The sequence below is a fragment of the Flavobacterium limi genome (assembly GCF_010645075.1).
Taxonomy (GTDB): domain Bacteria; phylum Bacteroidota; class Bacteroidia; order Flavobacteriales; family Flavobacteriaceae; genus Flavobacterium; species Flavobacterium limi.
In genome coordinates, this window is sequence record NZ_JAADZV010000011.1 from 1 (window position 1) to 115343 (window position 115343).

Annotated in this window: 108 protein-coding genes (1 of these 108 running past the window's edge); 61 read left to right on the forward strand and 47 right to left on the reverse strand. The window is 33.4% G+C overall.

The window, feature by feature from the left end; translation table 11 throughout:
* Positions 1-115 precede the first annotated feature (115 nt).
* The 4 genes from GXM16_RS19100 to GXM16_RS19115 all read left to right on the forward strand — a co-directional run bounded on the left by GXM16_RS19100 (position 116) and on the right by GXM16_RS19115 (position 1993).
* Complete coding sequence (locus GXM16_RS19100; protein WP_229684393.1) at positions 116-481, forward strand: hypothetical protein; 366 nt, start codon at positions 116-118, stop codon at positions 479-481.
* A 15-nt stretch (positions 482-496) separates the two neighbouring features.
* Positions 497-934 (forward strand): hypothetical protein, encoded by a 438-nt coding sequence (locus GXM16_RS19105; RefSeq protein ID WP_163396097.1) that lies wholly within the window; start codon positions 497-499, stop codon positions 932-934.
* A gap of 174 nt (positions 935-1108) precedes the next feature.
* Positions 1109-1402 carry a hypothetical protein gene (locus GXM16_RS19110; protein ID WP_262892363.1) on the forward strand — a complete coding sequence of 98 codons (294 nt, stop codon included), beginning with the start codon at positions 1109-1111 and terminating at the stop codon, positions 1400-1402.
* 132 nt (positions 1403-1534) lie between these two features.
* Positions 1535-1993: a hypothetical protein gene (locus tag GXM16_RS19115; RefSeq protein ID WP_163396098.1), complete on the forward strand. Its 459-nt coding sequence runs from the start codon at positions 1535-1537 to the stop codon at positions 1991-1993.
* A 504-nt stretch (positions 1994-2497) separates the two neighbouring features.
* Here the strand turns inward: GXM16_RS19115 and GXM16_RS19120 are convergent.
* Positions 2498-2821 carry a hypothetical protein gene (locus GXM16_RS19120; RefSeq protein WP_163396099.1) on the reverse strand — a complete coding sequence of 108 codons (324 nt, stop codon included), beginning with the start codon at positions 2819-2821 and terminating at the stop codon, positions 2498-2500.
* 133 nt (positions 2822-2954) lie between these two features.
* The gene (locus tag GXM16_RS19125) at positions 2955-3218 is read right to left on the reverse strand and encodes a hypothetical protein (protein ID WP_163396100.1); all 264 of its coding nucleotides are present in this window, start codon (positions 3216-3218) and stop codon (positions 2955-2957) included.
* Positions 3219-3344: 126 nt separating this feature from the next.
* Between GXM16_RS19125 and GXM16_RS19130 the strand changes: the two genes are divergently transcribed.
* The 9 genes from GXM16_RS19130 (at position 3345) to GXM16_RS19170 (ending at position 18461) form a co-directional block, all read left to right on the forward strand.
* Positions 3345-3719 carry a hypothetical protein gene (locus GXM16_RS19130; RefSeq protein ID WP_163396101.1) on the forward strand — a complete coding sequence of 125 codons (375 nt, stop codon included), beginning with the start codon at positions 3345-3347 and terminating at the stop codon, positions 3717-3719.
* A gap of 631 nt (positions 3720-4350) precedes the next feature.
* A complete protein-coding gene (locus GXM16_RS19135) occupies positions 4351-5103 on the forward strand; it encodes a hypothetical protein (RefSeq protein ID WP_163396102.1) in 753 nt (250 codons plus the stop codon).
* Positions 5104-5423: 320 nt separating this feature from the next.
* Positions 5424-7493, forward strand: coding sequence for a hypothetical protein (locus GXM16_RS19140; RefSeq protein ID WP_163396103.1), 2070 nt, complete (start codon positions 5424-5426; stop codon positions 7491-7493).
* Between the two features lie 218 nt (positions 7494-7711).
* Positions 7712-10861 carry a hypothetical protein gene (locus GXM16_RS19145; protein WP_163396104.1) on the forward strand — a complete coding sequence of 1050 codons (3150 nt, stop codon included), beginning with the start codon at positions 7712-7714 and terminating at the stop codon, positions 10859-10861.
* A gap of 10 nt (positions 10862-10871) precedes the next feature.
* Complete coding sequence (locus tag GXM16_RS19150; protein ID WP_163396105.1) at positions 10872-14669, forward strand: DUF6443 domain-containing protein; 3798 nt, start codon at positions 10872-10874, stop codon at positions 14667-14669.
* Between the two features lie 13 nt (positions 14670-14682).
* Positions 14683-15174, forward strand: a complete 492-nt coding sequence (locus GXM16_RS19155) for a hypothetical protein (protein ID WP_163396106.1) — start codon at positions 14683-14685, stop codon at positions 15172-15174.
* 728 nt (positions 15175-15902) lie between these two features.
* Complete coding sequence (locus GXM16_RS23095) at positions 15903-16583, forward strand: CPBP family intramembrane glutamic endopeptidase (RefSeq protein ID WP_163396107.1); 681 nt, start codon at positions 15903-15905, stop codon at positions 16581-16583.
* Between the two features lie 124 nt (positions 16584-16707).
* Positions 16708-17898, forward strand: a complete 1191-nt coding sequence (locus GXM16_RS19165; protein ID WP_163396108.1) for an RHS repeat-associated core domain-containing protein — start codon at positions 16708-16710, stop codon at positions 17896-17898.
* Positions 17895-18461, forward strand: a complete 567-nt coding sequence (locus tag GXM16_RS19170; protein WP_163396109.1) for a hypothetical protein — start codon at positions 17895-17897, stop codon at positions 18459-18461. Before GXM16_RS19165 ends, GXM16_RS19170 begins: the two co-directional genes overlap by 4 nt.
* Before the next feature lie 249 nt (positions 18462-18710).
* Here the strand turns inward: GXM16_RS19170 and GXM16_RS19175 are convergent, their stop codons facing one another.
* Positions 18711-19151, reverse strand: a complete 441-nt coding sequence (locus GXM16_RS19175; protein ID WP_163396110.1) for a LexA family protein — start codon at positions 19149-19151, stop codon at positions 18711-18713.
* The gene (locus tag GXM16_RS19180; RefSeq protein ID WP_163396111.1) at positions 19142-20416 is read right to left on the reverse strand and encodes a Y-family DNA polymerase; all 1275 of its coding nucleotides are present in this window, start codon (positions 20414-20416) and stop codon (positions 19142-19144) included. Before GXM16_RS19180 ends, GXM16_RS19175 begins: the two co-directional genes overlap by 10 nt.
* 216 nt (positions 20417-20632) lie before the next feature.
* Here GXM16_RS19180 and GXM16_RS19185 point away from each other — a divergent pair, with 216 nt between their 5' ends.
* A complete protein-coding gene (locus GXM16_RS19185; protein ID WP_163396112.1) occupies positions 20633-21238 on the forward strand; it encodes a hypothetical protein in 606 nt (201 codons plus the stop codon).
* A 19-nt stretch (positions 21239-21257) separates the two neighbouring features.
* Here the strand turns inward: GXM16_RS19185 and GXM16_RS19190 are convergent, their stop codons facing one another.
* A complete protein-coding gene (locus GXM16_RS19190) occupies positions 21258-22511 on the reverse strand; it encodes an NAD(P)/FAD-dependent oxidoreductase (protein WP_163396113.1) in 1254 nt (417 codons plus the stop codon).
* 100 nt (positions 22512-22611) lie between these two features.
* Between GXM16_RS19190 and flxA the strand changes: the two genes are divergently transcribed.
* The 35 genes from flxA (at position 22612) to dusB (ending at position 55748) form a co-directional block, all read left to right on the forward strand.
* The gene (flxA, locus tag GXM16_RS19195) at positions 22612-24132 is read left to right on the forward strand and encodes a flexirubin biosynthesis tyrosine ammonia-lyase FlxA (protein ID WP_163396114.1); all 1521 of its coding nucleotides are present in this window, start codon (positions 22612-22614) and stop codon (positions 24130-24132) included.
* Between the two features lie 90 nt (positions 24133-24222).
* A complete protein-coding gene (locus tag GXM16_RS19200) occupies positions 24223-25440 on the forward strand; it encodes a WG repeat-containing protein (protein ID WP_163396115.1) in 1218 nt (405 codons plus the stop codon).
* Between the two features lie 117 nt (positions 25441-25557).
* Positions 25558-26289, forward strand: a complete 732-nt coding sequence (gene flxB, locus GXM16_RS19205) for a flexirubin biosynthesis SDR family reductase FlxB (protein ID WP_163396116.1) — start codon at positions 25558-25560, stop codon at positions 26287-26289.
* A gap of 19 nt (positions 26290-26308) precedes the next feature.
* On the forward strand, positions 26309-27532 hold the full coding sequence (locus GXM16_RS19210) for a beta-ketoacyl-[acyl-carrier-protein] synthase family protein (protein ID WP_163396117.1): 1224 nt from the start codon (positions 26309-26311) through the stop codon (positions 27530-27532).
* Positions 27533-27535: 3 nt separating this feature from the next.
* A complete protein-coding gene (locus GXM16_RS19215; RefSeq protein WP_163396118.1) occupies positions 27536-27790 on the forward strand; it encodes an acyl carrier protein in 255 nt (84 codons plus the stop codon).
* On the forward strand, positions 27790-28671 hold the full coding sequence (locus GXM16_RS19220) for an LpxL/LpxP family acyltransferase (protein WP_163396119.1): 882 nt from the start codon (positions 27790-27792) through the stop codon (positions 28669-28671). The genes GXM16_RS19215 and GXM16_RS19220 overlap by 1 nt, the downstream gene beginning before the upstream one ends.
* Positions 28672-28723: 52 nt before the next feature.
* Positions 28724-29626, forward strand: coding sequence for an NADPH-dependent FMN reductase family protein (locus GXM16_RS19225; protein WP_163396120.1), 903 nt, complete (start codon positions 28724-28726; stop codon positions 29624-29626).
* 17 nt (positions 29627-29643) lie between these two features.
* The gene (darB, locus tag GXM16_RS19230) at positions 29644-30777 is read left to right on the forward strand and encodes a dialkylresorcinol biosynthesis protein DarB (RefSeq protein WP_163396121.1); all 1134 of its coding nucleotides are present in this window, start codon (positions 29644-29646) and stop codon (positions 30775-30777) included.
* Positions 30777-31208, forward strand: coding sequence for a hotdog family protein (locus tag GXM16_RS19235; protein ID WP_163396122.1), 432 nt, complete (start codon positions 30777-30779; stop codon positions 31206-31208). The genes darB and GXM16_RS19235 overlap by 1 nt, the downstream gene beginning before the upstream one ends.
* Before the next feature lie 6 nt (positions 31209-31214).
* On the forward strand, positions 31215-31679 hold the full coding sequence (locus GXM16_RS19240; protein WP_163396123.1) for a hotdog family protein: 465 nt from the start codon (positions 31215-31217) through the stop codon (positions 31677-31679).
* 23 nt (positions 31680-31702) lie between these two features.
* Positions 31703-32107, forward strand: a complete 405-nt coding sequence (gene DarG, locus GXM16_RS19245) for a flexirubin biosynthesis protein DarG (RefSeq protein ID WP_163396124.1) — start codon at positions 31703-31705, stop codon at positions 32105-32107.
* Entirely contained in the window at positions 32107-33105 is a 999-nt protein-coding gene (darH, locus tag GXM16_RS19250) for a BtrH-related acyltransferase DarH (RefSeq protein ID WP_163396125.1), read from the forward strand. Before DarG ends, darH begins: the two co-directional genes overlap by 1 nt.
* A gap of 61 nt (positions 33106-33166) precedes the next feature.
* Positions 33167-33865: an ABC transporter ATP-binding protein gene (locus GXM16_RS19255; protein WP_163396126.1), complete on the forward strand. Its 699-nt coding sequence runs from the start codon at positions 33167-33169 to the stop codon at positions 33863-33865.
* 7 nt (positions 33866-33872) lie between these two features.
* Positions 33873-35138 carry an ABC transporter permease gene (locus GXM16_RS19260; protein WP_244307524.1) on the forward strand — a complete coding sequence of 422 codons (1266 nt, stop codon included), beginning with the start codon at positions 33873-33875 and terminating at the stop codon, positions 35136-35138.
* Positions 35113-35562: an acyl-CoA thioesterase gene (locus GXM16_RS19265; protein ID WP_163396128.1), complete on the forward strand. Its 450-nt coding sequence runs from the start codon at positions 35113-35115 to the stop codon at positions 35560-35562. The genes GXM16_RS19260 and GXM16_RS19265 overlap by 26 nt, the downstream gene beginning before the upstream one ends.
* 10 nt (positions 35563-35572) lie before the next feature.
* Positions 35573-36088, forward strand: a complete 516-nt coding sequence (locus GXM16_RS19270; RefSeq protein ID WP_163396129.1) for a hypothetical protein — start codon at positions 35573-35575, stop codon at positions 36086-36088.
* Between the two features lie 42 nt (positions 36089-36130).
* On the forward strand, positions 36131-37279 hold the full coding sequence (locus GXM16_RS19275) for a beta-ketoacyl synthase N-terminal-like domain-containing protein (RefSeq protein ID WP_163396130.1): 1149 nt from the start codon (positions 36131-36133) through the stop codon (positions 37277-37279).
* A gap of 4 nt (positions 37280-37283) precedes the next feature.
* Positions 37284-37583, forward strand: a complete 300-nt coding sequence (locus GXM16_RS19280) for a hypothetical protein (protein ID WP_163396131.1) — start codon at positions 37284-37286, stop codon at positions 37581-37583.
* Between the two features lie 185 nt (positions 37584-37768).
* The gene (locus tag GXM16_RS19285; RefSeq protein WP_163396132.1) at positions 37769-38413 is read left to right on the forward strand and encodes a 3-oxoacyl-ACP synthase; all 645 of its coding nucleotides are present in this window, start codon (positions 37769-37771) and stop codon (positions 38411-38413) included.
* Between the two features lie 2 nt (positions 38414-38415).
* On the forward strand, positions 38416-38673 hold the full coding sequence (locus GXM16_RS19290; RefSeq protein WP_135223264.1) for a phosphopantetheine-binding protein: 258 nt from the start codon (positions 38416-38418) through the stop codon (positions 38671-38673).
* Positions 38674-38823: 150 nt separating this feature from the next.
* Positions 38824-40023 (forward strand): beta-ketoacyl-[acyl-carrier-protein] synthase family protein, encoded by a 1200-nt coding sequence (locus GXM16_RS19295; protein WP_163396133.1) that lies wholly within the window; start codon positions 38824-38826, stop codon positions 40021-40023.
* A complete protein-coding gene (locus GXM16_RS19300; protein WP_163396134.1) occupies positions 40023-41084 on the forward strand; it encodes a beta-ketoacyl synthase N-terminal-like domain-containing protein in 1062 nt (353 codons plus the stop codon). Before GXM16_RS19295 ends, GXM16_RS19300 begins: the two co-directional genes overlap by 1 nt.
* Positions 41081-41857, forward strand: a complete 777-nt coding sequence (locus GXM16_RS19305) for a polysaccharide deacetylase family protein (protein ID WP_163396135.1) — start codon at positions 41081-41083, stop codon at positions 41855-41857. Before GXM16_RS19300 ends, GXM16_RS19305 begins: the two co-directional genes overlap by 4 nt.
* The gene (gene lolA2 / locus GXM16_RS19310; RefSeq protein WP_163396136.1) at positions 41847-42482 is read left to right on the forward strand and encodes a flexirubin biosynthesis/transport protein LolA2; all 636 of its coding nucleotides are present in this window, start codon (positions 41847-41849) and stop codon (positions 42480-42482) included. Before GXM16_RS19305 ends, lolA2 begins: the two co-directional genes overlap by 11 nt.
* Positions 42448-43083, forward strand: a complete 636-nt coding sequence (lolB2, locus tag GXM16_RS19315) for a flexirubin biosynthesis protein LolB2 (RefSeq protein ID WP_163396137.1) — start codon at positions 42448-42450, stop codon at positions 43081-43083. The genes lolA2 and lolB2 overlap by 35 nt, the downstream gene beginning before the upstream one ends.
* 32 nt (positions 43084-43115) lie before the next feature.
* Positions 43116-43703 carry a porin family protein gene (locus GXM16_RS19320; RefSeq protein WP_163396138.1) on the forward strand — a complete coding sequence of 196 codons (588 nt, stop codon included), beginning with the start codon at positions 43116-43118 and terminating at the stop codon, positions 43701-43703.
* Positions 43703-44311: an outer membrane beta-barrel protein gene (locus tag GXM16_RS19325; protein WP_163396139.1), complete on the forward strand. Its 609-nt coding sequence runs from the start codon at positions 43703-43705 to the stop codon at positions 44309-44311. Before GXM16_RS19320 ends, GXM16_RS19325 begins: the two co-directional genes overlap by 1 nt.
* 5 nt (positions 44312-44316) lie before the next feature.
* Positions 44317-44688: an ApeI family dehydratase gene (locus GXM16_RS19330; protein WP_163396140.1), complete on the forward strand. Its 372-nt coding sequence runs from the start codon at positions 44317-44319 to the stop codon at positions 44686-44688.
* A gap of 2 nt (positions 44689-44690) precedes the next feature.
* Positions 44691-45176 (forward strand): hypothetical protein, encoded by a 486-nt coding sequence (locus GXM16_RS19335; RefSeq protein WP_163396141.1) that lies wholly within the window; start codon positions 44691-44693, stop codon positions 45174-45176.
* An 18-nt stretch (positions 45177-45194) separates the two neighbouring features.
* Positions 45195-46364, forward strand: coding sequence for a DUF2062 domain-containing protein (locus GXM16_RS19340; protein WP_163396142.1), 1170 nt, complete (start codon positions 45195-45197; stop codon positions 46362-46364).
* An 83-nt stretch (positions 46365-46447) separates the two neighbouring features.
* Positions 46448-50119 (forward strand): 1-acyl-sn-glycerol-3-phosphate acyltransferase, encoded by a 3672-nt coding sequence (locus GXM16_RS19345; protein WP_163396143.1) that lies wholly within the window; start codon positions 46448-46450, stop codon positions 50117-50119.
* A gap of 1 nt (position 50120) precedes the next feature.
* Positions 50121-51632, forward strand: a complete 1512-nt coding sequence (locus tag GXM16_RS19350; protein WP_163396144.1) for a phytoene desaturase family protein — start codon at positions 50121-50123, stop codon at positions 51630-51632.
* Positions 51633-51638: 6 nt separating this feature from the next.
* Complete coding sequence (locus GXM16_RS19355; protein ID WP_163396145.1) at positions 51639-53306, forward strand: C45 family autoproteolytic acyltransferase/hydrolase; 1668 nt, start codon at positions 51639-51641, stop codon at positions 53304-53306.
* Complete coding sequence (flxY, locus tag GXM16_RS19360) at positions 53303-54598, forward strand: flexirubin biosynthesis putative acyl-CoA ligase FlxY (RefSeq protein ID WP_163396146.1); 1296 nt, start codon at positions 53303-53305, stop codon at positions 54596-54598. Before GXM16_RS19355 ends, flxY begins: the two co-directional genes overlap by 4 nt.
* Before the next feature lie 157 nt (positions 54599-54755).
* Entirely contained in the window at positions 54756-55748 is a 993-nt protein-coding gene (gene dusB / locus GXM16_RS19365) for a tRNA dihydrouridine synthase DusB (RefSeq protein WP_163396147.1), read from the forward strand.
* A 41-nt stretch (positions 55749-55789) separates the two neighbouring features.
* Here the strand turns inward: dusB and GXM16_RS19370 are convergent, their stop codons facing one another.
* The 20 genes from GXM16_RS19370 to GXM16_RS19465 all read right to left on the reverse strand — a co-directional run bounded on the left by GXM16_RS19370 (position 55790) and on the right by GXM16_RS19465 (position 79156).
* Positions 55790-57217 carry an MATE family efflux transporter gene (locus tag GXM16_RS19370; RefSeq protein ID WP_163396148.1) on the reverse strand — a complete coding sequence of 476 codons (1428 nt, stop codon included), beginning with the start codon at positions 57215-57217 and terminating at the stop codon, positions 55790-55792.
* Positions 57218-57386: 169 nt separating this feature from the next.
* Positions 57387-58586, reverse strand: coding sequence for an ABC transporter permease (locus GXM16_RS19375; protein ID WP_163396149.1), 1200 nt, complete (start codon positions 58584-58586; stop codon positions 57387-57389).
* Position 58587: 1 nt separating this feature from the next.
* Positions 58588-58980: a 30S ribosome-binding factor RbfA gene (gene rbfA, locus GXM16_RS19380; protein WP_163396150.1), complete on the reverse strand. Its 393-nt coding sequence runs from the start codon at positions 58978-58980 to the stop codon at positions 58588-58590.
* A gap of 117 nt (positions 58981-59097) precedes the next feature.
* Positions 59098-60351 carry a murein hydrolase activator EnvC family protein gene (locus GXM16_RS19385; RefSeq protein ID WP_163396151.1) on the reverse strand — a complete coding sequence of 418 codons (1254 nt, stop codon included), beginning with the start codon at positions 60349-60351 and terminating at the stop codon, positions 59098-59100.
* Between the two features lie 22 nt (positions 60352-60373).
* The gene (gene lolB1, locus GXM16_RS19390) at positions 60374-61150 is read right to left on the reverse strand and encodes a lipoprotein insertase outer membrane protein LolB1 (RefSeq protein ID WP_163396152.1); all 777 of its coding nucleotides are present in this window, start codon (positions 61148-61150) and stop codon (positions 60374-60376) included.
* A gap of 2 nt (positions 61151-61152) precedes the next feature.
* Positions 61153-62502, reverse strand: coding sequence for a tetratricopeptide repeat protein (locus tag GXM16_RS19395; RefSeq protein WP_163396227.1), 1350 nt, complete (start codon positions 62500-62502; stop codon positions 61153-61155).
* 33 nt (positions 62503-62535) lie between these two features.
* The gene (locus GXM16_RS19400) at positions 62536-63552 is read right to left on the reverse strand and encodes a sugar phosphate nucleotidyltransferase (RefSeq protein ID WP_163396153.1); all 1017 of its coding nucleotides are present in this window, start codon (positions 63550-63552) and stop codon (positions 62536-62538) included.
* 74 nt (positions 63553-63626) lie between these two features.
* Complete coding sequence (gene dut / locus GXM16_RS19405) at positions 63627-64061, reverse strand: dUTP diphosphatase (protein ID WP_163396154.1); 435 nt, start codon at positions 64059-64061, stop codon at positions 63627-63629.
* A gap of 21 nt (positions 64062-64082) precedes the next feature.
* Positions 64083-65543, reverse strand: a complete 1461-nt coding sequence (locus tag GXM16_RS19410; protein ID WP_163396155.1) for a lipopolysaccharide biosynthesis protein — start codon at positions 65541-65543, stop codon at positions 64083-64085.
* Between the two features lie 2294 nt (positions 65544-67837).
* A complete protein-coding gene (atpG, locus tag GXM16_RS19415) occupies positions 67838-68698 on the reverse strand; it encodes an ATP synthase F1 subunit gamma (RefSeq protein WP_163396156.1) in 861 nt (286 codons plus the stop codon).
* An 89-nt stretch (positions 68699-68787) separates the two neighbouring features.
* Positions 68788-70365 carry a F0F1 ATP synthase subunit alpha gene (atpA, locus tag GXM16_RS19420; protein WP_163396157.1) on the reverse strand — a complete coding sequence of 526 codons (1578 nt, stop codon included), beginning with the start codon at positions 70363-70365 and terminating at the stop codon, positions 68788-68790.
* A gap of 38 nt (positions 70366-70403) precedes the next feature.
* Positions 70404-70937: an ATP synthase F1 subunit delta gene (gene atpH / locus GXM16_RS19425; protein ID WP_163396158.1), complete on the reverse strand. Its 534-nt coding sequence runs from the start codon at positions 70935-70937 to the stop codon at positions 70404-70406.
* Between the two features lie 4 nt (positions 70938-70941).
* Positions 70942-71442, reverse strand: a complete 501-nt coding sequence (locus GXM16_RS19430) for a F0F1 ATP synthase subunit B (protein ID WP_163396159.1) — start codon at positions 71440-71442, stop codon at positions 70942-70944.
* 123 nt (positions 71443-71565) lie between these two features.
* A complete protein-coding gene (gene atpE, locus GXM16_RS19435; protein ID WP_163396160.1) occupies positions 71566-71757 on the reverse strand; it encodes an ATP synthase F0 subunit C in 192 nt (63 codons plus the stop codon).
* Positions 71758-71868: 111 nt separating this feature from the next.
* Complete coding sequence (atpB, locus tag GXM16_RS19440) at positions 71869-73020, reverse strand: F0F1 ATP synthase subunit A (protein WP_163396161.1); 1152 nt, start codon at positions 73018-73020, stop codon at positions 71869-71871.
* A gap of 567 nt (positions 73021-73587) precedes the next feature.
* Positions 73588-73815 carry an AtpZ/AtpI family protein gene (locus GXM16_RS19445; RefSeq protein WP_163396162.1) on the reverse strand — a complete coding sequence of 76 codons (228 nt, stop codon included), beginning with the start codon at positions 73813-73815 and terminating at the stop codon, positions 73588-73590.
* Positions 73796-74194, reverse strand: a complete 399-nt coding sequence (locus GXM16_RS19450) for a bactofilin family protein (protein ID WP_163396163.1) — start codon at positions 74192-74194, stop codon at positions 73796-73798. The genes GXM16_RS19445 and GXM16_RS19450 overlap by 20 nt, the downstream gene beginning before the upstream one ends.
* A gap of 2 nt (positions 74195-74196) precedes the next feature.
* Positions 74197-76830 carry a type IX secretion system periplasmic lipoprotein PorW/SprE gene (porW, locus tag GXM16_RS19455; RefSeq protein WP_163396164.1) on the reverse strand — a complete coding sequence of 878 codons (2634 nt, stop codon included), beginning with the start codon at positions 76828-76830 and terminating at the stop codon, positions 74197-74199.
* An 88-nt stretch (positions 76831-76918) separates the two neighbouring features.
* The gene (locus GXM16_RS19460; protein WP_163396165.1) at positions 76919-77614 is read right to left on the reverse strand and encodes an ABC transporter ATP-binding protein; all 696 of its coding nucleotides are present in this window, start codon (positions 77612-77614) and stop codon (positions 76919-76921) included.
* An 81-nt stretch (positions 77615-77695) separates the two neighbouring features.
* Entirely contained in the window at positions 77696-79156 is a 1461-nt protein-coding gene (locus GXM16_RS19465; RefSeq protein WP_163396166.1) for a DUF5687 family protein, read from the reverse strand.
* A gap of 128 nt (positions 79157-79284) precedes the next feature.
* On the opposite strand from GXM16_RS19465, the gene GXM16_RS19470 reads away from it, so the two are divergent.
* Together GXM16_RS19470 and GXM16_RS19475 are read left to right on the forward strand one after the other, a co-directional pair.
* Positions 79285-80337 (forward strand): ferredoxin--NADP reductase, encoded by a 1053-nt coding sequence (locus GXM16_RS19470; protein WP_163396167.1) that lies wholly within the window; start codon positions 79285-79287, stop codon positions 80335-80337.
* Between the two features lie 322 nt (positions 80338-80659).
* On the forward strand, positions 80660-82027 hold the full coding sequence (locus GXM16_RS19475; protein WP_163396168.1) for a hypothetical protein: 1368 nt from the start codon (positions 80660-80662) through the stop codon (positions 82025-82027).
* A gap of 147 nt (positions 82028-82174) precedes the next feature.
* On the opposite strand, the gene GXM16_RS19480 is transcribed toward GXM16_RS19475, so the two are convergent.
* The 5 genes from GXM16_RS19480 to GXM16_RS19500 all read right to left on the reverse strand — a co-directional run bounded on the left by GXM16_RS19480 (position 82175) and on the right by GXM16_RS19500 (position 87609).
* The gene (locus GXM16_RS19480) at positions 82175-82936 is read right to left on the reverse strand and encodes a GLPGLI family protein (protein WP_163396169.1); all 762 of its coding nucleotides are present in this window, start codon (positions 82934-82936) and stop codon (positions 82175-82177) included.
* Between the two features lie 61 nt (positions 82937-82997).
* Positions 82998-85544 (reverse strand): outer membrane beta-barrel protein, encoded by a 2547-nt coding sequence (locus tag GXM16_RS19485; RefSeq protein WP_163396170.1) that lies wholly within the window; start codon positions 85542-85544, stop codon positions 82998-83000.
* A complete protein-coding gene (locus GXM16_RS19490; RefSeq protein ID WP_163396171.1) occupies positions 85544-85774 on the reverse strand; it encodes a peptidase associated/transthyretin-like domain-containing protein in 231 nt (76 codons plus the stop codon). Before GXM16_RS19490 ends, GXM16_RS19485 begins: the two co-directional genes overlap by 1 nt.
* Before the next feature lie 187 nt (positions 85775-85961).
* Positions 85962-86963 carry a glycosyltransferase family 9 protein gene (locus tag GXM16_RS19495; protein ID WP_163396172.1) on the reverse strand — a complete coding sequence of 334 codons (1002 nt, stop codon included), beginning with the start codon at positions 86961-86963 and terminating at the stop codon, positions 85962-85964.
* 40 nt (positions 86964-87003) lie between these two features.
* Positions 87004-87609, reverse strand: coding sequence for a DUF4254 domain-containing protein (locus tag GXM16_RS19500; protein WP_163396173.1), 606 nt, complete (start codon positions 87607-87609; stop codon positions 87004-87006).
* 111 nt (positions 87610-87720) lie between these two features.
* Between GXM16_RS19500 and upp the strand changes: the two genes are divergently transcribed.
* Positions 87721-88374 (forward strand): uracil phosphoribosyltransferase, encoded by a 654-nt coding sequence (gene upp, locus GXM16_RS19505; protein ID WP_163396174.1) that lies wholly within the window; start codon positions 87721-87723, stop codon positions 88372-88374.
* Here upp and GXM16_RS19510 read toward each other — a convergent pair.
* Positions 88369-89298: a DUF6427 family protein gene (locus GXM16_RS19510; RefSeq protein WP_163396175.1), complete on the reverse strand. Its 930-nt coding sequence runs from the start codon at positions 89296-89298 to the stop codon at positions 88369-88371. The two genes, upp and GXM16_RS19510, sit on opposite strands and share 6 nt — an antisense overlap.
* Before the next feature lie 143 nt (positions 89299-89441).
* Between GXM16_RS19510 and GXM16_RS19515 the strand changes: the two genes are divergently transcribed.
* Positions 89442-89672 carry a DUF6341 family protein gene (locus GXM16_RS19515; RefSeq protein ID WP_025571310.1) on the forward strand — a complete coding sequence of 77 codons (231 nt, stop codon included), beginning with the start codon at positions 89442-89444 and terminating at the stop codon, positions 89670-89672.
* A 38-nt stretch (positions 89673-89710) separates the two neighbouring features.
* Here the strand turns inward: GXM16_RS19515 and purD are convergent, their stop codons facing one another.
* Positions 89711-90985, reverse strand: coding sequence for a phosphoribosylamine--glycine ligase (gene purD, locus GXM16_RS19520; RefSeq protein WP_163396176.1), 1275 nt, complete (start codon positions 90983-90985; stop codon positions 89711-89713).
* 131 nt (positions 90986-91116) lie between these two features.
* Here purD and GXM16_RS19525 point away from each other — a divergent pair, with 131 nt between their 5' ends.
* Both GXM16_RS19525 and GXM16_RS19530 read left to right on the forward strand, forming a co-directional pair.
* Positions 91117-92427 carry a phenylacetate--CoA ligase family protein gene (locus tag GXM16_RS19525; RefSeq protein WP_163396177.1) on the forward strand — a complete coding sequence of 437 codons (1311 nt, stop codon included), beginning with the start codon at positions 91117-91119 and terminating at the stop codon, positions 92425-92427.
* Between the two features lie 42 nt (positions 92428-92469).
* The gene (locus GXM16_RS19530; protein WP_229684394.1) at positions 92470-92943 is read left to right on the forward strand and encodes an ORF6N domain-containing protein; all 474 of its coding nucleotides are present in this window, start codon (positions 92470-92472) and stop codon (positions 92941-92943) included.
* Positions 92944-93064: 121 nt separating this feature from the next.
* On the opposite strand, the gene GXM16_RS19535 is transcribed toward GXM16_RS19530, so the two are convergent.
* From GXM16_RS19535 to GXM16_RS19570, 8 genes are all read right to left on the reverse strand, one after another.
* Positions 93065-93832, reverse strand: coding sequence for a glycosyltransferase family 2 protein (locus GXM16_RS19535; RefSeq protein ID WP_163396178.1), 768 nt, complete (start codon positions 93830-93832; stop codon positions 93065-93067).
* Entirely contained in the window at positions 93832-95184 is a 1353-nt protein-coding gene (locus GXM16_RS19540; protein ID WP_163396179.1) for an exopolysaccharide biosynthesis polyprenyl glycosylphosphotransferase, read from the reverse strand. The genes GXM16_RS19535 and GXM16_RS19540 overlap by 1 nt, the downstream gene beginning before the upstream one ends.
* Positions 95185-96168 carry a UDP-glucuronic acid decarboxylase family protein gene (locus GXM16_RS19545; RefSeq protein WP_163396180.1) on the reverse strand — a complete coding sequence of 328 codons (984 nt, stop codon included), beginning with the start codon at positions 96166-96168 and terminating at the stop codon, positions 95185-95187.
* 52 nt (positions 96169-96220) lie between these two features.
* Entirely contained in the window at positions 96221-97945 is a 1725-nt protein-coding gene (locus GXM16_RS19550) for a DUF6909 family protein (protein ID WP_163396181.1), read from the reverse strand.
* Positions 97946-98060: 115 nt separating this feature from the next.
* Complete coding sequence (locus GXM16_RS19555; protein WP_163396182.1) at positions 98061-98357, reverse strand: type II toxin-antitoxin system RelE/ParE family toxin; 297 nt, start codon at positions 98355-98357, stop codon at positions 98061-98063.
* Positions 98354-98602, reverse strand: coding sequence for a type II toxin-antitoxin system ParD family antitoxin (locus GXM16_RS19560; protein WP_163396183.1), 249 nt, complete (start codon positions 98600-98602; stop codon positions 98354-98356). The genes GXM16_RS19555 and GXM16_RS19560 overlap by 4 nt, the downstream gene beginning before the upstream one ends.
* Before the next feature lie 94 nt (positions 98603-98696).
* On the reverse strand, positions 98697-100181 hold the full coding sequence (locus GXM16_RS19565) for a GH3 auxin-responsive promoter family protein (RefSeq protein WP_163396184.1): 1485 nt from the start codon (positions 100179-100181) through the stop codon (positions 98697-98699).
* 11 nt (positions 100182-100192) lie between these two features.
* Positions 100193-100681 carry a peptidase gene (locus GXM16_RS19570; protein WP_163396185.1) on the reverse strand — a complete coding sequence of 163 codons (489 nt, stop codon included), beginning with the start codon at positions 100679-100681 and terminating at the stop codon, positions 100193-100195.
* A gap of 207 nt (positions 100682-100888) precedes the next feature.
* Here GXM16_RS19570 and GXM16_RS19575 point away from each other — a divergent pair, with 207 nt between their 5' ends.
* Positions 100889-101065, forward strand: a complete 177-nt coding sequence (locus tag GXM16_RS19575; protein WP_163396186.1) for a Sec-independent protein translocase subunit TatA/TatB — start codon at positions 100889-100891, stop codon at positions 101063-101065.
* A 193-nt stretch (positions 101066-101258) separates the two neighbouring features.
* Positions 101259-102656 carry a glycosyl hydrolase family 8 gene (locus GXM16_RS19580; RefSeq protein ID WP_163396187.1) on the forward strand — a complete coding sequence of 466 codons (1398 nt, stop codon included), beginning with the start codon at positions 101259-101261 and terminating at the stop codon, positions 102654-102656.
* Positions 102657-102712: 56 nt separating this feature from the next.
* Here GXM16_RS19580 and GXM16_RS19585 read toward each other — a convergent pair whose 3' ends face one another.
* The 4 genes from GXM16_RS19585 to GXM16_RS19600 all read right to left on the reverse strand — a co-directional run bounded on the left by GXM16_RS19585 (position 102713) and on the right by GXM16_RS19600 (position 109442).
* On the reverse strand, positions 102713-103360 hold the full coding sequence (locus GXM16_RS19585) for a hypothetical protein (RefSeq protein WP_163396188.1): 648 nt from the start codon (positions 103358-103360) through the stop codon (positions 102713-102715).
* 149 nt (positions 103361-103509) lie between these two features.
* Positions 103510-105633: a Tex family protein gene (locus GXM16_RS19590; RefSeq protein WP_163396189.1), complete on the reverse strand. Its 2124-nt coding sequence runs from the start codon at positions 105631-105633 to the stop codon at positions 103510-103512.
* Positions 105634-105675: 42 nt separating this feature from the next.
* Positions 105676-107580, reverse strand: a complete 1905-nt coding sequence (locus GXM16_RS19595; protein WP_163396190.1) for a hypothetical protein — start codon at positions 107578-107580, stop codon at positions 105676-105678.
* Entirely contained in the window at positions 107580-109442 is a 1863-nt protein-coding gene (locus tag GXM16_RS19600) for a DUF3857 domain-containing protein (RefSeq protein ID WP_163396191.1), read from the reverse strand. The genes GXM16_RS19595 and GXM16_RS19600 overlap by 1 nt, the downstream gene beginning before the upstream one ends.
* 161 nt (positions 109443-109603) lie before the next feature.
* On the opposite strand from GXM16_RS19600, the gene GXM16_RS19605 reads away from it, so the two are divergent.
* Positions 109604-109873, forward strand: a complete 270-nt coding sequence (locus GXM16_RS19605; RefSeq protein WP_163396192.1) for a DUF1294 domain-containing protein — start codon at positions 109604-109606, stop codon at positions 109871-109873.
* An 83-nt stretch (positions 109874-109956) separates the two neighbouring features.
* Here the strand turns inward: GXM16_RS19605 and GXM16_RS19610 are convergent, their stop codons facing one another.
* On the reverse strand, positions 109957-110868 hold the full coding sequence (locus GXM16_RS19610; protein ID WP_163396193.1) for a cation diffusion facilitator family transporter: 912 nt from the start codon (positions 110866-110868) through the stop codon (positions 109957-109959).
* A gap of 6 nt (positions 110869-110874) precedes the next feature.
* Positions 110875-111306 carry a ribose 5-phosphate isomerase B gene (gene rpiB, locus GXM16_RS19615; RefSeq protein WP_163396194.1) on the reverse strand — a complete coding sequence of 144 codons (432 nt, stop codon included), beginning with the start codon at positions 111304-111306 and terminating at the stop codon, positions 110875-110877.
* A 310-nt stretch (positions 111307-111616) separates the two neighbouring features.
* Between rpiB and GXM16_RS19620 the strand changes: the two genes are divergently transcribed.
* Together GXM16_RS19620 and GXM16_RS19625 are read left to right on the forward strand one after the other, a co-directional pair.
* A complete protein-coding gene (locus GXM16_RS19620) occupies positions 111617-111889 on the forward strand; it encodes a hypothetical protein (protein ID WP_163396195.1) in 273 nt (90 codons plus the stop codon).
* A gap of 308 nt (positions 111890-112197) precedes the next feature.
* A complete protein-coding gene (locus GXM16_RS19625) occupies positions 112198-113655 on the forward strand; it encodes a T9SS type A sorting domain-containing protein (RefSeq protein WP_229684395.1) in 1458 nt (485 codons plus the stop codon).
* Between the two features lie 54 nt (positions 113656-113709).
* On the opposite strand, the gene GXM16_RS19630 is transcribed toward GXM16_RS19625, so the two are convergent.
* Positions 113710-113943, reverse strand: a complete 234-nt coding sequence (locus tag GXM16_RS19630; RefSeq protein WP_163396196.1) for a putative signal transducing protein — start codon at positions 113941-113943, stop codon at positions 113710-113712.
* Positions 113944-114138: 195 nt separating this feature from the next.
* Here GXM16_RS19630 and rnr point away from each other — a divergent pair, with 195 nt between their 5' ends.
* On the forward strand, positions 114139-115343 hold the 5' portion of the coding sequence (gene rnr, locus GXM16_RS19635) for a ribonuclease R (protein WP_163396197.1). Its footprint extends 976 nt past the window's final position; 1205 of the gene's 2181 nt are visible here — the first part of the coding sequence; its start codon is at positions 114139-114141; the stop codon falls past the right edge of the window.

Consider the following 115343-nt stretch of genomic DNA (forward strand, 5'->3'; position numbering starts at 1 on the left):
TCAGGTGGTCACTTTGCTACGGAACGCGTGGTCAATTTACTCCGGAATTAGGTGGTCAAATTGACCGGTTTTTCCAAATGACTTTAAAAGTATTTTAAAACATGAAATATTTCATGTGGATGATAATAATTATAAAAAGGAAAATCCAAATTTCGTACCTAAACACTTTTTAGAAACTCATGCCGATGTATATATAAAAGCAGCAAAAGATCCTTCATACAAAGACACTAGTCTTGGTTTTAGAATTGAAAATGCCGGTTCTTTTGCCAATTATTTATTAAATATGGATAAAAGCGTAGTGCCTGGTTATACAAGGGATTTAATTGCAAAAAAAATAAACGAATTCAATAAAAATGATACAGATGTTAAAGTCATAATTTATGATCTTTATCAACAAAAAGGTAGTCTAAAATTAGTAATAGGATGGGGAGGTAAAGGAGAAACAACTGATTTAATAGAAATGACTTTGCTCGATAACTAAAAACATTTTTAATTAATGAATAAAACAATTTTAACACTGTTAGTGATATTGTGCATATCATGCAGCAAGAAAAAAGAAACAGAATCTATATTTATAGCTGAGAAAGACGAATACTGGGTACACCATGATTATTGCTACAATACTGGGGGCAACTGTTTCCATTTTAATGAAAATGGAAGTTATGACAGGTTCTTGGTAACATCTACAGCTTTTAGGCTAGCTAACAATGATGGTGATTTAATAAATGATCCAGGAACCTGGTCTATCAAAAATGACTCTACATTTGTTTGGGACAAAGGGGTATTTAAAATCGAAAAAATTACAAAAAAGCAAATTTTATTGTCTTATTACCATTACGAGTCAAAGGGTATAAAATGCTTTGTAAGGTTATCAAAATGGATACAAACACCACAAGGACCCAAGCCAGTAGATTCACTGGATAATGTTAAGTAGGTAATTATGTGGTCATCTTACAAAAAAGTAACTCAACTGGTGATAGTTTGCAACGATTACCTACTTAATTTATAGAAAAAAGACAGCGCTTACAACTCCTTTAACTAAAAACAGAAGTGTCTTCTAGAAGTTCACTTCTGTTTTCCTACACGCATACACCACCCGGAACTCATAATATATTTAAATTCAAACGGTGGTTTTAACAAATATCTGGATAATGTCAATGACTTTAAAAGTATTTTAAAACATGAAATATTTCATGTGGATGATAATAATTATCAGAAGAATCATCCAGAGTTCAAACATAAAAATAAATTAGAAGTTCACGCCGATGTATATATAAAAGCAGCCAACGACCCTACATACAAATATACTAGTCTTGGTTTTAGAATTCAAAATGCCGGTTCTTTTGCCAATTATTTATTAAATATGGATAAAACGCAGCATCAGATATTACACGTGATGTAATTGCAAAAAAAATAAACGAATTCAATAAAAATGATACAGATGTTAAAGTCATAATTTATGATCTTTATCAGCAAAAAGGTGGTCTAGATCTAAAAGTAGAGTACGACGGTAAACTATCAGATTACATTAAATATGAAAAAATCAATGAATAAAATTTTTATACTACTGTTAATGATTTTAAGTATATCATGCGGTAAAAGAAATGAAATAGAATCTATATTTATAGCGAATAAAGATGAATACTGGCAACATTATGATTATTGTTATAATACTGGAGGTAATTGTTTTAAATTTAAAAAAGATGATACTTGTGATTTATATTTAATGTTCAATGACAAACCATTTTTTAGATTATTCAATAGTGACGGTGATGTGGTAAATGACCCTGGAACTTGGTCTATAAAAAATGATTCCACATTTATCTGGGATAAAGAGGTCTTTAAAATAGAAAAACTCACAAAAAATGAAATTTTATTGTCTTATTCAGATTATGAGATAAAAGGTAAAAAATGTTATGTAAGGTTATCAAAATGGGCAAAGACGCCTCAAGGACCAAAACATTTGGGTGTGGAAAATAACGCAAAAGAATAATTAAATTGCGAAGCTATCTTAGAGTGATAGTCTTCTTTATTTAAAAATATTCTATAATATCTTTAAACTCAAACGGTGGTTTTAACAAATGAAGAAAATAGCAAGCAGATAAATCTTGTTGAGATTAGTGAAATGCTTAAAGCAGAACCAATGGGGCGAGAATGGCTGGGTGGCACGATTTAGTAAAGTAGTGGATAAAGATGAGATTATATAATCATACTACACCCCACTGGCACTCGTTTCCCTATGGCTCTAGTGCTTGTTTTCAACGAGTACCTACTTAAATTTATAGAAAAAAGGCAGCGTTTACAACGCCATTAACTAAAAACAGAAGTGTCTTTAAGAGTACACTTCTGTTTTTTTTTTATAATATTTTGAAATCAACATATTTGATAAAAGATTTTGGCTTTTAAGATTTATTACAACTTTGAAGGAAGTTTCTGTAAGCAGGTAAAATATTAAATCAATTACAACAACTAATAAACGGTACTGCTTTTCTTCTTTTCAACTAACTAATTTACTTTTATACAAATCAAATTCATAACTAAAAATGTCAAGTACGAGTTCGTGGATTAAATCCGGATGACATAAATAAGGCCCTTCTTCTAATACCCGGTCCGGAAAACTATCAGAAAACTTACCACAAATACTGAGATTATTAATAACTACAAATTTTGAATTATCGTTTGTTAACTTTATCCTGAAATATCCATACAGATTATCCCTGTATTCAACAGATAAAATTTCAAAAATAAAATTCGTTAATGCTCCGTGTTTATCTGAGAAGTATCCCATGTTTTCTAAACTTTCATTTTTTATTATTGCCATAATACCGGATTTATTTGATTTGTAACTTTGATAATTAATCCTGATTAGATTTGTATTACTTTTTCAAACACAATTCAGATTTTTAAACTTATATAATTTCCTTTCTGCATAATTTATATTTATAACTTAAAATCTATATCTTTTTGCTGAAAATTTCTTTTCTGCGTAATGTGATTTCAGTTTCTTCGTATAATCTTTTTTGATACAATTCAATGATTGCTTCCTCGATATCATTATTCGTATTTCTGCCATTAAAAACATGAGTGATATAAGAATTGCTAAAAGGAAGCCCTTTTTTGTTCCAGATCTCTTTCTCTTCTAAAAGCATTTTAACCTCTTTTGAGTAGCCTGTTTTAAAGACTTTCTTCATTTTATTTCTTTGTGCGGCTGTAATCATAGATAAGTTTTATTTGAATCATATAATTATTGTATTTTTACTACGATTTTACTACGAAGTAACTATTTCAAATATATATCATTTATTGATATATTGTATCATTTTTAATACAAAAATATAAAAAAAATGCAAACAGAAGGCGAAAGATTACGCTATTATATTGAAAGCAAAGAAGTTAACCTTAGGCAGTTCTGTATAGAAAATGATATATTATACACCTCTTTGCATCCAATTTTAACGAATTCGAGGTCACTGGGAATGAATATTTTGAAAAAAATTATGCAGGTTTATCCTAATTTAAACATAAACTGGGTTTTGACCGGCATGGGTGACATGGAAATTGCAGAAGATGAAAATAACGTTTTGCGTGACCCAAATTCAGTTTATCAAAACTCAGATCCCGGATATGTAGCTTTCTTAAAATACTTTGACAAAGAGGCCACTACAGATAAAATTATCGCCCTGATCGAAAAGAAATTAGAGGATAAGAAAAAGAAATAATAAGGATAATTTTTATATTTCACAAAATAATTATTATTCTTTAGTCTTGAACTACACAAAAGCCAGAAAGATTTGATCTTTCTGGCTTTTATTTAATAATCAAACTGCTGTAATTAGTATTGATCCTTATTCGAAAAACATTCAGTAAATAGATTACAAGCACTATATCTTATTAGAATTATCTTTAAGCGATATACGAAATCTTTAGAATTGAATATTTTATTCATTTGTAACATTAAAAAACTTCATTTTATTTAAACCAATAATCCATTTAGCAGAATACAAATTATTGTATAGAAAAGAAATAGCTTGAAATAAGAACCTTCAATATTTCAGATTAATATTATTTTTCCTCTTAAAAAAATATTTAATTAATAAACTGAAATACAGGTTCTTACGAATTAATTTAAAGTTTTAAAACATTTAAAGTTTTTTTTGTTCAAAATTTATAAGTTTTTTTTTATTAATTAGCGTGGTTTTCACACTTATTAGCTTGCTGAAATTATTGGATAATAAACATTTAAATCCTTAAAAAATTATCCATGTACTTTCAGAAACATTAGAACCACAAGAAATATTAGTCTTTTAATCAAATTAGAGGAAAATTTAATTAATAAAAAAACTACAATTTATGATAAAAAACAGCTCTTTTCTTTCGAAAACTAACTTTTCGCTAATCTTTAGAAATCAATGTCCACTTACCCGATTGACAAGTACTTTAATTATTATGTTTTTTTTATTCTTAAAGAACGAAAAAGTTTCTGCACAATATACTGGACATGAACAGTTCAATATATATACGCCAAATACTTATTCTCTTGGCCAATATGGTGACATCCCCGTTAATTTGTCCTTAGGAATACCTCAGATTAATATACCGATAACTAAATTTTCAGACAAGGACATCGATCTGGATATATCACTATCATACCACGCATCTGGCATTAAGGTAGATGAGGAAGCTTCTTGGGTCGGTTTGGGCTGGGCCTTAAATGCCGGAGGGGTAATTACAAGGGAAATTAGGGGACTTCCTGACGGGTATGCATATACAGGAAATTTGCAGAACAGGACTTCTATTCCAGATTGCGGTAATTGCTATGATGCTGTTTCAACAGAGAATTATTGTCGTCAAATTAAGCAAAATCTAAGGGATGGAGCTTTAAATATAACGGATAATGGCTCAGATATATTCTATTATAATTTCAATGGAAAAGCAGGTAGATTTTTTTTTGATGGAGCGGGTAATGCAACTTTTACCCAATATGAAGATTTTAAGGTTCAGTTTGTATCTGATGGAGAAACCCGCGTAGGATATGTAGGGGGAGATTTTATCATTACTGATGAACGTGTTTTGTCTATGAATTCAAGGATCATGAGACGGTAAGCGATAATAATCATTATGGGGATACATCTATAAGTGCTTGGTATCTTTCCAAAATAACAAGTCCTTCTGGAGGAGTGCTTACATTCCAATATACAGAGGGAGGTAAAGTATCTTCAGCATATCAGAAAAGATGCCATAGTGAGGCATATTTTGTGATCAACGGATTCACACCTACTTATTCTATTCCGAACCAGTATACAAACACATGTATTACTTATGACTCCAATATTCACGGGATTGTTCTTGAGAAAATCACGAGCTCTTCTGGTAATTACCTAGAGTTTGTTACCTCTCCTAATGTAAGGCTGGATAGTGAATCTATGGCCAACAATCAACTTGATTTTATTATATTGAAGAACAGTAAAAATCAACAGGTAAAAAAATTCCGTTTTAATTACAGTTACTTCGAAGCAAATAACTCCAAGAAAATTGGAGGAGAGTTTGGTACTGGAATCCATTGCCTTAATTATCGCTTAAGACTGGACACGTTTCGCGAAATAGGTTTGGATGGTAGCGAACAAAGTCCTTATCGGTTTGAATATTTTGGTGATAACGACCCGTTAACTAACGATCCTTATACGCTCCCTTACCGCCTGTCTCCTTGTCAGGATCATTTTGGCTATTATAATAATAGTTATAACCAAACAATTTTTCCCAATAATGCAGAGAATAATCCTTTTCGCATCGATGACTGGTCCTTAACTAGTTCCGGTGATTATAATGGCGGAGGCCCCAGTTTTGCCTATGGCATAAGCAATGGAGGTACAAGGGAGCCAGATGCGGAAGCATCAAAGGCCTGTGTTTTAAATAAAATCATATTTCCTACCAGTGGTTACACATCTTTTGAATTCGAAACACATCCGATAAATTATGACAATTGGCATTATTCATGGCCGATAGCCGGAGGCCTAAGGGTCAAAAAAATTGAAACAAAAGAAGGTCCCGGCTCTGCTCCTATGATAAAAAACTATGAATATCCTGATTACATGTCCTCTGAAAAATGTAGAGCAGCAGACAATCCGTATTACACTTGGTACGATACGGGTTTCACGGAATCCCCTCCTCGGGAAGGAGATTGGACAGCATTAGCCGCTTTTGGAGTTCCCTCCCATTTATCCATAAACAATAAGTTTATAGTCCATGTTAAAGGAGCCTCTCAATATAGACTTGGAGCAGGAACGAACGCTGTCTACACTACTGTTAAGGAATTCTCGCCCGGTAACGGCTCTTGCATTTATCATTTTAGCTTTGCTCCCGACTTAGAATCTGGTGGATGGTCCGATCACGATGGAGTACCGACACCTGGATCGTTTTACTCGGCATTGGTTCAAACAGAAGATATCTATGCTTACGCAACTAGGCTTCCACCACATTTTGATTATAAATCTATTTCTTCCTGTACGTTTCCTTTTCCAAATTTTGTTAACAATGATTGGCGGCGCGGTCATCTTTTATCTAAAGAAACTTACTCAGAAAATGATGTATTATTGTCTCAGGAATCTACCATATACGACATCCATGCTCTTAAGGCGGTTCCTACTTACAAAGTAACATCATTTGGTGATGAAATTGCATATTACTATGCCCGATCTTACGATATAGGTGGTATGGCTAAACCTATCACGCAGATTACAAAAACTTACAATAGTGATGGCAGTTATATAGAAATAAAAAAAGAGTTTGACTATAATTCTACTTACCACAAGCAACTGACAGAGAGCAGGGAATACACTAGCAAGGGAGATACAATTGCTACAAAATATTATTATCCAACTGAGTATGGTACTTCACTCTCCGCTTTGAAAGATAAAAATATCCTTTCTCCTGTGGATGTTCGTAGTTATCGTAATGCTAAGTTTATTTCTGGTAAGCAAGTTCAGTATGGAGTTAATGGTTTGCCTTTAACAATATACAGTGCGGAGACGAAAAGTACAGATATTGCTTTTAATCCACAATCTCCATACACTTTTAGCAATAAACTCTCAAACACCTATAATCTTAACAACACTCTGAAAAGTCAAACGATTACCGACGGAATCACTAATGTATATCTTTGGGGTTATAATGGCCAGTATCCTGTTGCGAAGATCGTAAACAGCGATTACGCAACGGTAAGTTCCATAATAACACAGACGCAGATAGATAATGCAGTAACCAGTGGAGAAATTGCATTACGTGCATTATTGGATACACTCCGAACTTCTCCATTAATGAAGAATACCCAAATTACAACATATACCTACAAACCTCTGGTTGGGATGACTAGCATGACTGATGAGAAGGGAATGACAACATATTACGAGTATGACGAGTTCCAGAGATTGAAAAACGTTAAGGATCAGCAGACAAATATCCTTAGCAGCAATGTTTACCACTATAAACAGCCCTAGTATATAAAGTTTGATAATTAGAACAGTTGTAATAAAATAACTTTAAGGAAGTATATCAAATTTAAATAAAATGAGCTGATATTTAATTAGGCTCATTTTATTTAAATTAATTATCTCAGATATGCGAAAAATGTTCTGTGATTTTTTTGTCCTTCGTCCTTTTACTTTTTAGAATCTTTTGATTTAAAAATATTTAATAAAAATGACAAACTCATATTATGAAAAAAAACATCTATTTAATTCTTTTGTTATTATTTAGTATATACAATCTATCAGCACAACGATTTGGAGATCAATTATTAGTACCTAAATCTCCTCAGTCTTATGCATTTGAAAAATACGGAAATGTTCCCATAAATATGTATACGGGGTCAATAGATTTGAAAATACCCATAACTTCTTTTGATGCTGGCGAATTAAATATTCCAGTACTTATATCATACGACTCTTCTGGTTTTATTCCTCATAAAAAATCTGATCCTGCAGGAATGAACTGGTCATTAATGGCTGGTGGAAGGATTACAAGAAAACTAAATAGAATACCAGATGAATATTTAGGTGGTGGCCCAGGAGGTTGGGGATATAATACAGGATGTGCAGGTTTTTTTGCTGGTGTAAAAGCAGATCCATCCAATAATGTTAATGCCTATAATATCAATGGAGGTACAGGATATTATAACTCATCAGACTGGGTATTTAGGCCTAATCCATCTAGTAACAATACTTATGAAACCCATCCGGATGTTTTTAGTTTTAATGCTGTAGGCATTTCTGGAAAGTTTGTCGTAGGAAATGATGGAAATGTACTTGTAGAGTCCGATGATCCAAATATCAAAGTTGATTTGTCTCAGATGGCAATATATAATTATATAGGCTGTGAACCATCAACTTCAATAATAACGATAATTGATGGTAAAGGGAATAAATATATTTTTGGAGGTGATTTCTCTACATATGAAATAACTTATCCCAACGTACAGGGAACTACTGTAGAGCAAGGAATGGCTGTTATTAACTCATTCAGCTTGTCCAAAATAATTACAAATACAGGAAATATAATAACCTTTAATTATGTTGTTGAAAGTTTTGACCGTTGGGAATTTTGTCAACTAGGCAGTGCAATTGGTACCAAAACTTATCCAAATGGACTACTGATTTCTCAGGAATCATTTTACCAACAAGGCCTTAGCTCTAGCACCTTAAAAATGTGCCCTGAAAACCAAGGAGGCTTTTTATGTCAGGGACAAAACAGTGCAGTAAGCTATGGGGATTTGAAGTTTTCCTTCATAAAAAAATCAGTGCTTTCTTCAATCCAATATGGAGATTATCAAATTAAGATAAATTATAAAGACATTGGCTATCCTATAAAAGAGTACACAGCCATTACTTCAATTTATAACAATGATAATGAATGGGTAATTGACAATATTGAAACCTATAATGGATTAAATTTAACCAAAAAAACCACTTTTTCATATTCTAATTTTGGAGGATCGCATCAAAGGCCTTTTTTAACCTCACTAAATGGACTTGATAGTAACGAGAAATATTCATTTGAATATTATAACACAACCAATTTGCCGGCATATTATACTATGGGTATTGATCATTGGGGATATTGGAACTTCAAAGACACTAATAGTACCATAGCGCCAGTTGACCCAACTTACAACTATACTACCGGAGATTACAACTTGATTAATACTCCAAGAGACCCAGACCCAGTTGCATATAATGTGGCACTGCTCAGCAAAATAGTTTATCCTACAAAAGGATATTCATTGTATGAATATGAACCTCAATATTACAATAAAAGGATTGAGAAAAATTCTGCCAGCTCTTTTATTCCTGCACTTACCAACAATGGAGGACTGGCAGGCGGAGCAAGAATAAAAAAAATCAAGAATTACTCAGGTGTAGGCACGTTAGATTCTCAGAAAGAATATCAATATACGACCAGTCTCAATGGAAGCACAAGTTCTGGCATTCTTATGAATTGGCCCAGATATCAAACCTTTTATAAACAAAATAGCAATGTAAGTTCTAGTATTTTAACAGTTACCAGTTCAAACATTCAAACAACCAGTTTGGATAGTTACAATGTAGGGTACTCAAAGGTTTTTGAAATAGAGGCAGGCAAAGGGTATACAGAATATAATTTTTCCTCCTATGAAACCCACCCTGATACATATGCTTCAGAAATAACTAATAATAGAATATATTCAACCATTGTTAATGAAAATGACCTTACTCCTTTTAATTTATGCAGGAACTTTTATCTACAGGGAACTGATAAAAGCATAATGAGAGGAAAGATACTCACGCAAAAAACATACACAGAATCTGACTTGATGAATCCTATTAGAACAGAAGAATACGAATACACTGACCCTATCGATTTCAATCCAAACAGCCAAATAGATAATAATAAATATGTATCTATCAATCAGATTTCGGGATTTCGGGTTCAGGGATACAAGAAATATATGAATTCGTCCTATTTAAAAAAGAAAACGACAAAAGAGTTTTATTCAGGCAATGAAGTGAAGACAGAACAGGAATATTTCTATGATGCCACTAAACATCTTAATTTGACTAAAGAGTCAATGCTAAATTCTAAAAGCAATTTGCGAGTAACAAGATATAAATACCCTATGGACTATGTATTTCCGCCATTATCAACAATACCAGCAACTAATGAAATTCATGATCTCGCTGCATTATTATCTAATAATATTAAAAATATACCCACTGAAATCAATAGTTCTATTGTAAAAGGAGGAGTAGAATACATAACAGGAGGTAAACTGAATTACTTTGAAGATTTGAAATTAGAAAAAATATTTGAATTAGAAACCAATAACCTTATTGATATTAATGGTTTCAATTTTTCAACTATTTATCCAACGGGCTTTATGTTTGACAGCAGATATAAAGAGAAGGGGAATTTTTCAAAATACGATGGTAAAGGGAATATATTAGAAATAAAGCCAGCAGATGGCATCACAACATGTTATATCTGGGGTTACAATAACCAATATCCGATAGCTAAAGTGATAAACGCTACTTATCAGGACATTAGCAATGTTTTAGGTGCTACGACGTTGACTAAATTGAATAACGGAGTCTTTCAGAGTGTCGTGTTAACTGATACGGAAATACGTAATATGTTAAGTGCTCTTCAAACAAATTTACCTAATGCACAAGTAACTCTTTTTACTTATAAACCACTTGTAGGTATGACAAGTACAACTGATCCAAAAGGAAAAATAACATATTATGAATACGACACATTTAACCGCTTGAAATCTGTAAAAGATCATGAGGGCAAAATTATTTCTGAAAACCAATATCATTATAAAAACTAATCAAAAAAATATGAAAAATATATTTCTATTGGTATTTACTCTTTTTCCTGTTGTACTTTTAAGCCAGACAACAACAGAAAATTATATAAAAACCACTATCTATAAAGTGGAATCAGCCACTAGCATTACAAACCCTACCAGTGTACAAGCTGATCAAAACGTGACTTACTTTGATGGTTTGGGACGGCCTGTACAGAAAGTTGCCCATCAGCAATCCGGTTCAGGTAAGGACATAGTTACTCCTATCGAGTATGATGCTTTTGGACGACAAGTAAAAGAATATTTACCTTATGTTCCAACGACAGCCGCTTCGCTCAATTATAAAACTAGTGCACTAACTGATGTTGGTACATTTTACAATACTACTACATATGAAAGTACAACTAATCCTTATTCACAAAAAGAATTTGAAGCTTCACCGCTTAGCAGAGTATTAAAACAGGCCGCTCCGGGTGAAGACTGGAAAATGGGCAATGGTCATGAAATAAGACTGGATTACCAAACCAACACCAATGCCGATCAGGTGAGACGTTTTGGCGTTTCCTTTATTGCAGGCAATACCGAAAACCCATATTTAGAGGATGAAGGAATTTACGATCCATCACAATTATACAAAACCGTTACCAAAGATGAGAACTGGCAGGCCGGCCAGAATTACCCTCGTAACCATACTACCGAAGAATTCAAGAACAAGGAAGGGCGCATTGTCTTGAAACGCACTTTTGATGCATATAAATGGCATGACACCTATTATGTATATGATGATTACGGGAACCTTACTTATGTACTGCCTCCCAAGTTTTTTGCCTACAGTTCAATAACGCAGGCATATCCACCTCTTTATTACAATTATTACAGCGACATGCACAATTTTGACTTTTTTACAAGTGGAGACTCTAATTATTGCCAGATTGACATAGGTCTATCTTCGGATTCTCTTATAATAAATTTGTATGCTGATGGTTTTGGAATGTTTGGTTCAACTTTAAAATCAGGAAAAATACTCGATTTAAATTATACCCCCCCTTTGCCTAATATGCCGTTAGGAGATATTATGATGGCAAATCCTCAAGGTTATCCTACCTTAGCTGGTACAGCTTATATCCAGGATGGTGATTTGTATTTTACTTCAACCGGGGTACAAATATATCCCAATGCAGAAGGCTATTACGAATCTGGTAGAATTATAAATCTTGCAGATCATCAGGCTGGCTACATTGCCCAGCCTATAGACAAAACAACCTTTGATGAGTTGATATATCAATACCGATATGACAAACGCAACAGGCTTGTAGAGAAAAAACTTCCTGGCAAAGAATGGGAATATATTGTATATGACAAACTGGACAGACCTGTTTTAACCCAGGATGCCAATTTAAAAGAGAATAATAAATGGCTGTTCACTAAATACGATGCATTCAACAGACCAGTCTATACAGGTGAATATGTAAATAATACAGAAACAACAAGAACCGGACTTCAGGCTTTGGCAGATGCAGGCACCACAATTTCTGAAAACAAACAAGGAACAAATACGATCAATGGCACAACTGTATATTACAGCAATAATGCCTTTCCTGATATTAACAATACCAATATCAACGTATTTACTGTCAATTATTATGATGACTATAGTTTTGATCTTCCCGTCGGTGCTGCTCCAACAAGTACTGTTTATGGAGTCACACCAATTACCAATGCAAAAGGACTGTCTACTGGAAATAAAGTCCGCATTTTAGGAACAAACGACTGGATAACCAACCTAATCTATTACGATGACAAAAGCAGGTCCATATATAATTATAGCAAAAATGATTATTTACTTACCACCAGTACAATAAAAAACCAGCTCGACTTTGTGGGCAAAATTTTAGAAACAGCATCTACTCACCAGCGAAATAACGTTACCACTACCATAATTGACTCCTTTACGTATGACCAGGCCGGAAGACTTACCAAACAGACACAAACCATTAACGGAGCGTCAACACCAGAAGTAATTGCAGAAAATATTTATGATGAATCTGGACAGCTAATCCAGAAAAAAGTAGGCGGAAAAACGACTCAGAACCGTTTACAAACAGTAGATTATACCTATAATATTCGTGGCTGGTTAAAGGGAATAAACGATAGTGATACCAGTAATAATGCCATAACCTTGGCTTCAGGAGATTTGTTTGGTTTTCAGATAAATTACAATAAACCTTCAACCGGAACAAAGTTATACAACGGCAACATCAGTCAGACTTTTTGGAAAACTGCTGATTCAATGGATGGTAATTTAAAAAACTATACCTACACCTACGATGCTTTGAATAGGTTTAAGACAGCAAAGTATGCTCAAAATAACGTACAAAACGGTAAATTTGACGAAACTATTAACGAATATGACCGCAATGGAAATATTTTGAGTCTGGTTCGTAATATGCAAAATGCATATGATACTAACTGGTCAGCCGGAATTGATAATTTAATTTATACATATGATAAAGGAAATCGTCTAATGAAAGTAGATGATTCCTACAAATCCTTAGTTTATGGTAGTGAAGGATTTAAGGACGGAACTAACACTGCTGAAGACTATACGTATGATGCCAATGGTAATATGACAAGGGATTTCAATAAAGGAATTGGCACATCTGCATCTGCAGGAATTACATACAACCACCTGAACCTTCCCATCAAAATAACATTCGCAACGGGAGAAACGATTGATTATATATATGATGCATCAGGCGTGAAACAACGTAAAATTGTAAGCACAGGTACTACAACCGATTATGCCGGCGGATTCCAATATGAGAATAATATATTGCAGTTTTTTTCACACCCGGAAGGTTATGTAGCGCATAATTCAGGTAATTTTAATTATATTTATCAATACAAAGACCATTTAGGAAATGTACGCCTGAGCTATAGAGATGTTAGCCAGACGGCCACACCATCTTTGCAAATCGTAGAAGAAAACAATTACTACCCGTTTGGATTGAAGCATAAGGATAGTAATAATATCGTTAATTATACCAGTGCTGCTTATAAATATAAGTACAATGGCAAGGAGCTTCAAGACGAGCTGGGGCTTAACATGTACGACTATGGAGCACGTAATTACGATCCTGCATTAGGTCGCTGGTTTAACATTGATCCAAAAGCAGATAAGTATTACAACATCAGCCCATACGCTTATGTTGCGAATAATCCTGTAATGTTTATTGATCCTAATGGCAAAGAAATTTTCATTCCGAATATTGCAGGGAAAAACCCTAATGGGAGTGAAAATGCAAGACAAAAATCAACCATTTTAACTAATTTGCAAAAGTTAACTAATTCAAAACTAGAATTAACAAAAACCCGAGGAGGATTTCTTGTTAGGGAAGTCAAGGGAGAAAAGGCAAATGAAAATAAAAAATTATCCGAGGGAACAAGTCTTATTGCTGGACTAATTGGAGCAGATGAAAAGGTAACAATCAAATTAGGAGGAGAGAATCGTGCTGATAGATTAAAAAATGGAGATACCTTTGTTAGTTTTAACCCTGATGCAAAAGGAGAAAATATTAGTAACTCAGATGGGACAAAAGGACGTCCAGCAGAAATAGGATTGGCACATGAATTAATTCATGCTGATGAAAATGCAAAAACTGATGGGGCTTATGATAAAACACCTGTCACAATAATAAATCCAGACGGGGCATATCCAGGAAACAAAGTTGAAGTTCAGCAGGATGAAATAAATGTTAGGGAAAGGGAAAATAAAATTAGAGATGAGCAGGGAGTTATTACTAGAACAAAACCTAAAATCGTTAATTAAAATTCGCAAAATTATGAAGCTTAAATTAATAATATTTTTTATACTTATATCTTTTATATCCTGCTCTGAACAAAAGAAAATAATCCCAATTAATAAAATTGATGACAGAATTGCTATTATTAATAGTTCAGAAAACATTAATTGGATTACGAAGAAAGCATATAAATCATGGAGTCCTAATCAATCAGAATTAATCAGAATTGATTCTGTATTAGAAAAAGCTATTAATGAAAAACGTTTTTTATTTCTTAAAAAACAATCTCTCATGGAACTAAAAGAAAGATATATGCAATATTTATGTTATATTAATGATGATGGAGACAAGATAGTTTATATAAATTCCTTTTGTAAGATACCAACAATGTATAAAAATGGTAAAGAAGAATTATTAGATTGGCAAAATGAAATGATTGATATTGCTGATGGAGGTTCATGTTATTGGAATATGAAAATCAATATTTCAACACAATCATATTTTGAATTAATGATTAATGGTGAATCTTAATCCCTGCACCACAAAGAGTTCCTCATAAAAAAGCGGTAATATACCAGATGTGTTGGTGTTTAATTATCGACGCTACCGCACGAATCCTTTCGTGTAGCTCAAGGAATGCACAAAGAATAGCAAAAACAATAAAACCTCGCAATTGCGAAGGTTTTATTGTTTTTAAGATCATGCATAGAAAAAAATGTAAATCTTTGACTGGTTTTATAAATTCAGCCCAACCTGGTGCGGGTGGAACTACAGCACATGAATTTGGACACATCTTTGGTTACCAGATAATGTAAATAATGTACAAGGAAATCGAATGAATAATAATCCAGGAAATAATAAAACAGATAGGAGTATTACCCCCGATTACTATGATTTATGCCCCGCTCCGCAAAGTCTCATGACTTTGTGGATTTTTAAAAGTTCTTGAAAGCCGTAAAATATAATAAAAGTCTCCCGATTTTTTCCGTGAATGTCTTGATAATTGTATTTGTTTCAAGGGTTATCAGTGAGTATTAAACTGCCAAAAAAACCTTGTAGTGGCATATTAGGAACGGGTACGAAGTCGGGAGACTTCGCACAGCTAGATAATTTATTTGTAGATAAATTGAAGTAATAGTATTATTCTTGTTATTAACTTTACTGAGTTTTAAAGTGTGTATTCTTATTATTTAAAATACACACTTAATCTTATAACATCAGTATTTTAAAATTACAAATTATTATTAAAATCATTAATAATGAAAAATATTCAGTTCTTCTTAATAATTCTTGTATTTATATTCATCTCGTATATAGATTTACATTTTAATTTAAATGGATATTTAATAATTAGCTTTGATTTATTTGCTATTGTTTATCTTTCTAATATAAATATAAAACAAACACCACCTCATTTGATTAATTTTAATTTCTTCTATTATTTGTTGTTTGTTATTTGTTTTTACATTTTGTATTTTTTATGTACATCTCTTGCTTTTGCAAGCGATAGATTGTTAATTTACAATCACTTAAGTAAGTACGAAGTTGTTAAAGCTTTGCTCTTATATCCAATATTAGAAGAATTTATATTTAGGAAATATTTGTTAATTAATTTAACTGCAACAAATACAAAACTTAAATCTATTTTGATATTATCTCTTGGGTTCACTTTGATCCACTGCTTTACTGATTCGGCACCTCTATACGTCTTTTTATTAAGTACTTTTCTTTCTTGGATATATTTGAAAACTAAAAACATTTTTATAAGTATTTTTCTTCATTTTGTTAATAATTTTTTATCTATTACTTCTTTTAATTTTATTAGTTTTTTGGCTAAATTTAAAGGAATAGATTTTGCTGTAATTCTTTTAATATTAGTCTTTCTAATATTTTTTACTCTTTTTAAAATAGCTAACGATAAAACAAATAAGATTTTATAAAAAATATAAGATGACAAATAAAAAGAAAAATTGGTTTAAAATAATTATTGAAAATTTGCTTGATTTTATTTTGATGTGGAAGTAAGTTTTTGATACCGAACTTCACGGTACAGGAGCAGCCCTGATGATGCTGGACCGTGGCTATACCAGCCACGAGCATCTGGCAGAGGTTGGGCTTATCCACATGAACGGCCGTTTGTACGATCCTGTCCTGCGCTCTTTTTTAATGCCGGACAATTTCATACAACAGCCTGAGAATACCCAGAATTACAACAGATATGCTTATGTACTGAACAATCCGCTGATGTATACCGATCCTAATGGGGAAGTAATTATTGGTTTTGCGGGTGCTGTGATAATTGGTGCGACTATAGCGGCATTGACCTATACAGTAACCGCTTTGCTGGCAGATGTGCCAGCAAAAGCTACATTTATTGGTGCGGCAAGTGCAGCGGTAACATATGGTATTGGTAGTGCAGCAGGTACAATTACGAATTTCTATGTCAGGGCTGCAGTAAGTGCTGTAGCACACGGGGCCTTTCAGGGTGGTATGACGGCTATCTCAGGAGGAAAATTCTGGAGTGGTTTTGCCAGTGGGGCTTTGAGTAGTATTGCGGCAAGTGCCTGGGGTGGAGGAAGTACAACTGAAACAAATTTTGAAACCAATAGTAATTTGACAGAAGGACATTTCGTAACCACTACTTATGTGCATCAAGGTATTAGTGGCGCTATAGGTGCCAATAATGTTGCAGGTATGATTGCTTTTGGAACAGTTTCGGGTGGTGCAGGAGCAGCTCTTACTGGGGGTAATTTTTGGCAGGGAGCTGTTACTGGCCTTGTGGTTAGTGGGCTGAATCACGCACTACATCAAATTGATCCGCCTGGTAAAAAAAATAAATGGGATTTAGATAATAATGGGAAATTAAGTAAAGTTGAAGCGGATCTTTGGGGTGTTAAGGGACATGGTGCAGAGATAAATGTTGATAATTCCAAAATTGACTGGACAGGTCTTAAAATTCCTGAAGGAGTAAAGATAGGAGAAGTATTTGGTTTAGAAACGCATCAGGCTTTTATTAAGCTTCCTTGGGAAACCGCAGCAACTTATGGAGGTACTTCATTTTTAGTTACTGGCAAAAACACAGTAAAAGTTCTCGATCAAGATTATCATTACAAACTAAGGCCAAATAATAGTTTTAAAAATGTAATTAGAAATATAGCTACAGATATGGGCCGTCCATCTGTTATGGAGCAATATAATGGTGCTTTTCAAGCCTACAAAATACACTATTTAAACCCAACAATAAAAATAAAATGAAAAAAATGAATGTTTTATTTGTAGCCTTTTTGCTAACAAATTGTAGTAATATAGAAACAATGGGCGATAATTATTATTATTTATCAGACGATGAAGCTATAGATATAGGCTACCCATATGGATCAATGTTTTACAGGTCAAAGGAAAAATCTAATTTTGAGGAAGTTTTAATTTATGCAGATGTTATACAAAAAAAGTTTAATGATGAATACATAATAATTAAACAACAACCAAATAAAAAATTACTTATAAACAAAATAAAACAGAATTTAGAATTTTGGAATAACTACTATTTAGAAAATCGAAAAGATAGTTTAGTTGAGATAGGTTATGACAAAATGACTTTAAAGGATATTCAAACTTTATTAGAAAAAAACAAAAAAATAAAAAAAGATATAGTTGCCGATAGTTTATTTAGGCAAAAATCTTGCTATAAAAAAATATTTAAGAATAAAACCAATTATTACATAATCGAAAAAACAACTGATTCCATTTTTGGACCTCTAAATATAAAGGATTTCAAAAACATTAAAGCAAGGAAAAAAGTTGATTTAGAATTCTGATTAAATATATTGTCCCCCTGGCATGAGCGTATATAGCAGTTCGTTAGTGCGAGCGTCACACTCGTACCTACAAAGATTGGCAAACAAAGAACCTACAACCCGATCGCTCGGACATGTACGTCAACGATAGCGCATATTTAAAACCTGTGCCCACAAAGAGAATCAAAAAGCCACTTCAATACGGAGTGGCTTTTTGGTTTTTATAGAATATCCTGAATTTCTCCAGATGTTACTCTTGACATCTTATTTTCACACCTTTTTAATCACATAAGTAACCATACCCCAAATAATAAGCTGGTTTTCTTCGGTAACTTTTATGGGGCTGTAATCTGGATTTTCGGGCATGAGGTACAAACAGTCTTTTTCGACCTGAATACGTTTCACGGTAAACTCGCCATCGATAAAACAAATCGCAATTTTATTGTTTTGAGGTTCCAGGCTTCGGTCAACCACCAAAACATCTTTATCGTTGATACCCGCATCGATCATCGAATTACCTTTGACCCTGATGTAAAAAGTAGCCAGCGGATTTTCGCTTAATTCCTTATTCAGGTCAATACTGGTTTCCATAAAATCAGCAGCCGGCGAGGGAAAACCTGCCGATACACCCTCACTGACATAAGGAATCCTGATGTCACTTTCAAAATCAGGCTGAAAAAAGGTGAGTTTTGGTTCTTTCTTTACAGACATTTTACTTCCAGAAGTTTACTAAAATCGGTTGTGTATTTAGGCGATAAATGATTCTGGTTCATGTCCCAGGTCAATTTAAGATTTTGCGAAGCCAGTTTTACTTTCCGGTTTCCTATTTTGGTGTTCAGCTGGTCCATTACTTTCATCAGGGCAAGATGTTTCGGGTTTTCTTCCTCAAACAACTGAAACTGCTTTTTATCCTCATCAATCAATTCTGTTACTATTACTCCGGCTTTTTTAAAGCGGATTCCTTCATTTCCTTTGTGCAATTTCTTCAGTATTTCGATAGCCGTATTGGAAATAGTCAAAGTTGAATTAGTGGCATACGGCAGTGTTATAGCCATATTAAAATAATATTGGGATGATTTTACCGAATGCTTATCAATAACTAGCATGACAATAATGGTATGACAGCAGGAATTTTGCTTACGCAATTTTTCTGCACAGACAGAGGCAAAAGTAACAATACGCTCACGTAGTAAATCAAAATCAGAAATTTGTTTGGGAAAACTTCTTGTAGTTGCAATACTCTTTTTCTGCTCTGGCAAAGGTTCTAATTCCAAAACCGATTTTCCTTCGAGTTCATATTTTAGTCGAAGGCCAATAACGCCCATTTCTTTCTTAATCCAGGCTTCGTGTTGTGGCTGAATAAAATCAAGGGCAGTATGAATGTTTCGAAGTTTAACTTTCTTTTTGGTACGGTAACCAATGCCCCAGACGTCTTCAATTTTTGTCCATTTTAAAGCCTTGATTCTTTTTTCATCGGTATCAATTACGTAAACGCCTTTAGTTCTGTCGTGAAATTCCTTGGCAATTTTGTTGGCTAATTTTGATAAGGCTTTCGTTTCGGCAAAGCCAATGCAAACCGGGAGCCCCACCCATTTATGAATTCGGGATTTCATTTGAAGTCCATAATCCTGATAATCCAAAACACCCACACCATCAAAATTCAGGAAGGCTTCGTCAATACTGTAAATCTCGACATTCGGGGTAAATTGTCTCAAAATTTCCATAACACGATTGCTCAGGTCTCCATATAAAGGATAATTCGACGAAAACAATTTGACATTTTTTTCTTTTACCAATTCCCGGATCTTGAATGCCGGGGCACCCATAGGAACGCCAGCTGCTTTAGCTTCATTGCTTCTCGAAATCACACAACCGTCATTGTTCGATAATATCGCAACAGGTTTTCCGTTGAATTCCGGTTGGAAAACACGTTCGCAGGAAGCATAAAAATTATTACAATCGACTAAAGCATACATCTTGCAAAATTACGTAATAGTGTAATATACATTTTGATTAGGAAAGTTAAATTTTCATGCTATATCATGTAAAACATTAAAATACAACAACATAAAACTTAACCTTTCATTAGAAATTAAAAAATAATCTTATTAAAAAATATTTAGAGAAATCCTGAAAAAAATGGTTGTTATTTAAAAAAATATTTACATTTGAAATCTAAACTAATCGTAATTATGAAAAAAATAGTATTCGCATTGTTATTCATTTCAGGATTTACATTTGCTCAGGACATGAAAGTTGTAAACGGAAATTTTGATTTTTTAAAAACACAAAAAGAAGTTAACATAGAATTTGATTATAGTAATTTTACTATGATGAAAGAAAATAAAACTGAAAAACAGTATGTAGAAGAAAGGACGGCCGAACTAAATGAAAAACACAAAGGCAATGGTAACATCTGGCAAAAAAAATGGAATTCATCCAAAGAATTAATCTGGACTCCTAAATTTTTGGAATTAATAAATGTTGTATTGCAAAAAGAAAAAAAAGATTTAAACTTTCAGGAAGGACTAACGACACCTTACACTCTGATTGTAAAAACTACATGGATATATCCGGGCTGGGATGCCGGAATTATGAAACAGCCTGCAAAAGTTTCGACCAATTTAAAATTTGTTGAAACAGCTAACAAATCAAATGTAGTTCTGGAAATTACAAGTGAAGAAGCTCCGGGAGACCAATGGGGGAATAATTACAGCAATGAATCAAGAATTGGCGAAGGATATGCCAAAACAGCAAAATCACTTGCCAAGATGATTGCAAAGAAGGCTTACAAATAATAGTAAAAACAGTAAAACCCTAGTTCTCACTAGGGTTTTCTTTTTGCATATTCAGTAAATAGGCCATATTTTTAATCACATGGTCATGTTTCTTCACAAACGGATTTTCTTCATTCCAGACATACCCTGCTAATACCGAACATATTTTTTCTTTCACATCCGGGTTTTCTGGCTGATGAAAAAACAGCGTCTGGAGATTTCCGGTGTACCATTCCTGGACATAGGTAGTAAAAACGGCAATACCGCGTTTCATATATTCTGTAAATTCAACTTCCCAGTTTACTTCAATTCCCTGCGATTCTTTTAGGTAAAGTTTTGCTGCCAGCATTCCGGATTCAGTTGCAAAAGCAACTCCGGATGAAAAAACAGGATCCAGAAATTCTGAACTATTTCCTGTTAAGGCAAAACCATCCCCGTACATTTTTTTTACTGCTCTGGAATAATTTTCGAGTTTTACCGGCTCAAATAAAAATTCGGTTCCTTTGAATCTTTTGATATAATAATCCGAAAGCTGAATTGCATTTCGCAAAGCCTCGGCATTATCTTTATTTTCCGAAAGCGAATTGATAAAATGGGTTGGTCCCACAACTCCTAAACTGGTATTGCCATTCGAAAACGGAATTACCCAAAGCCAGACTTCGGTTTCCAGAATATCAAAAGAAATCATGGTTCCCTCCTCACCTTCCGGTCTGTTGATGTCTTTTACATGCGAAAATATTGAGGAATGCGGATCTAATTTTGAAGGGGTATCCAGATCTAAAAGCCTTGGCAGAACACGTCCGTAACCACTGGAATCAATAATAAATTTCGCATGGATTTCCTTTAGGTTTCCATCTTTATCTTTTACGATGGTTTTAGAATTTTTCCCTTCAAAGGAAACTTCCAGAACCTCGGTTTCAAATTCCAGATCAATACCTTTTCGGATTACTTCCTGTGCCATGGTGTTATCAAAATCCGCTCTTGGCACCTGCCAGGTCCAGTCCCAGCCCTCTCCAAATTTCTGACTGAAATCAAAAACACAAATTTCTTCTCCTCTTATAAAACGCGCACCTAATTTTTTTTCAAAATTCATGGCATCTAAACTTTCAAAAAGTTCAGCCTCCGCAAAATGGTCCATAACCCTCGGGATAAGGCTCTCTCCAACAACCAGTCTTGGAAACTTTGTTTTTTCAACCACTTTTATCTTAACACCGTTCATATGAAGATAGGATGCCGAAACACATCCTGATGGCCCTGCCCCAATGATTAAAACGTCTACAAACTCCTTTGTCATAATAGTAATGTTCTGATTTATTAACTTACATTTGCCTCATCAAAATAACTACATTTATTTTGATAAATAAAATTAAATTAGCGCAATCAAAACGAGTTTAATGAATACAATTAATGAATATTTAAGTTTAGCCGAATTTGAGGCTATTATATTTGGAAACCAGAAAGTTATCATTAGTGATTTGGTACTGGACCGTATCAGTGAAAGCTTCAGTTTCTTAAAAGAATTTTCAGGAAACAAAATAATATATGGTGTAAATACCGGTTTTGGTCCTATGGCACAATATAGAATTAAGGAGTCCGACCAGATTCAGCTGCAATATAATTTAATCCGCAGCCATTCATCAGGAACGGGAAAACCTTTAAGTCCTGTTTGTGCAAAAGCAGCCATTTTAGCGCGTTTAAATTCATTATCATTAGGAAATTCCGGTGTTCATCCTTCCGTTATTCATTTAATGGCTGAATTGATCAACAGAGATATCACTCCGTTAATTTTTGAACATGGTGGAGTTGGTGCCAGTGGAGATTTAGTTCAATTATCCCATTTAGCTTTAGTTTTAATTGGCGAAGGCGAAGTTTTTTATAAAGGCGAAAGAAGGCCAACTCCGGAAGTTTTTGAAATCGAAGGTTTAAAGCCAATTCAGGTAGAAATCAGAGAAGGGCTGGCTTTGATCAACGGAACTTCGGTTATGACCGGAATTGGCGTTGTAAATGTGCATCATGCCAATAAATTATTAGACTGGTCATTAAAAGCTTCCTGCGCGATAAACGAATTAGTCCAGGCGTATGACGATCATTTTTCTGAAGAATTAAACCAAACCAAACGCCACAAAGGACAGCAGGAAGTAGCCTTGAAAATGAGGCAAAATCTTTCTGACAGTACCTTAATCCGCAAAAGAGAGGATCATTTATATTCAGGAGAAAACACCGAAGAAATCTTCAAAGAGAAAGTTCAGGAATATTATTCTTTAAGATGTGTTCCCCAAATTCTTGGGCCGGTTTTGGAAACTATCAATAATGTTGCTTCAATTCTGGAAGACGAATTTAACTCGGCAAACGACAATCCAATTATAGATGTAAAAAACCAGCACGTTTATCACGGTGGAAATTTCCACGGAGATTATATTTCACTTGAAATGGATAAGCTGAAAATCGTGATTACCAAATTAACAATGCTGGCAGAACGTCAATTGAATTATTTATTAAATTCAAAAATTAACGAATTACTGCCTCCGTTTGTAAATTTGGGAACCTTAGGCTTTAATTTCGGAATGCAGGGCGTTCAGTTCGTTGCTACTTCAACCACTGCCGAAAGCCAGATGTTGTCTAACCCAATGTATGTTCACAGTATCCCAAACAACAACGATAATCAGGATATTGTAAGCATGGGAACAAACTCGGCTGTAATTACCTCAAAAGTTATCGAAAACGCGTTTGAAGTATTAGCAATCGAATTAATCACCATTGTTCAGGCCATTGATTACTTAGATCAAAAAGATAAAATTTCATCTGTTTCCAAAAAATGGTACGATGATGTTCGAAAAATAATCCCAACATTCAAAGAAGATCAGGTCATGTATCCTTTTGTTCAAAACGTAAAAGATTATCTGATCAACAGTTAATATTCTACACAAAGATTGCTGTGTATTTAAAAATTTTATGCCCCAACGAGTTTTAACTTTTATATTATTAAACATTGAATTTTAAAAATCATGAAAAAAACATTTCTTTTTTTGTTACTGGCAGGTATTCAATTTGTTCATAGTCAGGAACTGGCATTAGTTAAAAAGAATTCAAAAATTGGATATCTGGCTAAAGATGGTTCTTTTAAAATCGAACCGCAATACAAATCGGCCAAAAGTTTTTCGGAAGGCTTGGCTGCTGCAGAAAATGGCGGAAAATGGGGTTTTATAGATACAAAAGGAACCTGGGTAATCCCGGCAGATTTTAAAAGTGTAAAAGATTTTAACAGCGGGATTGCAATTGTTCAAAAAGATAAGGACTGGGTTTATATTAATAAAAAAGGTGAAGTTTTAAAAGCGCCTGCTTCTGAAAAATTATATGACTTTAATGACGGTGTAGCTTTCATAAAACAAGGAAACAAAGTAGGATTGATCAATTCAAAAATGGCTGTTGTTTTAGAACCAAAATACGATCAGATCAAGCCTTTTGAAAATGGCTTTGCCAGAGTGGAACTAAACAAAAACTGGGGAATTATAAATACTGCAGGAAAAGAATTAGTAGAACCGGCTTATACTGAAATCGGAAATTATTTTAAAAACACAACCTGGGCCAGAAAAGATAAAACTTTCGGAATTGTAAGCGGCGGAAAATTTATTCCCGTTGACGGTGCCGAAAAAATCTGGGATTTTGAAATTCAGGATTTGACATTTGCCAAAAAGAACGGAAAAATTGGTTTTATAGACTTAAAAGGAAATTGGGTAATCCTGCCTATATATGACAAAGCAAAAGCTTTTTCAAAAAACCTGGCTCCGGTTTTAGTAGGGTCAAAATGGGGCTATATTAATCCAAAAGCAGAATTTGTAATTCCGCCAACATACAGTGATGCTGAAGTTTTCAATTCAAACGGTTTGGCTCCTGTAAAAGAAAGCAATTGGGGCTTTATCAATGAATCAGGAAAATTAGTAATCCCAACACAATACGGTATTACGACTAACGGGATCGCAGCCATGTTCATCCAGCAGGACAAAGGATTTATAAATGGTGTAGCAAGAGTTAAAAATGAAGGAAAATGGGGTTTTCTTAAACCGGACGGAACTGTTTTAGGCAATCAATGGTTTGAAAATGCTGAACTGTTTTCTAAATCTGCTGAAAGACATACCTCTGCTGAGGAGGTTTCCGAAAAATCTAAACCGGAAACAAAATCAACTAAGCCCACAGGAAAACCAACAGCGAAAAAAAAGAAATAATTACCTGATAAAAATAAATTCCACATATATGAAATCGCCACTAATGATAATATTGGAAAAACAATTCCAGCAAAAAGGCGATAACATATATGACAATAAAAAATAAATTCCACATATATGAAATGTGTATTAGTAACAGGCGGTTCAAGAGGAATTGGAAGTGCGATTTGTAAAAAATTAGCCGTCGAATCCGGTTATCATATTCTGATTAATTATCATTCAAATAAAACAGCGGCTGAAGAAACGCTTCAGGAAGTACAAAAATTAGGAGCAACCGGAGAAATTTTAGGCTTTGATGTTTCTAATTTTAAAGACGTACAAGCCACTTTAACAAAATGGCAGGAAGCCAATCCTGAAGCAATTGTTGAAGCCATTGTAAATAATGCCGGAATTACCAAAGACGGTCTTTTTATGTGGATGACTCCCGAAGACTGGAATGGTGTAGTGAACACAAGCTTAAACGGATTTTTTAACGTGACCCAGTTTCTCATTCAGAAAATGTTACGCAATAAATATGGCCGGATCGTAAACATCGTTTCGGTTTCAGGTGTAAAAGGAACTGCCGGACAAACGAATTATTCGGCGGCAAAAGGAGCCATTGTTGCGGCGACAAAAGCCCTGGCTCAGGAAGTTGCCAAACGCAATATTACGGTAAATGCCGTTGCGCCCGGTTTTATCAGAACAGACATGACAAGCCAGCTTGACGAAAAAGAATTATTAAAACTAATTCCTGTAAATCGTTTTGGCGAAGCCGAAGAAGTAGCAGATTTGGTAAGCTTTTTGATTTCAAAAAAATCGAGCTATATTACCGGCGAAATTATCAACATAAACGGGGGAATATATTCTTAAAAAATTACTTTAAAAGAAGATGAACAGGAGAGTTGTAATTACTGGCATGGGAATTTATTCCTGCATTGGTACTTCATTAAACGAAGTAAAGGAATCTTTATATGAAGGGAAATCCGGCATTCAGTTTGATCCGGAACGAAAAGAATTCGGTTTTCAATCCGCTTTGACGGGAATGGTTCCAAAAGCTGATTTGAAAAATTTACTAAACCGCAGACAGCGTATGAGTATTGGTGAGGAAACCGAATATGCTTATATGGCTACAATTGAGGCCCTGAAAAACGCTAACATTGACGATGCTTTTTTTGAAAATCACGAAGTCGGGATTATGTACGGAAACGATAGTGTTTCCAAAGCCATTATTGATGCGACAGATATCGTTCGCGAGAAAAAAGATACGGCTTTAATTGGTTCAGGAGCGATTTTTAAATCGATGAATTCTACGGTTACGATGAATCTTTCAACTATTTTTAAGCTTCGTGGCATTAATTTAACGGTGAGTGCAGCCTGTGCGAGCGGTTCACATTCTATTGGATTGGCTTATTTTTTAATTAAAAGCGGTTTTCAGGATATCATTATTACCGGAGGTGCGCAGGAAATTAATAAATATGCGATGAGCAGTTTTGATGGCTTAGGCGTTTTTTCAAACAGAGAAAGTGATCCTGAAAAAGCATCAAGACCTTTTGACTCAGGTCGGGACGGATTAATTCCGAGTGGTGGCGGTGCAACTTTAATTCTTGAGAGTTACGAATCTGCAATAGCACGCGGCGCAACAATTATAGCCGAGGTTTCCGGTTACGGATTTTCATCAAACGGAGGACATATTTCGACACCTAATGTTGAAGGACCGGCTACAGCTATGAAAAGAGCTTTAGAGGAAGCAAACCTAAAAGCATCAGATATCGAATATATAAATGCACACGCTACTTCGACTCCGGTTGGAGATGCTAATGAGGCAAAAGCTATTTTTGAAGTTTTTGGAGAAAAAAATCCTCCTGTAAGTTCTACAAAATCAATGACGGGACACGAATGCTGGATGGCAGGGGCAAGCGAAATCATTTATTCTATTCTAATGATGCAGCACGATTTTATTGCTCCTAACATCAATTTGGAAAGCCCGGATGAAGATGCCTCAAAATTAAATTTAGTTAAAAGTACGTTAAACAAAAAATTTGATATATTTTTGTCCAATTCTTTCGGGTTCGGAGGAACCAATTCTGCATTGGTGGTTAAAAAGTTTAAATGAAAAATGAATAAAGAAGAGATTATAGCACGAATTAATGGTTTTTTGGTTGATGAATTTGAAGTTGACAATGACGAAATTGAACCAGATGCTAATTTAAAGGATACACTTGGGCTGGATAGTTTAGATTACGTTGATTTAGTCGTTTCAATCGAATCGAACTTTGGTGTAAAACTGGTTGAAGTGGATTTTGTCGGAATCGCTACTTTTCAAAACTTTTATGACCTTATCGAATCAAAATTAAAAGCTAAAACTGCTTAATGAGTCAATGGGACGGGAAATCAAAAGGAACTGTTTTAGGCTATAGAATATTCGTTTTTTTGATTCGGAAAGCGGGTGTTAAATCAGCTTATTTTTTACTCTGTTTTGTCGCTTCTTACTACTTTTTGTTTCTAAGAAAAAGCAATCGGGCTATTTTTTATTATTTCAGAGAGAGGCTTTGCTATTCCTTTTTCAAGTCAAAAAAAATGGTTTTCAAAAGCTATTACACTTTTGGCCAGACCATTATTGACAAAGTTTCTATTTCAGCCGGTCTGCGAAATAAATTCACCTATGAATTTGACGGAATCGAAGTTCTGAAAAAACTTTTAGCCGAAAAAAAAGGAGGCGTTTTAATCAGCGCGCATATTGGAAATTTTGAAATTGCAGAACACTTTTTTGGGGATATCGATCTTGATTTCCAAATCAATCTGGTCACTACCGATTTAGAGCATTCCACAATCAAGAATTATCTGGAAAGTGTTACGCAAAAATCTGCTGTAAAATTCATCATCATCAAAGAAGATCTATCGCATATTTTTGAGATTAATGCCGCTCTTGCCAATAACGGACTAGTCTGCTTTACCGGCGATCGCTATTTTGAAGGTACCAAATCACTTTCTGAAAATATTTTAGGAAAAGAAGCTAATTTTCCTGCAGGCCCATTTTTAATTGCTTCGCGATTAAAAGTTCCTGTTGTGTTTGTTTATGTGATGAAAGAGCCAGACCTTCATTATCATCTGTACGCCAGAGAAGCCACTGTTAAACATCGGGACGAAAAAGGATTATTGAAAGAATATGTAAAAAGTGTTGAAAGTATTTTGCAAAAATATCCATTGCAATGGTTCAATTATTTTGATTTTTGGAATGATTTGAAACCATAAAATCCGTTTCAATAAATTTACTATTTTTGCCTGCAACCTAAGGTAAACCAAAATGAAAAATGTCCTTGTTATTTTTTATTCTCAGTCCGGGCAATTAAAATCGATTGCGCAAAATATTGCAAATCCCTTTTTAAATTCAGATGAAATAAAAGTAACTTTTCACGAGATTCAATTAGAAAAACCTTTCCCGTTTCCGTGGAACAAAGACTCCTTTTTTGATGCTTTCCCGGAGTCCTTTTTACAGATTCCAACAAGATTAAAACCTGTCCCTAATGAAATTCTGAACACCAAATTTGATTTGGTTTTGTTTCACTATCAGGTTTGGTATTTATCGCCATCAATTCCAATCAATTCTTTTTTAAGAAGTGAAGAAGGAAAAAAAATCCTCAATAATACACCTGTAGTTACTATTAACGGTTCACGGAATATGTGGTTTATGGCTCAGGAAAAAATTAAGGTGCTGCTAAAAGAAGCCAATGCTCGATTGGTTGGAAATATCGCTTTAGTAGATCGTGTCGGAAATTTAATTAGCGTATTAACAATTGTCGAATGGATGTTTTCGGGAGTAAAAAAGAAATATTTGGGATTTTTTCCGTTGCCGGGCGTTTCTGAAAAAGACATTCAGGAATCAACAAGATTTGGAGAAATCATTCTTTCGCAGTTCTATCAGAATAAATTAAATGACTTACAGCCCAAATTACTAGCTGCTGATGCTGTACGGATTAGCCCTTATTTGGTGACCGTTGATAAAACAGCCAACAAAATTTTTAACAAGTGGTCAAATTTCATTTATAAGAATCCAAAAAAGAGAAAACAGCTTCTCAAAATATTTTATATTTATTTATTCTTAGCTATATGGTTAATCTCGCCAATAGTGTATATCTTGCACCTCATTAGCTATCCTTTAAAGCTAAAAACCATAAAAAAAGAAACGCAATATTATCAGGGAGTTTAGAAGAGGAAAATTAAATTATGTTTGACGTATATATTACAAAAGCTGCAAAGTATTTGCCAAATGAAGCCGTTTCAAATGATGAAATGGAGACGTATTTAGGATTGATAAATGATACTGCCTCAAAGGCAAGACGTATTATTTTACGCAATAACAAAATTCAAAGCCGATATTATGCTGTTGATAAGAACGGCAAAAGTACACACACCAACGCTGAGCTGGCAAAAAATGCAATTGAACAGCTGTTTGATGAAAACTTTACAAATCAGGATTTAGAAGTACTGTCCTGCGGGACTTCTTCTCCGGATATAATTGCGCCTTCACATGCTGCAATGGTTCACGGATTATTGAAAAACAAATCTGTTGAACTAAATTCTTCAATGGGAATTTGCTGTTCCGGAATGAATGCCCTTAAATATGGCTTTCTTTCTATAAAAGCCGGAAATTCTAAAAACGCAATCTGTACAGGATCTGAAAAAGTATCAACCTGGCTTTCCGCGCAAAAATACAACAACGAAATCATCAACTTAAAAAATCTGGAAGAACAGCCGATTATCGCTTTCAAAAAAGATTTTTTACGCTGGATGTTGTCTGACGGAGCCGGAGCTTTTTTACTTCAAAATAAACCTGGCGGTGAAATCTCGTTGAAAATTGAATGGATGGAAGCCTATTCGTATGCTTTCGAATTAGAAGCCTGTATGTATGCAGGAGGTGATAAACTAGAAAACGGCGATATAAAACCGTGGAGCGATTTTACACCTGAACAATGGCTGAATGAATCCGTATTTGCTGTAAAACAGGATGTAAAATTACTGGACGAATTTATTTTGCCAAAAGGTGTCGAAAGTATGAGCGATGCTATGGCAAAACATAATATTACGGCGAAAGATGTTGATTACTTTTTACCGCACGTTTCATCGTACTTTTTTGTGGAAGGACTAAAAAAAGGACTGGACGAAAAAGGTATAATCCTTACAGAAGAAAAATGGTTCATGAACCTTCTGAGAGTTGGAAACGTAGGTTCTGCTTCGATTTATATCGCAGTTGAAGAATTAATGAATTCCGGAAAATTAAAAAAAGGAGACAAAATTTTACTGTCGGTTCCTGAAAGCGGAAGATTCTCATTTGCGTATGCGTATTTAACCGTTTGCTAATGGAAGCTTCAGTACTTTTAGAAAAAGAAGCAGTCGAAAATCTGATTCCGCAAAAGTTTCCTTTTGTTATGGTAGATCGTATGTTTTCATATTCAGAAACAGGATTGGTTTCCGGTTTGAAAATTCAGGACAGCAATATTTTTTTACAAGAAAACATTTTTTTAGAAGCAGGCTTAATTGAACATATGGCGCAATCAGTCGCTTTACACACCGGCTATCAGTTTTTTTTGAAAAATGAAACTGCTCCAACCGGATATATTGGTTCTATTAAAGATATTCAGATTAAAAAATTGCCTCAAATTAATGATAGCATTCAGTCGAATGTTACGATTTTGCAGGAATTTGCGGGAGTAACTTTAGTAGATATCGTGACTTTTTTAAACAATGAAGAAATTGCAAGCGGACAAATGAAAACCGTTTTAGCCAAATAAAAATATATGAAAGTGGGAATTGACATTCAAAATTACTTACCTCATCGTGCTCCAATGCTGATGGTCGATTTGATTTTGGATATCGATGCTAATTTTGTCGAAACCGAATTTCTAATTAAAGAAGATAATATTTTTGTTGACAATGGTACTTTTATTGAAGCCGGATTAATTGAAAATACGGCTCAGACTTGTTCTTCAATTGTTGGAAAGAAATATTTTTTTGAAGAAGACGGCACAGAAAATAAGGATGTCAGCGTTCTGGGTTTTATCAGCGCCATAAAAAACCTGAAAATTCATTCACTGCCAAAAGTTGATGAAATCATTATTACAAAAGCAACTCTGGTTTCAAAATTTGTAAGCGACGATTATACTTTGTGCACCATGAGCTGCCAAAGTTTTATTGGCGAAAAAATACTTTTAGAATGCGAAATTAATTTGTTTATTCAAAAGAGGATTTCGGCCACAACATAATGCTAATTAAAATTTAAACCGTCATGGAAAAAGAAAATGTACCGCAGCACGATGGAAATTTAAGCAAAAAAAATCTCAAGGAACTCGTTTATGCAACAGATGAAAACGGTAATTATACTACCGCTTTGAGTACAGGCTGGGAACCAAAAGCCATCGCACTTTCAAACGCGATTGACGACATAAAAGAACGTGCCGAAGAAGCAAGACTAAAAGTTCAGAATGGCGAGTTGAGTCCGATTTGTTATTTCATGGAACTCAATAAAATGGATCTTTCTATTCTTGCTGGTTATGTTGACATGTGGAAATGGCGCGTAAAAAGACATTTTAAACCCTCTGTTTTTGCCAAATTAAACGACAAAACTTTACAAAAATATGCCGACGCTTTTGATATTTCAATTGTCGAACTCAAAAATAGTATCACAAAATAATGCAAGTTCCTTTTACACATCATCAATCTGCTCATTGTGAAAACGGAGTAGCTTCAAACCTCTTAAAAAACAGCGGACTCAACATCAGCGAGCCAATGGTTTTCGGAATTGGTTCGGGACTTTTATTCGTGTATCTGCCCTTTTTAAAAGTCAATCATGCTCCGGCAATAAGCTACAGAACTTTGCCGGGACAGATTTTCAATAAAGTCGCCAATCGGTTAAACTTAAAAATAAAAAGACAAAAATTTTCTTCTGTTGCTAATGCGAATAAAGCTTTAGAGGAAAACCTGAAAAAAAATATTCCGACGGGATTACAAGTCGGCGTGTATCATTTGAGTTATTTTCCTGATGAATACCGCTTTCATTTCAACGCCCACAATTTAGTTGTTTACGGAAAAACCGAAACTGATTATCTGATCAGCGACCCGGTAATGGAAACGGTTACTACTTTGACGCATGAGGAAATGGACAAAGTACGTTTTGCCAAAGGCGCTTTTGCGCCAAGAGGCCAGATGTATTATCCAATTCAGGTTCCGGGTAATGTTGATTTCAAAAGTGCAATCATCAAAGGAATCAAAGATACGTGTCGTACTATGCTGGCACCAATGCCAATCGTTGGCGTACGCGGCATTAAATTTGTATCCCGACGAATCAGAAAATGGCCTGCGAAACACGGTGTCAGAAAAGCCAATCATTACCTCGCACAAATGGTTCGCATGCAGGAAGAAATTGGTACCGGAGGCGGAGGTTTCCGTTTTATTTATGCGGCTTTTTTACAGGAAGCAGCTGTTATTCTGAATAATGAAGAACTGAAAACACTTTCGAAAGAAATGACCCAAATTGGCGATTCATGGCGTGATTTTGCCGTTGAAGCTTCCCGGATTTATAAAAACCGAAGCGCCAAAGAAGATGCTTACAACGCTATTGCCTATGAACTTTTGGACATTGCCAATCGCGAGGAAATCTTTTTCAAAAAACTAAAAAAAGCCATCAGCTAATTATATTTTGCAGCCCATTATAAAAATAGAATCCCTTTCGAAAAAGTACAAAGATGCAGAAATGTATTCTTTGAACGATGTTTCCCTCGATATCAACGAAGGACAGATTTTTGGTTTGCTGGGTCCAAACGGTGCCGGAAAAACCACTTTGATTTCCATGCTCTGCGGATTGGTAAAACCTACTTCGGGACATTTTACAATTGATGGTTTAGACTATCAGCATCAGGCTTCAAAAATTAAAAAAATCATAGGCGTTGTTCCTCAGGAATATGCCTTGTACCCGACTTTGACGGCAAGAGAAAATCTCCATTATTTTGGCAGTATGTACGGTTTGAAAGGCTCTGATTTAAAAGACAAAGTAATCGTGGCTTTGGATCTTTTAGGATTATTGAAATTTGCCGATAAACAAGTTCAGACTTTTTCGGGCGGAATGAAACGCAGGGTAAATCTAATTGCCGGAATCCTGCATAATCCAAAAGTGTTGTTTTTGGATGAGCCAACGGTTGGTGTTGATGTTCAGTCTAGAAATGCTATTATTGATTATTTGAAAGAGCTGAACCAAAACGGAACAACCATTATTTATACTTCGCATCATTTGGCTGAAGCCGAAGATTTCTGCGACACGATTGCCATTTTAGATCAGGGACAAATTTACGCACAGGAAACTCCGTCAATATTAATTGAATCTGTAAAAGATGCCCGAAATCTCGAAGATGTTTTTATTTCATTAACCGGTAAAGCCCTGAGAGATGATATATAAAATCCGGATGTCGGTAGTAAAAGAATTTCTTTTGTTAAAAAGAGATTTAGGCGGACTCATTATTTTATTTGTCATGCCTTTGGTTTTGGTCATTGCCGTAACCATAATTCAGGACAGTACTTTTAAAACGGTATCCAATTCTAAAATTCAGATTCTTTTGGTGGATAAGGACCAAGGATCTGTTTCTAAAACCGTTTTTGAAAATTTAGAAAAAAGCAGCTATTTTACCGTTGTAACACAAATAGACCATAAAGCGGTTACAGAAGAAATTGCCAGAGAAAATGTTTACAGAGGAAAATTTCAGCTGGCGATTGTAATTCCGGAAAATCTAAGTTCTGATTTACAAACTAAAGTCGAGCAGAATGTAGAAAAAATTGTCAGCAATTTAGGTTTGACAGACAGTATTTCAACTGCAGAACCTCAACGCATTATTAAAGAAAAAGAAGTAAAACTGTATTTTGATCCGGCGGTCCAAATGAGTTTCAAAAATGCCGTTATGAGTTCGATTGACAAAATGATTTCGCAGATTGAAACCAAATCGATTTATTCGACTTTTCAAAAACAATTGGGAGAAGAAACGATCAATTTTGAGCAAAAAAACTTTATTACTTTCAAAGAAATAATTCCGAGAATCAATAATAAAGAAGTGCTTCCAAATTCTGTTCAGCACAACGTTCCGGCCTGGACGCTATTTGCAATCTTTTTTATTGTGATTCCGTTATCGATCAATATTGTAAAAGAAAAAACACAGGGAACTTTTGTTCGGTTAAGAACCAATCCCGTTTCTAATTTAGTTGTGATTATTGGCAAAACCATCACCTACTCGATCATTTGTATGATCCAGTTTTATATGATGGTTGCCGTTGCGGTGTTTTTATTCCCCTCAATCGGATTGCCTTCTTTAAACATCGAAGGACACTTTATATTGACAAGTGTTGTAGCACTATTTTCAGGTTTCGCAGCAATCGGGTACGGAATCTTATTAGGAACTGTCGCCAGCACGCAGGAACAATCTGCTCCGTTTGGTGCAACAAGCGTGATTATTTTGGCAGCCATTGGAGGTGTTTGGGTTCCGGTTTTTGCGATGCCGAAAATCATGCAGTATATTGCAAAATCTTCTCCAATGAACTGGGGACTGGAAGCATTTTATGATGTTTTATTACGCAACAGTTCTTTCGTAGAAATCATTCCACAAATAAGTTTGTTATTTTTGTTTTTCATTATTACAACCGCCATCGCCTTATTTTATGACAAAAAGAAAAGAACAGTATAACGAAGCCACCAACCTGACCGTTTCTCACGAAATCAGAATTCGTTTTAACGAAACAGATCCGCTTGGGATTGTCTGGCACGGCAATTATATCACCTATTTCGAAGATGGACGTGAGGCTTTTGGACGTCAGCACGGACTTACGTATTTAGATATTGGCAATACCGGTTATACAACACCAATTGTAAAATCTAAATGTGAGCATAAATTGTCCTTGCGTTATGGGGATGTCGTGACAATTGAAACTACAGTTGTAGATACGCCAGCCGCCAAAATGATTTACAGATTTAAAATTATAGATGCCAAAGGCGAAGTGGCCTGCACGGGTGAAACAACCCAGGTATTTTTAGACAAAGAAGGGAATTTGATGCTGACGAACCCTCCTTTTTATGAGGAATGGAAAAGGAAAGTTGGGTTGTTGAAGTAAAAATAATTACATGAAACACTTTAGAACGCAATTCAATTATATAATTCTTGTTGGTAGATTTATCTTCACAATTTTTTTTGCTGGTTTATCCGTTTTAATGCTATATCTAATCATTGAAAATTTTATGGCAAAAGATTATTTAGCTATGATGATTTTTGGAATAATATTTAATTTAATAATGATATATTTTACTTATCTTTTAATTATTGCTATTATTAAACAATCATATAATTTCACATTTGAAGAAGGAAGTATATATAAGATTTCTGTTTTATCTCGTCAAAAAGAGTTGTTGAAAACAACAGAAATTAAAGGTTTCAGCACTTCAGAATATCCATTAAAAATTTGGAATTTTAAATCCCTAATATTGTACTTTCAAAACGGAAAAAAAATAGAACTTCCTCAATTTTTATATTTTAATTTTAAAGAGATTGAAAATAAATTAATTGAAAATTCTATTAGAAAATTTGGCCATGAAAAGCACAAATGGAAATCTATTACTTCTCGACATTATGAATTTGAATAGTAATTTCATCTTTAATAATTTTCGAGATAGAAAAACAATAAAATGACAAAAGAAATATACATAACACAAACGAATTGTATCACACCTTTAGGTTTTGATGTTGCATCAAACATCGAAGCGATTCTTCGTGGTGATTCCGGAATTCAGCTGCACAATGATATTTCTTTGATGCCGAATTCATTTTATGCTTCAATAATTAGTGATGAAGATATTAATAACGCTTTCGCGGAAGTTAGTTCCGAAACCAAATATTCCCGTTTAGAAAAAATGATGATTCTGGCTTTAGAGCCAATTATCAAAAATTCAGGAGTGAAATTAAATTTAAAAACCGCTTTTATACTTTCAACAACAAAAGGAAATGTTACCGCTTTAAAAGATCATTCTGAGGAAAGTTTTAATAACGCACATTTAGATGTTCTGGCAAAAAATGTTGCTGATTTTTTTAAGTTTCAGACACAGCCAATTGTGGTTTCAAACGCCTGCGTTTCCGGAATTTTAGCCGTTTCGGTTGCTAAAAGAATGATTCAGTCAGAGCTTTATGATAACATTTTTGTGGTGGCAGGCGACGAAGTTTCGGAGTTTGTTTTGTCCGGTTTTAATGCTTTTCAGGCGATGAGTGAATTGCCCTGCAAGCCGTATTCTAAAAACCGAACTGGTGTAAGTTTGGGTGAAGCAACGGCGGCAGTTTTAGTTTCAGCGGAAGCCAAAGATGCCAAAATAAAAGTTATTGGAGACAGTTCGATCAACGATGCGAATCATATTTCGGGGCCTTCCAGAACGGGCGAAGGTTTATTCAGAAGTATTCAGAATGCTTTGAAAGAAGCCCAGATTGAAGCCAACAAATTAGATTATATTTCAGCACACGGAACGGCAACGCCTTATAATGACGAAATGGAAGCGATTGCTTTAAATCGTTTAGATTTACAAAATGTTCCCGTTAATAGTTTAAAAGGATTTTACGGTCATACCTTAGGCGCTTCGGGATTATTAGAAACCGTAATTGCGATTGAATCTGCCAATCAAAATATCTTTTTTGAATCGAAAGGTTTTGATGAACTTGGTGTAAGCGAGTCTATCAATGTGATTGAAAAAAACAGAGAAGCAAATATTGATTTCTTTTTGAAAACGGCTTCCGGGTTTGGAGGTTGTAATACGGCTGTGGTTTTTGAGAAAATAAAAATTCAAACTTAAACAAATGAATTTAGACGAATCTCTTTTCAAGGAAGCTTTAAAAATTCAGAATTTTGATTTTGATAATAATACAATCAAAGTTACTGATAAAACAATTGAGTTTCTAGAAAGTATTGATTTATCATCTGAAGCACTAGAGTTTTTAAAAACGTTTTCTTTTAGAGAAGAAATTGAATTTGGAAATGTTTATTTCAATTGCGTAAATAGAATCAGAACAGAAAATCAGGAAGAAGAAAATAAAGAAATTTATAAAAATAATTTGTTAATCATTGGCTCCGGTCTTAATGGGATCCAATTGTTTTAAATACAAAAACAGGAAATGTCGGATATGTTTTTCATGATATCCTTTGGGAAAATGACAGTATTGAAGATTTAGACAAAATTTATATTGACTTAAAAATGAGTGTCGGAACTTTCTTTTACAAATCAGTTACTGAAGAAGATTTTCCTATTGACGCTTACGAAGCAGAAGATTATATAAAATAAAAAATGACTCAAAACAAAATCAACATACAATCCTATATCAAAATCGAAAACAACGAAATTGTTCTCAACGGAACTTCTGTATTCAAAATTGAACCAACCGATTTTACAGATTTTGCCAAACAAGCCTATCGTAATTTTGAAATGCAGTATCCAAAGTTTTTTAAAATGGATGCTTTGAGCAAACTGGCATTTTTAGGTTCGGAATTGCTTTTGAGCCCGATTGTTTCTACTGACCCGAGCGATAGCGAACTGGCGAAGCAAAAAGAAAATAATATCGCTTTGGTTTTGGCCAATAAATCCTCAAGTTTAGATACCGATGTAAAATATCAGGAATCCATTTCAGACAAAGAAAACTATTTTCCGAGTCCGGCGGTTTTTGTTTATACACTGCCCAATATTTGCCTCGGCGAAATAAGTATACGCCATCAGCTGAAAAGTGAGAATTCTTTCTTTATATTTGATGCTTTCAACACCGACTTTATGTCTAACTATTCGGAAATATTGTTAAACACAAATAAAGCAGAAAAAGTTTTGTGCGGCTGGGCAGAACTTTTTAATGACAATTATAAAGCGTTTCTTTGCATAATAGACAAAGAAGAAAACGAAAAATACAAAAACGAAAATATCAATACATTATACCATAAATAATCATGGAAGCATTAAAAGCAGAATTAAAAAATAAAATTATTACGACTCTAAACCTTGAAGATATCGCTGTAGAAGACATTGCAGATAACGACCCTTTGTTTGGAGACGGTTTAGGTCTGGACTCGATTGATGCACTTGAACTAATCGTGATTTTAGATAAGGATTACGGAATTAAATTAGTGGATCCGAAAGAAGGAAAATCTATTTTCCAGTCTATTGAAACTATGGCGGCTTACATTGACGCTAACAGAACGAAATAATCACATAAATTTGTCAAAGATTGCTAATTAAAAAATTAGCGGCTCAGCGACTTTGCGAGATTAAATTTGTAGGCTTGTTTTTCTTAGCTGTTAGAAATATGCTCGCTAAGACGCTAAGTTTAATTTACAATCTAAAATCCGAAATCTAAAATGACAAAAGGTGTTGCCATAACCGGAATGGGAATTGTTTCTGCGATCGGAAATACGGTTGAAGAAAATTACGTTTCGTTAATCGAAAATAAAATCGGCATTGCTCAGATTCAGCATATTTCGACCGTTCACGCCAATGTAATTAAAGTCGGCGAAATCAAAAAAACAAATGAGCAGCTTATTGCCGAATTGCGTCTGGACGAAACCAATAATTTTTCGAGAACCGCTATGATTGGTACTTTGGCAGCCAGACAAGCTGTTAAAAATGCCGGAATTTCATCGATCAACGAATTCAGAACCGGACTCATTTCAGCCACCAGTGTGGGCGGAATGGACATGACCGAAAAGCATTATTATGATTATTTCGAAAAACCGGAACTGGTAAAATATATTACCTGTCATGACGGTGGTGATGTGGCAGATAAAATTGCCGAAGAGTTAGGTTTAAAGGGAATGGTTACGACAATCAGTACCGCCTGCTCATCAGCTGCCAATTCGATTATGCTGGGTGCCAGATTGATTAAAACCGGAAAATTAGATCGTGTAATTGTGGGAGGAGCTGATGCTTTGGCAAAATTCACTATCAATGGTTTTAAGACTTTGATGATTTTATCTGACGATTACAATAAACCTTTTGACAATAATCGTAAAGGTTTAAATCTTGGCGAAGCAGCAGCTTACTTAGTTTTAGAATCGGATGAAATTGTCGCAAAACAAAATAAGAAAGTGCTGGCAAGAGTTTCAGGCTACGGAAATGCAAATGACGCTTTCCATCAGACTGCATCTTCCGAAAATGGAGACGGTGCCTATCTGGCAATGAAAAAAGCGTTTGAAGTTTCAGGTTTAAAACCTTCTGAAATCGACTACATCAACGTACACGGAACCGCAACACCAAACAACGATTTATCGGAGGGAAGAGCTTTAAAAAGAATTTACGAAGACGAAAAAGTTCCGGATTTCAGTTCTACAAAACCTTTTACAGGCCACACTTTAGCAGCGGCCGCAGCAATTGAAGCTGTGTACAGTGTTTTGGCTATTCAGAATAATGTGGTTTATCCGAATCTAAATTTCGAAACTCAAATGGAAGAATTTGATCTGCAACCGCAGACTTCTTTAAAAAATAAAAACATCGAACACGTTTTATCCAACTCTTTTGGTTTTGGAGGAAACTGTTCGACCCTTATATTTTCAAAAAGCTAATGAAAAAAACATATATAAATGGAGTAGGCTGTATTTCGACTCAAAAAACATTTGATACTGTTTTTTTGGAAGAAGCGGTTGTAAATCATGATGAAAATGTACTGGCCGTTATTCCCCCGGTTTACAAAGATTATATTTCCCCTGCTGCAATCCGCAGAATGGCAAAAGGGGTAAAAAACGGAATCGTAGCTTCGGCCTTGGCTATGAAAGATTCCAATGTTGAAAACGTTGATGCGATTATAACCGGAACAGGTTTGGGCTGCATCGAAGATTCTGAAAAATTCCTAAAAAGTATTTTAGATAATAACGAAGAGTTTCTAACACCGACTTCGTTTATTCAATCGACTCATAATACAGTTGGTGCACAGATTGCACTTTTACAGCAATGCAAAGGGTATAATTTCACATATGTTAACGGTGCTGTATCATTTGAGTCGGCTTTGATTGATGCAAAAATGCAGATTGAAGAAGAAGAAGCCAATTCTATTTTAGTTGGGGGCGTTGATGAAAATGGAGATTACACCACTGCCCTTTTCAAATTAAACGGAAGAATTAAAAAAGACAATTCAGGTCCGTATGATGTTTTGACTTCTGCCACAAGTGGTGCTGTTTATGGAGAAGGTGCCAGTTTTTTTGTTTTGGAAAATGAAAGAAAAGAAAATACGTATGCTGAACTTTTGGATGTTTCGATTGTAAACACTCTGGAAGAAAATGAAGTTGAAGATGCAATTCAATCTTTTCTAAAATCGAATAATCTTGAAATTTCCGATGTGGATGTTTTGATTTTGGGTTTTGACGGAAATGCTGATTTCGAAAATTATTATAAAAATCTTGTTCAAAATTCGTTTGCTGAAACTCCTCAACTATATTACAAACATTTGAGCGGCGAATACGATACTGCTTCGGCTTTTGCTTTATGGATGGCTTCTAAAATTTTAAAAACACAGGAAATTCCGGAAATCATAAAATTAAATCCGGTTTCAAAACCATCTTATAAAACGATTTTATTATACAATCAGTTAAACGGAAAAAACCATAGTTTTACACTGCTGACAAAATGATAACGCACAAAAACATATCCCTGTTTTTTATCTTTTTGTTGCTTTTAGTATTTCTTCTAAATTTTTATACCGCAATAAATCTGTGGTTCTTTTTTGCTATAATTTTTATCTGGATCGGAATAAATGCTTTTGGTTCTGCCAGGATTTCATCTAATTATCATGTAAAGGCTTTCTGCGGTAATCCATTAGAAACAGAGAAAAAAATCGCACTTACTTTTGACGACGGTCCAAGTGAATTCACTTTAGAAGTTTTAGAACTTTTAAAAAAATACAATGTCAAAGCTACTTTTTTCTGCATTGGGAAAAATATTGCAGCGCATCCTGAAATCCTTCAAAAAGTGATAAATGAAGGTCATTTCGTTGGAAATCATTCGTATTCGCATTCTAAGTTTTTTGATTTTTATAATGCCAAAAGAATAATCGAAGAACTTCAGAATACGGATAAACTTTTAGAGAAATTCACTTCCAAAAAAATCAACTTTTTCCGTCCGCCTTATGGAGTTACCACGCCTTCAATCAGAAGAGCTTTAAAAGTTACCGGACATAAAGTAATCGGCTGGAATATTCGCTCGCTTGACGGTGGATTAAAAAATGAAGAATTAATTTTGAATCGAATTAAAAAACGGGTTTCTTCCGGCGGAATCGTACTTTTGCACGATACTGCCCCACATTCTGTTTTAGTGTTGGAACGGTTTTTGCAATTTTTACAGCAAAATCATTATGAAGTGGTTTCGATTGAAGAACTTTTGAATCTTAAAGCTTATGAAGACTAAATTATATTTTCTCCTTTTTTTACTAAACATCGGTTCTTTTACGCTTTTTGCTCAGGAACAAAAAATGACTCCTGCTGAAATAACTGCATTTAAAGAAGATGTAAATGTTGTTGCCAAAAAAATCAAAACCTTAAGCACGGATTTTGTCCAATACAAGCATTTGGATTTCTTATCGAAAGATATTGAAACTTCAGGAAAAATGTTTTTCAAGGAACCCGCATTATTGTCCTGGCAGTACAAAAAACCATACAATTACAGCATCGTTTTCAAAAACGGAAAAATCCTGATTAACGACGAAGGAAAGAAAAGCGCCGTTGATATGGGCAACAGCAAAATCTTTACCCGCATCAATAAATTAATTGTTGGAAGTGTAAGCGGAAATATGTTTGATGACAAAGAATTTACGATTTCATATTTTAAATTAAAAGGTCAAAATCTGGCGAAGTTCATTCCTAAAGATGCTACGCTGAAAAAATACATCAAACAAATTGAACTGACTTTTGACAAAGAAGAAGCAACAGTGGTTCAGGTAAAATTATTGGAATCATCTGACGATTATACCCGAATTGTATTAAAAAATAAAGTAATCAATGCAAAAATCGACGATTCAGTTTTTACTAATTAATTGCTTGCTGGCGATTATTTTGATTTCTTGTGGCTCAGTCACCAAAAATTATACGCCCAAAAAATTAGATAAAACCTCAATTGAAGTTCCTTATTTCTCAGACTCAAAAAGGGACTATGTTTACAAAACCAACATTACTGTTTACGGTCATGAAATGTCGGGAATTTTTATTGCCAAGAAAATAAATGATACTACGCATCGTGTCGTTTTTACAACTGAATTTGGAAATAAATTAATGGATTTTGAAATTTCAGAAAATGATTTTAAAGTCAACTCAATCGTTTCTGAACTTGACCGAAAAATCCTGATTAATACCTTAGAAGAAGATTTCAGACTGCTTCTCAAAAGCAAATATTGGATTCAGGAACAATTCGAAAACGAGGAAAACAACATTTATAAATCGGCAGACGGGAAACGAGACAACTATCTTTTCTTCTCCAAAAAAGATCAAAAATTAGAAAAAGTAGTCCGTTCTTCTAAAACAAAAGATAAAATAACAATTACTTTTACTTTAGAAAACGATATTTTTGCTAAAAAAATTGTCATTTTACATCAAAATATTAAGCTAAAAATTGAGTTAAACTATTTTAAATCAGAATAAAAAATTAAAATTAACCTAAAACCAAAATACACATGAAAAAAGTAATATTAATTTCATTCGTTTTATTTATTGGCCTTATCACAGCACAAGCACAGGTAAAAGTCAGCCCGGGACTTCGAGGCGGATTAAACTTTTCTACATTGACCAATATTGAGGATAATAATACTAAAACAGATTTTTATGTTGGTGGATTAGTAGATATTAAATTCAATAAATATTTTTCCTTACAGCCTGAAATAACGTATTCCAGACAGGGTGATGAAGGGACATACTTTGAAGACGGTCGTTATTATTCTGAAAAATATGAACTGAATTATATAACACTTGGAGCCGTTGCTAAGTTTAACTTTGGTGGAAGTGGTTTTCATATTCTGGCAGGACCTTCTTTAGATTTCAAAGTAGATGATAATTACATCAACTCTGATCCTGAAGGTTTTGACATGGCAATTGTTGCAGGTGTTGGTTATACATTGCCAAACGGGTTAGGATTTGAAGCCAGAATTAAACAAGGATTCATTGATATTTATGGCTATGAGGGAGTTGATGATGACTATTATTATGACGAAATAATTTTGAATCAGGTTTTCCAGCTTGGGATAAGTTATACTTTTAAAATGTAATGAAATTAGACTATAAAAGTATAATAGCTGTATTTTTCATCATACAGGCACAGGCACAGGTTAGTTTCAAGCCAGGTTTAAGAGCAGGTTTGGGTTTTTCGACGATTTCAGAAACGCATTCTACCTATAAAACAGATTTTTATGCAGGAGGTTTTGGTGATATTAAACTAGGCAAATATTTTGGCCTTCAACCTGAAATAACATACAGCAGACAAGGCTCCAATAATGTCAAACGGAATTATTATGATGAGGATTTAATTGCAGAGAAATTTAAAAAAGAAGATTTAACACTTGATTATTTGTCTTTTACATTATTAAATAAATTTACTTTTGGTCCTGGTATTCAGATACAATTTGGTCCATCGGCAGATTTCCTGATAAATCATAATTTAGTGAAAAGAAAAGATGCTAATGATTTGGCTTTTGTTACCGGAATTGGCTATCTTCTGCCATCTGGTTTAATGTTTGAAGCGCGGTTTAAAAAAGGGTTCTACGACATATTAGATAGCGATTATTATTACAATGATTCAAATAACAATTATCTTTTTGGCGATTATAACACAAATATTAATTTTCAATTAGGAGTTTCCTATTCGTTTGGAAAATAAAAAATATGGTTTTAAAAGACTTTTACAAAATACTTTCGGAAGAAAAAATATCCGATTCTAAATATAATATTACGATTCTGGTCAATGAAAAACATGAAGTTTTCGAAGGTCATTTTCCGGGAAATCCTATTATGCCTGGGGTTTGTATGATTCAGATTATTAAAGAACTGACAGAGAAAATCACGCAGCAGACTTTAATGATTCAGACGCTTTCAAATGTCAAATTTATGGCGCTTATAAATCCTGAAAACACTCCGGAATTACGTTTGGAGCTTGATATTGCAACAACCGAAGACAATTTGGTTAAAGTAAAAAACACAACTTATTTTAATGACACCGTTGCTTTGAAACTGAGTAATGTGTATAAAAAAATATAATTATGAAACTGCTACTGACATTACTTCTACTGGTAAATTTTTCAGGCAATCCGGATTTGGCTGCTATTCGAAAAATGTATGCTGACGTTACAAAATCTGAAAATAATGCCAAAGAGTTTGTAGCAAAACTTTCAGGCGTTTCAAATAATGATGATAAGATTTTAGTGGCTTACAAAGCGGCATCCATTTTACTTGAATCTAAATTTGAAAAAAAATTAGGTGAAAAAATTGAGCGTTTTAAAGAAGGCGCAAAATTGCTTGAAGCCACAATAAAAAGTGATCCAAGTAATATAGAAATGAGAATGATCAGGCTGAGCGTTCAGGAAGATGTTCCGGCTATTACGGGCTACAAGAAAAATATTAAAGAAGATAAAAAATTCATAATGACGTATTATGCTTCTCAGGGTACGGCTTTGAAAGATTATCTTAAAAACTTTGTTTTGCAATCTAAAAGCTTCTCTGAAAAAGAGAAGCAATTTGTAAAATAAAGTTCCAAAAAATACTACATGAAATCACAACAGGAATTACTTAATCCGACTAACTTTTGCGTTATTGTGCCTACGTACAACAATCAAAAAACACTAAAAAAAGTACTGGATTCTGTTTTAGATTTTACTTCAAATGTCATTATTGTTAATGATGGTTCGACAGATAAAACTTTCGACATTTTAAAACAATATTCGCAGCTTACACAAATTCACCATCCTAAAAATTTAGGAAAAGGACGTGCGCTTAGAAACGGTTTTCGAAAGGCAATAGAAATGAAATTCGAATATGCTATTACAATCGATTCTGACGGTCAGCATTTTGCGTCTGATATTCCAAATTTTATTGCCGAAATTCAAAATGAACCGAATTTATTATTGATCGGAAGCCGGAATATGACACAGGAAAATGTGCCGAAAAAAAGCAGCTTCGGAAACAAATTTTCGAACTTCTGGTTCAGGTTTGAAACCGGAATCAAACTTGACGATACACAATCCGGTTTTCGATTGTATCCTTTGCGATTGCTTCCGAAACAATTTTACACCAATAAATTTGAGTTTGAGATTGAAATCATTGTACGCGCTGCATGGAAAGGAATTACAGTAAAAAACATTCCGATTCAGGTTTTGTATGATCCTGCAGAACGGGTTTCGCATTTTCGTCCGTTTCGTGATTTTACCCGAATCAGTATTCTAAATACAGTTTTGGTAACTAATGCGCTGCTTTACATCAAACCAAGGGATTTTTTTCGAAGGGCAAAAAAAAAAGGATTTAAAAAATTCTTTTTAGAAGACATTTTAGAAAGCAAAGATTCAAATTTTAAAAAAGCAGCCGCAATTGCTTTAGGAATTTTTATCGGTCTTTCTCCTTTTTGGGGTTTTCAGACGATTTTGCTTTTTACTTTCGCAGCCTTATTCAGACTCAACAAAGTCATTGCTTATTTGACTTCAAATGTGAGTTTTCCTCCTTTTATTCCTTTTATAATCTACGGTTCATTAAAAATGGGAAGCTATTTTGTATCCAACGATGCACCCTTAATTTTAGACAGTTCGATTACACTCGACGATATTCAAAAAAATGCTACCCAATATATCGTAGGAAGTCTTATTTTAGCATCCGTTTCTGCGCTAACGATTGGTCTGATAAGTTATTTGCTTCTGACTGCTTTTAGCAAAAAAAAATTACAGTAAAACACATTTTGATTTCTCCATCAATAGCTTAAATTAATTCGTGGAAATTTGTGAAATTTGTGGCAAAAAATTAAACAATAATTATGCATCAATACTTCTATACTATCCATCAATTTGTAAACCGAAGAAAATCATTTTCGGTTTTTTTGGCTGTACTGATGCTTTTTGTATTTGGATTTTTTGCTTCTCAAATCAAATTTGAAGAAGATATAACCAAACTGATTCCCACAAATGACAAGGCTGATGTAACAGCGAAAGTTCTCAAACAGTTAAATTTTGCAGATAAAATAACCGTCATTTTCAAACTCGAAAAAAAAGGTTCTGAAGAAGATTTAAAAGAAATGGCAACTGCTTTTTCAGACAGCGTTTCTAAATCCTGCAAACCGTACATCACCGGAATTCAGGGAAAAATTGACGAAGAAAATATTCAGGAAACCATTGATTTTGTTTACAATAATCTGCCGCTTTTTTTAGATGACACAGATTATGCAGCCATCGAAAAAAAACTGCAGAAAGACAGTATTGCAGCAACAGTTCAGGAAAATTACAAATCCATTATTTCACCATCCGGTTTTGTTACTAAAGATTTTATTCTGCAGGATCCGCTGGGAATTTCGTTTATCGCCTTAAAAAAGTTACAACAGCTAAATGTTGGCGACGACTTTACGCTCGATAATGGTTTTGTGATGACCAAAGACAAAAAGAAATTATTGCTTTTTATTACTTCAGATATTTCATCGAGCGAAACCGAAAAAAATACTCTTTTTGCCGAAAAGCTAAAATCGATTCAGGAAAATTTAAATCAGCACTTTAAAACCAAAACCTCGATCAGCTATTTTGGTTCTGCTTTAATTGCTGTTGCCAATGCCAATCAGATTAAAAGCGATATTGTTTTGACGACGACCATCGCCATGATAACACTGATGCTGATTTTGATTTTATTCTACCGAAAAATATTAATTCCACTGATTATTTTTATCCCGACAGTATTTGGCGGTTTGTTTGCTGTTGCCTTTTTATATTTTGTAAAAGAACAGATTTCGGCTATTTCACTTGGAATTGGCTCTATTTTATTGGGAATCACGATTGATTATTCTTTACATATTCTCACGCATTACAAACACAACAGCGACATCAAAACCTTGTACAAAGACATTACGATGCCGGTCATTATGAGCAGTTCGACTACCGCAGTTGCTTTTTTATGTCTGCTTTTCGTAAAATCTGATGCACTGAATGATCTTGGGATTTTCGCTGCCGTCATTGTGATGGCCTCCGCATTTTTCTCGCTTTTGATTGTTCCGCATTTATACAAACCAAAAGAGAATAATTTTGAGCACAAGAAAAATGTGATCGATAAACTGGCTCATTTCTCCTTTCACAACAATAAATTTTTGATTGGTTTCTGTGTTTTAATTACGATTGTCTGCTGTTTTACTTATAATGATGTTGGTTTCAATAACGATTTGTCGCAGTTGAATTTTGTTCCGAAAGAAATCAAAGCTGCCGAAAAACAATTAGAAGAAAGCACGAGTCTGACTTCAAAAACCATTTATGTGGCTTCTTACGGAAAAAGTATGGAAGAAGTCTTGCAGCACAACAGCCAGCTTTCTGCCGATTTATCTAAAGAGAAAAAACAAAACAAAATATTGAATTTCAGTTCAGTTGGCGGAATTATGCTTTCGCAGAAGCAACAGCTTGAAAAAATTGAAAAATGGAATTCATTTTGGGATGCCAGTAAAAAACAGCTTTTAAAATCCGGATTAATTTCCGAAGGTTCAAAACTTGGGTTTAAACCTACCGCCTATTCTACTTTTTTCGATCATTTAAATTTTAGTTTCAAACCGATTTCTTCTGAGGATTATCTAAGAATTCAGGCTTTACAATTAAAAGAATTTATAACACAAAAAGATGGTTTTTATACGATTTCGACTTTGGTAAAAGTAACTCCTGAACAGCGGGATACTTTTGTAAAATCGGCTTCCGCCAAAGAAAACCTGATTGCGATTGACCGTCAGCAAATGAATGAAACGTTTTTCAGCACTTTAAAAACGGATTTTAATTCGCTTGTCAATTATTCATTTGTCGCTGTCATTTTAATTCTGTTTTTCTTTTTCAGAAGGATCGAATTGGTAATTTTAAGCTGTATTCCGATAGCCCTGACCGGAATCGTAACAGCAGGAATCATGGGAATTTTTGGCATTCAGATGAATATTTTCAGTATGATTGTCTGCACTTTGATTTTTGGTCACGGTGTTGATTTTAGTATTTTCATGACGAGCGCACTTCAAAAAGAATATACTACCGGAAAAAACGAAATTGCGATTTACAGAACGTCCATAATTCTGGCCGTAATTACAACCATATTAGGAATCGGTGCCATGATATTTGCCAAGCATCCGGCGCTGACTTCGATTTCATCAGTTTCGTTAATCGGTGTTTTTGCAGCCCTGATTATTACATTTATTTTCTACCCGATTCTTTTTAAAATTTTTATATCAAACCGATCCAAAAACGGAAATCCGCCTTTTGCATTACGCAGTTTGTTAAATGGTATACTTTCCTTTTCTTACTACGGTTTGGGCGGGATTTTAATGTCTCTTTACTGTTTGCTTATTATACCGATTCTTCCTGTAAAGGATAAATCGAAAATGAGTGGATTTCGTTTTGTGATTTCAAAATTTGTGAAATCAGTATTGTATTCAAATCCGTTTGTGGATAAAAAAGTGATTAATACTTTTAATGAAAATTTCGAAAAACCAGCGATAATTATTGCCAATCATACCTCATTTTTAGATTCTCTGACAATAGGAATGCTAAATCCAAAAGTTATTTATCTAGTAAATGACTGGGTCTACAACTCTCCATTTTTTGGCCCTATTGCTAAAAAAGCAGGTTTTTATCCCGTTACAGAAGGACTTGAAAACGGTGTTGAACATTTGCGCCAAAAAGCAAAAGAAGGCTATTCTATCATAATTTTTCCTGAGGGAACCCGTTCTGAAAGTAATCAGATTAAGCGTTTTCACAAAGGTGCATTTTATCTTGCCGAAGAACTAAATTTAGATATTCTTCCGGTTTTAATTCATGGTGTTTCAGAAGTGTTGCCAAAAGGCGATTTTATAATTTATGACGGCAGTATTACGGTTTCTATTTTAGAAAGAATTACTCCTGAAAATCATTCTTTCGGTAAAAATTATGCCCAAAGGACAAAACAGATCAGTGCCTTTTTTAAATCTGAATTCTCTAAAATCCGCCAGGAAATCGAAGGACCGGATTATTTCAAAAAGATGCTGATTCACAGTTATGATTACAAAGAAATTGAAGTCGTAAAAAGTGTAAAACAAAATCTGAAATCACAGCTCGAAACCTATTATCACCTAAACCTTTACATTTCGGCGAAAGCCAGAATCCTGCATTTAGCAAATGACTACGGGCAACTGGATGTTTTACTGACTTTACAGGAACCACAGCGAAAAATTCATTCGTATATTGCTGACGAAGAAAAAAGAGAAATTGCCACAACCAATTATATCGCTAAAAAGAGAAAAATATCATATCTGAATCAATTATCTGAGGTTGAAAATGAATATGATGTTGTATTAATTTCGGATGAAAACCTGAACAATTTTTCGGAAATCACTAAAGCTTCATCTATCATTTTAGTAAATTCTTCACGTTTAAAAAACGCAATAACTGACCTTGGTTTTGATTGTGTTTTAGAAAAAAATAACATTCTCATTTTAAAGAAAAATTAAAATGAAAGAGCAATACGACGCGGTAATTGTAGGAAGCGGTTTGGGCGGATTAGTTTCTGCCATTATTCTGGCTAAAGAAGGCTACAGCGTTTGTGTGCTCGAAAAAAACAATCAGTACGGCGGAAACCTGCAGACTTTTGTTCGCGACAAAACCATTTTTGATACCGGAATTCACTACATCGGAGGTTTAGGCGAAGGTCAGAACCTGCATCAGTATTTTAAATATTTGGGAATTATCGATCATTTAAATCTGAAGAAATTAGATGAAAATGCTTTTGATATTATTTCTTTTGAAGACGACAATACCGAATATCCTCATGCCCAGGGTTACGAAAATTTTATTCATCAGTTAGAAAAACATTTTCCTGAAGAAAAGGAAAATATTAAAAATTACTGCGAAAAATTAAAAGCGATTTGTGATTCTTTTCCTCTTTATAATTTAGAATGGGAAGGAAAATATGATGATGAAATTTTAATGCTCAACGCTAAAGAAACAATTGATTCCTTTACAGACAATGAAAAACTAAAAGCCGTATTGGCAGGTTCTAATTTTCTGTACGCTGGTCTTCCTGATAAATCACCTTTTTATGTTCATGCCCTCATTGTAAATTCGTATATAGAAAGTTCATGGCGTTGTATCAACGGAGGAAGCCAGATTACCAAACAGCTTTTGAAACAGCTTAAAAAACATGGTGGTGAATTTTATAAACATAAAGAAGTTACCCATTTTGAAGTCGAAAATCACAAAGTAAATTCGGTTAAAATGAAAGACGGAACACAGGTTTCCGGAAAACTTTTTATTTCGAATATTGAACCCAAAACTACTTTGAAAATGGCGGGTCAGGAGAACTTCAGAAAACCATTTTTTAACAGAATTCAAAGTTTGGAAGGCGTGCTTTCGGCCTTTAGTTTATATCTGGTTTTTAAATCCGAAACTTTCAAATACATCAATCATAATTATTATCATTTTAAAAATAGCGAGGAAGTGTGGACCGCTCACGAATATGATGAAAATTCGTGGCCAAAAACATATATGGCTTCCATGAATGCTTCGAAAGAAAATGAAATCTGGGCTGACGGAATGACTTTTATAACCTACATGAAATTCGATGATGTTTTGCCCTGGGCAGAAACGTTTAATACAACAGTAGAAAAAAACGATCGCGGTGAAAGTTATGAAGAATTCAAAGCCAGAAAAGCAGCTAAATTTTTAGATGAAATTGAAATAAAATTTCCAGGAATCAGAGATTGTATTAAATCTGTTCATACATCAACGCCTCTTTCCTATCGCGATTATATTGGTGGCGATAACGGAAATATGTACGGCTATGTCAAAGATTCCAACAATCCGATGAAAACTTTGATTCCATCCAAAACCAAATTAGAAAATTTGTATCTCACCGGACAAAGCATCAACATGCACGGGGTTTTGGGCGTAACCATTGGAGCTGTTGTGACCTGCTCTGAAATTGTTGGAAAAGAATATTTGATTACAAAAATTAATCAGGCTTAAACTGTGATGAAAAACCGAATTACATATTTTTTAATTATTGGTTTATTAGGAATACTGGTTTCCTGCGGTATAGCAAAATCAAAAAAACATCTGCCGGATATTTCAAATTATAATACAGCAAAACCAGTTGTAACAAAACTTTCTGACAGTTCTTTTATTTCTGGAATCAATTCGTTTTCAAAAAATAAACAGGGTCTTTGGGAATTATATGTCGAAGGAGATCCTTTAGAAATCGGACTTACAACGGGAGCACTGACCGATTCACTTTTGCAAAAACAGCAGCGTATTTTTTTCTCTAAAATAACCGATATCGTTCCGTCAAAATTTCAGCAGAAAATGCTTCGTCATTTTTTGAGCTGGTTCAACCGAAAATTATATCTGAATGTTCCTGAAGAATATCAAACAGAAATTTATGGGGTTTCGCAATATACTTCAACTGAATTTGACAACATTGCACCACAATATCAAAGAGGATTATATCTGCACGCTGCTCACGACATTGGTCATGCTTTGCAGGATTTAGCCTTGGTTGGCTGTTCGTCTTTTGCAGCATGGAATGAAAAATCTGAAGACGCAAATTTGATTCTCGGACGCAATTTTGACTTTTATGTAAATGACGCTTTCGCAGAAAATAAAATCATTGCGTTTGTAAAACCAAAACAGGGTTATAATTTTATGATGGTTACGTGGCCCGGAATGATTGGAACCGTTTCCGGAATGAATCAACAAGGTTTAACTGTAACCATTAATGCTTCAAAATCTAAAATTCCGCTTATTGCCAAAACACCGATTTCGATTCTGACCCGTGAAATTTTACAGCACGCTCAAAATATTGACGAAGCGATCGCTATTGCCAAAAAACGAAAAGTATTTGTTTCAGAATCTATTATGGTAGGAAGTGCTCAGGATAACAAAGCCGTTTTGATTGAGGTTTCTCCAAAAAAAATCGATGTTTATGATATGCCAAATACCAGTCAGTTAATCTGTTCGAATCATTTTCAGGGAGAAGCATTTAAGGATGATAAGCGAAATTTAGCACAAATTGCAGATAGTCATTCTGAATACCGATTTGAAAGAATGCAGGAGCTTTTATCTGAAAATAAAAAAATAAATCCGCAGATTGCTTCAGAAATTCTCAGAGATAAAAACGGTTTAAATAATCTTCCGTTGGGCTACGGCAATGAAAAAGCTTTGAATCAGTTAATGGCGCATCATGGAGTTATTTTTAAACCGAAAGAAAAACTGGTTTGGGTTTCGGCTAATCCTTATCAGCTGGGCGAATTTGTATGTTACAATTTAGATTCTGTTTTTAACGACAAAAAATCGAATGCGAAAATTTCATTTGAACAGGAAAAATTCAATATTGCCAAAGATCCTTTTATAAAAACAGAAGCTTTTCAAAACTATAAGAAGTTTAAAACTGAAGATCACAAAATGGATTTGTATCTGAAAAAAGAGGAAACAATTTCTTCTGAATTCATTGAAAATTATCAATCTTTAAACCCTGATTATTGGGTTGTGTATTATAAAACAGGATTGTACTTTTACCAAAAAAAAGAATTTCACCAGGCTCAGGTAAACTTTGAAAAAGCACTGACCAAAGAGATCACTACCGCTCCTGAAAAAGCAGAAATTGAAAAATATTTAAAAAAACTCAAAAGAAAATTACAATGATTCCGGCAATAGAAAAAAAATCTTTAGAGGAAATTAAAATTTTTCAGGAACAAAAATTAGCTGAACTTTTAGGGTATATCAGCGGGAATTCTCCATTTTATAAAAGACTTTTCGACGGACAAAATATTGATATTTCAAAAGTGAAAACGCTGGAAGATTTACAATTTTTGCCTGTAACTACAAAAGAGGATTTACAACAATACAACGATGATTTTTTGTGTGTACCGCAGTATAAAATTATCGATTACGCTTCGACTTCAGGTACTTTAGGTGATCCCGTAACTTTTGGTTTAACCGATTCTGACTTAGACCGATTGGCTTATAATGAAGCCATTTCGTTTGCCTGCGCCGGAATTTCAGAAGGCGATGTGGTACAGTTAATGACAACAATTGACCGAAAATTTATGGCTGGTCTGGCTTATTTTTTGGGTCTTCGAAAATTGAAAGTTGGCGTTATTCGTGTGGGTGCGGGAATTCCGGAAATGCAGTGGGATTCGATTTTAAAATACAATCCCAGTTATTTAATTACCGTTCCTTCTTTTCTTTTGAAATTAATTGAATATGCCGAAATCCACGGAATCAATTATAATAATTCGAGCATAAAAGGCGCCATCTGTATTGGGGAATCTTTGAGAGAACAGGATTTTTCGATGAATATTTTATCCAAAAAAATTACGGATAAATGGAATATCAAGTTGTATTCAACTTATGCTTCTACCGAAATGAGCACCGCTTTTACAGAGTGTGAACATGGAAAAGGCGGACATCATCATCCAGAATTAATTATTGTTGAAGTTCTTGACGAAAATAATATGCCGGTTAAAAACGGTGAAACCGGCGAACTGACTTTTACTACTTTAGGAATTGAAGCCATGCCTTTACTGCGTTTTAAAACCGGAGATATTGTACAGCTTCACAATGAACCATGTTCTTGCGGGCGAAATACTTTGCGTGTCGGTCCGGTTGTCGGCCGTAAAAAACAAATGATCAAATACAAAGGAACAACATTGTATCCACCTGCGATGAACGATGTTTTGAGCAGTTTTGATAATATCGAAAATCATCTTATCGAAATTTCTACCAATGATTTAGGTACGGATGAAATCCTGATAAAAATTGCGGTTAAAAACCAAACTCCTGAATTTCTGCAGGAAATAAAAGATCACTTTAGAGCTAAATTAAGAGTAACGCCAAAAATAGAATTCGCCTCAAAAGAAGTTTTAAATCCTTTGGTTTTTAATCCGATGAGCCGAAAACCAATTCGGTTTTTTGATTACCGAAATACCATATAGAAACTTATTTTTTTCACCATATAAGCTATATAAGTTCATATTAAACTTTGCGTAAAGCTGAAATGAACTTATATCACTTATATGGTTTAATTTCAGCTTATTGAATGTTTTGCTGTGAATTGAACTAAATGTTGTAATTTTGCAAAAAATATTGAAGATGGTCAAGATTGGCAACATAGAATTACCTGAATTTCCTTTATTACTCGCACCGATGGAAGATGTTAGTGATCCGCCGTTTCGCAGATTATGCAAAACACATGGTGCTGACATGATGTACTCTGAATTTATTTCGTCAGAAGGATTGATTCGTGATGCTATAAAAAGCCGCATGAAACTGGATATTTTTGATTACGAACGCCCTGTCGGGATTCAGATTTTTGGTGGTGATGAAGAAGCGATGGAAATGTCGTCTAAAATTGTTTCTACTGTAAAGCCGGATTTAGTAGATATCAATTTTGGATGTCCGGTAAAAAAAGTAGTTTGCAGAGGTGCCGGAGCCGGAGTTTTAAAAGATGTTGATTTAATGGTACGTCTGACCAAAGCGGTCATCAAAGGTACTGATTTGCCTGTTACAGTAAAAACACGCTTAGGCTGGGATGACAGCTCCATTAATATTGATGAAGTGGCAGAAAGGCTTCAGGATATTGGCGTTCAGGCTTTGACCATTCACGCCAGAACCCGTGCCCAAATGTACAAAGGTCATTCTGACTGGTCGCATATTGCACGTGTAAAAAACAACCCAAGAATTACCATGCCTATTTTCGGAAACGGCGATATCGATAGTCCGGAAAAAGCATTACAATATAAAAACGAATACGGAATTGACGGTATCATGATTGGCCGTGCTGCGATTGGTTATCCGTGGATTTTTAACGAGATCAAACATTTCTTTAAAACCGGAGAACACCTGCCTGCCCCAACCGTTATTGATCGTGTTGAAGCTGCGAGAAATCATTTGCAATGGTCAATGGACTGGAAAGGTGAACGTTTGGGAATTGTAGAAATGCGTCGTCATTATACCAACTACTTCAAAGGAATTCATTCGTTCAAAGAATTCAAACAAAAATTAGTTACCACCGATGCCCCTGAAGATTTATTCGCCATTATGAAAGAAATTGAACAGGTTTATGCAGGATATGAATTTGTTTAAAACATAAAAAGACCTTCGTAACTGAAGGTCTTTTCGCTTTATTATACTTGCACCCGTTTCCACTTTCCTCTTTTGTAGAAAAAGATTCCAGCTAAAGTAATGGCAGTTTCAGCAACCGGAATAGCAATAAAAACTCCAGTTGGTCCCATATTAAAATGTTTGGCCAAAACATACGCCAATGGAATTTGAAATAACCAAAACCCGAAAAAATTGATTCCGGTTGGTGTCCAGGTATCTCCTGCACCATTGAAGGTATTGATTAAAACCATTCCGATTCCGTAGAAAACAAATCCGATACTCATCGTTCGCAATGCTTCGGCTGCTATTGTTTTTACCATTTCATCATTAGTGAAAAAAGAAATAATATAGTTGCCAAAAACTAATGTAATAATCATAATCGAAGCCATGAAAATCACATTGTATCGGGCAGTTGTAAAAACTGATTTCTCGGCACGTTCGATTTGTTTTGCACCCAAATTCTGTCCGACTAAAGTTGCGGCCGCATTACTCAACCCCCAGGCAGGAAGAATGAAAAACATCATAATCCTGAGTGCGGTCTGATAACCTGCCGAACCGTGATCGCCTCCGGTTGTGGCTACTAATTGTGCCAGGAAGATCCAGCTGCAGGACGCAATTACGAATTGTAAAATTCCCGGAGCTGCAATTTTTATTAAAGCCTTTATTTGTTTAAAATCAGGTGCGAAATAAGCAATTTTAATTTTTAAAACACCATTTCCAAAAAACAAATGGTATAACTGGTATAAAACCCCAATGCTTCTTCCAAAAGTTGTAGCCAAAGCCGCTCCTACTAATCCAAAAGCAGGAACTGGCCCTAAGCCATTAATTAAAATCGGACACAAAATGATATTGCAGATATTTGCAATCCAAAGACTTTTCATGGCGATTGCAGCATTTCCAGCACCACGAAATATTCCGTTGATTAAAAACAAAAGCATGATGCACAAACTCGAGCCAATCATAATTTGGGTGAATCGAAAACCGTGCTCAGCAGATTCTAATGAGGACCCCATTAAAATCAAAATATCTTTCGCATAAATAATTCCGAAAATGCTCAATACACTATTAACTGCAAAAGCAATAATAATAGCCTGCATTCCGGCTTTTGCAGCTGCTATCGGATCTTTTTCTCCAATACGTCTCGCCACCACTGCTGTCGCCGCCATACTCATCCCGATAGCCAGTGAATAAATAACTGTTAATACCGATTCTGTTAAACCAACGGTCTGAATTGCAAAACTGCTGTTTTCTAAATGCCCGACGAAATATAAATCGACCAAAGCAAAAACCGATTCCATCATCATTTCCAAAACCATCGGAATGGCTAATAGAATTACTGCTTTTTTGATACTGCCGGATGTATAGTCGAAAGATTCGTCGCCTTTAAGGGCTTGTTTTAATGTAGTTAAAATTTTAGAAAATAGATTTTTCTTTATAACTGTTTCTGTCATGATATTTTAGGATAAATGATAAATTTGTCCAGATTCTATAAACCTGAACTGAAAAGTAAAAAGCGTAAGTATCCTAATTATTTAAAAAAATAAAATAGGATTAAGCAGAAACAATCATATGCTGTAGAATTTTTGAGGCAGTAAATATAAGTATTTTTTAGAAAAAATATTAATCCAGTAATTTTTTACTAACGCGGCTGCTGGCAATTAAGGAAGCCACAAAACCAAGCGAAACAATAGTTGCCATTACAATGAATACATTTTCTAAAGAAAAAACAACAGGATAAGCCAAAGTTGGCGTAATCATAATCAGTTCATATTGTTGTTGAAGAAGAACTAAAATCATCCCCAAGACAAGACCAATTATACCGCCAAAAACACTGAGTAAAGTTCCCTGAAGCAAAAATATTTTTCGAAGATGATTAATTTCGGTTCCCAGGTTGAAAAGTGTTTTTAAGTTTCCTTTCTTTTCTAAAATCATCATAATTAAGGCTCCTACCAAATTAAAAAGTGCCACAATTATAACGAGCGTGAAGATCAAATAAACAACTATGTTTTCAGTATTGAGCATCTTATATAATGACTCATTAAGTTCTGCCCTGTTTTTCAGGGTAATTTTATTTTTGAAAATAGTCTGTAGTTGAGAGCGTATCGCTTTCTCATCAGCATTTGGTTTGAATTTTAATTCGATTCCCGAAATCTGATTGGTTTTATACATTAATAATTCCTGTACCAAACCTAAATCAGCGAATACATATTTAGAATCCAGTTCTTCGCTGATAGAATAAATCCCGACAGGCAATACATCTGTTTTATTGAAAGCTTCTTGGGGATTGTCAATTGCTCCTTTTCCGGGTTTAGGCGCAAAAATCTGTAATGGATTCTCAAAATCCAGAATTCCCATAGAAAAATCCTGCGTAATTCCATATCCAATCACAACCTGATAACTGTCCGGTTTTAGCCACTGCCCATTAAACAGCTTTTTTTTGACATCGTTTACGACAGGATAAAGACTGTCTACACCTTTTAAATAAGTAACCTGTTGTTTGTCTTTAAATAAAAACAAAACACGTTCTTCGATAATTTTAGTGTAGGAAGCTACACCTTCTATTTTCTTAATTTGAGTTTCCTGATCAGGTGTAATTAAAAATGACTTTCCATAGGTACTGGTCATTTTTAGATCAGGATCAATTTCATTGGTAAAAGAAAGACTAAAAACCTTCAATCCGCTAAAAACGGACAAAACCACAAATAATGCCATGGTACCAACAATAATTCCAAGACTGGCAATTAAATTGATGATATTAATAGCATTATTTTTGCTTATACTTAAAAGATAACGTTTGGCTATGTAAAGGGGGAAATTCAATTTATGATTTTCTTCTTTTTTCTAAAAGATCACGGTTTTCAATTGGGTTCTCTTTGCCTGCTAAAGCATTGTCAATTTTTTCGATATAATCTAATGAGTCATCAATAAAAAATACTAAGTTAGGCACACGACGTAATTGCAAACGTACACGTTGTGATAAATCATGTTTTATTAAAGCTGTATTAGATTTAATTCCTGCTAAAGTTTCTTTTGCTTTTTCTTGTGGAAATATGCTTAAATATACTGTCGCCACAGATAAATCAGTAGTAACACTTACTTTGGATACCGAAATTACTAAATTATTGATTCCGTTTTTTCTCACTTCTCCCTGCAAAATATCAACCAGATCTTTCTGAATGACACCTCCTATTTTTTTCTGTCTGTTTGTTTCCATACTGCAAAAATACTATTTTTAAATTCAATCGTATAATTTCGATCGAAAGAAGCAATTTCAATTCAAAAATTAAATTTTGTATATCACAAAAAAGGGAGCAAAACGCTCCCTATATTCTTATCTGTTTTGTAACCAGCCTTCCGGATTATTGTTTGATGTATTTTGAAGAATCAAAAACTTGATTACTGTTTTACCTGTATCCCCGCTGGTTCTTACTTTTCCAATACTTTGTTTGATATTAACCTTATCACCTTTGTTTACAAAAACCTGACTCAGATTTTGATAAACAGTAAAATAATCTCCGTGCTGAATCATAACTGCTCTGTTGATTGGCGATAAGACCATAATACTTGATACTTCACCTTCAAATACTGCTCTTGCAGTAGCTCCTGATTCAGTAGTAATCTCGACTCCTGAATTATGAACGGTTAAAGTAGGATAAAGCGGGTGTGGCTGATCTCCATATCCTAATGAGATGAATCCTTTTTCTACCGGCCATGGTAATTTTCCTCTGTTTGCCTTAAAATCAGCAGCTAATATTTTACCTTCAGGTGTCAATGCAATTTTTGATGACGAAACTGGGGCTTTAGCTGTAGTCGAGCCGGGATTTTCCTTTGCCCTTTCTAACGCAGCTTTTCTGTTTGCTTCAGCAATTGCTTCACGAATTAAACGGTCAATTTGTCTGTCAATTCTTTTAGACTCCTGCTGTTTACTTCTTGTATCGGCAATAATTTTATTCTTATCTTTTTTAAGCGAATTCACTAACTTTTGCTGTTCTTTCTTTTCAACTTCAAGGCTTTGTTTTTCTTTTTGATTTTCAACAATTATCTTTTTCTTTTCTTTTCTCTGACCATCTAATTTAGCATTATACTCAACTAGTTCTGCTGTTTTAGATTGTATTTCTAACCCTTGGTTTTTTCTGAAATTAGTATATTGTTTTAAATATTGTGCTCTTTTATATGCTTGTAAAAAACTTTCAGAAGACAAAATAAACATCGCCCGGCTCTGTTCTGAACGGCTTTTGTATGATTTTAAAATCATCTTGGCATAATCTTCTTTTAGGGCTGCTAATTCTCTTTTTAGTTTATTAACTTTTAATTGATTAATATACATGTCATTGCCTAAAACTCGTTCCTGCTTAGAAGTAGTATTAATCAATTTCTCTTTAAGTTTTATTTTGTTCTGCTGGATCAAAAAAACATTTACAGCAGACTTTTCCTTTTTCTTTACCGATTGCAGCATTTTTTCATTGTCCCTGATTTGCTGCTGAATCTGAGCTTTTCGCTGTTCCAGTTTTTCTTGTTGCGAGTCCTGTCCCCAGACAAAAGCTGTGGCGCATATAAAAATTAGGCTTAGGAGAAATTTTGGCATTTTTTGATATCTTTTTGCAAATTTAGTCAATTATAACTTTTTTATAGCCACTTGGAACACTATATGGAAAAGAAAGTTCTTCGTTAAACGAAATACTATTGTAATTTAAATTAATATTTGTTTTCCCTTTTGGCTGAATGGCATTAATTTCAATATTTGTTGGAAGCGTCCCCTGATTAAAAACCTTATTGTCAGAATATTTAATTTCTAACATTCTGTTTTCCGAAGCTTGCGAAATTTGCTCTTTCTGAATTAAATATTTTTCAGGCTCTAGAAAAAAAGTTTTTTTCAGGTTTGTTTCTTTTTCATCTTCCAAGCGAATAAGGTTCTCTACGATAGTTTGGGTATATTTCCCTTTTCTTAAATCATCTAAAGCTTCACCCACTAATAGATTTTGCACTTTATTGTAATTTAATTCTGTCCCCAGCCATTTACTTAAGCTTGTGAAATCTCCTTCATAATAACTGCCTTTTATTTTTTCATAATAACTTACTGTTGTTGGTGTAATTAAAGCTTTTGCCATTGTGATTCCGAGAAAACGAACGCTCACTAGAATTTGCTTGTCTTTTTCAATTTTAATTTCAGCTGTTACATTCTGACTTTGCTTTTCATCTTCATACTTTGCGCTGGCTTTGATGTATAATGTCGAAAAATCTAATTTGTTCTCGTAATGCTTTTCTACTGTTTTATTATCAATCTTGACTGTGGTTTCTGTATTACTATTTTGCACTGCAACAGCTTTTGATTTACAAGAAATCATTAAAATTGTTACTATTAGTATTGCTATATATTTTTTCATCTTTACTTTTTTTGTTTTAATAATTCATTAGCTTTCAAAAAGTATTCCTCTTTTTTCTTAGCATCACCCAATCCATTATACGCCTCTCCCAACTGAATATTAAAATTTGCTTCCATCTTTTTATCATCCACAACATAATCAAGTCCCATTTCTAAAACGGTTTTTGCGTTCTTAAATTGCTTTAATTGATTACTTCCTAACCCTGCATAATAATAAAATTGCGGCTGACTTGGATAAACTTCAATCATGGTCATTGCCTTTTTTGTCATTGGTTCAAATTGTTTTGCTTGTGAATATGCTTCAAGCAAAAGCAAATTAGTTTCACGATCTGTATCTGAATTGGCGCTTAAATGTTTTTCATAATATTTAATCGCATTCTCAAATTGGTTTTTACTGTGGTAAAATTTACCAATTTCTTTAGCTACATCTACATTCGGATCGTTGTCAAAATAGCCAATTGCTATTTCTAGATCGGACGAATATTGCGGATTTTTATTCACATAAATCAAAAATTCATTCAGCGTTCTGTGCTTAATTTTGGAATCTATTTTTGGACTGGATAAAATAAAATTCATTGCTTTTATCGCTTTGTCTGCCTGATTTTGATCTAAATGTCCTTTAAACAAACTTAACTGGGCCCATTCTGATGTTGGAATTTCCTTTGCGAGTTGTTTTGAAACTTCCAAAGCTTTATCTGTTTCTGCTGTTTTTGAATATAACAAAATCAGGTTGACATAATTAGATTCTTCTTTTGGATTTTGTTTAATCTGACTTATCAAATTATCAATTTCGGTATTTTGAAATTTGCCCTGAGATAAAATCTGTTGCTTATATCTTTCGCGATCTTCCGATTTTCCGTATTTATCATTCATTTCATTGATTGCCAAAAGTGCTTTTTCAAACTGATTGGTAATCATATATAATGAAATCAAATCGTCTTTATACTCTTCGTCAAACGGAATAATTTTTTGGATTGTTTCAATTGCCAGAGGGTAATTTTTGGTTTCAAAACTTACATCGTAAATGCCTAGCCAGTACCATTTGTTTTTTGGATCTATCTGAATCGCTTTTTCAAATGAATTCTGAGCATTTTGATAATCCTTTAACTTTAAATAGTTTTTTCCAAGTTCAAAATAAGCGACAGCATCATTGGGTTTCAGCTTAATGCATTTTTCTAGTGATACAATTGCTTTATCATAATTTTCAATTCCTTTCTGTTTTAATGATTCATAAAAAGAGTCCTGATATTCATCGGTAGCTACAGCAATATCTTCTGGTTCAGTTTGTGCCATAACCAAAACTGAATTGCCAAACAAAACCAGGAATAAAATTAATAACACCCTCTTTTTCATCATTTACATAATTTCATTTCAAATTATCATTTTTTATTCAAAAACAGAATAATCACCAATGCTGATACTTTTGAATTTTCCATCATAACTCACATGATTTCCAATCATTGCATTATCTAAATCAGCATTTTTTATATGTGAACTGGTTTGCACCAAACTGTTTTTAATGGTACTGTTTTCAACACGTGTTCCTTTTCCTAAAGAAACATTTGGACCTACAGTTGTATTTTTCAACACTACATTTTCTCCAATATAACAAGGCGGAATAATGGTTGAATTTTCTAAAGTCACATTATAATCCACTAAATGCTCTCCGTCATTATGTAAAAAACCTAACATTCTTGAATTGGTTTCCACCGTTACATCTTTATTTCCGCAGTCCATCCATTCGTCAACGCTTCCGGTTTTAAAAACTTTTCCGTTAGCCATCATGGCTTTAATACCATCGTTGATTTGATACTCACCTCCATTTTGAATATTATTATCCAAAACACCCTGAAGTTCTTTTTTCAAATCTCCCACTTCTTTAAAATAGTAAATTCCGATAACGGCTAAATCACTAACGAATTCTTTTGGTTTTTCAACCAATTCAATGATTTCATTATTCGCATTTAATTTTACTACACCAAATGCTTCCGGCTGATCAACCTGTTTTACCCAAATTACAGAATCTGCTGCCGGATCCAGTTCAAAATCGGCTCTGATTAAAGTATCTGCATAAGCAATTACGGCCGGTCCTGATAAAGAATCTTTGGCACACATAATTGCATGACCGGTTCCTAATGGTAAATCCTGACGATAAATAGATGCTTTTGCCCCCAGACCTTTAGCTAAATCCTGTAAACTTGATACAACATCATCACCAAAAAAAGCTTCGTCACCTAAAATAAAGGCAACTTCTTCGATTGGTTCTTTTAATATTTTGGCAATATCCTCAACCAAACGATGTACGATTGATTTTCCTGCTACAGGAATTAATGGTTTTGGAACGGTTAAAGTATGAGGTCGCAGTCTCGATCCGCGACCTGCCATTGGGACGATTATTTTCATTTTTGTATTTATTTTTATAGAAGACAGGAAAATCTTCTTAGTTTGGTTTAAAATTTTAAAACAGATTACGCAAATTATTTAACACCTGTACTTCCAAAACCACCAGCTCCTCTTGAAGTTTCAGAAATTTCCTCTACCTGGATCCACTCTGCTCTTTCGTGTTTTGCAATAATCAATTGTGCAATACGTTCTCCGTTTTCAATTACAAATTCTTCATTTGATAAATTTACTAAAATTACACCTATTTCTCCTCTGTAATCTGCATCGACAGTGCCTGGAGAATTTAAGACAGTTATGCCTTTTTTTGCAGCTAATCCGCTTCTTGGTCTAACCTGCGCTTCATACCCAATTGGTAACTCAATAAAAAGACCCGTTTTTATGATGGTTCTTTCTAATGGTTTTAGTGTTATTGATTCGGTTAAACTGGCACGTAAATCCATTCCTGCCGAAGCAATTGTTTCATAATTTGGTAAGTCGTGCTGCGATTTATTGATAATTTGTATTTTCATTTTATTTTAAAATTTTAGGCATTATTTTTTATTTATAATTCCTTTGATTGTGTCTTTTTCGTTATGATAAACAAAATAAATGAACCCTAAAAGTAGCGGAATTCCAACAAAATAATTTTCTCTAAACCAATAAAAAGAAATAGCTGAAAATACAATTGAAATTCCTAAATAAGCTCCAATTTTATTCATATCATAAGGTATAGGATAATATTTGTTTCCTAATATATAGGAAATAAACATCATGCTTCCATAAGCTGAAATCGTTGCAATTGCTGATCCGTAATAGCTATATTTTGGAATTAATACATAATTTAAAACTAATGTTACTATGGCACCAATGATAGAAATGTATGCACCTATTCTTGTTTTATCTGTCAATTTATACCATACAGATAAATTATTATAAATTCCTAAGAAAAAATTAGCCAGAATAATTAAAGGAACAACTTTCATGGCTTCCCAATATGATTTATTATCAAGTAAAAGGAGTTTTAAAATATCTGCAAAAACAATCACACCCAATAAAATCAGTGATCCTAAAATCACAAAATATTTAGTAATTACCGCATATGTTTGTGGCGCATTTTCATTTTTTGCATGACTGAAAAAGAAAGGTTCTATCCCGAGTCTGAATGCCGTGGCAAACAAAACCATAAACAGTCCTAACTTATAACATGCTGAATAAGCCCCAACTTCTGATTTGGCCAGATTTTCAGGCAATAAATACCCCAGTAAAATTTTATCAAAATGTTCGTTAACAGCAAATGCTATTCCGGCAACAAGAATTGGCAAACCATATTTCATCATTTTTTTCCAAATTACAGGATCAAATCTTCTTCCTAGTGAAAGATAATTTGGCGAAAGCACAATAAATGTAGCTAAACTTGCCAGAAGATTTGCTATAAAAATATAGGCAATCTGGAAATTTTCTACATATAAATTGTCCCAAACTGAATTAGGATTTTGAGTTGCCAGTTTTGGTAAATACAATAAGAAAAAGATATTCAGAAGAAGATTTATAATGACATTTCCAATTTTAATAGCTGCATAAACCATTGGACGCTGATTGGCTCTAAGTTTAGAAAATGGTATTAAAACCAAAGCATCCAGAACCAAAATCCACACCGAATAGGTAACATATTGCGTATCAACTTCTGCCCAGTTTGCCAGTGTATTTCTAAAAATTAAAGCAGCAAACAAAAATCCGATTGAAGTCCAGAATACTGATATTGTTGCTGTAGCAATTACATTTTTCTTGTCATCCTCGGCGCTGTAAAATCTAAAAAATGCGGTTTCCATTCCGTATGAAAGAATCACATTAAAGAAAACCATCCAGGACAAAACAATCGAAACCTCGCCATATTCAGCTGTAGGTAAAATACCGGTATATAATCTGACCAATAAAAAACTGAGCATTCGTGGTAAAACAGTTGCCAGTCCATAAATTGCAGTTTGTTTGAATAGATTTTTATATAATCCCAAAATAATTAGTATAAAGTTCGGAAAACAAAAATAACCAATTCTTTGGTTTTATTGGCCCTTTTGAAGATTCAATAAAAAAACTTCACGACAATTTTAATCAGTTAATTTATTTTCATCTAAAACCTTCACAAAATGAAACCTTTTGGATTATAACCTTTGTTAATAACACCCATAGCCTTCAAATTTCAGATGAAAGCATCGTGAAAAAATGTAACTTAAACTAATTCCGGGCTTTTTTTGATCACTATAATCTGTAAGCTTTTTGTCAATTCCTTTTGCGCAATATTATGGATTTACAACAAAATTATCAACCTCTAAATATTTGCCCATCTGATTTAGTAACTGACCAACAACCTTTCAGCCCAAAAGGCTGTTCATTTTCAAAAACTGAAATTTGGGTAATTATTATTATTTCAAAAAACCCTTTGTGTTATATAAGTTTATTGTCACAAAGAAATCAGATGGTATCGATTTGATCCAGCATTTGTTAATATTGAGCTCGTATAAGGTCTTGGTGAGAATAAATTTAAAATACTATTCTTAAACATTAATTATGGGTAAAAAAACCTACACATGTGAAATATATAAATTAAACCGGAAAATTATGTAACATTTTTTTTGTAGTCTCTTCATAAATTTGTCTCACAGGGATTGAGAAAGCTAAATACAACCCTTATAAAAAAGGAAGCACTGGGACTGATAAAGCTTGTTTGTTCCCATAAAAGACAAAGCAAAAGGGATTGATTCTGCTGTATTGTAACCCTAAAAAAACAGAGCACTGGGACTAATAAAGCTAGTTTGTTCCCATAAAAGACAAAGCAAAAGGGATTGATTCTGCTGAAATGTAACCCTTTCAAAAAAACAGAGCACTGGGACTGATAAAGCTAGTTTGTTCCCATAAAAGACAAAGCACAACAGATAATAATCTGTCTATTGTTTATAAAATGGTATTGATTCTCAATTTTTTGGGGAAGTTGAGGATCACCATTTTATAGTTTATAAAAAATTATAAAACTACCATATAAAAAGAGCCAGCTTTTAGTTGGCTCTTTCCTTTTCTTTTTAAGTCTATAAAATTAACGGACTAATTTACCTTAATATTCTTGGAATAAAAATTTTCAAATAGTATTATTAAATCTCTATAATACAACTTTTATGTCACATAATAATTAGGTAACAAATTAATTATGTTAAGCTAACTCAAAGAAAACCAAATTCTTATAAACTTACAATTGTCTATAAAAAAACAAAAATTAAAAATCACTAAATGTGGGTATTGTGGTTTTAATAATATAATTAAATATTTGTAATACTAAAAAAGCAAATCTTTTTTATAAAAAATTGTAAAAAAATAAGGGATTGATACAGCTGATATGTAACCCTCAAAAAAACAAAGCAACGGGTTGATGAAGCTAGTTTGTTCCCATTAAAAAACAAAGCATAATTTAGGATTGATACAGCTGATATGTAACCTTATAAAAACAGAGCACGGGATTGATTAAAGCTCATGTAACCCTCAAAAAAAAACTAAGCATTGGGATTATAAAGCTATTTGTTCCCATTAAAAAAACAAAGCACAAGGGATTGTTAGAGCTGAATATAACCCTTTAAAAAGTGAGCACCGGGTTGATAAAGCTAGTTTGTCCCCGTAAAAACAAAGCACAGGGATTGTTAGAGCTGAATATAACCCTTTAAAAAGTGAGCATTGGGTTGATAAAGCTAGTTTGTTTCCCTTAAAAACAAAGCATAAGGGATTGTTAGAGCTGAATATAACCCTTTAAAAAAGTGAGCATTGGGTTGATAAAGCTAGTTGTTTCCCATAAAAACAAAGCACAGGGATTGTTAGAGCTGAATATAACCCTTTAAAAAGTGAGTACTGGGATTAATAAAGCTAGTTTGTTCCCATTAAAACAAAGCACCGGGATTGACAGCTGATATGCAACCCGTAAAAAAGCAAAGCGGGGATAATTTAGCTATTTGTACCCTAAAAACAAAGCATCGGGATTGATATAGCTAATAAGTAACCCTCAAAAAAACAAAGCACTGGGATTAATAAAGCTAGTTTGTTCCCATTAAAACAAAGCAAAGTGGTTTAATCCACTAAAAATCTTTTAAAATGGTACTGATTCTTGGGGAAAAGAATTCTCCGGAATCACCATTTTAAAAAAAATTTTAAGGATTAATATTAAATTTTATTATATAAGATTTAATATTTTTATGGGGAATTCTTAAAAAGTAAAAAGAGCCTGCAATTAACTGTAGGCTCTTTTTGTTTTTGTATTATCGAATGAAATTTATCCGTTTAAAGCTTCAGCACCACCAACAATTTCTAAGATTTCGTTAGTAATAGCAGCCTGACGTGCTTTGTTATAAGTCAATTTTAATTGATTTCTTAATTCTGTTGCGTTGTCAGTTGCTTTGTGCATAGCTGTCATACGTGCTCCGTGTTCTGAAGCAAACGAATCACGAATACCCTTGTATAATTGTGTTTTTAATGATTTTGGAATCAAAGTCAAAACAATTTCTTCTTTGGAAGGCTCGAAAATATAATCTCCTGCAGAAACTGATTCGTCAGATTTAATTGGAGCTAAAGGCAAAAACTGTTCAACCTGAACAATTTGAGTAGCAGCATTCTTAAACTGATTGTAAACCAATTCGATTCTGTCGTACTCTCCAGATAAAAATCTTTCAGTCAAATTATCTGCAATAGCAGCAACATTTTCAAAAGTTAAATGATCAAAAATTGCATTATGATGGCCATGAACTTTATGTGTTTTAGCCAAAACATCGTTTCCTTTTTTACCAATAGGAAAAACATCAACCTGTTTTCCTGCGTAAAATTCACTACGGTTTTTGATTTCTTTAATAACATTTGAATTGAATGCACCACATAAACCTCTGTTAGAAGTTATTGCTACAAGCAATACTTTTTTTACTTCACGTTGTGCTGTGTAATCTCCTCCAACTTCACCATCAAGTGTAGCAGAAAGATTTTGCAGTAACTCTGTTAATTTCTCGGCATAAGGGCGCATTGCAGTGATTGCATCTTGTGCTTTCTTAAGCTTTGCAGCAGAAACCATTTTCATAGCCGATGTAATCTGCATCGTCGATGAAACGGAAGTAATTCTATTACGGATTTCCTTTAAATTTGCCATCTATTAATTAGAAAATGTGACAATTTGAAAATTAGATAATTAGATTAATGCTGATTCATTATCTAATTATCTAATTTACTATTATCTTATTAGTTATATTTTGCTGAAACTTCTTTTGCTGCTTTTTCAATAACATCAGTAATGTTATCGTCAAGTTTACCAGCTTTCAATGCGTTAAGCGTATCTTTATGTTTACTGTTCAAGTAAGAGATGAAATCTGCTTCAAATTCTTTTACTTTATTTACAGGAACATTTTTCAATAAGTTTTTAGATCCTGCATAAATAATCGCAACCTGGTTTTCCACAGGATAAGGATCATTTAAACCTTGCTTTAAGATTTCAACGTTTCTTTTTCCTTTTTCAATTACATTTAAAGTAACAGAATCCAGGTCAGAACCAAATTTGGCGAAAGCTTCTAATTCACGGAATTGAGCCTGGTCTAATTTTAAAGTTCCAGAAACTTTTTTCATTGATTTAATCTGTGCATTACCTCCAACGCGAGATACAGAGATACCTACGTTAATTGCAGGACGGACTCCAGAGTTGAACAAATCTCCATCAAGGAAAATCTGACCATCTGTAATAGAGATTACATTTGTTGGGATATATGCAGAAACGTCACCAGCCTGAGTTTCGATAATTGGCAATGCAGTTAAAGAACCACCTCCTTTTACGATAGACTTAATAGAATCCGGTAAATCATTCATATTTTTTGCGATACCATCATCAGCAATCACTTTACAAGCACGCTCTAATAAACGAGAGTGTAAGTAGAAAACGTCTCCAGGATAAGCCTCACGTCCCGGTGGTCTTCTTAATAAAAGAGAAACCTCACGGTAAGCAACAGCTTGTTTAGATAAATCATCATAAACGATAAGAGCAGGACGGCCTGAGTCTCTAAAGTACTCTCCTATTGCAGCACCAGCGAATGGAGCGTAAACCTGCATTGGAGCTGGATCAGAAGCATTTGCAGCAACGATAACTGTATAAGCCATTGCGCCTTTTTCTTCTAACATTTTAGCGATTCCTGCTACAGTTGAAGCTTTTTGTCCAATTGCAACATATATACAGAATACAGGTTTTCCTGCATCATAAAATTCTTTTTGATTTAAGATTGTATCAATACAAACAGTTGATTTTCCTGTTTGACGGTCACCGATTACAAGCTCACGCTGTCCACGTCCAACCGGGATCATAGCATCTACTGCTTTTACTCCAGTTTGTAATGGCTCAGTTACCGGCTGACGGAAAATAACACCAGGTGCTTTTCTTTCTAACGGCATTTCGTATAAGTCTCCACCAATTGGTCCTTTTCCGTCAATTGGAAAACCAAGAGTGTTCACTACACGTCCTACCATTTGCTCACCTACTTTAAGAGAAGCGATACGTTGAGTTCTTTTTGCTGTTGATCCTTCTTTAATACCTGTTGATGGTCCTAAAAGTACCACACCTACATTGTCTTCTTCAAGGTTCAATACAATAGCTTCAAGTCCGTTTTCAAATTCAACTAACTCACCATATTGTACATTAGACAGCCCGTAAACACGAGCAATACCATCCCCAACCTGAAGTACTGTTCCTACTTCCTCTAGCGTAGCACCAGATTCAAAACCTTCTACTTGCTTTCTTAATATTGCTGAAATTTCAGCAGGTTTGATTTCCGCCATCTTAATTTATAATTTAGACACTTTTTGTGTTATAAAAACTAATTACTTAACTCTCTCTTTAATACTTGTAATCTGTTTGCAACTGAAGCGTTGTATTGCTGATCACCTATTCTTAAAATAAATCCTCCAATAATTGCCGGATCTACTACATTTTCAATTGTTATTTTTTTATCTGATAAAGTTGCAACTTTAGCTAAAACTTTAGCTTCTAAAGCAGCATCCATTGGGATTGCTGTCGTAACTTTTGCTACTTCTATTCCGTTACCTTCATCAAACACTTTGCTGTATTCTACTGCAATTGCTTCTAAAATTTCAAATCTTTTATTTTCAAATAATAAATGAAATAAACCTTTCGTTACACCATTTACATTTGCAAAAACTTCTAAAAGAGCACTCTCCTTAACTTCAACTGTTGTTGTTGGGTTTTGAATAAAGTTGCTCAATTCAGTATTTGTTTCAATTGCATTAGCAATTGATTTCATATCGTTATTAACAGCTTCGGCAACACCTTTAGAGTTTGCTAAGTCCAGAATTGCTTTTGCATAACGAATTGCTGCTCTTGTACTTGCCATAATCTTAGTTTAGCTTTACGTCACCTAACATTTTCTCAACTAATTTAGTTTGAGATTCTTTATTAGATAGTTCTTCTTTCAATAATTTTTCAGCAATGCTTAATGATAAAGTTGAAACCTGAGATTTCAATTCTGCCATTGCAGCATTTTTTTCACTTTCGATAGCCGCTTTAGCCTGCTCGATCATTTTTTGACCCTGAGCCTGAGCTTCATTTTTAGAATCAGCTATCATTTTCTCTTTCATTTCGCGAGCTTCTTTCAACATCGCATCACGTTCTGCACGAGCCTCATTCAAAATTCTTTGATTGTCTGCCTGAAGGTTTTCCATTTCCTGTCTTGCATTTTCAGCAGAAAGCAATGCATCTTTAATACCTTGTTCTCTTTCGTTTACTGCATCAAGAATTGGTTTCCATGCGAATTTTTTCAACAAAAGAATTAATCCAACAAATATTAATACTTGCCAAAAGAACAAACCGAACTCAAACTGATATATTAACTTTTCCATTATATGATTATAAATTTTAATTTATGTCTTTTTAAATTGCATTAAGAAAAAGCAATTCTAATGTTTTAATTTTAAAACAATAGTTACAACCAACCGTTGCAACTATTGCTTTTTGTGTTTTAATTAAGCAGCGAATAACGCAGCGAAACCAATACCTTCAATAAGTGCAGCAGCGATAAGCATAGCTGTTTGGATTTTTCCAGAAGCTTCTGGCTGACGAGCGATAGCGTCCATTGCTGAACCACCGATTCTACCAATTCCTAATGCTGCTCCGATTACGATTAATCCTGCTCCAACGATATTTGGAATTTCCATAATATATATAATTAAAAATTAAACATTCTTCTTAAATAGTCTAAAGTTGCAAAGTCTTAAAGTTGTAAAGTAACAATATTAAACTTTCAAACTTTTGATATTACTTTCGACTTAATGGTGAGCTCCTTCTTCGTGATGGTGCTCTTCTACTGCTGAACCAAAATAAAGTGCAGACAGCATGGTAAAAATATAGGCTTGTAAAAATGCTACCAGAATTTCAAGTATAGAAAGTACAAATGACAATCCAAAAGACAAACTGCTTCCAATCCAGCTTTTAAAGATAAACATTAATCCAATAATACTCATTAAAACGATATGTCCAGCAAAGATATTAGCATACAAACGAATCATTAATGAGAATGGTTTGATGAAAACTCCTAACAATTCAATTGGTGCCAAAATAATTCTCATTGGTTTTGGTACACCCGGCATCCAGAAAATGTGACCCCAGTAATTTTTATTTGCTGTAAGGTTTGTAATTAAGAAAGTAAGGATTGCTAAAGAAAAAGTAATTGTCAAATTACCGGTAGCATTTATCCCTAGTGGAGTTAATCCGAAAATATTTAAAAACAACACAAAGAAAAAGATTGTCAATAAATAACTCATGTATTTTTTATAGTGTTTCTCTCCAATGTTTGGAATAGCCACTTCGTCACGAATATAAACGACCAACGGTTCGAAGATTCTTCCAATACCAGAAGCTATTCCTCCGTTTTTAGCATATGATTTAGCCAAACTTGAAAATAACCAAAACATTAATAATGCTGCTGCAAAAATAGAAACAACCGTTTTTGTAATTGAAAAATCTAAAGGACGTACATTTGTTGGGTGACCTGTTGCCTCATCTTCAGTAATTGTTCCTTCAGCATCTGTTTTGTAAATTTTACCATCATGGTGATTAATTACATAATAGTTACCATTTGATTCTGCTACTGAATGTCCGTGATTAAACTTTGAAGAAGAAAAAATTTGAAGACCATTATCCCAAATAATTACAGGTAATGGAAAACCATAATATTTACCAGTCTCATCATCCTGAGTCAAAGTAAAATCATGAGAGTCTAAAACGTGGTGACCAATAAATGCCTTAATCTTAGATTTAACATCTGTCGGTTCTGCATGATGTCCTTCTGAAACGGCTCCATGAGCTTCTTCAGTTTGAACATGCGCTGAGTCTTTTTCTGTATTTGAAAAGCTCATTAGTGGAAGACAAGCTACTAAAGCTGCAAGAATAAATCTGAGTGGTTTGTTTGAAATCACCATATCGTGGAAAATCTTATTTTTTTACGTTTCTAAAATTTGGTGCAAAGGTACATTTTTTATTAATATTAAAAAGGATATAAAAAATTATTTTTGAACCTTATTATACAGAATCCCTGTTTTATAGCTTTTTATTTAATAATCCGACAGTTAAAACCGTCTCAAATAACAAAAACAAAATAAATGTTACAAAAAAGTTGATTTTTTCGACAGATACGTTATGAATTTTGTCTGATAAAATCGGCTTCAATATCAGATAGGACAAAAACATTTGAATAAAAGTTCCCAACATAAAAAACATTCCTATACTGTCAAATTTATCTTTTTCAAACTTTAATATTACAACTAGTAATATTGTTGCAAATAATGAAAAGATTAAATACAAAGTTTCCAGAGTGTAATGAAAATTACTGTCATCAAGTTTTAAAAAATAAAAAACCGACTTGTGTATTATATAGGTAAAGAAGCTGAATAAAAATAAGTATAAAACAGGTTTGTAATTTTTTAAAGGCATTTCAAAATAATTTTATGCAAAGATGCAATATTTATTTAAAGCTGTTTTAATGTAAATTACTTTGTTTTATTGATTTCGTTTACCTGTCGAATAACATTATACAGAGCAAGACCTACACCAACCATAACTAATATCTTATTATAGTAGACTTTTGTACTTGGTTGATTTTCATCCAGCCAGGTTCCTAAGTAAGAAAACAAAAAAATAATGACACCCATTTGAATCGGAATATTAATGAGTGCTATCCATTTATTACTTTTATTTTTATTCGGATCTTTTTCCATCTTCTAACATTATTACCTGATTTGAATGAGCAAGCATTGTACAAGTTGCTGTAAAGTCAGCCCCAGGTTCGATAGACAATTTTCCAACTGCTACTTCTCCATGAATACGTGCAGTGGCTTTTATATTAAGGACTTCTAAAACTTTTAATTTTCCCTGGAATTCTCCTTCGATGTCTGCATTATGACAAATAATTTCTCCTTTTATAATGCCTGATGGTCCAATGACTAATTTTCCCTGTGAAGTAAAATTTCCTATCAATTCACCATCCAGTCTAAAATCAGCTTTAGAAACTATATCGCCTATAATAGAAGTTCCTTCAACAATTCTGTTGGTTTTTCCCAGAAGTTCTGTGCCGCTTTTTTTTGCTTTTTCAAACATGATTATGGAGTTTTTGGGGCTAAGTACGTCTGAAGATTTTTCTTCATCTGAACTATTTTGTAATTGTCACTTGAGATAATAATGAAAGGATGTGAGATTTTATATTTTTCATCATCTCTTAAAACTCCCGCAACATCTCTGGCATAAGCTTCAGATTTTATACCGTGAATTGCAAAAAAGCTTTCAGTCCTGTTATATTTATCAAAAGAAGTGGTTAACCTTTCAAAATTTTCAATTAATAAAAAAACTTTAATCGCTTCTTCAATTTTTTTAGCTGTTTTAGTGTCATTTTTATCCACTAAATATAAAATTTTCCAGTTTTTCCCATCTGTTGTAAAGTCAAGTTTTTCGAGTGTTGGGATCTGTTTTTCCAAAAGTTCACGTGCAGTTTTGCCTTCTTCACTATTTGGGTAATTATCAGCAACTTCTTCCATGCTTTTTTTATAGGCCGCCAAACCATTCACTTTTCCTAATGTATTTGCTTTTAACAATTCAAATTTCGAAACAATCTCATCTCCTGAATATTGATTTATTAAATTGTCAATGTTGTCGAGCACTACATCAAACTGTTCTTCCTGAAATAATTTATACCATTTTTCATATTCTTTTTCAGGCGATAAATTTGAACCGTTTTCAGGATTTGTGTTGTTTAAAATTTGAGCATATCTCGAATCTGGGTAATTACCAATAATATCAGATTTTATTCTTTCGGCTCTTGCAGGATTCGTAATTTGATAAATTTTGTACAGATTATACATCGATGGCAAAATCCATTTTTCTTCAGGATTATTATGAAGCAATTGCTCAAATTTACTGCTGGCCAAATCGTACTCCTTGAATTTTTCTTTATAAATTAATCCTAATTGATAGTAGGCAAAATTGCGTTCTTTACCAATACTATCCATGGCAACTTGAGTTGTTGGAAGCTGTTTTTCGTAAAAATCTGTTGTATATTTTTCGATAACAATTGAATCTTTCAAATCATTTATGGAATCTTCTTTCATATTCATTTCGTCTGTCAAAGCTGTATCCGTATTTGACTTTGACGCAGACAATCTCCAGTTTCCGGCTAATGCTCTGTTGCCCCACATTTTTTTGAATTGTAATTTTCCGTAAGCAACTGTTGATGGATTGTAGAAATAGAAAGTACTTGCAGCATCGTTTCCGGCTGGCGGGTTGAAACCTCCGGGCATACCTGGAGGCATACTCACAGGCGAATTGTTTCCTGCTAACTGCGGATTTACAGCTTCCGGTGCATTATTTGAATTTGTATTTTGTTCAATATTCGCTAATCGTTCTTTCTCTTTTTCTTCTAAGATTCGTTTAGTTTCGTCTTTCTTTTTTAATTCTGTAATATAATTTTCGAAATAGGCTTTTCTTTCGGAATCCGGTAAACTTTTGACTTTAATGATACTGTCATTGCGTTTTGCAATTGCTTCGTATTTGATAACGTTGTCTAAGTTTTTTCGGTTTTTTTCGATAAATGCAAATTCCCTGGTTTTAGGGTTTAGTTTTATTAATGTACTGTCATAATATTTTGCAGCCATTGTATAATCTGTATTTTTAAAATACATATTTCCTATGTTTCTGTACGTTGATGCTGCCAAATACGAATCTTTAGATTTTCTGGCTAAGGATTTATTATAAAATTCAAGCGCATTTTCCTGCTGTTTCTTCTTATCATAAAAAACACCCATTTCAAAAAACAGGATGTCATAATAAGGTCTGTTCTCGCGATCATTAACCAGCTTATTATAAGTCTTTAAAAACAGGGTATCATTGCCACTTTCATAATCATACATTTGGGCTTTTTTCGCATATGCCTGCATCATATATTTTCGATCGGCTTTACGGTTCATGTCAATTACGCTATTGTAAAAATAAATGGCGCTGTCTCTTTTTTCATCTTCCTGATACATCTGACCCAGAATAAAACGATAACGGGCTTTGTCTTCATTTATTCTTGAAAATTTTTCAGCAACCTTAAGTCTGGTAACGGCACTGTCTTTTTGTTCCAGATTTAAAAAAGCCTCTGCCAGCAAAGCATTTGCATCAGAAAATGTTTGCTTTTTTAAATCGGTGTTTTTTAATAAAAGCTTAATGTTTTTTATCACAATTGCGTCATTTCCTAAACGCATATTGGTTTTTTCACGCCAAATTTTAGCCGTATAAATATTACTGCTGTTTGGATATTTGTATAAAATATAATTGAATGCTTCAAGCGCAGGAATGAAACGCTGGTCATAATATCTTGCTTTTCCAAGCATTAAATAAGCCTCATCAATCTGGGTGTTTTTTTCTCTGCCCCCAATATTCATCGAATGCTTCTGAATCGCTTTTGTTGCTTTAGTTTCTGCTAATTCAAAATCGGGATTTTTGGTTTTTTCCTTCTCAGAAATATCATCATTAATCTGCATTTTTTCAATTGGCAGCATTTCCCAAAAATTATCCTGATCATTGCCTTTTATGGTGGCCAGTCCTTTATCTAAAGCAATTCCGCCATTGTACAAAATGTTATATTTAGTACTTAAGGCATGTGAATTTCTAGCCAAAAATGTGTCTCTTTTGGTAGAACAGGCTATCAAAAAAAATATAAAAACAAAAGGAAAACTATATTTCAGCGTATTCTTTTTCAATAGAAAAGAGTTTAAATCAATTAACTTCTAAAAAGGTTTTTTAGTATAATGACTGGTAAAAATACGCTTCTTTTTGAAATATAGAAATTTAAACCGCAAAAAACGATTCCAGTTCCTGTAAGGTCTCTTTTGAGGTTTGAATATCCTTTACAATTTCTCCTTTATTCAAAGCTACAATTCTGTCACAAACCTCAACAGTGTGCTGCAAATCATGGCTGGAAACAAGAACGGTAACATTTGGATTTTCGGCTAATTCTTTAATAATTTTTTTTAATCGGCTTACTGTTGTCGGATCTAAATTGGCGAATGGCTCATCGAGAATAATTACTTCAGGATTACCAATAAGCGTAGCAATGATTCCAACTTTCTTCTGGTTTCCTTTAGATAGGTCACGAAGGTATTTTTTGTTCTTTAAAATTTCGCCATTAAAAAATTCTTCATGCTGTGCTAATAAAGCATCAACATCGGCTTTATTCTGATGATGCAAATCTCCGATAAAATAAAAATATTCTTCAGGGGTTAAATAACCAATCAGGAAACTTTCATCTAAAAATGAACCCGTAAAAGATTTCCAGTTTTCGTTTGTATTGACCTGAATATTATTATTTGTAATATGCCCTGTTGATGGCTGAATCAGGTCTAATAGTAAACTGAAAAAAGTTGTTTTTCCTGCTCCGTTATTTCCCACAAGTCCAAAACTCTGACCTTTTGGAATTTCAAGATTATCAATATTTAAAACTGTTGTTTCATTATATTTTTTTGAAAGTTGATTTACTTGTATCATGATTCTTTTATTTTAGATTTTTGAGTTTAAATTCGTCAATTAATTCTATTATCTAATTGACACATTTTCAAATTGACTAATTTAATTCTTTTGTTTGTAAGCGCTGATCGTGCTGTATTTTTCGATTTTGTATCTTTTTTCAATTATAGAAAAAACGGTATTTCTAAACACAAAACCTAAAATTCCTGCCCCTGTAACCAAAATAAGCCCTAATGTTTTATCTCCGAAATGAAGTCCGATCCAATACAACAACAATGGGAGCAATAATTTTGGCAGCGTCAATAGCATGGCACTTATATTAAATGCTTTTTTATCGCCAAAAGCCCCACTGGCATTACTTAAATCGATAGGTGTTTTAGTAAATGCACCACCAAGTAATACCAAATGTGAGTTGACTCCAATATTGTAAATTGCTCCGGCAACAATGGTCAGATAAATTTCTAATCCGTAAAACAGATAGAATGATGCTAAGATTGTAGAGATAAAAGTGGCAATAACAATCAGCCACCATTTAGACGTGATGTAACCTCGATATGGAATATTTTGTGTCATCATCAATTGATAATAGGAACTGTCCCAACTTGGCACAAACTGACCAAAGACAAACAAAAATCCGCCCGAAACAAATATTCCGGCAAAAATGTGCATGATTTCAGGCTGATGTGAATTTCCAAAAAAGATTAATCCGTAGAACAAAAAGAGGATACTCATGAAAATGGTTGTTTTGGATCTTTTGTTTCTTTTAATAAGTTTGATATCATTTTTAAGAAATGTTCCTAAAGTTCCAAATTGATTTAACCATACAAGATTTTCAGTTGTAGCAATATCTTCTTTTTTAGAAAGTCCGGCATCCAGAAATAAATTGTTTTTAAAGTATTTGAATGTAAAAAGATACAAACCAATTAAAACCAGAACAGGAATTATGAACAGCCAGTTTGTTTCATAAAATCCCTGAAAAACAGGTCCCGTGAAAGTAGTTATATCAAATAATTTATAATATTGTGCAGCTCCCAGAGACAGAGCAATTGCGAGGAAAACAACGAATAATTTATCAATATTATTCAAAATAATATTCAAAAAATTATTGATATATACTATCGAAAAAGCAGCTATCAGCCAAAAAATAATTCCCACAAAATCATAACCTTCAATAATCAGTACTGCCGAAAAAGGAACAAAAAAGAATGCATGCGTCCAGTTAAAAAATGATATGGCTGTTTTACCAAGAGAAAAATGGACAATTGTAGGTTTTTTGAAAGGCAGGACCAATAAAGGTTTAATATTCAATACAGGAATTGCCTGCATTAATAAGCGAACAACTAAATCCGATAAAAAATAATAAACTAAAAATTTGTTGATGGTTATTAGCGGTTCAAGATTCATTTTCTTTAGGATGTAAAACGCTCCTACTCCCATTGCGACAAAAATGAGGGAAAAATAAACCATCAAAAAACCTATCAAAATTTTCATCGCCAGATTGGCACCAAACGATGCCGATCTGGTAAAGGCTTTCCATTCAAGATAAATAAACTTTTTAATCATGGTTCTTTGGTTTTCAGTTTTGTAGTAAGAGATCAAATTTAGAGAAACGTTACAAAAAAAGTTAAAAAAAATAATTTAGTACCTTTCAATTAGTTGCCGTTTGCTACTTTTGCATAAAATATCATATCATGCCTTCATTCTTAAAACTCATAATTAAAGAGGTAAAACGTGAAACTGCCGATGCTGTTTCCATCCTTTTTAATGTTCCCGAAGAACTAAAATCAGACTATAAATTTATTGCCGGACAATATATAAACTTAAAATTAACTCTTGACAATCAGGAAATCCGTCGCGCTTATTCTATTTGCTCAGGACCTGAAAGCGGGGAATTGAGAATTGCTGTAAAAGCGGTTAAAAATGGTCTGTTTTCTCAATTTGCGAATACCAGATTAAAAGCCGGAGATGTTCTTGAGGTGGGTCATCCTGAAGGAAAATTTACTTTTGAACCGGATGCCGAAAGACAAAAAAACTACGCCGCTTTTGTTGCCGGAAGCGGAATTACTCCTGTACTTTCTATCATAAAATCAGTTTTAAAAAGTGAACCAAAAAGCTCATTTGTATTGGTTTACGGAAACAAAACTCCGGAAGAAACAATTTTTCATCAGGAACTTCACGATTTACAATTGCAATATGTAGGACGCTTATTTGTGCATTATGTATTTAGTCAGGCTAAAGCCGAAAATGCTTTGTTTGGAAGAATCGATAAATCGGCGGTAAATTTTGTGCTGAACAACAAGCACAAAGAATTAGAATTTGATAAGTTTTACTTGTGTGGTCCGGAAGAAATGATCAATACAGTTTCCGGAATTTTAAAAGAGAAAAACGTAAAAGATTCTGCTATTAAGTTCGAACTTTTTACCTCTTCTTCACAGGAAAATGAAATCAAAACTTCATTAGAAGGACATACCAAAATCACTGTTTTGGTTGATGATGACGAAGTTACTTTTGAAATGTCACAAAAACAAACCATTTTGGACGCTGCTTTAAAACAAGGAATTGACGCTCCATACTCCTGCCAGGGCGGAATCTGCAGCAGCTGTCTTTGCCGTATAACCCAGGGTAGTGCCGAAATGACAAAAAACTCAATCTTAACCGATAAAGAAATTGCTGAAGGTTTGGTGCTTAGCTGTCAGGCACATCCAACTTCTGAAACTATTTATGTGGATTTTGATGATGTGTAATTGTTGAAATTTTCAAAAAAATACAATTTCCAAATTCCAACTTAATAATTGGGGTTTGGATTTTTTTTTCCACCGTTTAATAACAAATTTTAAATTTATCCTAAACAAAATTACAAAGTGATTTCATACATTTACAGCATTAATTATATTCTCATTTATGAAGCACTTTTTGTTTTTATTATTCTTTTTATATGCTACTACTGGTTTTTCACAATCAGAATATCAAACCTTTATTGATAAATATGAAGAATTTACTTTGTATGCAAAACCAAATAAAACAAATAATCTCTCTAAATATTTTGCAAAAAGAATCGATTCCAGATTGATTGATTCTTACCGAATTACTGATACCATAAAAAACAAAAAATATATTTATTTAACCTTTAGGCTTGACAAATTAAATAAGGTAGTTAGTATAATTGTTAATTCTCCTTATTCAGAATTAAACAAAAGTATTCGTGATGCTTTTAAAGATTTAGATATAGAGGATCTGAATATTGCTGAAAAGAGCCCACTAAATATTTATACACTTCAGATTCTTTCTCAAGAAAATAATAAAATGGTCATTAATTGCAGTACAAATGTAGTGTACGACAGAAATCCAGTATTTGAAGGGTGCGAATCGTCTGCAACCAAATCTAAGTTGTGTAACTGTTTTAATAGTAAGCTTTCAGAATATATTGCAAATACGATATCTCCTAGACAAATTACAAAAGCTAAAATATTAGGTAAATTAAATTTACATGTTAAGTTCTTAATAAATGAAAAAGGAGTTATTGAACAAATAAATTGCAAAGCACCAACAGATAGCCTGACTAAGGAGTTAAATCGCATCGTTGCCTTATTTCCAAAAGCCAAAAGCCCGGCCACCAGAAATGGTAGACCAACAAGTTTTATTTATGTAAAAAACATAGATCTTCAAATAGACTCTAAAAATAAAGAATATACCAAAGAAGTAGAAGAATATAATGGACAGCTATATTCAAATGATTCCTTTTTAAATCCTAATAGTGATTTGGCACTCCATTTTAAAAAATATATAAGTGAAAAGGAGTTAAATGATATTCCTCTTATAGATATACCTGTTCTTAGTATCTATTTTGATATTGACAAAACAGGAAATCCAATTAATATTAAAACGAATGCAAATACAGAACTTAATAATCAGCTTGTTGCAATTTTTAGATATTTTCCCTTTAAAAAATTAAATATCAAACCTCTAAACACTATAGATTCTTACAGTTATCCTATTATCATTAATAGATGTAATAAGAATATTATTATGTCTAACGAGAAGCCTTTTGTACATACGCCTCCAATTTTTGATAAAGATTGCCATTTATCCGGCTCAAAGGAGTTGGATAATTGTATGAATGAAAATATTAAAACAATGGTTGTCAATAATTTTAAAAGAACTATCGGAAATAAAACAAATCTCACAGGAATTATCAAAATTAGTTTTTCATTTCAAATCGATGCTGAAGGAAAGATTACAAATGTAAAAGCATTCGCTCCTAATCCAAGTATTTGCAATGAACTTGAAGAATTAATAAAAAACATATCTGAAGTTTATAAACCCGCCTATTTAAATGGAAATGCAGTGCCAAAAGTCTACAGCTATTCTTATCGATTTGATTTAGGAAAAAATAAAGTTGATGAATTTAAAAATTTGATAAAAACCTATTATTAAAAACAATCTTTAGTTGTAGGCTATAATATTTTTAGAATATTATACACCATTTCTTTTGGAAAAATAGATCGCAAGAATCTGACATAGAATTGGCTCTTAAAAGTGTAACCACCTTCAGCCTGGATTGCAGCAATATGAGTCGTTTCATTATAAAAAAGCATTCCAAAAAAACATATCCTTTTGTTTTTTATTTTCTTCTTTATCCTCACCATAGCTAAACCAATCTTTTGTTTTTTCTTCTATCAATGATTTTAGTTCAATTAATCCATATACTTTTTTAGCAGGAGTCGGCTTTATATCAGATGCGTTACTGATTTCTAAATCTATCTTCACGGCCATAAATGAGATATACAATCTTGGTATTGTGAGTCCCAAAATCATTCCTGGCAAACCATTTATGGAACATGGGCCGCCTGAAATGGTTATATCATCTGTGTAAAAAGCAAACACATAGACGCCATCAGTTCTTTTACCAATAGCTTTCCTGCAATTATAACCCGCTATTTCTCTATGTTCGTTTGTGATTTGCCATTCTATTTTTTGTATACTATCTGTTATTACAAAATTGGTTCCTACTATTTGTTTTTGTATGTTCATTTTTCCTGATGTAAAATCATGATACCAGATATTTTCTTCATCAGCATCTTTTTGATGTTTTGGTATTCTTGTTTTCGGACTCCATCTGTTAAATTTATAAATGCTTTTGTTGTCTGCAAAAATAAAAGTGAAATAGGATATTTTTAAGTCCGACAGGTTCTCTTTCATCATCTCGTCCCAATGGTCATTACTCATTGTTTTTTTGAGATTAGTATTTACCTCATACTCGATTACAGCTTTATCTACAAATTGTTGTGCTTTTGACGTAATTGTAAAGATTAACGCTGCAATAAAAAAAAGTAGTGATTTCATAATCCTGTGATTTATTTTTTTAATATTTTGCGCTGCTCATAAATTCTGAACAGTCTTATAATTATTTTTTTGCTGCTCCGTCACTGTTTTTAAAATTCCAGGTAAAACCTACCATCGCATATCTTTTTAGCCTGTCATTTTGTTCCTCACCTATTACATTTTGGTAAACGTATCTGTTAATTCCTATATTCTGATTTAAAATATCCCTCACCATAATATAAGCTGTGAACTCATCATTTTTAAAGTTACGCTGAAGCCTCGCATTCCACAATTGATTGGTGAGATTGGTTTGAAAATCAACTGTCTTTTGCCGGGTATACAAACTGTAATCTGTAGAGATTTTCCATTTTTTTGCAAAATAAACTCCAATATCCAAATTCAGATCGTTGGTGTTAAATGATTTTATTTCATCATTTTGAGAAGTGGAATTTCTATTATTTGAAAAATAATTACTCAGACTAAACTCATATTTCTTTTCTTTGAATTTACTTAAATAAACTCTAAATCCCGAATTTAAAGTTTTTGTATCGTTGATTTTGCTGTTAATACTAAGAACGGATTTGTTATAATTTAGACTTGGATTTAAATTGACATATAAATCTAATTTTTTTACCTTGAATCCATATCCAAAGTAAAAATTACCTGAAAAATTTCCGTTGGTATTAATAGGTGTGGTAGTTGTTTTAGCACTTTCCGGATCAATATCTTTGTTGTAAGAAATTAAATTTGAAGTTGTACTTAAAGTAATATTTTGATAAAATTGTGATTCTGTCAAAATACTGTAGGTGTTGTGAAATATGGATATCCTGTTTGTAAAGGATTGCTTTAAATCCGGATTACCTAAAATTTGATTAAAGAAATCCTGATTGTTTCTTAAAGGCTGTAACTGATCTATTGTAGGCTGTCTGGTGGCGCCTTCGTAATTAAAACGTAAATTGCTATTGCTTTTGTACTTATAAGAAAAATTTGCCGTTGGAAAAAAATTAGTGTAATGTCGTTCGTATTGCTTATTCAACGTTTGATCCTGCAAATCAAATGACGTGAAACCAAAACCGCTTCCAAAACTATAATTTATTTTTTTAGCATTATAGCTCAATTTTATGTTAGGTCTGTGTGTTGTTATTGTCTGCCTGAATTGATTTGATAACGAATTATCAATCAAATCATATTCACCTGTTTCATCAGAATAATTATAGGTTAAATAATTGCTTTTACCTGTATTATGCGTAATCTGATAGCCAAATTGTAATGCAAAACTTTTACTTAGAGGTTCTGTGTAAACAATGTTCAGTCCTAAGTTTTGATTTGTTTTTTCTCCTTTTTTGTTTTGTTTAACCTTATCTCTGGAAGAAAAATCTCCGTCAATATAGCTATCATTATAAGATTCTAAAAAATTATCTGAATTTGTATCCAACATATTCCAACTGCCATTTATCGATATCGTACGACTTGCTTTAGCAAATTTATGTTTAAATAATACATTGGCGTTCAAAGACTGTTTATCTGAATCTGTTATAAATGTTTTTCGCTGCTTGTTTTTTAATACTCCATTTCCTGTAGTAGTTCCATTGCTGAATTCATCACTTTTTGTATCATAAAAATTAGTTTTAGCAGTAAATTTTATAGAATTTAAAGAATCTAATTTTACATCGTAAGTAGCATTTAACTTAAAGTTGCCTCTGTTTACATTACTAACTGTCGATGTGTTTTCGTTTAACTGAGATTCACCTACTTGTGTTTGAGTATTCCTGATGTTATTATTGGTGTAAATTTGCTTATTATATTTTGGCGATAGATTTAATGTTTGCTTATCATTCCACTTATTACTGTACTGTAATCCAGCATTCGTATTCTTGATAAACCCGTTTTGAGTGTCCACATAAGGTTCTTCATCATTATTTCCGCCTGTCCATTCATAACTTACATTTCCATCGTCATCCATATTCATACTTATATCGTCACGTCCTCCAAACTTATCATTATCCTGCCAGCTAAGTCCGTCCTGCCCCGTATTTCCGTTTAATAAAAAAGCGGATAATTTTCTTTTACCCTTAAAACTGCTAACCATGGAATTAATATTGTACCGGGAATCTTCATCAGAAAAAGGCTGATTTGCAGCATCAATTTTACCAAAATAACCTTTCTTTTTGTCTTCCTTTAATTTCAGGTTAATTGTCTTTTTTGTTTCCCCATCCTCTATTCCTGTAAACTCAGCCTGATCACTTTTTTTATTAAAAACCTGTACTTCTTTTACAGCATCTGCCCTTAGGTTTTTAACCGCCATACCCGGATCATCACCAAAAAATTCTTCGCCGTCTACTAATACCTTTTCTACAGTTTCACCCATTGCTTTTATGGTACCGTTCTTGTCTACTTGAATACCTGGCAGTTTTTTTAACAACTCTTCAACGTTTGCATTGGCATCTACTTTAAAATCACTGGCCCTGTAACTTGTCGTATCTCCTTTAACTCTGATGGAACCTGTTTTTATTATTATCTCCTTTAGCACTTTCAACTTGCTTATTAAGGAAATTGTTCCAAGATTTTTTTCACCATCTTCTAGAGTTATTGAGTCCAGATAGTCGGCATATTGATTATGAGTTGTCATCAGGATGTAGTTCCTGCTTTAATATTTTTTATACTAAATTTTCCCTCTTTATCAGATCGGGTAAACTTGTATAAAATAGAGTCTTTAGGAGTTAATAAAGCAACAACTGAATTATAAATGGGTGTTTTTTCGCTTTCATCGGTTAAAATACCTGAAAGATTTGTTGTTTGAGAAAAGGATGAAAAAGAGAATAAGAACAAAATTGCAATTGCTACTAGAATTTTTGGCATAAATAGTTTCGATTGTAATATTAAATATATTTTCAGCTTTTGTAAGACCTACCTCACAGCGGTCAAAGTAAATATATTTTAACATCATGTCGTTAAAGCTATTTGTTAAATAATTGATAAAATTATTCTTCCAAAAATGATAATTTACAACAATCCCAATTTTTTAAGTTAATTGTGTTCTTTGGATTTAATTTTTTAACATTTTTAAAATAGATTCTACAGTGATAGTTCTCATCACATCTTCATAACCTTCTATCACTTTGTTTCCGTAAACAGAAGTTGGCAGTTTTGGATATTGGTTTCGATCTGAAGTTAAAACGTTTTCCAAACTTTGGTTGAATGGCAAAAATCCTGCGTATGGGTGAGTTGCCCCCCAAAGTGTTATCACTTTTACGCCCAGCATTGCAGCAACATGTGCATTTCCGGAATCCATCGAAAGCATAACATCCAGATTGCTTATCAGTTTTAATTCGTGTTGAAATTTAATTTTTCCGGCTACGTTTATTACGTTTTCAAATGGTTCTGAAAGTGAATCTAAAATTTCGATTTCTTTTTTTCCTCCGCCAAAAAGCAAAATTTTATGGTTTGAATTTTGTGCCAATGCAGCTATCACTTCCTTCATTAAATCCAAAGGATAAACCTTAGAATCATACTGTGCAAAAGGTGCAATCCCGATTAATTTTTGATAATTCTCTCCTATTAAATCTGTAATTACAGTGCTTAAAATGGCTTTTTCAGGAAATTCAGGGTTTGATAAATCTAAGGGAAAACCCAGTTCTTCAAACACTTTTGCATGCCTTTCAAACATCGTTGGCAATTGTTTGAAGATTTTGTTTTCGGCACGGGTTAATTCTTTTTTTCCTTCTCTCCCTTTATCTACGGTTGCTTTTTTTTTTCCGCTTAAAGCGAAAAGTAAACTCACAACCTCAGACCTGAGCACATTATGAAGATCTGCAAATGCATCAATTTTAAGTTTTTTTAAATCTCTGAATAATCGCAAAAGTCCCGGAAATCCTTTGTGTTTTTCTTTTTCATCAAAAGCAAAAAATTCAAGGTTCGGAATACCGTCAAAAAAAGGTTTAAAAAATGGACGCGAAATTACAGTTAGTTTTACTGTGGGATATTGTTTTACAAAAGCGCGTAAAACAGGAACCGTCATGGCGACATCTCCCATTGCGGATAGTCTCATGACGGCTATGTGTTTAATTTTGGTGGACAAGTCAGCCAAATTATTTTTTATTTTGATATAAAACCGGGTTCAGTTCATCGTCATTGTACATTTTCATTTGTTTGTACACTTTCATGAATTTATCCCCGTTTTCGATATCAGCCAATAATTCTTCAATTGCTGTAGATAAATCTGTTCTCTGCTCTAAAAGAATGTTTAATTTTTCCTGACATTTATCTCTGTGTTCCTGTGTAGCTTCAGCACGTGTAGCTTCTTCGTGCATGTGATAAATTTTTAATGCCAGAATCGACAATCTGTCAAATGCCCAGGCCGGACTTTCAGAATTTATTTTTGCTCCGTCTTTTGCTTTTATATGACTGTATTTCTGTAAAAAGTAACTGTCAATATATTCAACCATATCAGTTCTTTCCTGATTTGAAGCATCAATCTTTCTTTTTAAAGTCAAAGCTGCTACAGGATCAATTTGCGGATCACGAATTATATCTTCATAATGCCATTGAACCGTATCAATCCAGTTTTTTAAATATAATAAATGTTCGAATTTATCTTTAGGAAACGGATTGTTTATAGGTTGATCAACACTATCAAATTCATGATAATCTTTGATGCTTTGTTCGAAAACTGAATATGCTAATTTTGAAAACATGTATTTATTTTTTAGAGTTACAAAGATACTTTTTATACTTTTATAGTTAGGTAAAAAAACTTTAATTTTTCATTTCCAGTCATAAGCAATTGATAATTCTAAAAATTTATTATGAAAATCCATTATATCTCTGAAAATAATAGCGTCTTAAATCATTTCTTAGGACAAATCAGAAACGTAAATATTCAGAACGATAGTATGCGGTTTCGAAGAAATATTGAACGAATTGGTGAAATTATGGCGTATGAACTGAGCAAAAATCTTTCGTATAAAAACGTAGAAATCCAAACACCGCTCGGTATAAAAAAAACAACCGAAATTGAAAGTGATTTGGTTCTATGCTCTATTTTAAGGGCCGGATTACCGCTTCATAATGGTTTTTTAAATTATTTTGATGCTGCCGAAAATAGCTTTGTTTCAGCCTGCAGGCATCATCCCAATAATGATGATGCTTTCGAAATTTTAGTGGAGTATCAGGCACTTTCTAACCTAAACAATAAAACGGTTTTACTTCTTGATCCGATGCTGGCAACCGGTCAGTCTATTGTTGCAGTTCATGAAAAATTAGTTCAGAATGCTGTTCCAAAGGAAATTCATATTGCAGTTGTTATTGCTGCGCCTGAAGGTGTTGCCTATATTGAAAAAAATCTTCCTGAAAACTGTCATTTATGGATTGCTGCCTTAGACGAAAAATTAAACGCAAAAAACTATATAGTTCCCGGACTTGGCGATGCCGGTGATCTTGCTTACGGAAACAAATTATAGCTGAGAGAAAAAAGTAAATAAACTACAGCAAATAAGTACATAAAATATAATTTCTTTATTTAGCTTTTGCTGCATATATTCAATAGTGCTCGATGCCATGATAGTCAAAGGAGTAATGCTGAACAACAATAAATCATTGCTTTTGTTTGCCGAAAGAAGAAAAACAAATACTGCTATAAAAAAACATGCAACAACTTTTTTATATGAAGTATGTACAATTTGCGGTCTGTTTGATAAGGTCGTTACCATTGAAACTACAAAAAATAAAACTACTGCAACATAGATTGAAAATGCTCCATTTTCGTAATTATTTTTAAAATACTCAATCCTTAAATCGATAACTGCCCGATCCTGAATAAATTTAATTGCGTCGAAATTGAACATTAAGGATGTCGTTAAAAATAATAATGCAACTGCCAAAAGGGCAATAAAAGGTAAAACCCAATTTCTATAATCCCTCGAAACGTGAAAGATTATGGATATAAAAACCAAAATCAGGAAAAGAATACACCAAAATTGAAATAACGAAGCCACTAAAATCCAAAAAGAAGCATCAAATATTTTTTCTTTTGAAGCTTTTAAAGATTGTAAAGAAATTAATCTCCGAAGCGCTAATAACAGAAAAAAATTAGCATAAATGACATTTGCGTTATTGAATATCGTTGGGAAAAATAATAGCAAAAGTAAATAGAATAATATCGCATATCCGTTGTCTTTACTGAGTCCGTTCTTTTTAACGATGAAATTTATCAGAAAAAAAGAGGCTAAAATAAAACACAATAAACTTATATTTTGAAACACCAAAAAATAAGAACTCATCCATGACGGTTCCTGAATTTGAAACAGAAAAAAGAAAACCAGTATTAAAATTACGACCAAAGAATAATTTAATGGTGTAGATTTTTTAAAAACACTTGTTATCATAAGGATATTTTATACTTTTGTGATTGTAAAGATACTACTTGTTTAAAATGAAAAAACCAAACAAGTTGAAAAAAGATTCGAATAATCGAATTTTATCTTCAAAGCATTACACAACAATAAATAACATATAATTTTAAAGAATTATGACAGCTTTTTTTGAAGGAATACAATACTTATTCGTTAACATTTTGTTTGCTCCTCTTGACTTTTTACGTCGTTTGGAATTGATTACATGGTTTGGTGCAAACACTATCAACTGGATTTTCATGATCATCTGCTCTGCTGCAATCGTATATTGGATTAAACAATTACGCATTTTTGATGACGCCGGAACAGAAAACCAGGATACAACGGCTCATTCATTTTTAAAATAAAAACCAAACCCTTTAATTAAAAAGGGCTGGAATTATTTTTAGATTAAATCAAAACCGATATCTTTTCTAAAATACATCTTATCAAAGCTTAGTTTATCTATGTTTTGGTAAGATTTTTTTATGGCCTCCTGGAAATTATCTCCGTATGATGTTACAGCAATTACACGTCCTCCATTAGTAACGACATTTTCGCCATCTAATTTTGTTCCTGCGTGAAAAACTATCGAATCCTGTATATTTTCTAATCCTGTAATTACTTTTCCTTTTTCGAATTCTTCAGGATATCCGCCGGATACCACCATTACAGTTGTAGCACTTCTCGGATCAACTTCTAAATTAAAGTCTCCCAATTTTTGGTCCGCAACAGACAAGAACAATTCAACTAAATCTGATTTTAATCTTGGAACCACAACTTCAGTTTCAGGATCACCCATTCTTACGTTGTACTCAATAACGATTGGTTCGTTTTTAACGTTGATCAAACCAATGAACACAAAACCTTTATATTCGATTCCGTCTTTTTGAAAACCTTCGATTGTTGGTTTTACAATACGGGTTTCAATTTTTTCCATTAAAACCGCATCAACATAAGGAACTGGGGAAACTGCTCCCATTCCGCCTGTGTTTAAACCTGTATCTCCTTCTCCGATTCTTTTGTAATCTTTTGCTGTTGGAAGAATTTTATAGCTTTTTCCGTCAGTTAAAACGAAACAGCTTAATTCGATTCCGTCCAGGAATTCTTCGATAACCACTTTTGAACTTGCTGTTCCGAATTTGGCGTGAACCAGCATATTACGCAATTCTGTCTTTGCTTCTTCAAGATCCTGAATAATCAAAACACCTTTTCCGGCTGCTAAACCGTCTGCTTTTAAAACGTAAGGTGGTTGTAATGTTTCCAAAAATTCACATCCTTGTTCAACTGTTTCGGCAGTAAAACTGTCATAAGCAGCAGTTGGAATGTTATGTTTCATCAGGAATTCTTTTGCGAATTCTTTACTTCCTTCTAATTGAGCACCTAATTTAGATGGTCCAATAACCGGAATATGTTTTAAACTTTCGTCATTTTTAAAATAATCGTAAATACCTTTTACCAACGGATCTTCAGGTCCTACGACTACTAAACTTATATTTTCCTTAAGAACTAAAGCTTTTACCGCTTCAAAATCTGTTGCAGATATGGCAACGTTTTCAGCAATTGCAGCAGTTCCTGCATTTCCAGGTACTACAAAAAGTTTTTCGCAAAGCGGACTCTGAGTCATTTTCCATGCAAATGCATGCTCTCTTCCGCCTGATCCCAATAATAAAATTGTCATGTGTTGTTGTATTTAGTTTTGGTGCAAAAATAATTGCTTTTGCACGTAAAAAATAATTAAATCCCAAAAAGTTATTGATTCTTGGCTTTTAGTAGCTGGTAAATATTATTTTTGATAAAAATAATCCTGAAATGATTCGCCTTTTTGATATTTCCCTTCAATTAAATGGTTTTCCGATAAAGAAAGCCAAAACCGAATTGGATAAAATTGTTCATTTTTCAGAAGAAGAATATGTTTCGTTTCTTGAAAATAAAAAAAGAGAAATCGTTGATTTTCACCTCAAAAACAATTCATTTTATGCAGTATTAGCAGGAAATACAACTTCTGAAAACTGGGAAAATCTTCCCATCCTGAACAAGCAAAACCTGCAGAAACCCCTTGCAGAAAGACTTTCAAACGGTTATTCAAAAAAAAACATCTACCTCAACAAAACGTCCGGATCAAGCGGAACACCTTTTGTTTTTGCTAAAGATAAATATTCTCACGCTCTAACCTGGGCATCAAATATGATGCGTTTTGGATGGTTCAGTATCGATTTTAATCATTCGTATCAGGCCCGTTTTTATGGAATTCCAATGGATTTTATTGGATATCAAAAAGAACGTTTCAAGGATTTTTTAACGCATCGTTTTCGTTTTCCTGTTTTTGATTTATCTGATGAAGTTCTCGAAAAATTTCTGCATAAATTCAAAACCAAAAAATTCGATTACCTCAACGGATATACGAGTTCTATTGTTTTGTTTGCCAAATTTTTAGAGCAAAAAAACATTGTTCTAAATGAAATCTGTCCAAGCTTAAAAGCATGTTTTGTTACTTCTGAAATGCTTTTTGAATCAGATAAAAAATTGCTGGAAAAACAATTCGGCATTCCGATTATTAGTGAATATGGCGCTTCCGAATTGGATTTGATTGCTTTCGAAAATCCGCGGGGAGAATGGCAGGTAAATGCTGAAACTCTTTTTGTTGAAATTTTAGATGAAAACAATCATCCTGTTCCACATGGAACAGAAGGTAAAATTGTAATTACCTCTTTATTCAACAAAGCAAATCCTTTCATTCGATATGAAATTGGCGACATTGGAATTTTGGACGAAAAAAGCACGCCGCAAAAACCAATCCTAAAAAAACTGATTGGAAGAACGAATGACGTTGCGATTTTACCAAGCGGTAAAAAATCTCCTGGCCTGACATTTTATTATGTAACTAAAAGCATTATTGAAGACGATGGAAACGTCAAAGAATTTATTATCAAACAAACCAAATTAGACACTTTTGAAATTGATTATGTTGCTGAAAAAGAATTAGTTTCAGAACAAATAGAAAAAATAAAACAAGCAATTGATCTGTATCTGGAACCACATCTAAACTTCACTTTCACCCGAAAAACAGTTTTAGAAAGAACCAATCGGGGGAAATTAAAACAGTTTAAATCATTTCTATAATATAGATAAAATCTTACATTTGTTTTTTTCATTTAAAAACTTATGGACAATCATTCTTTACTTTCAGAAGAAACAATTTCTAATAAAATATATTTTATTCGCGGACAAAAGGTAATGCTGGATAGTGATTTAGCTTCGCTTTATGATGTTGAAACTAAAAGACTAAATGAACAAGTTAAAAGAAATTTATCCAGATTTCCTAAAGATTTCATGTTTCAACTAACTGAAAATGAATATAATTCTTCAAGGTCGCAAATTGCGACCTTGAAGAATGGAAGAGGCTCAAATTTAAAATACCTCCCTTATGCCTTTACGGAACATGGAATTTTAATGCTTTCTAGTGTTTTAAAAAGTGACAAAGCAATACAAACTAATATTCAAATCATGAGGATTTTCACGAAAGTGAGACAAATGCTTTTGGATACAACTGAAATAAAAGTTGATATTTTGCAGATTCAAAAAAAGCTAGAAAATCACGATAAAAATATAGAACTGGTGTTTTTCTTACCTGGATGAGTTAACCGAGAAGAAAGAAAACGAAACAGAAAGAGTAAAAATTGGTTATAAAAAGTAACTATTTTTGGATTACAAATTTTGGTCTTAAAAAATGAAGTCGCAATTTGCGACCATGACTAATTTAAATTTTCTTTATATATCGCGGTTTTATAATCAACTGTGTATATAAAAACCTCATCATCAACAAAACAGAAAACACAAAATTATATCCGTGGAATTCTCTGTAAACTCCAAAATTGTGTTTTATCAGTTTGAATTTTGAAGATGATACTGAATTTTTTCTGATTCTGTAAAAAGCCAGAGATTCCGGGACAGGTTTTGCTATTTTTATTTGTTTTAAAATCGTAAGCCATATTCTCCAATCCTGGCGCTTTTGTGATGTTTCCAGAATAATTTTTCCGAAATAATCCGCATCATAAATAGCTGTCAGATTACCTACATAATTACAGAAAAACAATTGTTTGTAAGTTAATGGATTTGGTGATTCTACTTTTCTGTTTAAATTATTTCCTTCTTCATCAATAGAATGGTAAAAACTAAAAGTAAAATGTAAATTATTCGTTTTTAAAAACTGAATTTGCTTTTCTAATTTCTCGGGAAACCACAAATCATCGGCATCCAAATAGGCAATATATTTTCCTGTGGCTTTTTCTAAAGCGGCATTTCTCGCAAAACCATTTCCTTGATTTTCAGGTAACTTAAAGAGTTTGATTCTGTTATCTTTTTGGGTAAATTCTTCAATTATCGTAACTGTTTCATCATTTGAAGCATCATCAGCTAAAATCATTTCCCAGTTTTGATAACTTTGATCCAGTACCGATTGCAGCGTTTGCCGAATATATTTCTCGGCATTATATGTAGGCGTTATGATAGAAACTAACTCACTCATTAATATGCTTTTTCATCACCTTTAATAATATGATAAATTGTAGTTACAATAATTTTAAGATCTAATAAAATTGACCAGTTTTCGATGTAAAAAATATCATATTTGACCCGGTTTATAATATCATAATCGGTTTCGATTTCTCCGCGAAAACCTTTTACCTGAGCCAAACCTGTAATTCCGGGTTTTATAAAATGGCGTACCATAAATTTATCTACCTTAAGTATATATTCCTGATTATAACTTACAATATGTGGCCTTGGCCCGACTACAGACATTTCCCCGATCAAAACATTAAAAAACTGAGGCAGTTCATCAATACTGGTTTTTCGAATAAACCTCCCTATTTTAGTGACTCTCGGATCGTTTTTAGAAACCTGATTTGAATAGTCGTTATTACTCAATTCCATTGAACGGAACTTATAACAATAGAATTCCTTATTATTAAGCCCATTCCGTTTTTGTCTGAGCAAAACGGGACCTTTTGACTCCAGTTTTATTAAAACTCCTAAAATTGGCAATACCCAGGAAAGAACTCCAATGATGATAATTATTGAAAAAACAACATCAAAACTTCGTTTCATTATCTTATACAAATGTTCATCGAGACGTATACTCCGAAGGGCAATTACAGGAATATAGTCATAATATTCTAAGATGAAATTTCTAAAAAATATCTGATTGTCATCTGGAATAAATTTCAATGTTTTCAGGTTACTGTCGGCAAAATCAATAATTTCATTCATCTGATCCTGGGATAAACCGATAATAGAACAATACATTTCATCCATGTTTTTATTCAGTACAAATTCAAACATTTGTTCAATATGCTCCGTTTTTACTTTTTCAAATTCAAAAACATGAATCAGTTCATATCCATAATCCGGATTCTCAGTAAAGAAATGCCTTAAAGGGGAAATACTTTCGTTATTTCCCAGCAGCACAACTCTTCTGTGATTTCCGCCAAAGACAACCCTGTAGGTCTGCAGGAAATAGTAGATTGAAAACTTAATGAATAAAATAAGAATGAATACAAACCATAAGTAAAACAGCAATGTTCTAAAACTGGTTTGTTTCGCATAAAAGAAGGCTAGTGCAAAAACTACAAAACCAAATAAACAGGCTTGTTTTAAAGCGCAATTTAAAATTGCAATAACTTTGGTATAACGATATACTTCGTAAAAACCTAAATCGGAAGCAATACCAATCCAGCCAATATTTAGTACAGCTAAAAATAAAAATTTATCTACAGGAAAATGCGCAATATATACCGCAAAAAAATTGATAATAAGTAAATCAATCAAATAGGAGAACGGACGGATGTAGCCTGAATATTTTCCTGTTTTGGTCCGCATTTATTTTATATAATTTGAAAAATCCTTATGTTCTTCTTTTGAAAGTTCCTCTTTTGAAAGCGATTTAAAATAATCGTAGGTAATTTTCATCCCTTCGGCACGGCTTACTTTAGCTTCCCATCCTAACAATTCTTTTGCTTTTGAAGTATCCGGCTGGCGCTGCAAAGGATCATTTATTGGTAACGGATGGTACACTACTTTTTGACTGGTTCCGGTAAGTTTAATTATTTCCTCTGCAAAATCTTTGATAGTAATCTCATCAGGATTTCCAATATTCACAGGATATACATAATCCGAATGCAACAATCTGTAAATTCCTTCTACCTGATCGTCAACATAACAGAAAGAACGTGTCTGCATTCCGTCTCCAAAAATGGTCAGATCTTCTCCACGAAGTGCCTGTCCTATAAAAGCCGGAATCACCCGCCCATCATTTAGACGCATTCTTGGTCCGTAAGTATTAAAAATACGTACAATTCGGGTTTCTACACCATGAAAAGTATGGTACGCCATGGTTATTGATTCCTGAAAACGTTTGGCCTCATCATAAACTCCGCGTGGTCCAATTGTATTTACGTTTCCGTAATATTCTTCTGTCTGCGGATGAACTAAAGGATCTCCATATACTTCAGAAGTAGAAGCAATCAAAATCCTTGCTTTTTTTACACGGGCCAAACCTAATAAATTGTGTGTTCCCAAAGAACCAACTTTTAAAGTCTGAATTGGAATCTTTAAATAATCTATTGGGCTTGCAGGTGAGGCAAAGTGCAATATATAATCTAATTCGCCGGGAATATGAACAAATTTTGTAATGTCATGATGATAGAATTCAAAGTGCTCCAATTTGAATAAATGTTCAATATTTTTAAGATCTCCGGTAATCAGATTATCCATTCCGATAACATAATAGCCTTCTTTGATAAATCTATCGCACAAATGAGACCCTAAAAATCCTGCGGCACCCGTAATAAGTATTCTTTTCATATTAATTTGTTTCCTTCAGCAAATTTACTTTTTTCAATTTTATAAAGTAAATTTAACTTTTATCTTTTTCTGTGCTGATTAAATTTACTCCGAGCTGATTATTCAGATTTAAAATTTGTTCCAGAATTTTAATCGTAATTAAATACGTTGGCTTTACCCCTGTCGTTCCTAATCCACCTGAAGCCAGTGTGCTACCGGTTTCTAAAGGGTTGTCTGAAGCATAATATGCATATCTTACTTTTATATCCTGAGGCACACTTTTTCTAATTTTTGATGCCGACTGAATTGCCTTTTGATAATAAGATCCTTCCATTTCCAGACCAATTACACCCCAGGTCGATTCGTGAAAAAATTTCAACAAATCCCTGTTTTGTAATGAGGTCCCTAAAACGGTTACCATCGCGCCTTCAAAAACGGCAATATCATTTCCTTCGAACATCGCACCTGTTAATTCATTTTCGAAGAAATAATTATCTGCAGTTCCTTCATTAATATGCGCTGACGGAATCATAATATCTCCTTTCCCTCCTTCCAGAATTCCGGCCTTACCCATTATTGAAACCGATTTCACATTGAGTAAAGTTTCTTTTTTATACGGTTTCAAAAGCTCATCAATCGTTTCATATGCCTGCTCGCCAAAAGCATAATCCATTACAATTATAACCGGTTTTTCTTCCCCTACATTTGCATAAGCAAAGGCTGTTTTGCTCCAGTCAATTTTGGCTGTATCAAAAATCTGGACATCAATATTGGTTCCGGATGCATCAGGTAAAGAAATCATTCCGTTTTTCAAGGCTAATTCTTCCACTAAACTTCTGGTATCTTTGGCTGCAGATTTACTTAATTCTTCATAAATAAAGAAATCCGATTTGTCTTTAAATTTCGTTTTCAGCAGCGGCGTAGCAAAAATTGAGTTCATCACACTATGCATGTTTGCACTAATGATATGAATTGGTCTTTTTAAAAGATTATTCGCCTTTAAAACTTCCTTAATGTTGGTAGCCCATATTTCTCCATGAATATGGTGTCCCAATCGTTCTCTTAAAACCGGACTAAAAGTGATTGTTCTTTTATTGTTATCCATCATTTCCTCAATGGCTAATTTCCCAAGCCAATAGATTACATGCAGAAAACGATCCGGCGCATTTTCAGAACCAAAAGCATCATAAATATCCAAAACTTCTTCGAATGTTCTGGCTAAAATATTAGCTGCATGCGATATAGCTTTTTCTTTTTCTATCTGAGACAGTTTTTTGGTTTGCAATATAGCCTGTTCCAGTTTGAGCCAGTCACGTGAAACTTCACCTCCGTCGTCAATTAGAACCCTGTTTTTGATTTTATGTGATTCTATAAAAATAAAAGTCAAATGTGTCAGTATATCGTAAATGTCTGAACGGCCACGCGTGATTTCAACATTCATTTGTTCCTCATCAATTCTGTAGCAGTTTCTTCTTCTTTTTGGAGGAACAATCGGCTGAAAATGCGATTTGGAATAACCTTCATCTGAAGTTAAATTGATGAAACGGCACTGTTCTATCCCTATTGGAAGACGTTCAATAACGTACAAAAGTCCATTTAGTTCTACTTTTTCTTCTGCTATATTTCCGTAGATTTCAGGACGCAATGCCAATAATGATTCTCTTAAACTATCGCCCGAAACCCCCATTGGTTTGTAAAAACCGCGGTTGAATAAATGACGCATCGTTATGTACATTTTTTCAATTGCGGCAGAGGATTCCTGAGCTCTTGATCTTGATATATGTTTGGTTTCTTTCATTTTTTTTATTTTAAATTTCTCCGAGAGAGAAAACGAGTAATTTGTTTAAACGAAAATAGTACTATACAGGCAATTTTATAAACCCTTAATTTTACTAAAATGTTATTACCTTTACTCACTTAAGATGGTTTTCAATATCCATCATTTGGTGCAGGATTCTGATAATTTCTAATTCATTTTTTTGAACATTTATTCTGTAAAAAATTAAATGTGATTTTACTTTACTTCTTAAATATTCTTTTCTTACATAACTAAAATCTTTTCCTGAATTCGGTTTTAAACACAAATATTCAATCTCATCAAATACTAAACTGAGATATCTGTCTGCTTGTTCTATAGACCAATTCTCAAAAGTGTATAGCCAAATTTTTTCTAAATCATAAGATGCTTCCTTACTTATCTTATAATTCATTTCTTAGCATATTTTTCGTGAAGGCTGTCCATAAAAGAATCACGATTAAAATCCTTCACAAATCCAGACTTTTCTCCTTTTTTTAATTCTTTAATTATCTCTTCCTTCTTTGTCTCTTCCTGCTCAAACATTCTTAAAGCAGCACGGACAACTTCACTTGCAGATGAAAAACGACCCGTTTTTACTTGTGAATTAATAAAATTATCAAAATAATCTCCTAACAGTATTGATGTGTTCTTAGCCATAATTGAAAAAATTTAATCAAATATACCAATAATTGGTATGTTATCAAAATATAGAAATTGACAATTAAACTACTTTATTTATCTTTTGAAATTTCTATTTCAAATTATCCGCAATCTTTCTGTCATTCGATAATCTCGGAATTTTATTCTGTCCCCCTAATTTTCCCTGAGATTTCATATATTCCTGAAATCCGTTTTTTGAAACTTTGGTAATAACTACCTTCTGCAAAACATTTCCGGTAATTAAATCATCATAGTAAATGTTTTGTTTTCGCATCGAATCGTCTATAGCTTCGGCGAAAGCCTGCATGTTTTCAGGCTCTTTTTCAAATTCAATCAGCCATTCGTGATACGGTAATCCGCTGGCCGGAGTGATTTGCGGTGCGACGGTAAATTCATTTATTACGATATTCGTTTCGGCGGTTGCTTCTTTCATGGCATTTTCGACTTCATTGGCAATTACGTGCTCTCCAAAAGCCGAGATATAATGTTTGATACGACCCGAAACTATAACACGATATGGAGCTAAAGAAGTGAACTGAACCGTATCACCAATATTATATCCCCAAAGCCCTGCATTTGTAGAAACAATTAAAGCATAATTTATCCCTACCTGAACCTCTCCAATTGTATATCGTTTTGGGTTTTCGGTAAAAAATTCATCCGCTTTTATGAACTCGTAGAAAATCCCGGAATTCAATAACAACAACATTCCTTTTTCTTTTTGTGAATCCTGATAGGCGAAAAATCCTTCCGAGGCTGGAAACAGTTCAATGCTGTCTACTTTTTTGCCAATCATTTTTTCAAACTTCGCACGATAAGGCTCATAATTGACTCCGCCGTAAATAAACAAATTGAAGTTTTTGAATATTTCGCTGATCTTTTTTCCACCGCTTTTTTCCTGTAATTTTTCAAAGTACATCTGGACCCATGATGGAATTCCCGAAATTACAGACATATCCTCTTTAATGGTTTCTTCAACAATCGCATTTACTTTCGTTTCCCAGTCTTCGATACAATTCGTTTCCCAGGATGGCATTCGGTTTCTTTGCAGATATTTAGGAACAAAGTGCGCCACTATTCCGGAAAGTCGGCCAAAATTAATTCCGTGTTTTTCAGTCAAAATCGGACTTCCCTGCAAAAAAATCATTTTTCCATCAACAAAATGAGCATTTCCGGTTTCGTTGATATAATGCAAAATAGCGTTACGCGCCGCATTAATATGAGAAGGCATTGATTCTTTGGTAAGCGGAATATATTTGGCTCCGGATGTTGTTCCTGAAGTTTTGGCAAAATAAATGGGTTTTCCTTTCCAGAGAATATTTTCCTGACCTGTTTTTACTTTTTCGATATAAGTTTTCAAATCTTCATAGTCCCGGATTGGAACATTTTTTTGAAAATCTGCAATTGTGGTGATTGTATCAAAATGATGGTCTTTTCCAAATTCAGTTGCTTTGGCACTTTCGATCAGACTTTTAAAAACTTTCAGCTGAGTTTCAACCGGTTTACCAGACCAGAAAAGTGTTTGGTTATATATTTTTCGGGCAAATATTTTTGCTGCTATTGACTTAATTGACATTTTATGTGGTATTATTTCTTTTTGTTTGCTTTGCTTCCACTTGACTGTTTTTCTATTTTGTCAACCTCTTCCCTAAGTTTCATTTCTTCTTCAGAGGCATTCATATTGGTTTCCGGAATTTCTTCAGACTCGGCCAAAATTGAATCTTTATTGAATTTTGAATATTCTAATTCTCCATTCAGTACTTTTTGAATGGATTTGATATAAACTTCATTTTTCTTAATCAAAGTAGTTAATGAATCTGATTTTATGGCTAGTTCCAAAGCATTCTTTTTTAACTCTGAGGAAGAATATCCCGGAATAAATTCACGCAAAGGAGTAAAAGCAATTATAAAAGTAGTAATAAGGATTAAGAATATTCCGCCCAAAGAAAGAACCACAAAAACATTCATTAAATTAAGTTTAAACGAAAAAATTTCCTCAAATGTATCTTCATTCAAAATAACCAATCGGTTTTTGGTGAATAATTTTTTCCTGAAATTATGTTTTTTCCTTGGCATTACGGTAATTTATATTCACAAATATAACAATTAATGGATGTAATTATTGCTGAATAAATTTGTGCAAAACTATTTAATTTATTATTTTATAAAATATTTAACGCTGCTCAAAACAAATATTTTAGCACAAAAATTATTCTTCTCCGTATATTTCTATACCTTTGCTCAAATATTAGAACAATTTGCTTCGGCATTAAATATACAATCATGGGAAGATTAGGTCTTACAGAAATCCTTGTTATAGTAGGTATTGTGTTGTTACTTTTTGGAGGTAAAAAAATTCCAGAATTAATGAAAGGTTTAGGAAGCGGTATTAAAGAATTTAAAAACGCTGCCAAAGACGATCAGTCTGCCGTTAAAAAACAAGAAGAAGAAGTTAAATAAGATTACTGCAAAGTGGTCTTTTAGGGTCCCAACTGAAATCTAAACGATTTTAGTTGGGATTTTTTGTTCACTTTGCAAACCTCAGCATTGGTAAAAATTCCTCTTCAATTCCTTTCCAATCCAAAATTGTGATTCTATTGTTTTTTATTTATATAAAAAATCTTACTTTTATGGTCCCTAAATTTATATAAATATGAAAAACCTATTTCTATTGGTGAGTATTTTTCTAAGTCTTGAAAATTATTCACAAACAAAACCTTTTCCTGCCAATATTGTTTTTAATAATGGTTTAATGGCATCCACAAAAAATAGTCTGGATGCATCCGAAAATTACGATACCTGGAAATCCAATTTTACAGAAGCCTGCACAAACGGAAGATGGAGAGTAAAATTTAATTCTACAGAAACCGTTTCTGAAGGTATTGCCTACGGAATGCTGCTTAGCGTTTACAAAGGCGATAAAGCTCTTTTTGATGGACTATGGCTCTATTACAAAGACAATGTAAATGCCAACGGCGTTATGAACTGGAAAATTAAAGGCTGTTCCGAGGTTGTAGGTAATAATGGTGCTACTGATGCTGAACTTGACGCTGCATTTGCTTTAATCGTTGCCGATTATCAATGGGGAAGCACCGGAACAATCAATTATAAAAATGATGCTAAAACTTTAATTACTGCCATTAAGAACCATGAGATAGAAGCTAGTACTTTTGTGTTAAAACCGGGCGATGATTTTGGCCAAAGCCAGATAATAAATCCTTCATACTTCTCTCCTGCTTATTACAGGGCTTTCGGAGCTTTTACTAATGATGCTGCTTTTTGGAATGCGGTTGCTTCCAAGTCTTATGTTATCATCAATAATAATTTAACTGTAAATAACGCTGTTGGCGGGCTAGTTTCTGATTGGTGTGAAGCTTCAGGAAATTATTCACCAGAAGCGCAGCCAAGAGGATATGTAAATGCTGGTAAAACCTATACCTATGATGCATGCAGAACACCTTGGAGAATTGCAGTTGACTATCTATGGTACGGAACTCCGGATGCTAAAACGTATTCCAAAAAAGCATCAGATTTTGTTAGAATAACTCTTGGTGGAACGACAAATATCAAAGATGGTTACAATCAAAATGGGACGCTGATTGGACAATGGCATAACGCCCCTTTTGTAGGTGCTTTTGCCTGCGCAGCGATGGCTGGAGAAAATCAGATTCATTTAGATGCTTCCTATGCTGATTTAAAAAGTACAAATGAACCAGGCAATTACTTTAATCACACATTAAAAACACTGTATTCGTTTTTGCTGACAGGTAATTTCTACCTTCCGCCAACTGCAACTTTATCGAATGATGAGTTTGATATTGAAAAATCGACCATTTCTCTTTATCCAAATCCGAGTGCTGATAAATTTACAGTTTATGCTCCTGAAAATTCAACCGTTACCGTTTTTTCTCCTCAGGGAAATCTTGTTTCAGAACAAAAAACAACTTCTGAAAATACTGAAATTAATCTTGCCAATCAATCTTCCGGTTTATATCTTATAAAAATTACAAACGGTACTAAAAGTGTCACCAAAAAAGTGATTTTAAAATAAACTAAAAACTCCCAAACTACGAATTGTAATTTGGGAGTTTTAGATTATAAATATTATTACTTGCACTTGTTTCTTTCAAAAATACCAATCAGCTGCTCTAATGCTGTTTTGGTTTTAAAATCTTCTTTTTCAATAGCAGCGATAAGTTTCGGACATCCGGCAAAAGCTTCCTTAGACATTTTTTTGATATTCGATCCTGTCTGGGTATGAACCGCAATACCGGCACTCGATTTTAAAAAACCAAAATACAATTCATCTCCTTTTTTCTTTCCAAAATAATAGGTTGTATCGCCAAACTGTCCTGAAATTTTATCTTTTGAAGGATTGTATTGCATCGTTCCTGCAAAATCTACACATCCAATTTTTATATCTCTGTCATACAGAATGTAAAACCATTTTTTCTCCTTTGATTTCGAGAACTTTCCGGAAAAAGCATTGGCAGAAGTTAAATACAATCTTTCGGCCACGAACTCATTTTTGTCATCATCTGTGAATTCTATCTTTTTGATAAGATCACTGGCAATCTTTTCTTTCTTCGCTTTTTCATCTGTTTTAAAAACTACTTTAGAATCTCCATTTTCTACCATTTCTGCTAAACCGCTTTTTTTGGTTCCGTCTACCATGTATAAAACTGCTTTATTAAATTTTGCATGGCACAGCATTGAAAATAGAAATACAACTGTAATTAAAATTGTTTTTTTCATAATTTGGGGTTTAATGATTTCTTACAAATATATGGAAGAATTATTACAGAAATTAATAAATCGAAAACTCCCAAACTACAGTTGCAATTTGGGAGTTTTTATCTCGTAATTCCATTTTTTTTGATTTAGAATTTCAACTATTGAAATTTTTACAAAACCATAGTCAGCTGAATCCTTTTTCTATCTTCATCAACCTCAGTCACCTTTACATCAACATGCTGATGCAGTTTTACAACCTCATTTACATCGCTAACAAAACCGGCTTTTAATTGCGAAATATGAACCAGTCCGCTTTCTTTGATACCGATATCTACAAAACAGCCAAAGTTGGTAATGTTATTGACAATTCCAGGCAAAATCATTCCGGTTTTCAAATCTTTGATTGATTTTACGTTGGCATCAAATTCGAATACCTTAGCAGATTTTCTTGGATCTAATCCGGGCTTTTCAAGCTCTTTAATGATATCTTTCAGGGTTAGTAAACCAATTTCAGGTGTAACATACTTTTCGGCCTTTATAAGCGCTGTTTTTTCTTTATTTGCAATTAATTCATTTACCGAAAGTTTCAAATCTTTTGCCATTTTCTCAACAACCGGATAAGCTTCAGGATGCACCGCCGAATTATCCAGCGGATTTTTAGCATTTGAAATCCTGATAAATGCTGCTCCCTGCTGATACGCTTTATCTCCTAAACGAGGCACTTTTTTCAGCTGTTTTCTATCTTCAAAAGGTCCGTTTTCAGAACGATATTGTACTATATTTTCAGCAAGCTTCTCTCCTATTCCACTCACATAACTTAACAAATGCTTACTGGCTGTGTTGATGTTAATCCCAACCGAGTTTACGCAGCGGATTACGGTATTATCCAGTTCTTCTTTTAGTTTAGTCTGATCAACATCATGCTGGTACTGCCCTACTCCAATCGCTTTCGGATCGATTTTTACCAGTTCGGCCAAAGGATCTGAAAGTCGTCTACCAATAGAAACCGAACCGCGAACCGTTACATCATAATTAGGAAATTCTTCTCTTGCAATTTTAGAAGCCGAATATACTGAAGCCCCTGCTTCAGAAACAATAAAAACCTGAACTGGTTTGTCGAACGCAATTTTTTTGATAAAAAATTCTGTTTCACGAGAAGCCGTTCCGTTTCCAATAGAAATTGCATCGATTTGATATGCATTTACCATAGAACGGATTTTTTTGATCGCCATGGTTTCCTCGTTTTGAGGCGCATGTGGATAAATGGTTTCATTATATAATAAATCGCCTTTTTCGTCTAAGCAAACAACTTTACAACCACTTCTGAATCCCGGATCGATTGCTAAGATTCGTTTTTCTCCCAATGGCGGTGCTAACAAAAGCTGTCCTAAATTGTTAGCAAACACCTGAATCGAGTTCGCATCAGCCTTTGCTTTGGCTTCCTGCAGCGTTTCATTTCCAATTGCCGGATTCAATAGACGTTTATAACTGTCTTCTATCGCGAGCTGTAAATGTGCTGTTGAATTATTCTGCTTTTTGATGATAATTTCATCAATAACATCATACGCTTCGTCAATGTCTACATCTATTTTTAATTTTATAAAACCTTCATTTTCTGCCCGAAGCATCGCTAATAAACGGTGTGCCGGCGCTTTTGTTAAAGGCTCTTCCCAATCAAAATACTGGCTAAATTTCTGTGATCCTTCCTCCTCCGCTTTCTTTTTTACAACCTTGGTTCCAATTGTGGCTTTTCGCTGAAATAATCTTCGAAGCTGTTTACGAACATAAATATTCTCGTTAATCCATTCGGCAACAATATCTCTCGCACCCTGAATGGCCGCTTCTTCGTTAATCACATTTTCATTTAAATATTGAGTCGAAATAAAATCGAAATCAGAATCGCTTTCCGACATCATTAATTTGGCCAATGGCTCCAATCCGAATTCACGAGCAACGTCTGCTTTTGTTTTTTTCTTCTTTTTATATGGAAGATAGAAATCTTCAATTTCCTGTAAATCAAAACTATCTTCAATTTTTTTCTTCAAATCCGGCGTAAGCGCTTTTTGCTCTTCAATAGATTTTAAAACTGCTTCTTTACGTTTTATAAGTGTATCGTATTCTTTTTGAAGTTTTGCAATCTGTTCGATTACAACTTCATCGAGATTTCCGGTGGCGTCTTTTCGATAGCGCGAAATAAACGGAATTGTACAATCTTCTTCTAAAAGTTTTACCGTGTTCTGAATATTTACTGGAGCCGTGTTAACGGATTTAGCGATGAATTGTATGTTAGTCATTTTTATTATTCTAGTAAATGAATATTTAATTTTAAAGCGTTTTTATTTCTTTGGTCTCAATACCACTGATGCTTTTGTAAAATCCGAAGAAGCGTTGATTACATTTCTGTATTCCTGATAGATTTCTTTTGGGTAATTTATAGATTTGTAAATCTCAAAAACTTCAACAACTAATTGGTTTCCTTCCACTTTTACGGTTGATTTGAAAGAACAATTTGTGGTTTCATCTCCTCCTGTTTTCTTATCAAGTTCCAAATCTTTAAAACTTTCGACTTCATAACCTTTCGGAATATTAAAAATTATTTTGTGTTTGAAAGTTTTAGCATACTTTAAGTCCACATCCCATTTTCTATCTGTTTCCTGATATAAATTTCCTTGTTTACCGATCATTTTACCAAGGTTTACCAAAACCAGATTTCCAGCATTTTCCGTTAAGGATTCCGTTGCTTCACCCTTAACTATTATATTATAAGGCGTATTGGAGTAATTGTATTTGAACTCTTGATTTTCAAAACTATAATTGGTTATTTTTACATCGAAATCATCACCAAATACTCTTTCCCTGATATATTCGCTCAGTTTTTTTTCATCTTCATTTTCTTTAATGTATTTTACCCAATTTCTATTCAACTGTCCATCATACCCGGTATAAGAAAGTGTTTTTTCTATATTTGCCGTTGTCAGGTCATCTGAAAATGTAACAGTACTTTGTGATTCATTTACAGTAAATTCAGCAGGGGCAATTGGAAAAGTCACTACATAATTCTCTTTAAGGGCAGGGTAATATGTTCTGCCTTCAGAACCCTGAAGCTCATAAGATGGATAACCATACGACAAATATTTCTCATATGGGGAAAGGAATTTTTTAGTTTCAGGAATGTAATACATGAATTCATGGGATAGAGGTACAACAAATTTTTCGGTATCAACCTCTCCATTAAATCGCGACATACCAACTGCTACTTTATAGGGAATTTTTAATTCTTTGAGTGTAAATCCATATAAGTCAAAAATATCACCGCCGGTTAATTTTTGTTTTCCATTGTTTAAATTCGTGATTTTTTGAGCTGTTTCTCCTCTACTTATAAAATCAAAATTGGTTTTTATGTACTCATCAATTTTAATTAATTTCTCTTCGGTTGATTCAGTACCAATATTTAATTTTTCAATAAATTCTCTGGCCTGGGCCTTCTTAAAATATTGAAAAGACGGTTTAGCAAGATATTGTGGTAAAAAATAACTCCATTGATAAACGTCCAATGGTGGCGTCGAAACCATATAAATTAATTTCACTAAATTCTTTATATTCAGTGCATTAGATTCTTCTTTAAAAACCGGAATATTAGTGGCTGTTAATATAGTTTTTTTATTGCTGCTGCTTTTTTTAAATTCTGAAGATGCATAAGTTTCAAATTTTACGCCTTCTTGAGTGTGTGTAAATTCGGCAAACAAAACCGGAACATCTTTCTGGAAAACTTCAACTCCATAAGCGGACGGGTTTTCTTTTATAATGAAATAATATTCCAATATATCCCCTGCTTCAACACCTTCAAAAACAATTGACTTTACTTTGTCGATTTCTGTTTCTATAATTTTATCCTGTGGCAATATTTTTATCTCCCCATTGGGTTTTATGATACGCGCATGAAAATCCCGAACATCACGAATGTATCCGTTGTCTTGGGCTTTAATCTTATTGTATTTGTTAATTTCCCCTGCTTTATTGATTTTTATAGCAAAGTGATTCATTCCAAAGGTTGCATAAGCATAAGGTCCAACTCTCGTATGTATCCAGCGCTTGTCAAACAAGACTACAGCAGGCTGATCTTTATATTCAGCCGGTATTTCATCAAAGATTGGTTTTTCGTCCCAAGTGTAGCTTTTTATTTCCTGAGAATAACTTTGAAAGAAGAATAACAAGGCAAAAATTAGAGTTATTTTTTTCATTATTTAGAAAGAATTACGGATTGATTGTATTGTTTGGTTAGTGTTTTTATAAAAGAATTCCAAAGTATAAAATCCTTGCTATCCAATAGTAATTTTTTGGATACTATCTTTTGAGTTAATATGATAGTGTTTTTCATCAATTTGTATTGAATATCAAAGCTTCCCAAATCGTTTTCAGTTTTTGCATTTTCTGGCATAAATTCTACTTTATAATCCAATGGCAATTGATACTCATACTTGATTTCATAAACATAAGCAAAGTCATTTTCTATAGAAAGTTTTCTTTTTTCAATATCAACCAGCCTTTCTTTTAACGGAAAAAGCAATAGCGGTTTTAATAACAATTTACCATTGACATCTTTAATTCCATTTTCTAATTTTAATTTAAAATTTGCTTTTGATGGCAACTCCTGATAGTCGTTTTTTTGCAATTCCTGAATATCCAAAAGTATCTTCTGGTTATTTTCAGTGATAATGTCTTTCCAAATTTCACTTTCTTTTTGATTATAAGCAGAAAGATGATTCAATAAATAGCTCTTTTTAAAACCTGATAACGTTACACTTGCGTCTCCCACAATGTTATTATTTTCCAGATTTAATTTCATCAGAATGGTGGTTTTATTCCTGACAGATTCAACTTCCGGAACCTTTTCTATTTTAAATTCATTTTCTGATCTTCCTGTCAAAGCTTCTTTACCCTGAATAAAAGAGGAAGGAAACGGAAAAGGACAAAATTTATCTGTGGCATCCATAAAATAACTTTTACCCTCAATAATTACATTCGTAACCATATGATTGTCTACCTGAGGTGTTGGAACATCTGTATATGTGTACGGCTTATGACGTGTCCCAATCCAGGTTAGATTAGAATTCAATTGGGCATATCGAAACATTTCATTCAAAAGATTCGCCATATCTTTACAATCTCCGTATAATTTTTGAAAAATATCAGAAGCCTCTCTTGGAATAAAACCGCCCATTCCGTCTTCAAAGGCAACATAATGTACATTTTGCTGCACCCATTGATAAATCGCTTTTGCCTTTTCTAAATCAGAATTTTTATCTTTTATCAGATCTAATGTTTTATTCTTCAAAACCGTTTGATCTGTTTTATTAATGTCTTTTGTGATTGAATAATACCATTGGTATAATTTTTCAGGTGTTCCTAGTAACTCCTCTTTTTTACCTTCTATTTCATAACTTTTGATATAATAAATAATATGTGGCATGAAATATAATGAACTTGGCATATTCTCTTCTGCTTCAAATTCAGGAATATCATTTGCTTCCCAGGTATAAATATCAAAATTACCTTCTTTAGTTTTGCTGAAAGCAATTTTTTCCTGATAATTTCCAAAAAGCTTATATCCAATTTCAGTAGAAGGATGGCATCGAATCTGAAGTTTTGCGGTTTGGGTTTTTATTGGATTTTGAAATCGGAAACTGGATAAAAAACGAGGCTGTTTGAGCTTGGTTTTATACGAAAATTCTATTAATGAATTATCTTCCACTTTTGGCATTACAAAATATTTGTATTTATTGTCACTCTTATAAATGTTTTCATTTTCTGCATCGATTGTTGCAATAGAATAAGAACTTAAATCTATCCTTTTATTTGTTTTTGTAATATAGGTAGATCCCTTTATATTTGAAATTTCACTAAAACTATCAAAAGGAATTCTGATAGCATATTCCTGAGCGTTTTTGCTTTTTGAAATTGCTCTGCTTTCATTTACAAAAGTTTCTATTTCCAAAATTTTGCCAGAATTTATTACTACAGTTTCGCTGCTGTAAACTATTTTTGATTTTTCCTGGGAATGCAATTGAAAAGAAAATAAAAACAATATAATATACTTTTTCATTGATTTTGATCTGGGGTAAAGAATATTCTTACTTATTATATTTATAACTGTTTATTAGAAAATTATCCAGATGATTCAATCTGTTTGGAGATAAATTTTATAAATCACTTTTGATTTTTTCGGACAGCTAAAATAATATCTTTGCTTTTAATTTTAACCCTATGGAAGTTTTATTACTCTATTTTTTAATTATAAATTTTGCGGTCCTTATCATAGCGGGATATGACAAATATTTAGCCATTAAAAATAAACGCAGAATTTCTGAAAAAGCACTTTTTTCAATGGCTCTTTTAGGAGGCTCTGTTGGTTTGCTATTAGCTATGTTTAGCTTAAGGCACAAAACTAATAAATCATCTTTTATCGTAAAATTTTCTGGGATTTTTTTAATTCAGCTAATAGTAATTTATTTTAGCTTAATTCACAAAATATAAAAACGGATAGATTAGATTATGTCGGGCATGTTTTTTTGGATGGTGCGCAGCACCCGATTTTTCAGCTTTTGTAATAAAAAGAATTATTCATTCACAAGTATAAAGTCCTTACTGCAATTTTTTCCAAAATCTGGCTGGATAGTAGAATGAGTGATATGAAATTCATGAAACAAAACTTCTTCAATTTCTGTAACGATCGCATTAAATTCAGTAATCGAAATATTGTCTTTGCAGTCTAAATGTGCCTCGAAATGAAGCTCATTATCATTCAAATGCCAAAGATGGATATGATATAAACGATGGTTTCCGGTAATGGTATGGATTTTTTCAGCAATTTCTTCAATATTCAAGCTCTCGGGAGTAAAAAGCAAAAGCATTTTTACGGACGATTTTAATAGACTTAAACTCATCAGAATCAAATAAACTGCTATTCCTAAAGTAATAATGCTGTCTACCCAAAACCACTGAAAATATTTCATTAAAAATCCGCCTGCCAAAACAGCTACAGACGCCATCATATCGGTAACAAGATGCAGATAAGCCGATTTCATATTTAAATTATGATCGGCATCTTTTTTTAGAATTATGGCAGAAAATCCATTAAAAACAATTCCTAAAAGAGACAGCCATATGACAAGATTTGAACCTATGATCACGGGTTCCGAAAATCGGACAATGGCTTCATAAACCAAAAACAACGCTACTATAATTAAAGTTGCCGCATTAATAAATGCGGCAAGAAGTTCAGCTCTTTTATAACCAAATGTACTGGAAGAAGTTGGCTTTTTTTTAGCCAGTCTATGTGCCACAAAACTCAAAACCAAAGAAATGACATCACTAAAATTATGCAGCGCATCAGACAATAAAGATAAACTCCCTGATATAAATCCGCCGATAATCTGAGCAACGGTAATACCAATATTCAGAATAATCGAAATTGATAAATTTTTACCCGTTACTTCATGACTATGTCCGTGATGATGGTTGTGACCCATTTTTATTTATTGACAGGCAATTTTATTTACCCTGTTTTGATGTCTTCCGCCTTCAAATTCAGTACTCAAAAAAGTTTCAACCATTTCTACAGCCTGTGGTATTGAAGTAAAACGTGCCGGAATACTGATAATGTTAGCATCATTATGCAAACGTATTAAAACCGCAATTTCTTTTGTCCAGCATAAACCGGCTCTTACTTTTGGGTGTTTATTAACCGTCATGGCAATTCCGTTTCCGCTGCCGCAGATCACGATTCCAAAATCAGCTTTACCTTCAGATACATCATTCGCAACCGGATGCCCAAAGTCCGGATAATCAACAGAATCTTCAGAATCTGTTCCATAATTAGTTACTTCATATCCTTTTGCTTTCAGCATTGTTACGATTGCTTTTTTATACTCTGGTCCTGCGTGATCGTTCCCTATCGAAATTTTCATTTTAAATACTATTAAGTTGTGTAGTTGCAAATTTACTCAATAATTAAATGGTTGCCATAAATTACATTAACTTTCACCATTTTTCTTTATCAGCACAAATTATTGCTCAGATACATTCATTAAAAGATAATACAAAAAGCATAATTGCAATTATCTAAATTTCAAAGCTTTATTAGGTTATCAACATTTTTGATAACTTAGTAATATTCTGATTTTCAATACATAAAAGTTATTTTTTTTGTTAAAATTTTATGGTGTTAATATCAGTTTGTAATTCGTTGATATTCAGTTAACTTTAAATTAACAGGAATTGTTAATAACTATAAAAAGAAAATTAGAAGTTTTTTTTGGATGTTTAGAAAAAATACTTAATCCAAAACCTAAATTAAATATGCAAGAAAAGTTTCATGAATTTTTAGAAAAGTTATCAATATCAAAATTGCCATTTTCAACAGAAATCAACATATCAACTTATTTACAAAATACATTCAATTTTGATTATCAACCATTGTTAATTAAAAATGAAAAGAGCTTAAAAATTAGTATTTTAACTACAAATAACTATGTTGATAACTCTGAATAAATAAGTAAAACGAGATTTCAATGACTTCAAAAAAAAAATTATTCGACATATTAACACACTATAATAACCATCATTTTTTTTAAAATTTTTAAAAATCTTTTTTGTTGTATTTAATATATGTTGAAAACTAAAAAAGTTGAAAATCAAAAATTTTATTTTTTGAAATGAATTTTTGTCTGATTCAGATCTTTTGGGATGATTGTATCAGTTTTCCTGATTTATTTTAAATTGGTTGAATAAAATTTTACCTGAATGCATTTACTTGTTAATATGTTTATATTTACCTGAAATTTCTAAAAAAAAGATTTATGAAAAAAAAATTACTTATTCTTTTATTTCCTTTACTAAGTATCGGACAAACACAAATAGGATCTGATATTGATGGAAAATTTGTACCTAGTGCAATTTCTGCTACAACTTTTGGTTCTGTTGGTTCCCTTTCGAGCGATGGAACAATACTTGCTATTGGCGATTATGGTTATGGTTATTTTTTTGATGGAACTGTTTGGATCTATAAAAATATAGGGGGAATCTGGACGCAGTTTGGAAATGTTTTTCCCGCCGGGAAAACAGGAGATGAAATGGGAGGTAGTGTTTCTCTTTCAGATGATGGAACTATAATTGCTGTTGGTTCTTCTGGTGCATGGGGAAATGGCAGAGGTTCCGGAATCGTTCAGGTCTATAAAAATATATCAGGAATCTGGACTCAGATCGGGGCAAATATTAATGGTGAATGGGCGGGTGATTTTTGTGGTATTAGTGTTTCTCTATCTAGTGATGGATCTACAGTTGCTATTGGATCTCCAGGTAATAGTGATAAAAGTTACCATTCAGGATCTGTTAGAGTATACAAAAATATAGCAGGAACCTGGACAAAGATAGGTGCTGATATTGATGGTATTGATTCGGCTGATAATCTTGGTTCCCGCGTTTCGTTATCTAATGACGGATCAATTTTAGCAATTGGTACTCTTGAAAGATATGTTCGCGTATATAAAAATGTTTCTGGAACCTGGACATTATTAGGGAATGAAATTAAAGGTAATAATTATGCACTTTCGTTATCGGGCGATGGTTCTACAGTGGCATTAAGTAGTGCTTATTATACAGACATTTATGATGGTAAGAATTTTAAAAGAGTAGATATTTCATATGTTAAAGTGTTAAGTATCATTAATGGTGTTTGGACTCAGTTAGGTGGAGATATCTTTAAAAAAGAAGGTTGTTGTGCCCCTTATACTGAATATAGTGTTTCGCTATCTAATGATGGTTCAATTCTAGCTGTTGGTGCTCCGGGATTAGAAAATGGTAATTATTTTGGGACTGCCCGTACATTTAAAAATATAAATGGAAACTGGATCCAACAAGGAGTAGATATTTTAGGAGAAGCAAATGAAGATAAAAATGGAACTTTTGTTACTCTTTCAAAAAATGGAACTACTCTGGCAGTAGGAGCTCCCGATAATGATGGAAACGGTACAGATTCTGGATCAGTCAGGGTTTATGATTTATCTACTGTTTTACGTTCAGATAGTTTTGTTTTAAATCATTTTTCAGTGTATCCTAATCCGGCTTCAGAGGCTGTAAATATTAGTTTATCAGAAGGTTTAACATTAGAAAAAGTAAATGTTTACAACACTTCAGGACAATTGGTAAAGACAGAAAATAAAAATAGTGTTAGTCTAAATTCGTTATCAAAAGGAATTTATTTTTTAGAAATAATTACTGACAAAGGAAAAGCCAGTAGAAAAATAATAGTAAACTAAAAAATTTAATTTGTTTTAAAATGGGCTATCATAAACTGGTAGCCTTTTTTGTATCTAAACTATTTTAAGTGGATTATTAAGATGGTCCAGAATTTCCTGAACCTTTTCAAAATCTCTGGGATGAACTTTTAGTTTGATGCCACCCAATGCAGCAGAATACATGGGAACGACAGATAAAGTGATTTCATTTTCAAAAAAATACGGAATCGATTCCTGTTCTAATAAATGTTTAAGAATCACTGTTTCGTGGTCATAATAGAATATGGCGATGGTTTTAAAACTTTCCATAAAAGGTCTTTTTATAAAGATACGAAATGGATAGCATTTAAGTTGGTAAATGCAATGATTAAAAAAGCTAATACAAGTGACCTTTAAAAAATTAATACAATACTAGTTTGAAAGTTATAATTTTAATAATTCTATTTGTTAAAATCTATAATCTGATATCTTATTTGTAATTTTAAACTTTATAAGAAAAGATATATGAGTAAGAAAATTAGAAAACCGGTAAAAAATGAAAAAGATTTCTCAGGAAAGATCCTAAAGATTTTATCGAAGAGTCCTAATAAAGCATTTAATTACAAACAGATAGCTGCAAAGCTTGAACTTGATGATACAAAAAGCAGAAATCAAATTATTAAAGATCTTAAAATTCTGGCTTCGTCTAAAAAAATAATAGAATCTGAGCCTGGCAAATATTTAATCAAGGCTGTAAGTCAGGATTATTATGAAGGAACGATAGATATGACGAGCAGAAAAACGGCTTATTTTATTTGTGAAGATTTTACAGAAGATGTTTTTATCCCGACCAATAATCTGAACAGAGCTTTAGACAAGGACAAAGTTAAAGTATATGTTTACAACCGCAGAAAAGGAAAAAGACCGGAAGGTGAAGTAATTGAAGTAATAGAAAGAAACAAAACAGAATTTGTTGGAGTTATAGATATTCAACCCAATTTTGCTTTTGTATCCACTGCAAATCCTAAAATGTATACCGATATTTTTATTCCAAAAGATAAAATAGGAGAGGCAGAAAATGGAGATGTAGTTTTGGTTGCTATTGAAGACTGGCCAAAAAGAGCTGATAGTCCGTTTGGTTCTGTAATTAAAGTTTTAGGAAAACCTGGAGAACATAATACAGAGATTCATGCGATTTTAGCTGAATACGGATTGCCATCAGATTTTCCGGTAGAAGTAGAGGTATATGCTCAAAAGCTGGATACCTCGATTCAGGAGTCTGAAATTGCAAAACGTCGTGATATGCGTGATACGCTAACCTTTACGATAGATCCAAAAGATGCTAAAGATTTTGATGATGCCTTGTCTTTCAAAAAGTTAGAAAACGGTAACTTTGAAATTGGTATTCATATTGCTGATGTTTCGTACTATTTGGAAGAAGGAACCATTCTGGATGATGAAGCGTATCAAAGAGCTACTTCGGTTTATTTAGTGGATAGGGTAGTGCCAATGCTTCCTGAAGTTTTATCCAATTTTGCCTGTTCGCTTCGTCCGCATGAAGAAAAATATACTTTCTCTGCCGTTTTTGAAGTTTCTCCAACTGCACAAGTTATTAACCAATGGTTTGGTAGAACAGTAATTTATTCGGATCAGCGTTTCGCTTATGAAGAAGCGCAATATATTATTGAGACAAAGGACAATACAATTCCGATTGATATTTCTATTACCGG

Coding starts and splice junctions, on each gene's coding strand:
- GXM16_RS19260 (WP_244307524.1), top strand. CDS start 33,873: ATGTCGGTAGTAAAAGAATTTCTTTTGTTAAAAAGAGATTTAGGCGGA.
- GXM16_RS19560 (WP_163396183.1), bottom strand. CDS start 98,602: ATGGCTAAGAACACATCAATACTGTTAGGAGATTATTTTGATAATTTT.
- purD (WP_163396176.1), bottom strand. CDS start 90,985: ATGACAATTTTATTATTGGGATCAGGCGGAAGAGAGCATGCATTTGCA.
- GXM16_RS19305 (WP_163396135.1), top strand. CDS start 41,081: ATGATAACGCACAAAAACATATCCCTGTTTTTTATCTTTTTGTTGCTT.
- GXM16_RS19275 (WP_163396130.1), top strand. CDS start 36,131: ATGACAAAAGAAATATACATAACACAAACGAATTGTATCACACCTTTA.
- GXM16_RS19545 (WP_163396180.1), bottom strand. CDS start 96,168: ATGAAAAGAATACTTATTACGGGTGCCGCAGGATTTTTAGGGTCTCAT.
- GXM16_RS19590 (WP_163396189.1), bottom strand. CDS start 105,633: ATGACTAACATACAATTCATCGCTAAATCCGTTAACACGGCTCCAGTA.
- darB (WP_163396121.1), top strand. CDS start 29,644: ATGTTTGACGTATATATTACAAAAGCTGCAAAGTATTTGCCAAATGAA.
- GXM16_RS19345 (WP_163396143.1), top strand. CDS start 46,448: ATGCATCAATACTTCTATACTATCCATCAATTTGTAAACCGAAGAAAA.
- GXM16_RS19535 (WP_163396178.1), bottom strand. CDS start 93,832: ATGAGTGAGTTAGTTTCTATCATAACGCCTACATATAATGCCGAGAAA.
- GXM16_RS19150 (WP_163396105.1), top strand. CDS start 10,872: ATGAAAAATATATTTCTATTGGTATTTACTCTTTTTCCTGTTGTACTT.
- GXM16_RS19500 (WP_163396173.1), bottom strand. CDS start 87,609: ATGTTTTCAAAATTAGCATATTCAGTTTTCGAACAAAGCATCAAAGAT.
- GXM16_RS19610 (WP_163396193.1), bottom strand. CDS start 110,868: ATGGGTCACAACCATCATCACGGACATAGTCATGAAGTAACGGGTAAA.
- GXM16_RS19340 (WP_163396142.1), top strand. CDS start 45,195: ATGAAATCACAACAGGAATTACTTAATCCGACTAACTTTTGCGTTATT.
- GXM16_RS19470 (WP_163396167.1), top strand. CDS start 79,285: ATGCCTTCATTCTTAAAACTCATAATTAAAGAGGTAAAACGTGAAACT.
- rpiB (WP_163396194.1), bottom strand. CDS start 111,306: ATGAAAATTTCGATAGGGAACGATCACGCAGGACCAGAGTATAAAAAA.
- GXM16_RS19580 (WP_163396187.1), top strand. CDS start 101,259: ATGAAAAACCTATTTCTATTGGTGAGTATTTTTCTAAGTCTTGAAAAT.
- GXM16_RS19450 (WP_163396163.1), bottom strand. CDS start 74,194: ATGTTTGAAAAAGCAAAAAAAAGCGGCACAGAACTTCTGGGAAAAACC.
- GXM16_RS19355 (WP_163396145.1), top strand. CDS start 51,639: ATGAAAAACCGAATTACATATTTTTTAATTATTGGTTTATTAGGAATA.
- GXM16_RS19480 (WP_163396169.1), bottom strand. CDS start 82,936: ATGAAATCACTACTTTTTTTTATTGCAGCGTTAATCTTTACAATTACG.
- GXM16_RS19105 (WP_163396097.1), top strand. CDS start 497: ATGAATAAAACAATTTTAACACTGTTAGTGATATTGTGCATATCATGC.
- GXM16_RS19300 (WP_163396134.1), top strand. CDS start 40,023: ATGAAAAAAACATATATAAATGGAGTAGGCTGTATTTCGACTCAAAAA.
- GXM16_RS23095 (WP_163396107.1), top strand. CDS start 15,903: ATGAAAAATATTCAGTTCTTCTTAATAATTCTTGTATTTATATTCATC.
- GXM16_RS19550 (WP_163396181.1), bottom strand. CDS start 97,945: ATGAAAGAAACCAAACATATATCAAGATCAAGAGCTCAGGAATCCTCT.
- lolB1 (WP_163396152.1), bottom strand. CDS start 61,150: ATGAAAAAATATATAGCAATACTAATAGTAACAATTTTAATGATTTCT.
- GXM16_RS19135 (WP_163396102.1), top strand. CDS start 4,351: ATGATAAAAAACAGCTCTTTTCTTTCGAAAACTAACTTTTCGCTAATC.
- GXM16_RS19525 (WP_163396177.1), top strand. CDS start 91,117: ATGATTCGCCTTTTTGATATTTCCCTTCAATTAAATGGTTTTCCGATA.
- GXM16_RS19185 (WP_163396112.1), top strand. CDS start 20,633: ATGAAAAAAATAGTATTCGCATTGTTATTCATTTCAGGATTTACATTT.
- GXM16_RS19510 (WP_163396175.1), bottom strand. CDS start 89,298: ATGATAACAAGTGTTTTTAAAAAATCTACACCATTAAATTATTCTTTG.
- flxA (WP_163396114.1), top strand. CDS start 22,612: ATGAATACAATTAATGAATATTTAAGTTTAGCCGAATTTGAGGCTATT.
- upp (WP_163396174.1), top strand. CDS start 87,721: ATGAAAATCCATTATATCTCTGAAAATAATAGCGTCTTAAATCATTTC.
- GXM16_RS19625 (WP_229684395.1), top strand. CDS start 112,198: ATGAAAAAAAAATTACTTATTCTTTTATTTCCTTTACTAAGTATCGGA.
- dut (WP_163396154.1), bottom strand. CDS start 64,061: ATGAAAATACAAATTATCAATAAATCGCAGCACGACTTACCAAATTAT.
- GXM16_RS19490 (WP_163396171.1), bottom strand. CDS start 85,774: ATGCCAAAAATTCTAGTAGCAATTGCAATTTTGTTCTTATTCTCTTTT.
- GXM16_RS19325 (WP_163396139.1), top strand. CDS start 43,703: ATGAAATTAGACTATAAAAGTATAATAGCTGTATTTTTCATCATACAG.
- GXM16_RS19190 (WP_163396113.1), bottom strand. CDS start 22,511: ATGACAAAGGAGTTTGTAGACGTTTTAATCATTGGGGCAGGGCCATCA.
- GXM16_RS19170 (WP_163396109.1), top strand. CDS start 17,895: ATGAAAAAAATGAATGTTTTATTTGTAGCCTTTTTGCTAACAAATTGT.
- GXM16_RS19280 (WP_163396131.1), top strand. CDS start 37,284: ATGAATTTAGACGAATCTCTTTTCAAGGAAGCTTTAAAAATTCAGAAT.
- GXM16_RS19555 (WP_163396182.1), bottom strand. CDS start 98,357: ATGAATTATAAGATAAGTAAGGAAGCATCTTATGATTTAGAAAAAATT.
- GXM16_RS19235 (WP_163396122.1), top strand. CDS start 30,777: ATGGAAGCTTCAGTACTTTTAGAAAAAGAAGCAGTCGAAAATCTGATT.
- GXM16_RS19585 (WP_163396188.1), bottom strand. CDS start 103,360: ATGAAAAAAACAATTTTAATTACAGTTGTATTTCTATTTTCAATGCTG.
- GXM16_RS19600 (WP_163396191.1), bottom strand. CDS start 109,442: ATGAAAAAGTATATTATATTGTTTTTATTTTCTTTTCAATTGCATTCC.
- GXM16_RS19120 (WP_163396099.1), bottom strand. CDS start 2,821: ATGGCAATAATAAAAAATGAAAGTTTAGAAAACATGGGATACTTCTCA.
- flxY (WP_163396146.1), top strand. CDS start 53,303: ATGATTCCGGCAATAGAAAAAAAATCTTTAGAGGAAATTAAAATTTTT.
- GXM16_RS19200 (WP_163396115.1), top strand. CDS start 24,223: ATGAAAAAAACATTTCTTTTTTTGTTACTGGCAGGTATTCAATTTGTT.
- GXM16_RS19180 (WP_163396111.1), bottom strand. CDS start 20,416: ATGTATGCTTTAGTCGATTGTAATAATTTTTATGCTTCCTGCGAACGT.
- GXM16_RS19430 (WP_163396159.1), bottom strand. CDS start 71,442: ATGGAAAAGTTAATATATCAGTTTGAGTTCGGTTTGTTCTTTTGGCAA.
- GXM16_RS19285 (WP_163396132.1), top strand. CDS start 37,769: ATGACTCAAAACAAAATCAACATACAATCCTATATCAAAATCGAAAAC.
- GXM16_RS19155 (WP_163396106.1), top strand. CDS start 14,683: ATGAAGCTTAAATTAATAATATTTTTTATACTTATATCTTTTATATCC.
- atpE (WP_163396160.1), bottom strand. CDS start 71,757: ATGGAAATTCCAAATATCGTTGGAGCAGGATTAATCGTAATCGGAGCA.
- GXM16_RS19255 (WP_163396126.1), top strand. CDS start 33,167: ATGTATTCTTTGAACGATGTTTCCCTCGATATCAACGAAGGACAGATT.
- GXM16_RS19540 (WP_163396179.1), bottom strand. CDS start 95,184: ATGCGGACCAAAACAGGAAAATATTCAGGCTACATCCGTCCGTTCTCC.
- DarG (WP_163396124.1), top strand. CDS start 31,703: ATGGAAAAAGAAAATGTACCGCAGCACGATGGAAATTTAAGCAAAAAA.
- GXM16_RS19495 (WP_163396172.1), bottom strand. CDS start 86,963: ATGAGACTATCCGCAATGGGAGATGTCGCCATGACGGTTCCTGTTTTA.
- GXM16_RS19240 (WP_163396123.1), top strand. CDS start 31,215: ATGAAAGTGGGAATTGACATTCAAAATTACTTACCTCATCGTGCTCCA.
- atpB (WP_163396161.1), bottom strand. CDS start 73,020: ATGGTGATTTCAAACAAACCACTCAGATTTATTCTTGCAGCTTTAGTA.
- lolA2 (WP_163396136.1), top strand. CDS start 41,847: ATGAAGACTAAATTATATTTTCTCCTTTTTTTACTAAACATCGGTTCT.
- GXM16_RS19220 (WP_163396119.1), top strand. CDS start 27,790: ATGAGTCAATGGGACGGGAAATCAAAAGGAACTGTTTTAGGCTATAGA.
- GXM16_RS19465 (WP_163396166.1), bottom strand. CDS start 79,156: ATGATTAAAAAGTTTATTTATCTTGAATGGAAAGCCTTTACCAGATCG.
- lolB2 (WP_163396137.1), top strand. CDS start 42,448: ATGCAAAAATCGACGATTCAGTTTTTACTAATTAATTGCTTGCTGGCG.
- GXM16_RS19485 (WP_163396170.1), bottom strand. CDS start 85,544: ATGACAACTCATAATCAATATGCCGACTATCTGGACTCAATAACTCTA.
- GXM16_RS19330 (WP_163396140.1), top strand. CDS start 44,317: ATGGTTTTAAAAGACTTTTACAAAATACTTTCGGAAGAAAAAATATCC.
- GXM16_RS19575 (WP_163396186.1), top strand. CDS start 100,889: ATGGGAAGATTAGGTCTTACAGAAATCCTTGTTATAGTAGGTATTGTG.
- GXM16_RS19515 (WP_025571310.1), top strand. CDS start 89,442: ATGACAGCTTTTTTTGAAGGAATACAATACTTATTCGTTAACATTTTG.
- GXM16_RS19630 (WP_163396196.1), bottom strand. CDS start 113,943: ATGGAAAGTTTTAAAACCATCGCCATATTCTATTATGACCACGAAACA.
- GXM16_RS19175 (WP_163396110.1), bottom strand. CDS start 19,151: ATGTCTGTAAAGAAAGAACCAAAACTCACCTTTTTTCAGCCTGATTTT.
- atpH (WP_163396158.1), bottom strand. CDS start 70,937: ATGGCAAGTACAAGAGCAGCAATTCGTTATGCAAAAGCAATTCTGGAC.
- atpG (WP_163396156.1), bottom strand. CDS start 68,698: ATGGCAAATTTAAAGGAAATCCGTAATAGAATTACTTCCGTTTCATCG.
- GXM16_RS19295 (WP_163396133.1), top strand. CDS start 38,824: ATGACAAAAGGTGTTGCCATAACCGGAATGGGAATTGTTTCTGCGATC.
- GXM16_RS19605 (WP_163396192.1), top strand. CDS start 109,604: ATGGAAGTTTTATTACTCTATTTTTTAATTATAAATTTTGCGGTCCTT.
- GXM16_RS19350 (WP_163396144.1), top strand. CDS start 50,121: ATGAAAGAGCAATACGACGCGGTAATTGTAGGAAGCGGTTTGGGCGGA.
- darH (WP_163396125.1), top strand. CDS start 32,107: ATGCAAGTTCCTTTTACACATCATCAATCTGCTCATTGTGAAAACGGA.
- GXM16_RS19165 (WP_163396108.1), top strand. CDS start 16,708: ATGATGCTGGACCGTGGCTATACCAGCCACGAGCATCTGGCAGAGGTT.
- GXM16_RS19265 (WP_163396128.1), top strand. CDS start 35,113: ATGACAAAAAGAAAAGAACAGTATAACGAAGCCACCAACCTGACCGTT.
- GXM16_RS19210 (WP_163396117.1), top strand. CDS start 26,309: ATGAACAGGAGAGTTGTAATTACTGGCATGGGAATTTATTCCTGCATT.
- GXM16_RS19530 (WP_229684394.1), top strand. CDS start 92,470: ATGGACAATCATTCTTTACTTTCAGAAGAAACAATTTCTAATAAAATA.
- GXM16_RS19335 (WP_163396141.1), top strand. CDS start 44,691: ATGAAACTGCTACTGACATTACTTCTACTGGTAAATTTTTCAGGCAAT.
- GXM16_RS19460 (WP_163396165.1), bottom strand. CDS start 77,614: ATGATACAAGTAAATCAACTTTCAAAAAAATATAATGAAACAACAGTT.
- GXM16_RS19385 (WP_163396151.1), bottom strand. CDS start 60,351: ATGCCAAAATTTCTCCTAAGCCTAATTTTTATATGCGCCACAGCTTTT.
- GXM16_RS19570 (WP_163396185.1), bottom strand. CDS start 100,681: ATGCCAAGGAAAAAACATAATTTCAGGAAAAAATTATTCACCAAAAAC.
- GXM16_RS19115 (WP_163396098.1), top strand. CDS start 1,535: ATGAAAAAATCAATGAATAAAATTTTTATACTACTGTTAATGATTTTA.
- GXM16_RS19215 (WP_163396118.1), top strand. CDS start 27,536: ATGAATAAAGAAGAGATTATAGCACGAATTAATGGTTTTTTGGTTGAT.
- GXM16_RS19145 (WP_163396104.1), top strand. CDS start 7,712: ATGAAAAAAAACATCTATTTAATTCTTTTGTTATTATTTAGTATATAC.
- GXM16_RS19595 (WP_163396190.1), bottom strand. CDS start 107,580: ATGAAAAAAATAACTCTAATTTTTGCCTTGTTATTCTTCTTTCAAAGT.
- GXM16_RS19445 (WP_163396162.1), bottom strand. CDS start 73,815: ATGGAAAAAGATCCGAATAAAAATAAAAGTAATAAATGGATAGCACTC.
- GXM16_RS19320 (WP_163396138.1), top strand. CDS start 43,116: ATGAAAAAAGTAATATTAATTTCATTCGTTTTATTTATTGGCCTTATC.
- dusB (WP_163396147.1), top strand. CDS start 54,756: ATGGTCAAGATTGGCAACATAGAATTACCTGAATTTCCTTTATTACTC.
- GXM16_RS19130 (WP_163396101.1), top strand. CDS start 3,345: ATGCAAACAGAAGGCGAAAGATTACGCTATTATATTGAAAGCAAAGAA.
- flxB (WP_163396116.1), top strand. CDS start 25,558: ATGAAATGTGTATTAGTAACAGGCGGTTCAAGAGGAATTGGAAGTGCG.
- GXM16_RS19565 (WP_163396184.1), bottom strand. CDS start 100,181: ATGTCAATTAAGTCAATAGCAGCAAAAATATTTGCCCGAAAAATATAT.
- GXM16_RS19370 (WP_163396148.1), bottom strand. CDS start 57,217: ATGACAGAAACAGTTATAAAGAAAAATCTATTTTCTAAAATTTTAACT.
- GXM16_RS19225 (WP_163396120.1), top strand. CDS start 28,724: ATGAAAAATGTCCTTGTTATTTTTTATTCTCAGTCCGGGCAATTAAAA.
- GXM16_RS19395 (WP_163396227.1), bottom strand. CDS start 62,502: ATGAAAAAGAGGGTGTTATTAATTTTATTCCTGGTTTTGTTTGGCAAT.
- GXM16_RS19140 (WP_163396103.1), top strand. CDS start 5,424: ATGGCCAACAATCAACTTGATTTTATTATATTGAAGAACAGTAAAAAT.
- GXM16_RS19125 (WP_163396100.1), bottom strand. CDS start 3,218: ATGATTACAGCCGCACAAAGAAATAAAATGAAGAAAGTCTTTAAAACA.
- GXM16_RS19270 (WP_163396129.1), top strand. CDS start 35,573: ATGAAACACTTTAGAACGCAATTCAATTATATAATTCTTGTTGGTAGA.
- atpA (WP_163396157.1), bottom strand. CDS start 70,365: ATGGCGGAAATCAAACCTGCTGAAATTTCAGCAATATTAAGAAAGCAA.
- rbfA (WP_163396150.1), bottom strand. CDS start 58,980: ATGGAAACAAACAGACAGAAAAAAATAGGAGGTGTCATTCAGAAAGAT.
- GXM16_RS19290 (WP_135223264.1), top strand. CDS start 38,416: ATGGAAGCATTAAAAGCAGAATTAAAAAATAAAATTATTACGACTCTA.
- GXM16_RS19400 (WP_163396153.1), bottom strand. CDS start 63,552: ATGAAAATAATCGTCCCAATGGCAGGTCGCGGATCGAGACTGCGACCT.